Origin of the sequence: Bacteroides salyersiae WAL 10018 = DSM 18765 = JCM 12988 (assembly GCF_000381365.1) — a bacterium.
GTDB classification, from domain to species: Bacteria; Bacteroidota; Bacteroidia; order Bacteroidales; family Bacteroidaceae; genus Bacteroides; species Bacteroides salyersiae.
Map to the genome: position 1 here is coordinate 2,361,029 of NZ_KB905466.1, position 115,343 is coordinate 2,476,371.

Sequence of the window (115,343 nt, forward strand, 5' to 3'; positions counted from 1 at the left end):
ATTGATCTGACAGAGCAGACCTATCATATCCCCGTGCGAAAAAACTCAGATGCCAAGTAATCGACACCTTGTCACAGAGAGGCTCGGTCAACCGTAAATGCGGTGGTCTGAACAGACTCTGTGGTTACTTCGGCATAACCAGACAAGGTTACTATAAACATGTGGACAGACAGTGTGAAGTTAATGTTTTGAAGACAAGTATTGTTCTGTATTGCAAAGAATTAAGAACTTTAATGCCCCAATCGGGTATGCGTGAGCTATATGTATGCTGTGTTCGTTACTTTAAGGAGAAAATGGTGATAGGTCGTGACCAGTGCTATGAGATATTCCGCTCTAATGGTCTGGTCCAGAGGAAGAAGCGTGTACGTCCCAAAACAACGAACTCCAATCATAATTATTATATATATCCTGATTTGCTGAACACGACACCTAAGTTCGTAGCAAGCACAAGCGGAAGTATGGTTGTGGCAGATATTACCTATGTCTCCACCAGGGATGGCTGGGCATACCTGTCCTTGCTTACTGATAGCCACAGTCGTGCAATAGTAGGCTATTCGTTCTGTCCTTCATTGACAACGGAAGGCCCGATGAAAGCTTTGGAGTCAGCTTTTCTGTTTTACAGAGAGAACGGGATAGACATCAGCGGGTTGATACATCATTCAGACCGTGGGGTTCAATACTGCTCAAACCAATACGTTGACACGTTAAAAGCACAACATATAAGCATAAGCATGACACAGTGTGGTGATCCTCTGCATAATGCATTGGCCGAGCGGATGAACAATACTATTAAGAACGGATGGCTCTTTGACTGCGGGAAGGAGACTTTTAACCAGGTGGAAGAACGTATTAAACAGGCTGTGTACACATATAATAATATTCGGCCACACCAAGCTTTGAAAATGCGCACACCAATGGAAATTATAAAGGAGGAGAAGGTATGAAAGTGCCCCGACTCAGATTGTGCTCGTCGGGACGGGTGGTCCCGCCCCTTGCCGCACGGCGATCCCCGACCAAGGATATTTCTTGGCAAACGAGATAATAACAAAAATCAGTTCAACAACATTTGGAATAAATAGAATAATTAGCATTATATTTGGAAATCCAAATAGGACAACTACAGTAGGTCTAACAAACAGAAATGTAAACCTATTCAGGTATTGAAAATTGTTGAGTGAACGAATACAGTAATAACAATCGAAGTTGTCAACTAAATCCAGTACACATCAAATCCTACTTCATGCAGACCCCAAATTAAACTTCTATTCCCAAAACATCCGGATGTTCCTATATAAAACATGGGGATGTTCCAGTGCAGAACATGGGGATGTTTTCATACACAACATCCCCATGTTTTATATGTACATCTTACACAAATTCTGCCCCAGATACATATATCCATTCAGACATATACTATATTGCAATAGTTTAGCAGACACTATACTGCTGAACACAAGAACAATCAAACAACAATTACATATCCAATTTACAAAAAGAAGAAAGCCGCCTCTCGTTGCATGATGCACGGGAGGACGGCTCTCTATAATAAATAGCTGTAAAGCTACGCTGATTACAAACCGAAAGCGGTTTTCACCTTATCTACATAATCCAGTTTCTCCCAAGTGAAGAGCTCTACTTCAACAGTCTTGGAAGGTTGATAACGGGAAGTGAAAGTTTTGGTAACGACACGCGGTTCGCGTCCCATATGGCCATAAGCTGCTGTTTCACTATAAATCGGATTACGCAGCTTCAGACGTTCTTCGATAGCCTTCGGGCGAAGGTCGAACAATTCGTCAATCTTTTTGGCTATTTCGCCATCGCTCATCTTCACATTGCTACGTCCGTAAGTATCGACATAAATATTGATCGGACGGGCTACGCCAATCGCATAAGACACCTGTACAAGGATCTCGTCGGCTACACCGGCAGCCACCAGATTCTTGGCAATATGGCGGGCTGCATAAGCAGCGCTACGGTCCACTTTGCTGGGGTCTTTTCCGGAGAAGGCACCACCACCGTGCGCACCTTTACCGCCATAAGTATCTACGATAATCTTACGCCCGGTAAGACCGGTATCACCGTGAGGACCGCCAATCACGAACTTGCCCGTCGGATTTACGTGATAAATGATACGATCATTAAACAATGCCAGCACATCGGCATGATGAATGGAAGCGATCACCCGGGGCATCAAAATCTCGATTACATCTTTGCGGATGATCGCAAGCATCTCCTCATCAGCCTTCAATTGAGCTTCCACAGAATCATCTGCCGGCTGTATAAAGTCATCATGTTGAGTAGACACCACAATCGTATCGATACGTACGGGTTTGCCATTATCGTCATATTCAATAGTCACCTGACTCTTAGCATCAGGACGCAGGTAAGTCATCTCCTTTCCTTCGCGACGGATATCTGCCAGTACCAACAAGATACGGTGTGCCAAATCAAGAGAAAGAGGCATGTAATTTTCTGTTTCATTCGTAGCATAACCAAACATCATTCCCTGGTCGCCCGCCCCCTGATTCATCGGGTCTTCGCGTTCTACACCACGGTTGATATCGGCACTCTGCTCATGGATGGCAGAGAATACACCACACGAGTTACTTTCGAACATGTACTCGCCTTTGGTATAACCGATTTTCTTGATTACTTCGCGTGCAACAAGCTGTAAATCAATGTAAGCACTGGTTTTCACTTCTCCCGCAAGTACCACCTGTCCGGTAGTTACTAAGGTTTCGCAAGCTACTTTCGAACTGGGATCAAATGCCAACAGTTTGTCAAGTACAGCGTCCGATATTTGATCGGCCACTTTGTCGGGGTGTCCTTCAGACACCGATTCGGATGTGAATAAATATCCCATAATAGAATTATGATTTATAAATTATGATTTATGAAACAGGGATAAGATGAGTAGAGACGCCAAAAGACACAGAAAGGAATGTTGTTTTAGCATTTTTTTCTGTGGTTGCAAGCTACTCAAATCTTTCCACATTTCATTTCGGAAGACAAAGGTAGAGATTATTTCTGATTAATTACTAACTTTGCTGCACATTAACATCATTTTTGTATGAAGAAGAGACTGAAAAGAGTAATAACTCTGCTGATATACATCGGGGTGACAATAGGAATCTATTATGTCGTTTGCCTGTCGATGCACAAGCCTTTTACAGAACTACACTATCTGTATGGAGCCTTAATAGGATGCATTGCTTACCTGCCGCAATTTATTGCGGAGAGAAAGAAGAAATAAAAAGTTCTTTCATTGTTTTGTGCAGTACCGGATGTACCACATCGGGAGCAATTTCCGATAAAGGTTCCATTACAAAACGACGTTCGGTCATCAAAGGGTGGGGGAGGATAAGACCCTCTGCGTCCATCACCCTATCGTCATACAATAACAAGTCGATATCTATCAAACGATCGGCATACAGGCCGTTTACCGATTTCTCAGTCCGCCCTAATTCCCGCTCTATCCTCTGAGTTTCCTCAAGTACCTGCAAAGGCAAAAGAGTCGTTTCTACACAAACTGCCGCATTCAGAAAACTATTCTCAGAAGAGAAACCCCAAGGAGCAGTTGCATAAAAAGCGGAAAGAGAAACAACATTCCCTATCCGCTCTTCTATTTTTTTTATAGACATCCGGAGATTCTGCTCTTTATCACCTAAATTGGTGCCAAGCCCCAAATAAACCATAAAAATAGTGATCAGTCAATAATCAACATCGCATCTCCATACGTACCGAAACGATACCCTTCTTTCAACGCTACATGATAAGCATCCATCACCTGATCATACCCGCCGAAAGCAGCTACAATCATCAGCAAGGTGGATAACGGCATGTGGAAGTTGGATATCATGGCATTGGCTACCGTAAACTCATACGGAGGGAAGATGAACTTATTCGTCCAACCTTCAAACTCTTTCAGATGACCGTCTGTGCTGACCGTACTTTCGATGGCGCGCATCACAGTAGTACCCACGGCACAAACATTCTTTCCGAGGTCTTTGGCACGGTTTACAGTCTTTACCGCCTCTTCGGTCACAAACATCTGCTCCGAATCCATCTTATGTTTCGTAAGGTCTTCTACATCGATATCACGGAAGTTGCCCAAACCGGCATGCAGCGTAATATAAGCAAAATCAATACCCTTAATTTCCATACGCTTCATCAGCTCACGGCTAAAGTGCAAGCTGGCGGTAGGAGCAGTAACCGCTCCTTCGTTCTTAGCAAAAATAGACTGGAAACGCACAGCATCTTCTTCTTCCACCGGACGGTTGATAATAGAATGCGGCAGGGGCGTTTCACCCAATGCATAAAGAGCTTTTTTAAACTCGTCATGAGGGCCGTCATAAAGGAAACGCAAGGTACGGCCACGCGAAGTGGTATTATCGATCACCTCAGCCACCATCGAATCGTCATCACCGAAATAGAGCTTATTGCCGATACGGATCTTACGGGCAGGGTCTACCAGCACATCCCACAAACGGAGCTCTTCATTCAACTCGCGCAACAGAAAAACTTCGATACGTGCACCGGTCTTTTCCTTATTACCGTACAAGCGTGCCGGAAACACCTTCGTGTCATTGAAGATAAACACATCCTTATCATCAAAATAATTCAAGATATCCTTAAACATCTTGTGTTCTATCTTCCCCGTCTTACGATGGAGCACCATCAGACGCGACTCATCTCTGTACTTCGTCGGATGCAAAGCAATTTTGTCCTCTGGTAACTTAAATTTAAATTGTGACAGTTTCATATCTATTCTTCTTTACGTTAATTATCTTCTGTTATTTCAATCTCTTGCCGGTCTATCCACTCGGCAAACGTCAAGGGATCAAGGCAATCCTCTAATTTTACTTCCCCCACACGGGTACGTACCAGTCCTGTGAGATGGGCACCGCTATGAAGCGCCTCTCCGATGTCACGGGCAAGAGCGCGGATATAAGTACCTTTGCTGCAAACCACCCGTATCTTTATTTCCATCTTCACCAGATCACATTCCAGCAATTCAAGCTCATCGATCACAAGCAGCTTCGGCTTCAACTCCACCTCTTCTCCCTTGCGTGCCAGATCGTAAGCCCGCTTACCATCTACTTTACAAGCTGAGAACACAGGAGGAACCTGATGTATCTCTCCCAAAAACTGCTTCAATGTTTCTTCTACCATTTCGCGAGTGATATGCTCCGTCGGGTAGGTGGCATCTATCTCATGTTCCAGATCGTACGATGGAGTAGTGGCACCCAATTGTATGGTAGCAATATACTCCTTGGTATGATACTGAAACTCTTCTATTCTTTTGGTCGCCTTACCGGTACAGACAATCATTACCCCTGTGGCTAACGGATCCAACGTACCGGCATGACCGACTTTCAACTTCTTTACTTTCATCCTCCGACAAATGTGATAACGTGCATGACCTACCACTTTGAACGACGTCCAACCGAGAGGCTTATTGAAAAAAAGTACTTCTCCTTCTTTAAAATTCAAATGCTTGCTTATTTATTTACGATTTGACAATTTACGATTTACGATTGAGATCACTCTTTCGTTGAAAAAACTCAATGCTTTTTAATTCAAAAGACTCAATACCAATGTAGCCGTACCTGCTATGGCACAATAAATGGCAAAATAAATCAGCTTCCCTTTCTTCACAATATTGATCATCCATTTACAAGCCAGGCAACCGGAAACAAAAGCGGCAATAAAACCCACGATCAATGAAAGAGCAGGAATATCCCCTGCCACAGCCTCACCTTTCATCATCTTCATCCCATCCAGCAAAGCTTCGCCCAAGATGGGAGGGATCACCATCAGGAAAGAGAATTGTGCCAATTTCGCTTTATTATCACCCAATAAAAGCCCGGTAGCAATCGTCGAACCCGAACGGGAAAGTCCCGGAAGCACGGCACACGCCTGAGCCAGGCCGATGACAAAGGCATCCTTCATGGATATATTCTCTTTCGGGCGGGGTTTCGCATAATAAGAAAACGTAAGCAGAAGAGCCGTTACAAGCAAACAACAACCCACAATCAACAATCCCGAGCCAAATATAGCTTCTACATAATCTTTAAAAAACACGCCTACAATCCCGATGGGAATCATCGAAATCAGAATATTTATCACATAACGGGTTTCGGCATTCATTTCGAACTTGAACAATCCACGAAAAATCCAGTCGATCTCTTTCCAAAGGATCACAAGAGTACTGAATACAGTAGCCACGTGCACCACAATCGTGAAAGCCAGATTATCTTCTCCTTTGATGTCGAACAAAGCAGAGCCAATAGCCAGATGACCACTACTACTCACAGGTAAATACTCCGTCAGTCCTTGAATGAGACCGAGGATAAGAGCTTCGAACCATTCCATTCTTATTCTTCTATTTTAGTTTTGGGTTTGCGCAATACTGCATATATCATAAAAATAAAGCCGAAGAAACAAACGACCGGCGCTACTTTAATTCTTCTCACACTAAAAATATCCGGTTCGAAAACGGTCTCCGTAGAAGAAGGTCCCGTCATCAGGATAAAACCGATAATTACTACCGCCATTCCGATGGCGAGTAATATAAAGTTAGTTTTATCAAAAGCAAATTTCTGTTTGTCAGCCATGATGTTATTTACGATTTAACGATTTACAATTGAAATTACAATGTTTATATTATGTTGCATATTCAGACTATATGTAATACAAGGTACTTGCCTTCATCCTCAGATACTTGTTGATGGACAGGTAAGCACACAGGAACGTAATAATAATACCAAATACCAGAACAGAACCGGATACCAGTAACATCACCTCAGGAGTTATCACACGAATCAGTTCGGGTTCATAAGAGACCAGCCAATACGCTGCTCCCATCAGAATTGCATCGGCCATAATACCGGCCAGCACACCGCTCCATATATTTCGCCGCAAAAACGGACGGCGGATAAAACCCCAACTGGCTCCCACCAACTTCATAGTATGAATAAGGAAGCGTTTGGAGTAAATAGCCAAGCGTATCGTATTATTTATCAAAGCAAAAGAAATAAGCGTGAGCACCACTGCCAAAGTCAGGAGCACCAGACTTATGTTCCGGATATTCTCATTCACCAGATCGATCAGTTCACGTTGATAAAGCACCTCCTGAATATTGGTATTTTTCTTTATCAGCTTCTCTATCTTGGCGATACTGTCGGAATTGGCATAATCGGAATGCAATTTGATTTCAATGGAAGCCGTAAAAGGGTTGTATCCTAAAAACTCCTCCGGATCGGTTCCCATTGCTTCAGTCTGCTCTTTGAGAGCCTGTTTTTTAGAAATATATTCCGTCTGCTTCACAAACGGTTCTTTATCCAGTCTTTTCTGTAATTTCAAAATATCGGCCTCTTTCATATCATCGCTGATAAGAACAGAGAAATTAATATTTTCCCGGACATAAATGGAAAGATTGTGTGCTGCCAAAACAAAAAACACGACAAGCCCTAACAGCAACAACACCAACGTCGTACTGATGCTCGACGTTATGAATTGCATGTCGAAATAGGAGACTGAATTATTTTTGTTTTTACTCTTCATCAGCGTTTCTTTCTAAATACATAAATCATCGAACTGCTACGTTCTTTCTTACCTAACGCACTAAGCCATGCTACCGCTCCGGTACACATTCCTTTCACAAACGGAAACGAACTTCCCCGATGCTTCTCGCTCAACATCGATACATAAAAAGCATCAAACAGCATCGGATGACGCGCTGCCATGATAAATCCGTGTTTGGAAGCAAGTTGCTGTATAGTGACCGGAGTGAAGTGCCACAGATGACGGGGTACGTCATACGCCGCCCAATACTCACCATATTTACCGGCATCGTAAGAAGAACAATTAGGTACAGCTACGATAAGCACACCTCTATCGGACAAAAGCCCGCGAAGACATTCCCACGTTTCATCCAGATGCTCCAGATGCTCCATTACATGCCATAAAGTAATCACATCGAACGAGCCGGGTTCGAACTCCTGCAAGGCTTCCTCTCCTTTCACTTCCAGTCCGAAGTGCTCTTTGGCAAACACACGTGCCTGGGCATTTTTTTCGATAGCTTCTACTTTCCATCCGCGTTGTTCCATCGTTGCGGCAAAATAGCCTGTCCCCGTACCTATATCGAGCAAACGTCCTCTTTTACGATGAGATTCCTTGGCTACCAGACGCGCTTTCTTGCCCAACATGTACTTACGCACCTGATGGTAAATGGCATTCATTGCACCTTTTTTCGTATCGGAGTGGGAAATGTAATCGGGAGTTTCATAATAACGCCCTATCTCTGCTTCTACAGGAACATCCTGCGTGAAAGTAAATCCGCAATCTTCGCAGGACATCACATCGAACTGTTCACCCGATGCATAGAAATCCGTACAAGTCATGACACGCTTCAAGTGCGTGCCACCGCATAGCGGACAAGCATTTATAGAGAGTTTATTCATTGATTATTGCCATAAATTAAGTGCGGCATTAAGTCACAAGACCGCACTTCACCCGAATTTGGTGCAAAGAAACAAATAAAAAGTGATGTAAGGTAGTTTCTTTGAGGTCTTTTAACAGATAATGTAACTCAAATGCAATGTATATAAAACTGCGATGAAAAGTTGGCATGCCAGATAACCGGCTCATACACAAATTCAATACCGGCATAAAGAATATTAGATTTTTTATTTAACTTCGTAGCCATATTCAATTAGAATACTTCAATAAATTTAGAAATGGAAAAGATAAACAAAGAAATAGTTTTATTACTTATCAATGGTAGTCATTCTGCCTTTTCTAAAATATACGTAAAGTGTCACCGGCAATTCTTTCTACTGGCATTGCGTTATCTGAAATCAAAAGAAATGGCAGAGGATGCCGTACAATATTCATTCATGAGACTGTGGGAAACCCGCACCCAGATTGACGTAGAGCAGGGAGTAGAACCTTATCTGTATGGAATCCTTAAAAACCACTTATTAAACACATATAAATTCCATCAGTTAACCCTCGAAAAGAAAGAAGAAATCATATTGGGAATGCCACTTTTTGAAGAGGAGAATATCACACAAACCCTGTACAGGAAGCAACGGGATGAAGCTATACGGAAAGCCTTGGCCTTATTGCCGCCACAAAAGCGCCGCATTTGCCAAATGAAAATTTTCGAAGGACTTTCCAATGCCGAGATAGCCCAGCAACTCAACATTACAGTAAATACGGTAAAAGTATCCTATTACAAAGCTATATTGTCATTGCGTGAAAGCCTCAACGAAAAAGATTTTATCTGTATTTGCATGGTGTTGCTCAGCGCCTCTCTTTCTTGATTACACCCGCATCGAAGTGTTTATAAAAGTTAAACATCAAGAGTTGAGTAATACTTTCTTTCGCCAAGATTTTACTCTATATACAACGCAAGAGCAAACCATTTTTCTCTCTGCCACTTAAAACTAATAAAATGACAACAGAAAACCATCATCCAATTACCGACGAAGACATCCGCCTTTATTTATGCGATGCCTTGTCACCCGACCGGAGAGCAGAAATACGTCGATGGTTCGGTACCGAAGAAGGGCAGCGTTATCTATCGGAAGTAATTGACGAGGATGTAGCCCGTATTCTGTCCGGAGAAGAACTGCATAGCTCAGAATCCATAGAGATACAACCGCTTCATATCGAGATTCCAACAGAAAAAAGCAAGAAACGCTTTCAACCGACAATCGGATGGTGGTTGCGCAGTATCGCCATATGGATACCGGCCATTTTATTATTAGCCACCGGAGGATACATGTATTACAACCAGACACAATCTCCCCGCCTGGCCGAAATATATGTTCCTAAAGGAGATATCCAAACAATTATCTTTCAAGACGGCACCAAAGTCATACTGAACGCCGACTCCCGGTTAAAGTACACACCCGGATTCAAATTATTCAGTCGCGAAGTAGAGTTAGAGGGAGAAGCTTACTTTGAAGTAACCAAAAACAAGATTCGTCCATTCACAGTACACACTTCGGGAGTAGACATCAGAGTGCTGGGAACAAAATTCAATATCAAAGCATACAATGACGAATCGGATATCATTACTACTTTAAATCAAGGCCATGTCCGGGTCAGCGATATTCGGGGAAGAGCTTTAGAGCTATTTCCGGGAGAACAAATCGTTTATGAAAAGAAAAACGGGACAATGCATAAACGTACTCTCGAAAATGTCGCCGACTACTCGGGCTGGAAAACAAACAGCCTGTATTTTACAGATACCCGTCTGGATCATATCTCGAAAGAACTATCCCGCAAGTTCAATAAAGAAATTGTATTAATGGATCCGTCTTTGGAAAGCTCCATATACACAATATCTTTCAACAACATGCCATTAGATTCAATATTGGAAGATCTGACCCGCATCTCTCCGGTCAGGTATGAAAAAATCAACGACAAGATACTAATATACAAAAGAAAATAAAAAGAGGTAGCCAATAAAGGAATAGGGCCCTTCCATTGACTACCAGTTTCATTTTTTAATATAAAATACAAAACAAAAGTATGAAAATTTTGCCAGTTTTTATCAGAAGACGGGTGATAAGGATTCGTTTTTTAAATTTTCTTAAAAAAGAATCACATTCATTCGTTTTAAGAGGTACAGTAGCCATGCTATTCCTTTTTAGCACAGGGATACTTTATGCTCAAAAGGTATCGGTACGGTACAAAGACGTACCTTTAAAAAACGTATTAAACGACGTTGCCAAACAATCCAAGCTGCGCTTGGCATATAGTGGCAGCTTTACAGACTTATCAGTGAAAGTCTCGGTACAAGCATCCGGGAAAGATGTAAAAGAGGTACTCGCCGAACTCTCTCAAAAAACCAATGTAAATTTTGAGGTGCGTAACGGAAGTATTTATATTTATATCAAGGAACCTCCTCAGAAAGAAAAAAAAGAGAAAGCAGGCTTCTCATTGTCCGGCACTGTTTATGACGAGAACAATCTTCCTCTGATAGGCGTCAATGTATTGATCAAAGGCACCACCAAAGGAACGAGTTCGAATATGGACGGCGAGTTCACCATAACAGCCGAAAAAGGAGACATTCTCGTGCTTTCTTATTTGGGCTATACATCGAAAGAACTGACGGTAAAAAACAAAGAACCGATGCGGATCGTAATGTCTGAAGATACCAAAGTACTTTCCGAGGTTGTGGTAATCGGATACGGTGCAGTTCGTAAAACAGATGTGACGGGTGCCATCTCCAGCATAAAGATGGATGATCTGAGTATCACCACACCGACACTCGAACAGGCGCTGGTAGGTCACGCTGCCGGTGTCGAGATCAAACAGACATCGGGAAGTCCGGGCGAAGGTTTATCATTGCGGGTCCGTGGGGTAAGCTCCATCAATGCCGGCTCGGAACCGCTTTACGTAGTCGACGGATTTCCGACATCCAAAGATGTATATATCAATCCGAACGATGTAGCTTCCATAGAAGTGCTAAAGGACGCAGCATCTGCAGCTATATATGGTTCACGTGCTGCCGGAGGTGTTGTTTTAATAACCACCAAACGGGGTACAAACAGCGGACGTGCAAAAGTAGAGTATGATTTTCAATATGGTTTTCAACAGGTAGATCACAAAATAAAAATGCTGGATGCTTATGGCATGCGCGACTTATCGATAGAATGCGCCAACAATGCCTATCGCGACTGGTGTACCAAAAACGGAAAAGAATACAATCCGTTACACAACAACGAATACCGCATGTCCGTAGCCGGGGCAACCAGTGGAAAAATTTTCCAGATACCGGACATCTTCTTTGATTTCACCACAGGGCAACCTGTAGAACCGGCTTATAACACAGACTGGCAGGATGCCATATTCTCCACGGCTCCTATAATGAAACATAATCTGAACATTACCGGTGGTAGTGACCGCATCAGATACATGGCCAGTGCCGGATATATGGAACAGGACGGTATCATCGCTCCTTCTTATCACCACCGGTTCACAACACGTTTCAACATCGACGGCAAGCTGACCGACCGGTTAAGTATAGGTGTCAATACTTCGGCCTCCTATACGAAAAACCGGATTGTACAGGCCGAAGGCCGCCATTACAATGACGGTATCATCATGAGTGCCCTTGTCATGTTCCCACAGTTTCCGGTATACAACACAGACGGCTCGTATGCCGTAGACCAACAAATGCAGTATGCAAAGAAATATTCGGTAGCACCGGCCGAGAATCCGGTAGCCTTAGCACATGAGATTGAAGATTATCAGAAAAGATACATGTCTTCTGTTTCCGGCTATCTCGAACTGGAAGTTATAAAGGGGCTAAAAGCGAAAGTGTATTCCGGAATGCAGTATATATCCCAAACAGAAAGCTACTACCGTCCGTCTACAGTCGGAGGCACCATTATGAATACCGACGGGACAACGGCAGGTAGCGGATATGTAGGCGATCAACGGCTCTCACGTGCTTCCTACAGCACACAGACCAATCTCGACTGGATACTGGAAGCAACGCTTAATTACAACCGCACATTCGGAGATCACGGGATCAATATTCTGGGTGGTTATTCCATGCAAGAAAAAGTATACGACAATTCTTCCATCGGGGCCCGTAACTTTGTAGACGATACCATTCGGGAATTAAGTGCCCACGGCACAGCTCCCGGAGACAGTTGGGGAGATACCGACAAATTCGACTGGGCCATGATGTCTGTATTCGGACGTGTGGTATATTCGTGGAAAGACCGCTATACATTCACCGGTTCGTTACGCGGCGACGGCTCTTCCCGTTTTGGAAAGGACAATCGCTGGGGAATATTCCCGTCTGTTGCCTTGGGATGGAACCTGTCGAACGAAGAATTCTGGACCAACCATATCGGCGAAAACTTCGGTGCCAAATTGAGAGTTAGCTGGGGTATCAGCGGTAATAACAACATTGGCAATTACGAACATGTAGGCTACATGAGTAATTTAGGCGGTTACGTATTAGGGGGGCAGATAGTACCAACCCGCTATCCGAGCGCTTTCGTCGACAATCTGTTAGGATGGGAAAAAACAGACCAATATAATGTCGGAATGGATTTGAGTTTTCTGAGAAATCGTCTCACACTGTCCGCCAATTATTATAACAGTATCTCGAACGACCTGCTGTTCAACAAACCGATATCCGCCATTGCCGGAGCGACACAATATAAATCGAATCTATCCAATGCCAAAATACGCAACACCGGTTTTGACATACAAGTCGACGGACGTATTTTAACCGGCCCTGTCACCTGGAATGTCGGTGCAAACCTTTCTCTGAACCGGAACAAGGTACTCTCGTTGCCCGATTCTCAATCCATTGTCAGTATCGGAGAAAGAAGTGCCATCAGCCACATTACCATGGTTGGAAAGCCGATCGGTTCTTTTTATGGCCTGAACAGTCTCGGAGTCATTTCGGAAGAAGAGTATCAACGTATTCTGGTAGACAAACAACACATCGGTGAAGAAGGTTACCAACTGACCGGTCCGGCCGTATGGAACTATGAAAATGTACAGCCGGGAGATGCAAAATGGAAAGACGTAAACAATGACGGTAAAATTACGGATGACGACCGGGAAATATTAGGAGACAACTACCCCGACTTCACCTACGGCTTCAGCACCAACATCAGCTATAAAGGAGTGAGCCTGAGCGCCTCTTTCTCCGGTGTACAAGGAGCACAAGTCATCAGTTTCCAGAATTACTATCTCCTGAACATGGAAGGCACCTGCAATCAGTTTGCATTGGCCGCCGACCGTTACAACTCCGTAACCAACCCTGATCCGGCCATGTATCGTGCCAACATTGCCACTACCAACAAAAACACTTATGGAGTTTCATCTTACATGGTAAATGATGCATCCTATTTCCGTTGCACTAACATAACCTTAAATTACAACCTGCCTCAGAAATGGGTAGAAAAAATAAAATTAAGGGGTGTATCGCTTTTTGCCTCCATCGATAATGCGTTTACGATCACCGATTATATCGGTTATAATCCGGATGTAAGTTATAAATCGGGTAATTTGATGCCCGGCTTCGATTGGGGAACTTACCCTCTCTCACGAGCTTATAATTTCGGTTGTAAATTATCATTCTAAAAACAAAGCTGCATTATGAAAAGAATAAAATCAATAAAGAATATAATCCTCCTCGGCTACCTGATTATCGGGTTTACTTCCTGTGACTTTCTGGACCGTTCGGATCCCGACAAATTGAACAAAAACGATTTCTATAAAACGGAAAACGATATGTATCAGGCATTAAACGCAGCCTACGACGGATTAAAAACAAACTATTACAACAACATGTACTACTGGACCGAAATCAGATCCGACAATACGACTTTGGCATCTAAAACAGCCAATTCGGGCATATACAATGATTTCGATGTATACAACCTTACATCCAGTAATGCAGAGGTACAACGGGCCTGGTACGGAATGTTTACCTGTGTCCACCGAAGCAATGTAGTGCTCGACTATATCGATAATGTACCGATGGACGACGAAAAGAAAAGCCAGTACAAAGCAGAAGCCCGTTTCTTACGTGCCTTGTCTTACTACAACCTGTCGCAACTGTTCGGAGATGTTCCTATCGTAGACAAGCAACTAAACAGTGAAGCAGAAGTCCTCAAATACGGACGGCGCCCGATAGCGGAAGTCTATGATTTCATTGTAAAAGACCTGAAATTCGTAACACAAAGCCAACTGCCCGACAATTGGGGATTTGACGGAAGTAATCCCAACTTCGGACGCGCCTCAAAAACGGCCGGATATGCTTTATTAGGTAAAGTATACCTCACAATGGCCAAACGACTGAACAACGGCGCTACCCAAGATTACCTCCAACTGGCAAAAGAGGCTCTCGATGCCGCTTATAGTGCACGGCCATTCGGAGAACTGAAAGACATTGCATACGGCAAAGTATTCGGAGTAGCCAATATTACCTGCAACGAAATCATCTTTCAAGTAATGTATCTGCAAGGAACAGACGAAGGCTCTTATTTTGCTAAAAATTTCCAACCTCTCAGCGCCACAGGAATCATTTCGCAATCACAGGGTTTGGGAGACAATATTCCGGAAAACGACCTGATTCAGGAGTATGAAACCGGCGATATGCGCAAAGTCGTCTCCTATAAAACATATGGAACTACCCCTTACGTAAACAAATATGTAGATTTGGGAGATTCCCAAGGACGTGGCGGTTCTTGCTGGATCGTACTTCGTTATGCCGATGTCATCCTGATGCTTGCCGAAGTAAATGAAGCTCTCGGACTCGAACCCGAAGCCATAACCTATATAGATATGATCCGTACCCGTGCCAAACTCAAATCCTATGAGCAGGCCCCGGAATCTTACAAAAACGACTACCCGACAATAAAGGATGTCATCTTGCATGAGCGACGTATCGAGTTGGCTTTCGAAAATCATCGTTGGTTCGACCTTCTCCGTTTCTATAAACCGGACGATTTAGTAAAATTCTTAAATGACAAATCGGTACAAGGATGTTCCAAGCGTGATTTATTGCTTCCTATACCGTGGCGGGAAGTATCTATAAACCCATCCGGGATGTATCAGAACGACGGATACTAAGATCCGGATAACCTCTATTTAAAAACTTTTCCGCAGGGAGTCAACTCCCTCTGTTGGCCCTTGCTATACCTATAAATTAAAAACATTACAATTATGAGAACAAAAGTATTCCTTTTCACAGCACTGGTAATGAACTGTTTAACCGGTTTCTCCCAGAAATATTTATGGAACAGTCAATTTGGTATCGCCGATACAGAAACTTCTGCAAAAAGCATGGCGATAGACACTGATAACAATGCATACCTCACAGGAAACTTTACCGGAGCAGAAATGACAATCGGAAATAAGGAGGTAACGGGAGCCTCAATGGTAATGGATGCATATGTCGCAAAATTTACCCCGAACAATCAATGTGTATTTGCCTCATCAATCAAAAGCTCTTCCGGTTCGATCCTTGTACAAAGTATTGCTGCAGATGCATCGGGCAATTCATTTGTGGCAGGTAACTTCGAATCGGACGCGGAGATCACCGAAACATTAAAAATAGAATCCGACTATAAAGATTTCTTCATCGCCAAATACGATGCCACAGGAAATCCTCTCTGGCTAAAAGGAACCACTTCGGGGATAGAGCCTGTCATCAAGAGTATAGCGGTAAATCCAAACGACGGCAGTTTTGCCATCACGGGAGCTTTCACCGGAAACTTAAACATAGAAATGAACGGAGGTGAACACGAAATCTCATCCGGCAATTCCGAACTCGCTTTCTTCATTGCTAAATACGACAATAATGCTAATCTGATTTGGGCGAAAACAATGTCGGGAAACGGCACCGGGACAGGAAATCTTATTTCCATAGACGAAAAGGGAGATATTTATGCAGTCGGTACATTTAGCGGGACCATCCAATTCGAAACACAGTCCATGACAGCAGCTTCTGTAGAAAATACCGATAATTTCCTTGTGAAATATGCAGCCGACGGAAGTATGGCCTGGGCACGCAGCCTAAAGGGCAGTAAGTTGGATGATATCAATGCGATGGATGTAGCCAACCATCAAGTGGTAATCGGTGGAGTGATACGAAGCGAAGACCTTGCGGTGGATAATGCTCCCGGCATCCTTATGAAGACTTTGGACACTACGGGAACGTGGAACAGCATGCTCATTATTTCTTTCGACACCGACGGAAATTATCAATGGAATTATATAGCAGGCAGTAGCAACCAACCGACCGATGTGAAAACGATTGCCATCGAAAAGGACGGTTCGATATGGAATGCCGGTACAACCTTCGGCACATATTATTTCAATCCGGATGCAGAAGATGAAGCGAAACAATTCCCTTCTAAAGCTAAAGGAGGACAGGATATGTATCTGATGAAACTGTCGTCGAAAGGGGAAGTGTTGATAGGACACCGTGTGGGAGATGCAACCAAGGAAGGAGCAATGGCAATGGCGGTAGGTAACGAAGGCATCTTGTACGTAGCCGACATGGTATCTACCCGTAGCGGTGCTACGGCTTCCCCTGTCAATCTATTCGGTGATCCCATTACAGTGCCGACCATTGGTACTGCATACAGTGTCGCCCTATTGTGTTATCAGCAGATCTACGCCACACCTGCCGTCCTGCCGAATGCAGTGCCCGGAACAGCATTCAGCCAGATAATCAATGCCGAAAATGCAAATGGAGATGCCGAATTTACATTATATTGCGGCACACTCCCCGAAGGGTTCACCCTAAACCCGACCACCGGGGAACTAAGCGGTACAAGCACCGTCACAGGAAGCTATCCGATTGTCGTCTGTATGAAAGATGCCGACGGAAATACGGGATTTGCAGAATACCTTCTCAACGTCTCTACCGGTACCGGATTAGAAGATTACCGGCAGGAGGCAGTCAGGGTATGGGGAGACCACGGCGCTATCGAGATATTAACCGGCACATCCAGTTACCGGGTAATGATATTCGACCTTTCCGGCAGACTGGTAAAACAAGAGCATTTGCAAGGCAACGAACGTTATTCTCTGGAAAACGGTATCTATACAGTAGTAATGGAAGACAACATCTCAGGCAAACAGTCTGTATACAAGGCAAGCGTCTATTAATATTAACCCATGGGGAAAATGCCTGGTGCAATGTCCGGGCATCCCTTTCTTTATGACATGTATATCATGAACAGAATCCTAATCATCATTCTACTTCTTACCTGTACCGTATCTCATGCACAACCGCCCGAGACTGTGCAACATTTAGGAAGTACGATAACCACATACGGACGTAAAATCATATCGGATAAAGGAAGCATCTGGCTGACCGGAGAATTCAACGGAGAACTCATTACCGATACGCAAACCGACCTAACATCCGCCTTACCTACTGTCTTCGTAGCCCGCTATTCGGTCGAAGGCATTCGTGAGCATCTGAGTATGATTGAAAACGAGTCACAGGTCAGATCGGCTGCAACAGACGAGAACGGAACATTATGGCTGCTCACTGGGACAGACGGAAACGAAAAATTGTACTCCATCTCTCCGGAAGGTGTCCTATCCGTTCCTGTGTCACTCACAGAACATACGGATCTCATCTTGAAAGATTTTGTATTGCTCGACCATACATTGTATCTCTGTGGGAATTCTGGAGAACAATATTTTCTGGCTGCCTATTCAATGTCCGGAGAGCAACTGTGGAAAATCTCGGAAAGCGAATATGCATCTGCTTCGGCAGAAAAGATAGCGACCGATGGAACGGACATTATTCTTGCCGGAACATGCAGGGGAACAATGACAGGCGATACAAACCTATTTGCGAGCCGTTTCAACACATCCGGAAAGAAATTATGGACTTGCCCGATAATCGGGACAGGAAACGAATCCCTCTCCGACATGGCATGCATGAATAACGGTAAGATTGCCCTATCCGGATCTACAACAAGCAAAGAACTTACAATCGGCTCGTCTGTACAAGCCACGACATCCGCAGGCGTACAACATGCATTATGTATCCTGCTAAATCCGGACGGCAGCTATTCGTCTATATACACAGCCGGAGGAACCTCCACAAGCAAAAATACAATGATCAATGCCCTATATATCAATGACAACGACGAAATATATGCCGGAGGTTATTGCACGGGAAAGGTCGTCTTCAATCCGTCCGGTGACAACCGTTACAATCTTCCGGACAAAGGAGCTAAAGATGCTTTTCTGATCAAACTCTCTCCGGAAAACCGGGTGCTGAACGTAAAACGTTTCGGTAATAAAACTGAGGAGGAGATAACCGACCTGCTGTTTATGCCGGATGCGGATGAAACGCGCCTATTCATTCTGACCAATTTTAAAGAAGCCGATGAATATGGCATTACGTATCATACGACTAATCTTACCCTATCCGGCACAACAGCATTTCCATTGGACGCAACCGGTACGGGCAACAACATTGCATTAACCTCTTATCCACATATCCGTATATTCACCGACCATGTGATACCGGCACAAGAAGACATCGCTTACCGTAATTGTATCTACCATCGGGGCGGATCACGAAAAGTGACTTATCAATTGCTATCCGGTAATTTGCCGGCCGGCATATCCCTCTCAGTACAAGGCGACCTGTCGGGTATTCCTTTGGAAAACGGCTCTTTCCCCTTAACAATACAGGGCACTGATGAATTGGGAGATACCTCGGTATCCTCCTGCACACTACAAATTGCCCCCAACGGTGGTACCGGTTTCACAAAAGCTGAAGAGAGCAACCTGCAAATCTATCCTAACCCGGTAGAAAATGAATTCTTTATCGAAGGCATAACCGGAGCACCCCAAATACGGCTTCAAATCATATCGGCTCAGGGACAACTGATGCAAGACCGTAAGTTGACCTCTCTTTCCGAAGCGATCAATGTATCCGATCTGCCGCAAGGAATCTACATCATAAGATGTATCTCGGAACAAAACATCCGGTCACAAAAAATCATTAAGAAATAGAACGATGAACCATACTCAACAAAATAAATATAACCGGACCAAATGGGCTGTATTTGCAGCAGCAACTTTGGGTTATGGCCTGTTTTACGTCTGCCGGCTAAGCCTGAACGTTGTCAAGAAACCGATAGTAGATGCCGGATACCTTACAGAAACAGAGTTAGGAATCATCGGTTCCGCCCTATTCTTTACCTATGCAATCGGTAAATTTGTAAATGGATTCTTAGCAGATAGAGTAAATGTACGTTATCTGATGGCAGGAGGCCTCTTTGTGGCAACTTTGGTAAATGCCGCACTCGGCTTTGCCGTACCCTTTTGGGCGTTTGTCATACTCTGGGCGTTAAACGGCTGGTTTCAATCGGTAGGCGGTCCGTGCAGCGTCATAGCACTCAACCGTTGGTTTACGGAGAAAGAACGTGGCACAGTATACGGTTTCTGGAGCGCGAGCCACAACATAGGAGAGGCGCTTACCTTTATTCTCACTTCATTCGTTGTCGGTGCCTTGGGATGGCAGTGGGGATTTATGAGCGCCGCATGTCTGGGAGCCATAGGGGTTGCCCTGATATTTACTTTCCTAAAACCGACACCTCCCGAATGGAAAGCCGGATTGCCCGGCTCGACCAGCCAGCCAAAGGATTCGACTGTAAAACATAAACAGGCCGAAGTCTTAAAGAACCCGATGATATGGATGTTGGCACTCGCCAGCGCATTTATGTATATCAGCCGTTATGCCGTAAATAGCTGGGGAGTGTACTACTTCGAGATAGAAAAGGGTTACAACATCGTAACAGCCAGTACACTCGTTTCCGTCAGTTCGGTTTGCGGCATTGTAGGGACAGTATTCTCAGGCCTTATTTCCGATAAAATGTTCCGCAGTAACCGGACCATACCGGCCTGCCTGTCAAGTTTGCTTAATCTGGCAGCATTGGCATTATTCCTCTTCGGGCCACGGCAGTGCGAAATACTGGATATCATCTCGATGATATTGTTCGGTATATCTATCGGTATCCTGCTGTGTTTTCTTGGCGGACTTATGGCCATAGATATCGCTCCCAAAGAAGCCACAGGCGCGGCAGTAGGAGTTATCGGCATAGCCAGTTATGCAGCAGCCGGCTTACAGGACGTCGTCAGTGGTTTCCTGATAGAGTCGCGTAAGGCTATCGTCGATGGCAATCCTGTTTACGATTTCTCCGCCATCCGCATTTTCTGGCTTTCGGCCGCACTCGTATCCTTGTTGTCCCTGCTGATTATCTGGGGAGCAAGAAAGAAACATGTATCATCGAACATTCATTACTAAATATAAAATACTACCAGTCATGAAAAGAAACTTTCAAATCCTGTTTATCCTATTATTTGTTTTGACAGGAATCATTTCTCCCGTCCGGGGAAAAAACAAAACCGGCGATTGCAACATCCGCTTCTGTACTTACAACATTCGGGGAGACCTGCCTAACGATGGCATCAACTCCTGGAAATTCCGGAAAGACTCGTTATGTAAAATAATAAATAATCACGATTTCGACATCGTATGTATGCAAGAAGTATTGGCCAACCAACTGGAAGATATAGAGCAAGCCACAGGTTATGCCTTTGTAGGAATCAGAGGACTGTACAACCCTATATTCTACAAGGCCGAACGCTTTGAACTATTGCACAACGAGATGTTCTGGCTATCCGAAACAATGGCTCCTTTCTCAAAGGGATGGGACGGAAAGTACGACCGTTACTGCACTTGGGCCAAATTCCGCGATCGCAAAAGCGGAAGAATATTCTATGTTTTCAACACCCATCTTGACCACAAAGGACGTATAGCCCAACAGGAAGGTGCGGCATTAGTCTGCCGGCAGGCAAGAAAATTTGCGGGTGATGCCCCCCTGTTTATATGCGGAGACATGAACAGCTTCGATACTACCGATGCATACAAAAAATACACTGCACATTATAAAGACTCCCGTACCATCGCTCCACATCTCTTAGGCCCGGTAGGTACAGCCCATAACTTCGGACAAGTAGAACCGGTACGAATCGACTACATCTTTGTAAATGATAAAATCAAGATACTGGATTATACAGCCGATGACGAGCATTATCCCAATGGCTTCTTCCCTTCGGACCACTATGCAGTTTTTGTCAATGCCTCTTTATAACCCAATAAGAAAAACGATATGACTTTCAGAATATATATTTTCTTTTTCATTTGCCTCGGTCTTTCGTGGATGCCGGCACAAGGCGAAAATTACGAGAACGAAATTACAATCTGTAGTTTCAATATCCGCGGTTCGAATATGGACACCGGAGTAAATGCCTGGTCGAACCGCAAGAAGATGGTAATCAGAGAATTCACCAATTACCGGTACGACATTGTATGTATGCAGGAACCGTTGGCCGACCAGGTACAAGACTTCCTGTCTATCGGGATCTATGAATGGTTAGGAGTGTCCGCACAAGGTACGGCAGACACCGATGTCTTTACCCCTATCTTCTACAATAAGAAAAAGCTGAATGTATTAGATTACGGAACGTTCTGGCTCTCTGAAACCCCGGATGTTGTCAGCAAAGGATGGGACGGGAAGTTTCCCCGCATCTGTACATGGGCTAAGTTCAGGGATATAGAGAATTGCCGCACGTTTTATGTATTCAATACCCACCTCGACCATGTAGGTACCATTGCTAAACTGGAGGGTGCCCGGCTGATTTGCAAAAAGATAAAAGAAATGACGACAGAGGAAGCCGTATTCATTACAGGAGATATGAACAGTATACCGGGAACTCCGCCTGTCAACGCCTTTCTTAGCGAATTTATCAATTCAAGGGACATCGCCACTGAGAAATCCGGCCCTGCGGGAACGGCACACAGTTATGGTAAACTGTATCCTCCCTCACAGATCGATTATATTTTTGTGAACGAATACGTATCGGTTACCCAAGCTGTAACCATCACCAAAAATTCCGATCCGGTTTATATGTCGGATCACTATCCGATAGTGATTACTGCTGACTTTTAAGAACTTATTATCAAGAAAACAATGATTGACATATTTCAGAAAGTAAAAGGCCGGCTCATCGTTTCGTGTCAGGCCGAAGAGGGTTCACCTTTTAATTCTCCCGAAGGGGTAGGGGCTTTTGCCCAATGTGCCGCCCAAGGAGGTGCCGCCGGCATTCGTTCGTGTGGCATAGAGAAAACCGACTACCTTATACGCCATAGCCGCTTGCCGGTAATCGGACTGACAAAATCTCATTTTGCAGACGGTTTTGTACGTATCACCAGTTCATTCAAGGAAGTAGAGGCACTCATGGCAATCGATACCCCGCTCATTGCCGTAGACGGTACCTTCCGTTTACGGGAAAACGGGCTCACCGGCCCGGAATACATCCGGAAGATAAAAGAGAGATATAACGGGATAAAAATAATGTCGGACATTTCGACCGTAGACGAAGCAATAGCATGCAGAGAAGCCGGTGCCGACTGTGTTTCGACCACTCTATGCGGTTACACGCCCTATACCATGAAAGAAACTAAGCACGGTCCGTCTCTGGAGATTCTCCGCAATTGTGTCAAAGCCCTTCCCGGCTGCCCTGTATTTGCCGAAGGGCGTTATAACACCCCCGTCGAAGCGGCAAGAGGAATAGAAAACGGTGCCTGGGCAGTCGTTGTAGGCTCGGCCATTACCCGCCCCCACCTCATCACACAATGGTTTTCGGAAGCTCTGCAACATGCAAATATCGTCTAAACAGTCAAAAATTCAATAAATAATAAAAACATGAATATATTTTTTGGAACGGATGGATGGCGGGCACACATCGATACAGAAATAAATGAAGAAACCGTATCGATAGCAGCTCAGGCATTTGCCGATTTTATACACCGAGATTATAAAGAAAAATCTCCCTGCGTGGCACTGGCTTACGATACCCGCAAGAATTCACAATTATTTGCCACTACATTTGCCGAAGTATTATCAGGCAATCGAATACAGGTATTATTATCCGACCGGATCGCCCCGACACCCGTATTATCTTATGCCACCTTACACCTTAATTGCTGTGCCGGCGTAATGATTACCGCTTCACACAATCCGCCTTCATACAATGGCATTAAATTCAAATCGCGGTTGGGAGGTCCGTTCTGCTCGGACGACACACGGAAAGTAGAGCAATATTTATATGCATCTCCAGTGGTACGGTCTACCACGCATATACATAAAATGAATTTCATACCTGCCTATGTAGAACACATCGAAAAACGGATCGATTTTGAGATAATCAGAAAAGCAGCACTGAATATATTAATAGACAGTATGGGCGGGGCAGGTCTTACACTCATTCAAGAGATACTACACAGCCACAACTGCCTTGCCCGAAGTATCTGTTCCGAAGCTTCCGAAACTTTTCACGGACGCTTGGCCGAACCTATCGAAAAGAACCTATTACCCCTAAAAGAAGCGTTGAAAGAAGGTAATTTCGCTTTGGGTGTAGCAACTGACGGAGATGCCGACAGGGTAGGGGTATGTCTCGACACCGGAGAGTGGCTATCAGCACAAAACACCATATTACTACTGGTAGACTATTTAAAACGGGTAAAACAGATTCCGGGCGGTATTGTGAAGACCTCCTCCGTGTCCGACAAGATACGCAGTATTTTCGAATCTCCCCAAACGCCGGTATATGAAGTTCAAGTCGGGTTCAAATACATCGCCGACCTAATGACCACCCATCCCATTGCCTTTGGCGGAGAAGAAAGCGGTGGTTTCGGCTATGGCATGCATATACCCGAACGGGACGGTATATTTTCTTCGCTTCTTCTCCTCGAAATGCTCGCTGCATCGTCTTACCGTAAAATCTCCGATTATCTGAAAGACCGGCAGCAAGCTATGGGACCTATCTATTATGACCGTATCGACATGAGTTACGGACAATCGGATAAAAATGAACTATTACCTTGGTTATATGAAAATCAACCTCTTGAAGTGGCAGGATTCTCCATTCGGGAAGTAAAATCATATTTAAGCAGCCGGGGTGTCGTAAACGGGCTTAAATTTATTTTTAAAGGAGATTGCCGATGGTTGTTGATCCGCAGTTCGGAAACGGAAGATATTATCCGCTTCTATGCAGAGGGACAGACCGGTGAAGAGGTATCGGGCCTGCTCCGGCAAGGACAAAATCTGCTTCTTCAGGTATCCGGCAATATCATTCATTCAAAAAGACATAAAGCATGAAAAAAATATTCATCTTATCCATTCTGGTTTTCTTTACCATTGGTGCACAGGCAACGAAAGGAAACAAAGATCTCATAACAATTCAAATCACACCCGATCATTATGATTGGAATTATAAGATAGGCGAACCGGCGCATTTCACCATTTCGTTGTTCCGCGATCAACAGAAGCTGAACAATATAAAGATAGAATATGCAGTAGGACCGGAGAAAATGGTACCAATACAAAAAGATTCTGTTTTACTCAAGAACGGCTCCGTCACAATAAAATCTCCGGGTATGCAACAGCCCGGATTCCTGTCGTGTGAAGTCAGGGCTACGGTAGACGGATTTTCTTATCGCAATCTCATCAACATCGCGTACGATTGCGAACAGATACGGCCTACCACTTTGCTACCCAAAGATTTCCGTTCATTCTGGGACGATCAGATCTGCCGTATGAGAAAATATCCCATGAAATCAGAAATGACCTTCATGCCGGAAGAGAGTGACGCCGATGTAAAAGTATACCGTGTAAAAGTTACCCACTATATCCGTGGAAATTACCTATACGGAATATTATGCATTCCCAATAAAGAGGGACGTTTCCCCGCAGTTTTACGCCTGCCGGGAGCCGGTGTGACAAAACATACCGGTGATAAAGAACTGGCACGCCTGGGAGTCATCACCTTCCGGATCGGAATTCATGGTATTCCTCTGGATTTAAAGGCGGAGGCATACGGCAGTCTACAATTCGGAGCGTTGAAGGATTATATGTATCATCGCATGAACGACCGCGAAAACTACTATTACAACCGGGTGTTTCTCGGTTGCATACGGGCAAACGATTTTCTCACTGCACTCCCACAGTATGACGGAAAGAATCTGGCCGCCTACGGCGGTAGCCAGGGAGGAGCTTTAACTTTAGTGACAGCCGCCCTCGACTCCAGAGTGAAGTATCTGGCAGCTTTCTATCCCGCCCTCTGTGACATAGGCGGATATGCCCACAACCGGGCAGGCGGCTGGTTTGGCGTAAAAGAACTCACACCCGAGGAAACGAAAGTACTGGCATACTACGATGTGGTCAATTTCGCACGTTACATCCATATCCCCGGATTCTACTCTTGGGGATACAGTGACGAAACCTGCCCACCCACCTCTTTTTACAGTGCATACAACATCATAAAAGCACCCAAAGAACTCTATCTGTTGAAAGAAACCGGACATTGGCGTTATCCGGAACAGAATATAAAAGTCAATCAATGGCTGATAGATAAACTGACCGGAAAATAAGAGTCACAATCCGAATGGGTACAACCGGAAATGGAACCTGCTACGTCTTTTCTTCATCCGAAGGAATTAAAATTTGATGAAACAGTTGGTATTCACTTCGTTTTTACCCCCTTCACCGCATTCACCTTTTTCCATCAAATCCCTTATTCATAGGATATACAGGGTGAAAGACAGAAAGAGAATACGAACTGGGAAACCGATAATTGCAGCCCGGATGCCCACTGTCTCTGAGCACCGTCCTTACAGGCAGTGAAAACAATGCATAATATATACAAGAACTGTCTTCAAGGAACTTTTGCACAGTGCATAATTTCCGGAAGTGCCCTTCACCTTATACATCCGATAAATAAGGGATTTGATGGAAAAAGGTGAATGCGGTGAAGGGGGTAAAAACAAAGTGAAATCCGGTATAAATAACCGGATTTCAATAACAAGGCAGTCGGTCGTAATAATAATATTTCAAGACAAGCAACCGACCCCTCTCCATAATAACAGCGTAACCAGTTAGTTCATGGATATATTAACCCATCAGCCAATTATTTATATTAACTTATAAATCTGATTTCCCGCCAGCAAAAACGCTCCCACACCGTATACCTCGGTCATATCACGTGTCACTTTTTTAGGATCAGCCCCGATAGGTTGTACATATCCCAACTTTCCATCCGTCTCAACAGCAGAGACCAAAGCTTTCCATCCTTTCTCCACGACAGGCAGATAGATATCCTTGTCGAGCAAGCCTTCATTTATCCCATAAGCCAGTGCATATACGATGAATCCGGTAGCACTGGTTTCCGGTGACGGGTAAGATGCCGGATCGAGCATACTGGCATGCCAGAAACCATCGAGACTCTGCAACTTCGCCGCACGTTCGGAAAGAGTAACGAACAGATCTTCATAAAATTTCCGGTTCTTGTCTTTCTTCGGAAAATCCTGAAGCATTTCCGCCAATCCTCCAAGTACCCAGCCGTTACCACGCCCCCAGAATACTTTCGCACCATTGGCCTCCTTTTGGGTAAGATAACGGGAATCGCGATAAAACAGGCGTTCGTCTTTATCAAACAGAAGATCATAAGTGGCCTTATACTCCTTATTCATGAATTTGATAAATCTCTTATCTCCTGTCAGCACATAAAGCTTCACATATACGGGAGGTGCCATATAAAGTGCATCGCACCAAGTCCAGCGCTCCAGCGTCTCGCGCTTTTTATAATCCAGTTCCATCGGCCCGTCGGAAGGATGGTTAACGACCCATTCTGCACGTGCCTGTGTAGGATACAACATATTCCTATCTTTATATTTACAATATAAATCGACAAAGACCTGCCCTACAGCTATGTCATCAGCGTGATACATCCGCTTATCGGGTTGCCAGCCATAACGCCGTCCCAACTTTACCAGCCAGTCATAATAAGAAGTGTCGCCGGACTCTTTTTCCGCCAGTTCGGCCCAATCGAGCATGCCCATATACAATGCGGCATTGGTCCAGTCGAGCGGTCCGTGTTTTACATCTTTCTGGTGTGCAATCTGCCAATCGGCCACTTTCTTCATTACCTCTTTTACTTCTGACTTTTGAAACGGCAACTGCCCCGACATCGATAACGAGACCAACAAGGAGACGATAGAAAGGAAAAATCTGTTCATAGTAGTATCATTTTAGTGTTTTCAGGACAAAGGTAAACCTTTCCGGTATTTATGCAGGAATTTTCGTATAAAAATTCCTGCACCGGCAGATTTATGCCATTACCTCTTCGCCTTTTAGTGTAGCCGAACTGGACTCGGTAATTTTCACATTTACAAAGTCACCGATTTTATGCGTCCCTCGGTCGAACACCACCACACGATTCTGCTCCGTACGCCCAAAGAGCTGCTCGCGCGAACGTTTGGAAACGCCCTCTACCAACACCTCGTAAGTCTTCCCGATGCAACGTGCATTCGATTCGGCCGACAAACGGTTCTGCAAAGCGATAATCTCGTTGAGGCGGCGTATTTTTACCTCTTCAGGCACATTGTCTTCAAGATGCTTGGAAGCATATGTGCCGGGACGTTCGGAATATTTAAACATAAAAGCGGCATCATAACCACAAATTTCCATCAGAGAAAGAGACTCCTGATGATCTTCTTCCGTCTCCGAATGGAAACCGGAGAAAATATCGGTAGTCAACCCACAATCTGGAATTATACGTTTGATGGCATCCACGCGTTCCAGATACCACTCACGATTATACTTACGGTTCATCAGTTTCAAGATACGCGAACTTCCGCTCTGTACCGGCAGATGAATATGTTTGCAAACATTAGGCATCTGTGCAATAACCTCCAGGGTTTCGTCACTCATATCCTTGGGATGCGAAGTCGTGAAACGGATTCTTATGCCCGGCGCCGCTTCGGCCACAATACGCAGGAGCATTGGAAAAGTAACCACTTCACCGTCCTGCTTTTCAAAACGATAAGAGTTTACATTTTGCCCTAAAAGGGTAATTTCCTTATAACCTTTTGTTACCAAATCCGCCACTTCATTGAGAATGCTTTCGACATCACGGCTACGCTCGCGGCCACGGGTATAAGGCACAATACAGTAGGTACAGAAATTATTGCAACCACGCATAATAGAAACGAAACCGGAAATATGATTCCCGCAAATACGCGAAGGAATCACATCACGATACGTCTCGGTAGTAGACAAATCTACATTAATGGCCTTCTCGCCGGCTTCCACCGAAGCCACCAGTTCAGGCAGAGTCAGATAGGCATCCGGTCCCACCACCAAATCGACATGATGATGCTCGATCAGATCGTCTTTCACACGTTCTGCCATGCAACCCAATACCCCAACAATCAGATTCTTCTTCTTTTTTTTCAATGAGTGGAAGAATTCCAGACGGTTCAAAATCTTCTGCTCCGCATTATCGCGGATAGAGCAAGTGTTCATAAACACCGCATCCGCTTCGTCCAATGATCCGGCCACGCCATATCCCGCCATCTGCATCACAGAAGCAATTACTTCACTGTCGGCCACGTTCATCTGGCAGCCATACGTTTCAATAAACAACTTTTTGTTGTCATCGGCAGTTGCGGATTTAAAGTCCGCTCCCGTTAACTCGTTCATAATTTTATAATTTAAATTTTCCTTGCAAAGATACAGCTTCACACCCAATAAGCAGCAATTTGAAACAAAAATAACGCTTTAAGTTAGTATCTGAAGCCTAAATCTTTAATTTACGTTAAAGAAACAAACATTTTTTCACCTACCGCTTGGAGCTTTCTATTTTATTTCACACTTTTGTGCAATGAAAGAAACATTAGATTTTTTCATAGTTAAGGTTTAGGTTAAAAAAATTAAGGGGAGCTGTGAAGTTGCCCTTTTTTCATGCTAAAATGTTAGCTCTAATCAGATTAAATAACTACCTTTGGCGAACTATAATCCTAAAAAACGGACAACAATCCAAAAAGACAATGGAAGATGTAATGCAATTTCTCTTGGTGGCAGGCATTCTTGCTTTTGGAATTTTCAGACAGTTCAATAAAGAAAAAAACAAAAAGTCTGAAAAAAGAAATTCCATGCCTGCTCCGGAATACGAATATGAACCCGAATTCGAAGAACCTGTAATTATTGAAAAAACTTACGAGCAAGTAACAGCCTCCCCGAAACCACCCGTTTTTCAAGAAGGCACAAGAAATACCTATGCTCCTCCGTCACCACCCAAAACAAACAAAAAAGCGGAAACTTGCAAAAATGATTTTTCCATTCGTTCGGCAGAAGAGGCAAGGCGTGCCATCATCTGGTCGGAAATACTTCGAAGAAAATATTAATATAGATATTCTAACACGAAAAATATACGATTTTTATGGCACTTAATTTTATCTCGGCAGCAGAAGCTGCAAGCCTGGTTAAACATGGCTACAACATCGGCCTGAGCGGGTTTACTCCTGCAGGAACGGCCAAAGCCGTTACGGCGGAAATTGCAAAAATAGCAGAAGCGGAACATGCAAAAGGAAACCCTTACCAGATAGGTATTTTTACAGGTGCTTCTACCGGCGATTCTTGCGACGGTGTGCTGTCACGCGCTAAAGCAATTCGTTATCGCGCTCCATACACCACCAATTCCGATTTCCGCAAGGCTGTGAACAATGGCGAAATAGCTTACAATGACATCCATTTGTCACAAATGGCACAAGAAGTTCGTTACGGCTTCATGGGGAAGGTAAATGTTGCCATCATCGAAGCCTGTGAAGTGACTCCGGACGGAAAAATTTATCTGACTGCTGCCGGTGGCATTGCTCCTACCGTTTGTCGTCTGGCAGATAAAATCATCGTGGAGCTGAACAGCGCCCACAGCAAAAACATGATGGGAATGCACGATGTATACGAACCGCTCGATCCCCCTTATCGCCGCGAAATACCGATCTATAAACCCAGTGACCGAATCGGTACACCTTATATACAAGTAGACCCGAAGAAGATTATCGGCGTAGTGGAAACAAACTGGCCGGACGAAGCCCGTTCTTTTGCCGAAGCAGACCCGTTGACAGATAAAATCGGTCAGAACGTAGCCGATTTCTTAGCTGCCGACATGAAGCGTGGCATCATTCCATCTACTTTCCTTCCGTTGCAATCGGGGGTAGGCAATATAGCCAATGCAGTATTGGGAGCCCTCGGACGTGACAAAACGATTCCGGCTTTCGAAATGTACACCGAAGTGATTCAGAATTCCGTTATCGGATTGATCCGCGACGGTCGTGTTAAATTTGGTAGCGCCTGCTCGCTGACCGTTACCAATGACTGCCTGCAAGGTATCTATGATGATATGGATTTCTTCCGGGACAAGCTGGTTCTCCGCCCTTCAGAAATATCCAACAGTCCGGAAGTCGTTCGCCGCTTGGGTATCATTTCCATTAATACAGCTATCGAAACCGATATCTACGGCAATGTCAACTCTACCCACATCGGTGGTACAAAGATGATGAACGGTATAGGCGGTTCGGGAGATTTCACCCGCAATGCTTATATATCCATTTTCACCTGTCCGTCTGTTGCCAAAGAAGGCAAGATCAGTGCCATTGTTCCGATGGTATCTCATCTCGACCATAGTGAGCACTCTGTGAATATCGTTATCACCGAACAAGGAGTAGCCGACCTGCGTGGCAAGAGCCCGAAAGAACGTGCGCAAGCTATTATTGAAAACTGTGCTCATCCGGACTACAAACAAATTCTTTGGGATTATCTCAAATTGGCAGGCAACAAGGCACAGACTCCTCATTGTATTCAAGCATCGTTGGGTATGCATGCCGAACTATCTAAAAGTGGTGACATGAGAAACATAAATTGGGCAGAGTACACTAAATAACAGCGCCCGTTCAATAACATCATTTAAGAAACAACGACATAAATTCAAAGTTATAACAAGACGAATTTATGCCGTTGTTTTATTTTATATACTCCCCCTTCCCAATACATCTTCAATAATTCTTATTAGCGAAGTGACATTATAGGGCTATTTAATAAAATATTTAATTAAATGCTTGCATTATTATAATTTTATTATTTTATTTGTTCCCACATTAGATACATTATTAGCTAATTAATGATTTTAGCCCCTTGTTTGCCAAGGGTAATCCGGAAAAGCACATAGACACGTGTCCGGCTACTACTCCTTATTAGGAATACAGACAATTCCCGATAACCAAGATAAATAGCAGAATCCAAATAGAAAAACCAGAGAATATGAAAAGCAACAATCGTAGAGAATTTCTGAAGAAATCAGCATTGGCAAGTGCTGCCGCCATTACGTTACCGTCATGGTTGTCTTCCTGCAACTCCAAAAGAGAAGAAACGCCAACTGATGAAATCCGGAGCAGACTCATTGTCCCCAAAAACAATGCATTAAAAATAACCGGCACTTTCCTGGACGAGATATCCCATGACATCCCCCACCAAAATTGGGGAGAAAAAGAATGGGATGCTGACTTCCGGCATATGAAAGCAATTGGTATAGACACCGTCATCATGATCCGATCAGGATATCGTAAATTTATCACCTATCCCTCCGAATATCTGATCGGGCAAGGGTGCTACAAACCTTCAGTCGATCTATTGGATATGTATCTGAGACTGGCAGATAAATATGGCATGAAATTTTATTTCGGCCTGTATGACTCCGGAAAATATTGGGACACGAACGACCTTACCTGGGAAATAGAACACAACAAACATGTAATCGATGAGGTATGGAAAAACTATGGAGAGAAATACAAAAGCTTTCAAGGATGGTATATCAGTACGGAAATCAGCCGAAAGACCAAAGGGGCAATCGGAACATTTCATGCATTAGGAAAACAATGCAAAGATATATCGAATGGATTACCTACATTCATATCTCCATGGATCGATGGGAAAAAAGCCGTGCAGGCATCCAGCTCGATACTGACCAAGAAAGAATATGTTTCGGTAAAGGAACATGAAGAAGAGTGGGATGAAATTTTTGCCGGAATCAGTGACGTAGTAGACGCCTGCGCCTTCCAAGACGGTCAGATAGACTATAATGAACTCGACGCTTTCTTTGAAGTCAACAAAAGGCTGGCCGATAAATACGGGCTGAAATGCTGGACCAATGCCGAATCTTTCGACCGGGATATGCCGATCAAATTCTTCCCGATCAAATTCGACAAGTTACGGCTCAAGCTCGAAGCCGCCCAAAGAGCCGGATACGATAAAGCCATCACATTCGAATTTTCTCATTTTATGAGTCCGCAATCAGCCTATCTTCAGGCAGGCCATCTGTACAACCGCTATAAAGAATATTTTGATATTAAATAATATACGGAAATGAACGAATCAAAAACAAATATAGGATATATCCTATTTCTATCGATTGTAGCCGCCTTGGGAGGTTTCCTATTCGGATACGATACAGCGGTTATTTCGGGAACCATTGCACAAGTATCCCAACAGTTCGGATTAACCACCCTGCAAGAAGGATGGTATGTCGGTTGTGCATTGGTAGGTTCCATCGGGGGAGTTGCCTGCGCAGGAGTCCTTAGTGATAAAGCCGGCCGAAAGAATACCATGATCCTCTCGGCTATCCTGTTTTCCGCCTCTGCCATAGGATGCGCCTTATCAGCATCTTTTAACGAGTTGGTTGTATACCGTATCATCGGAGGAGTCGGCATTGGGATCGTTTCCATTATCTCTCCGCTATATATATCCGAAGTATCGATTGCCCAGTATCGTGGACGATTGGTATCGCTATATCAATTAGCTATCACTGTCGGCTTTTTAGGTGCATACCTGGCCAATTACCAATTGATGTTGGGAGCAGAATCCGCCGCCCAGTCCGGTTATCCATGGATCGTTAAGATATTCTCAGATGAAATATGGAGAGGTATGTTAGGGCTCGAAACTGTTCCGGCATTACTCTTCTTCCTGATCATTTTCTTTATTCCCGAAAGTCCGCGCTGGCTGGTTCTTCGGAATAAGGACGTCGTAGCCGGTCGCATTCTGCAACGAATTTATGGCAGCAAGAATGAATCCGAAATACAGATAAATGCCATCCGTCAGGTCATCGGTAAAGAATCGAAATCAGAATGGGCCATGCTATTACAACCCGGCATACTCAAAGCTGTAATGATCGGAGTAGCCATCGCCATTTTAGGACAATTCATGGGAGTGAACGCAGTACTTTATTACGGACCGTCCATTTTCGAAAAAAGCGGTTTATCCAACGGCGATTCCCTTTTTTACCAGGTACTGGTAGGAACGGTTAATATGCTCACCACTATATTAGCTCTGGTAATCATTGATAAAGTAGGGCGAAAAAAGCTGGTATATTACGGTGTATCGGGCATGATACTCTCGCTGATACTCATCGCATTCTATTTTATCAAAGGGGCAGAATTAGGAATACCGAGTATTGCATTACTTGTCTTCTTCTTAAGTTATATTTTCTGTTGTGCCATATCGATATGCGCAGTCATCTGGGTGCTCCTTTCCGAAATGTATCCGATCAAAGTCCGGGGCCTAGCTATGTCCATTGCCGGCTTCTCACTCTGGATCGGAACATACCTTATCGGACAATTAACCCCTTGGATGTTGCAGACAATCACTCCGGCCGGTACTTTCCTGATTTTCGCAGGTATGTGCATCCCCTACATGCTGATTATATGGAAACTGGTTCCGGAAACAACCGGAAAAAGCCTTGAAGAAATCGAGAAGAATTGGATCAAGTAATCATCGGTCAACGGATGGAAGGTATATCGATAAATTATTGTTCACGTATGTATTCAAGCTCTGCGACAATAGGAAGATGATCGGACAACAGCGACTGAACAGCTTGAGTTCTTATCAGCCTCCACCCCTTTTTAGGACGGGCGTAGATGTAATCAAGCTTCACTTCCGGATTCCAGGCAGGAAAAGTCGGAGCCGAGTCAGTAGCGTCAAACCAATTACGGGTCATTATATTCTTTATGACCCCGGAGTTGGGTTCCGCATTAAAATCTCCACCGATAATCACAGGATAAGGGGAACTTTTAAAATGATCGGTAATGCATTCTGCCTGCAATTCACGAGTCTTTTCATCCGTTACATCCAAATGGGTGGCTGCAAAGCAGATGGTATCTTTTTTCCCTACTTCGAACAGAGCTTCAAGAAGGACACGGGGTTCAATCTCCGGACGAGGATTGGGTAAAGCTATTTTAGTAACGTTTATATAAGGATATTTGGAAAGTATTCCTATTCCATAATAACCATTACTGAAATGAATGGTTTTCCCGTAAAGACCGAACATATTGGTTTTTCCCGCCAATTCGGAAAGCATGTCTTTGCCGTTCTGATGGGGAGCAAGTGACCGCTGAGTATTTACATCTACCTCCTCAAGCGCCACAAAGTCAGGGTGAAAAGCTTTAATATGTTCAGCCAATTGATCGATAGTTGCAAGTTCTCCGAATCTCAAGTTATAAGTCATGACTTTAAGTCTTAATGTATCTTGAGCATTTAGGTCTAAAGTAAATAAGAGAATAAAAATAAGAAATAAGTTTTTCATGGTACAATCTGTTTAGGCAACAAATATATCATTTATATTTTTTTTCAGTGACAAATATTGCGGTTTATTAACAAGAAAGAAAATATGAGCGGATAAACAGGCAATCACACTTTATGACAACCGGCCATATTGAAGATTAATACAATTTTAAAACTGCCGAAAAGTAAAAGTTAAAAAGAAAGAGAGAGCAAACAAAATCCGTTAACCCACTTGACTGTAACCGAAATAAATGGTATATTTGAAATATACAAAAGCAGAGGATAACCACACATCAATTTTTTCATGAGTAAACTGTATAATATAAACTCCTTCATTTCCGGTGATATGAAAGCCTTTGAATCACTATATAAAGCTTATGCAGGAAAGGTTTTCAATTATATAAATTCTTTTATATATGATCCGGATTTGGCAAAAGACATTACCCAGAACACATTCCTTCAATTATGGGAAGTGCGGTCACAACTTGACCCGAACGGTAATATCGAAGGATACATATATTCCATTTCCCGGAATCTGCTGTTCCGCGAAATACGCCGTTTAAATATCCTTAGGAATTATACCGATCGAATAAAGGAAGAGATAAAAGAAGCAGAAGAACCACAAATAGAAGAAAATCTTTCACGTGACATGATAGAACAACAAATTCTCGCATTATTGGCAGAACTTCCGGAAGCACGCCGCAGGATATTCTTGATGAGATGGAGTAATGGATTGTCCAACAAGGAAATAGCACAGAAGTTATCTATTTCCGAGAAGACGGTCTCTACCCAAATACATCGTACCATCCATTTCTTAAAATCCAAAATAGGCCCTATATTTATGGTCTTTTTAATCATTACTTCAACTAAATTCTAAAATATTTCATTTTCTTGTAATCCTTTTATGGGTGCTGTGGATATATATTATAAATAACAACAGAAAATGAATATAGAACGCATAAAACATTTAGTCACCAATCTGCTCACAGGCTCTTCCTCTACATCGGAACGCACCGAACTTGCCAGGTGGATAAATTCGGAAGATGCCGAACAAACCAGCAGGGAAGCATGGAAAAATGCCTCTGAGAAGATTGACGCTTCTCTCGAAGACGAGATGTGGAATGAAATACGGTCGAAGATAGAAGAAGCAACGCCTCAACCGGCCCCAACACTTACTATCCGACACAGGTCTTATTCTATTTCGAGAATTGCCGCTTCAATTGCCGTTATTCTATGTTCAGCTTTTGCTTCCTATCTGCTATACGATCATTTCACAGGACACAAGGATAAGATAGAAAGCAATATCTATACTTTCGAAGTAGAACCGGGACAAAAAGGAAGCATGCGTCTGGCAGACGGTACCATAGTACACTTGAATTCCGCATCGAAAATATCATTTGCAGGTAATTACAATTCCGAAGAACGAGTAGTAACGCTCAATGGTGAAGCCTATTTCGAAGTCGCTAAAAATCCGGATAAAAGATTCGTCGTAACATGCAACGGAGTGGAGATAGAAGCCTTAGGCACTGAATTCAATGTGAAAGCATATCCGGCCGACAGTGTTATCACTACGACTCTTGCCAAAGGGAAAGTGAAAGTTTTCAATAATGAACAAAGCGTAACGCTGCTTCCCAACGGAGTTGCCACTTACCATATGAAACAACAGACCATCCAATCATCAACAGTAGATGACATATCGGTTGCCAACTATTGGAGAACAGGACAACTTGTTTTCGAAGCCGAACCCCTATCTTCCATCGCCCGGACGATGGAAAGAATGTATAATGTAAAAATCTGCATTGACGACACCAAATTAAAAAACATGAAATTCACGGGAACAATCCAGAACAACTCATTAAACAATGTCCTGTATATAATGAGCCTGAGTTACCCGCTTACATATACAATGACCGACTCTGTCATAACCGTATCATCTCATAAAAATAAAATAACAATTGTAGACCAGAAAAAATCAAATTAGAAACAACAAAAACCTATGAAGAACTATCATTTAAAGATGCTCATATCGTCATGTGTGCTTGGGCTGCTATTGACTATAGCCCACCCGGCAAACGCACAGCATTCGGTTAATATTACGAACAAGACGATCGCTCAGGCAATCAAAGTCATTGAAGGAAATACCGGTTACAAGTTCTTTTACGCAGAGAACCTACCGGATTTCAACAAGAAAGTAAATTTTAAAATAGACAACAAATCTATTGAAACGATTCTTACCAGTCTCCTCAAAGACACGGAGATTGCATATGTTATCAAAAGTCCGAAACAAATCATCCTGTCGAAAAAAACATCTCAAATATCCGATCCGAAAGCGACATCCGGAACTTTTACAATCAGAGGACAAGTGAAAGGAAGTGACGGAGAACCGTTGATAGGCGCCTCTATCATATCGACCAACAACATAGGAACCATTACAGACTTAGACGGTAACTATGAATTGCAACTAACCCAACCCACCACATTGACGTATACGTATATAGGCTATACGCCGATAAAGGTAAAGGTCAGCAAATCCGAAACAAAGAATATAACCTTGGAAAGTTCCGATGTCATTCTTGACGATGTAGTAGTAGTGGGTTACGGTACACAAAAAAAAATAAACCTTACAGGATCCGTACAGAGCATAAATAGTGAAGACATCCTCAGACGTAATGTATCCACCGGTTCCGCCGCTCTACAAGGTGTTATTCCGGGACTTACCGCGATTCAGTCGTCCGGACAGCCGGGAGCAGACAATGCCTCTATCAAGATCAGAGGATTAGGATCTCTCAATTCGGCAACCTCTCCATTGGTATTAATCGATGGAGTGGAGGGGGACATGAACCGTATCGACTTAAACTCTGTAGAATCGATCACAGTACTAAAGGATGCAGCTTCTGCCTCTATCTATGGTTCACGAGCTTCAAACGGAGTGATACTTATTACTACCAAACGAGGCTCTGAGGGAAAAGTGAAACTGACATTCAACGGTTATGCCGGATTCAATACACCAACAACCCTGCCTACTCCTACAAGTGCCATAGAATATATGCAGGCAGTAGACGTGGCACGTGCCAACGCAGACCAAGCTCCGTTATACACCCAAACCATCGACATATACCAAAACGGCGGAGTAGATAATATCAATTATTACGACACAGACTGGCGTAACGAGGTGATTAAAGAATCAGCATTGATTCAGAACTACTCGCTCAGCATCAGTGGAGGAAATGATATAACCAAACTTTTCGCCACAGCCGGTTACTATGCACAGGACGGATTGATTGATAATAACAAATTTACACGGACCTCCTTACGTGTCAACACCGATACAAAAGTAAACAAGTGGATGAAGCTCGGAGTAGACATAGGAATACGGCAGTCAACGGCAAAATCACCAGTAATGGATACTGCCGCCAACATTATCGGTAAAGCATTGACAATGACCCCTATCATGTCCGGTATCAACGCCGATGGCACATGGGGATACGGCATTAACGGTACTAATCCCATCGCTATGGTACGGAACGGATGTGTAACGAACAGCACCGCCCCCGAATATACGGCAAGAACCACTCTATCCATCGATCCTTTCGACGGATTCAACATCTTCGGAGCCTATACATGGAAACGTGCAGATGGCGAAACCAACGCTTTTGTAAAACCTTACCAAGTATATGAAAATGGTGTATCCAAAGGAGAATTCCCGACTACCGGTTCATCCAAATCGGAGCAAAGAACAAAAACCGTTACCAAACAGTACAACCTGCAAGGTACTTATGAGAAAAATTTCCATAAGAACTACCTAAAAGCATTAGTCGGATTTCAAAGTGAAGAATTAAATTACAGCTATCTGTTGGCCGGTCGTAAGAATTATTATTATGACGGATACGAAGAACTGGTAAACGGAGATATCAGCACAGCCTCCAATTCAAGCTCCAAATATGCATGGGCCATGTTATCGTATTTCTTTAGAATAAACTATGCCTATGACGACCGATATTTACTGGAAGTCAACGGCCGGTATGACGGTACTTCAAGATTCAAGAAAGGACATCGTTGGGGGTTCTTCCCTTCGGTATCTGCCGGATGGAGAATATCCGAAGAAAACTTTTTTGAATCGGCAAAGAGCGTAGTAAGCAATCTGAAAATAAGAGCCTCTTATGGCGAACTGGGCAACCAGGCTATCAGTGGTTATTATCCTTACGCTTCCTCCATAGGCAGTGCAACGAGCTACGGATACTGGTTCGACAAAGAGTTGGCGTCAGGTGTTGCACAAATACAGTTGGCGAACGAAGCCATCACTTGGGAAAAGTCGAAACAAATTAATGCAGGTCTCGATCTCGGCCTGTTTAATAACCGTTTCAACGCAACTTTCGATTATTACATAAAAGACATCACCGACATGCTTCAACAGTTTCCTGTTCCATTATTCGTCGGTATGACCGCTCCATGGGAGAATGCCGGTTCGATGCGCAACAAGGGCTGGGAGCTCTCATTAACCTGGCAAGACCGGGTGGGCAACTTAAACTATTACATCAAAGGAAATCTTTCCGATGTAAAAAATGAAGTAACCGATTTATATGGAAAAGAATATGTAGGTACTACAACGATTACCCAAGAAGGCGAACAATACAACTCATGGTACGGATATGTGGCCGACGGTTATTTTCAAAGCCGGGAAGAAATCAACAATTCTCCCGTATACGGTGGTAATCCCGACAATGTAAAACCGGGATATATAAAATATAAAGATATCAGTGGCCCGGAAGGAGTACCCGATGGAAAGATAGACAGTTACGACCGTACAATACTCGGAAACCCCACTCCCCGATATGAATTCGGACTGACATTGGGTGGTGACTGGAAAGGACTCGATTTTTCCTTGTTCTTCCAAGGAGTAGGTAAAAGAGACGTATATTATTCCGGTGCCGGCGCACGTGCTTTATCGGGCAATTATACGATTTACAAATACCAGTTAGATTACTGGACCGAAGACAATCCAAACGCCAAATTCCCGATATTGCTCGAAGATCCCAACGGGACAAATCCCAATAATATGATATCGAGTTTCTGGGTAAAAAGCGGGGCTTATTGCCGTTTGAAAAACATAGTGATAGGATACACATTGCCACAAAGATGGACACAGAAAGCCACCCTATCCAAAGTTAGAATCTATGCAAGCGCACAAAACCTGTTTACGGTAAAGAATAACTTCTACGAAGGTTTCGACCCGGAAAACAGCATCGGATCAGGTGCAAGCTGCTATCCGCTAAACAAGACATTTATATTCGGACTCAATGTAGAATTTTAATTCACCAGAAAGATGAAAAAGACATTATTATATAACTTAACTGCCACAGTTCTTACCGTCATAGGACTTTCCTCATGTGCCGATTTCCTCGACAAGGAGAACCCTGCATACGATGCCGAAGGATTCTATGCCACCGAAGCGGGATTAAAAGAGGGCGTTACAGGAATTTATTCCCTTTTGTATTTCGACATGAACTGGTCGGTACCCGCATGTATCGTTCTTGATCATTACACTGCATACGGACTCGAGCAAGACGAAAACAACTCGATCGGAGCAGGAGGAACACTGAACCCCGATAATGGTAAAATTCAAGCCTTCTGGACCGGAGAATATGCGATAGCCGCCCGCGCTAACTCTGTAATTTACGGTGCCAAAAATGCCGTTGCAGGGATGAGTGATGCAGCCCGGCAATATTATGCCGAAGCGCGTGTACTCAGAGCATATGCCTATTACAACCTCGTATCGGCATTTGGCGACGTACCTTTCTTTACGGCTCCCGTTACCATAGACGAATACCAATCGGGCCGTACCCCCAAAGGAGACATTATCGATTTTCTGATCGAAGACCTTAATGACGCCGCCGACTATCTTCCTTGGACCGGGACTGAACGGGGACGCGTAGATAAAGCCGTAGCATATGGTCTGATAGCCCGCATCGGCCTGTTCGGCGGAAGTTTCAATGTCAACAATAAAGGCAGCGAATATTTCAGAACGGCTGCGGATGCCGCCGAAAAAGTGATTGGAAAACGCAAATTGGCTACCAACTTCTCCGACCTGTTCAACTTAACCGGTCAGGCCAAAAGCGATGTCCGAAATGAACTGCTATGGGAATTGATGTATTCCACAAGCGGAACAAAAAAACTGCATACCGTAGGTTACGGGCATTCATCCCGTAATTATGGCTCATCAGTACGTTTCCCCAGTTCCTTAATCGTAGATACCTATGAATGCATCGACGGCAAACGTATCGACGAATCGGAACTTTATGATCCGAAACACCCCACACGAAACAGGGATCCCCGTTTCAATGCAACATTGGCCGGTCATGGCGACACCATAAATTATACCAATACCGACGGCAACAATCCATTGAAACTCGTTCTCAACATATACGATGATAAAACCCGGTTCTATCCTCGTAGAAATGCCTGGTATACTGCTCAGAATGTGGATGTAACCACCACCAGTCCATCGCTCGTCAACAATGGAGTAGGGTATTTATGGCGTAAATATGCCGATGAGAACACAGAACAACTGATGAGTTCTTCAAGCAATCTGATCTTGATGCGCTATGCCGAAATACTCCTTTCGTATGCCGAAGCCAAGATAGAACTCAACGAACTGGACGAATCGGTGTACTCTGCCATCAATGAAGTGCGCGGACGTGTCGGAATGCCGGATGTATCCACCGATCGAAAAGGAGATCAAACTAAAATGCGCCAATTGATACGCCGTGAACGCAAAGTCGAATTAGCACTTGAAGGATTACTGTTCGTCGACGTCCGCCGTTGGGGCATCAGTGATATGCTGAACGAGCATCCTTCTTACGGACAACCCAAAACCGACATCAGATACGAAGGGCTGGAAGCTACCGATATTCCCAATTTCAAAACGGACGAACGTCACGACCTGAACGATGTTCCTTCCTATGAAAGCTACAAAGATAAACTCAGGGTGCGCGATAAAAACAGATTCTGGGCTTCAAGATTTACATGGTGGCCTATTCCACGTCTTGAGACAGACCGTGATCCGAATCTGACCAATCCCGAATATTGAATCTAAATTTTGTAATACCAGTAATCTATTTAATATCATGATGAAAAGTTGTTTAATATCTATTCTTGTCTCTCTCGCAAGCTTTACTACAGCGTGGGGCCAAGCCAGTGGTACGCAAGTGACCGAAACCGACTCGACCCTAACACTCCGGAACAGCAAAGTGAGAGTGGAATTTCCCAAAGGGGAAGCTTTCGACATCTCAAAGCTGACACTTAACGGAAAAGAATTAGTATTGAGCAAAGGATACAATACCGTTCCCTGGACGCTTACCTACAAAGGACCGCAAGGAGAAAACCCGGTACTTTTCCCCTCTCACGGCGAGTATGCCGGATGGGCAAAGACAACGAAGGACGGACATGTCGCCATTGCCTTCAAATGGAACATGCGGCTTACTTACCAAGATCTGGTTCCGGTAGTAATGACCGTTTCCCTTCCCGGCGATTCGGAACTCGCTTATTGGGATATTCAAGCGGGCACTCCGGATGGATGGCTGGTAAGTAATACGCAATTCCCCCGTATCACGGTAACCCGTCCCGATAAAGCCAAGTTGATCACCTCGGCAGGTTGGGGTGCAGAGTATAACCTAAGTAACCCGCAGGTATATACTTCCAGCTATCCCTCGGTGACCGGTTCCATGCAACTCCTGCTTCTTCACAACCCCGACGGATCAGTATATTATGCTACCGAGGACAGAGAAGCCTGCGGCAAAGATTTCAGAGCCGCAGTGGGCGATAAGAGCGTAACTCTCTTAACAGACATTGTAGCCTCCGAAGGATGGTCGGACCATACAAGCAAGACCTTTACCCTTCCGTGGCCGACAGTGATCGGATACTCCCATCTCGGATGGCAGGATGCAGCAACGAAATGGTATCGTCCTTTTACGTTTACCACCGAATGGGGAAGCAAACCGTTAGCATCGCGCAACATCCCTCAATGGCTCTTAGATACCGATACCTGGATCAGAGCCAAAGGAGTGAATGACACCGTACGGACAGCCGTAAACAAAGCCATCGATTTATATGGCAAAAACACCTTCGTGCATTGGTACTTCTGGCATCATCACCCTTATGACACCCACTATCCGGACTACTTCCCCGCAAAAACGGATTTTGCCGAGATGATAGCCGAAGTCCGGGAAAGAGGTTGCCACACCGTCCCTTATATCAACGGGCGGTTGTGGGATCCCGCAAGCGACAGTTATGCTGCCCTGAATGGTGCCTCAGCTTCATGCCGGAAACCGGACGGAACGCTCTATACCGAAATTTATCCCACATCCAAAGTACTGAACTCCGTCACCTGCCCCGCATCCAAACTGTGGCAAGGGATCATTACCGATCTTGTCATTAAAATCCAGAAAGAACTGAAAACCAATGGAGTTTATATTGACCAGATCGCTGCCGCCGCTCCCCAGCCTTGTTGGGCCACCAATCACGGACATGCCCGGGGCGGAGGTGACTACTGGCACAAATCTTACCGCCATCTGATGGATTCACTCCGCACCTATCACCTGGAACCGGGAAATATCTTAATCAGCGAAGAGAATGCAGAATGTTACATCGACATGTTCGATCTGTTGCTCACGGTCAATTCACCCCACAACGGTTGTAAGATAGTACCTTTGTTCCCAATGGTCTATTCCGACAGACTTATCACATCGGCATATACCTATTCGCCTACCGACAGAGTAAATCGTGGCGACTTCCTGTATCAGACCATGCAATGCTTTCTGTACGGTTCACAGTTGGGTTGGGTAGATCCTACGCTTTTAATGAAGGAGGAAGCCAAAAGAGAAGCCGACTTTTTAAAAACACTCTCGGTGCTTCGTAAAAAGCAACACGATGTTTTTGTAGGAGGAAGATATGTAAAGGAGATCATCCCGAAAGGGGATAATCCGATAACCGACGTTCACGGATTCGGCAAAATGAATGTGGTAGCCGGCTCCGAATGGATTTCTCCGAAAGGTCAAAGAGTACAATATTACGTGAACATGGACAGCGTGGACCATGAAATAATATTGCCCGACAATAATAAAAAACGGACTGTAAAAGCCCTGCAAGGCATACGAATTAATTTATAGAATCATGAAAAACAGCTATTCTTTACTATTGTTTTTATTGAGTTGCATCCCGTTCGGCTCTTTTGCTTCCACCACCTGGAAATTGCAAAACGTCGAATATCGTGTAGACACATTGTCACATGTAGTGATAGGCCCCGGTACCACCCAGACAACTTTGATGCTGGAAGGCCCGGTGAAGTTACGTGTATTCTATACAACCACGGACATGACCGATCCGAATGTGAACTTGAAATTGATAATGGGAAAGGATAATCTGACAAGCAATGTAACCGTACCGAACATGCCGGCGTCCCATAATGATCCGGAAAACATCTATTTTGCCGGTGTAAACGCCGACTTCATTGGTGGTATGGGGCCTGTCGGTACTACGGCTGCGAACGGAGAGATGTATAAAAGTTATAAGGGGACCGGATGGTATGCAATAGGTATTGACAAAGATAAAAAACTTCATTCCGGTGCTCCTTATACTACTTTCAAATTAGTCTCGCCAAACGCCGGACAGGCTTCCATCAAAGCCGTTAATGCCGTACGCAGTGACAATGAGATGATATTGTATACTTCTCGTAAAGGCAGCACTACGGGTACCAAAGGGGCAGGAGTAGAGGTCGGTGCCGTAGCTGTCGACGGCCCGTTGAAATCAGAAGGAACTACCCGGATGCGCGTAACGGTTGCACCGGTAAAAGATGTCGGCAATATGGCGATTCCGGAAAATGGGTTCGTACTTTCCGGAACAGGATTTACGACCAATACGCTGACCAAGATGCAACTTGGCGAGGAGTTCGAAGTTACCCCGACCATTTATTTCGATAATGTGGCAACAACAGACATCACAGACATGTGTGGCGGATGCCCGATGCTACTTCAAGAGGGAAAGATTCTTGAAACACAAGGTTCCCTGGATCACCTGGTCAATCGTGAGCCTCGTACGGCAATAGGTTACAACACTGATGGAACAAAGGTAATACTACTTGTTGTCGACGGTCGTCAACCGGGAGTATCGGTCGGTGTACCCTCTAAAGATCTGGCTGCAATACTACTCAATCTGGGGTGTACGGAAGCGCTGAACTTTGATGGAGGAGGTTCCTCTACCCTGTATGTCAAGGAACTGGGCGTTATCAACACGCCGAGCGAAGGAAGCCTGAGAGCTGTAAAAAACGGCCTTTTCATTACAACTCCTGCCACTACAGATAAGGAAATAGCTCAAATCCGCTTTGCCGATTATGCGAAAAAAGCGGAACAGAACAGTTACTACTCTCCAGTGATATACGGCTACAACGCACAAGGATTGCTCATCGATACAAACGTGAAAGGAATAACTCTTTCCTGCAGTACCGAATTGGGAGAAGTACAAGAAAACGGTACTACCGTATTATGTAGCGGTACAGGTACTCACCCCCTAACTGCTTCATTAGGTGAATTGACCACAACTTTACTTGTTACCGTAAACGGTTCCGGCACAGGAATCGCTTCAACTGCCACCGGCTCTATCGATGTATATCCCAATCCTGCAAGAACAGGAGACCAGGTCTATATCGATTTCAACGGAAGCGGTACTGTCTGCATCTACAGTACCACCGGGCGGTTGATCCATCGTTTCGAATACAAGAAAAACGGCAATACACCGACAGTACTGCCCACAGAATCGTTGACCTCAGGTTTTTATATAATCACCTTATCAGATAAAACATTCAACAGGATAGCTAAATTAATGATACAATGACAAAAAACAAAATCAAAATAATTTCTATTGTTCAACTTAAATTTCAAAAATGATGAAAAAACAATTACTTACAGCAACGATCATGCTAACCGGCATGTTCGTTTTGACTCCTTCTATTGCAGATGCGAAGTCTTCTATGGATTCAAATCTTAAGTTGCTATGGATGAATACAGACGTCGCTCCATTACACACAAGTGCACGTCAAGGATTCGGTATGAATGGAAAATTCTATCTCCAAAACAAAGACACCAAACAAATTGAGGTATGGGATGAAACCGGGAAAATAACAGACATCCCTTCCGGAGAAGGAACCAATATTACATTTGACGATGCGGGAAACATCATTGTGCGTATTGGAACTTTTAACACCAATTATGTCAGTACCCGAAACGAACTGAGAATTATTCCTGCAGATGGTTCAGACGTAATAGATATTCCATTAAGCGGAATTACACCGGGGCGTCTCGACTTTTGGGGACATGTCAGAGGTAACGTACTCGACAAAACGACTGGCGGTCTCCTGTATATGGGTACAGCATGGTATCCTCAACTGATTGAAATACCAATCATAAACGGCCAACAAGACGTAGCCAATACGTACACCTATACTTATGAAAGCCCATTCGGAGTATCGGGAAATTTTGCTACCACCACGATAATATCCAGTTGGGAAAATGGCGAAGACTTAGCTATTCTGAGTCCATTATATAATAAAACAAATTGTAACTCCATCCAAAAGTTAGCGTTAGATGATGACGGTAACTGGTCACATGAGTCTTACTATATAACTCCCCGCCATAGCGGATGTGCAGGGTTCTACATCTTCAAGTTAGGAGGTAAAGACTACATCGTATATCCTTCCGGCGATAACAATGCCGACGGCTTCACCGTATCCAAATTGGCTACTAAAGCTACATCTGAAATAGAAGACAGTGATGCAGATGTAAGAATAGCAACCAAGTATTCGGAACAAAAAGATGATGGTAATCCCATGTATACAAACAATGCTTTTTATGGAAATCATCTGACAGCAGAAGCTGTCAGCGAAACCGAAGCCTATATTTATCAGTATTATCCTAACGGATACATTGCAAAATATTCATTCACAGTTGGTACAGATACCGGTGTTGAAAAAACAGAAACTCCTAAAGCAACCGTTATCGGTGGTACCGGAGAAATTACAATTGAAGGTGAACCTGCTTCTATCGAAGTCTATACCATAAGCGGTATTCTCATCAGCCGTAATGAGAATAACGTGAAATGTATTCCGGGAACATATATTGTCAAAACCGATAACAATGCAACCAAAGTAATAGTCAAATAAAAGGTTTTTATTTCAAGAGCCTGTTCAAATTCCGACCGGTATCATCCGAAAGTAAATTCAGACAGGCTCTTTCTACATTTTCATAAAAATAGCACCAGTTACATAGAACAAATCAAGACATTTACCACACCATGCACAAGGCCATCATACCCCTTTTATATGTACTCATCTTTTCTGTCAGCAATCTCTTTGCCGGCAACGGCAGTAAGCCACACTACAACGATAAAGACATCAATCATATTGTCAGCCAACTCACTCTGGAACAAAAAGCCCGGCTTTTAGTAGGATGTCCGGGTAGTGATAAAGGAGTCAGCCATATAGTTGCAGGATCTGCAGGATATACTTTTCCGATCGATTCCCTGGGTATTCCCTCCATCAATCTGGCAGATGGTCCGGTAGGAGTACGAATCACTCCTGTCCTACCAAACAAACCGTATACTTCTTATTGCACCTGTTTCCCCTCGACCACAGCACTGGCCGCCACTTGGAACAAGGACATAGCCCGGCTGGAAGGTAATGCAATCGGTGATGAGGCTCTGGCCTACGGTGTCGACATCGTACTCACACCGGGCATCAATATTATGCGCAACCCTCTTTGCGGACGCAATTTCGAATATTTCTCCGAAGATCCCTATCTTTCCGGTATAATGGGCGCAGCCATGATCAACGGAATCCAAGACAAAGGAATCGGAGCGAGCCTGAAACATTTTATTGCCAACAATCAGCAAACAGGTAAACTCTACAACGATGCACGCATCTCCCAACGTGCCATCCGTGAGATTTATCTCAAAGGATTCGAAATATGTATCAAAAACTCCGATCCGTGGACCGTGATGGGTTCTTACAATAAAATAGGAGGGCAATATACACAAGCCAATCCGGAACTGCTCCGGACGATTCTCCGGAACGAATGGAATTATAACGGTCTGATTGTAACCGATTGGTATAAAAAACGGGATACTGCCGACCAACTCAATGGCGGAACAGACCTGATGATGCCGGGAGAACAATCTCAGGTAGATGAAATAATAGCCGGAGTAAAAAACGGCCGGATCAGCGAAACCACTCTAAACAAAAGTGTGAAGTACGTATTGAAACTCATTTCCAAATCCATCTCTAACAAAGGATGGGAATATAATGAAGCTCCCGACCTTGCTGCAAATGCAGCATTGGCACGCCGTATCGCTACCGAAGGAATGGTGCTCCTGAAAAACGACCGTTCCTTTCTCCCCATATCCCAAGGCGCGAAAATAGCTTTGTTCGGTGCCACTGCATACAAGTCCATTGCCGGAGGTACCGGATCTTCCAACGTAAACAAAGCTCATATCACAGATATATCTACCGGACTCGAAAAGGGCGGTTATACACTAAGCAACAGATTGAAAGGACTCTATACAAAATTCGTGGAATTTCAGAATGACCTTCTCGACAAACATCCGGAAAGCACCGACTGGGAGAAACTATCATACAACCGGACGGTAATCGCCGAAATGGATCTGTCAAAAGCGGAAAGCATTATCGGGCAGGAAGCTAAAAATTCCGACATCGCACTCATCGTCATCGGCAGGGGTTCCGGCGAAGAGTCCGACCGCAGACTGGAAGGTGACTTTTACCTTACGCCCGAAGAAAAATTCATGATTGAAAACGTATCTTCCCAATTTCACGCTGCAGGAAAAAAGGTAGCGGTGGTAATGAACGTTTGCGGGGTCATGGAGATGAACTCCTGGAAGGATGAACCGGATGCCATACTGCTGGCTTGGTTTCCGGGACAGGAGTGCGGAGATGCCATAGCAGATGTAATCAGCGGAAAAGCAAATCCTTCCGGCAAACTTCCGATGACTTTCCCGATAGACTACTTCGACATTCCTTCCTCCAGAAACTTCCCGATGGTGGGAGAGACCAAAAGCGGCAAAAACTTCGATTATACTAATTACGAAGAAGATATCTGGGTAGGCTACCGCTACTTCAATACGGCCAATAAAGCCATCGTCTATCCTTTCGGATACGGATTGTCGTATACGAATTTCTCTTTCGGCAAACCGAAGCTCGAAAGAAAGAACGAAAAATGGGTAGCGACCATCCAGATAACCAATACAGGAAACGTATCCGGAAAAGAGACCGTACAATTATACATTTCCGCCCCGCAGACTTCCATCCAAAAACCAAGTGTAGAGCTAAAAACTTTCGGAAAAACACGGGAATTAAAGCCGGGGGAAAGCGAAACGGTAAAACTTGAATTTACCGATTACGATCTGGCCTCATTTGATGAAGCCAACTCGCAATGGCTTACATCCAAAGGGGAATATACGCTCTCTTTCGGCGCGTCAAGCAAGGATTTCAGAGCTACGCTTCCTCTCAACATCAGCAAAAATAGAACCTGGAAAGTAAACAATGTACTTCGCCCGGTAGAGAAAATAAACGTCATGAAATTTCCCTTAAAATAACCGGATGATGAAACGCTTGGCATTGATTTTTCTATATGTATGTCTATCGACTCTCATTCTCTTCGGAAGTACCACACAGGCGTCCGGTACCTCCGGGGCGGACTCATTGACATATTTCGATGCCGTCCGGTTCCCGGTTATCGGAAAGATATACCCCGATTCCCTGCCGTTTTTTTCCCGTATTCCCTATTTCCTGAAACCAACTACGCGGGAAGCGGTATGGAACTTAGGACAGAATGCCGCCGGAATTGCAGTACGCTTCCGTTCCGACTCGCCCGTGATCGCTGTGAAATGGGAAAATACGTTCAACAATTCCATGAAACACATGGCACCGGTCGGTATCAAGGGACTCGACCTCTACTGCTTTATCGATGGCAAATGGCGGTTTATGAACAGTGCGCAACCTTCGGGTAAAACCAATCAATGGCAGATCATATCCGGCATGGATGCCACCGAGCGTGAATATATGCTCTACCTTCCCCTGTACGACGGGATTCATTCATTGCAGATCGGAGTCGCTGCACCGTCTCACATCGGGCAGCCTTCGTTACCCTACCCCGATACCCGAAAACCCATCGTATTTTACGGAAGCAGCATTACGCAAGGAGCCTGTGCCTCACGTCCCGGAATGGCTGCCACCAACCTGATAGGAAGAAAACTAAACGTAGAAACCATCAACCTGGGATTCAGTGGCAATGCTTTCATCGACTATGAAGTGGCAGAGATGATGGCCCATGTGGATGCATCCGCTTACGTGCTCGATTATGTGCCGAATGCATCTCCCGAACAGATTCTGGAAAAAACGGAAAAGTTTGTACGGATACTGAGAGAAAAGCATCCGGACGTCCCTTTGATATTTGTCGAGGACCCCATTTTCCCCCATTCTAAGTTCGACCTTAGAATGGCCAAAGAGATTAAGGACAAAAACGATGCTATGAACCAAGCCTTTTCATCACTGAAAAAGCAGGGACTGAAAAAAATATATCTGGTGAAAGGGAGGTCATTAATCTCCGCCAACGGCGAATCGACTGTCGACGGTATCCATTTCACCGATTGTGGATTCGAACAATACGTCGACGCAATATTACCTATATTAAAAAAAGCCATAAACCATAAAAAGAAATGATGTCAACTTTAAAAAAAACATATATCACACTCGCCATTACGGTCATTACCGTTTTCCTCGGTGCAAGTACGGCAACAGCTGCTTATAAAACGGATGTAGTCTCGGATATGGCCCTCATTTATCAGGGCGGTAACCATCGACCCGAGTGGACGGAAGACGAACTGCGTCCTTACGTGGTCCACACTTTTGCCGATGGTCGTATGGAATGGTTTTTCGACTCGTTTCTCTTTTTCGAATTTACAGATAGCTGGCAGATAGCATTCGGTTCCAGCTACGGAACACGGAATGCCCAAAGAAGCGACTGGGAATGGTTGCTGAACAGAGTATTCGAAAAGGGTAAGTCTCTCGATGCCTTAAATTCGTGTATCGAGCATTACAAAACGATCATCGGAGAGCCGTCATTCAAACACCGAATTGTACTTGGAGTCGTATCGCCCATCACCGGTCAAACCGACTGGGGAAGTCTTGATGGGAAGACGTTGGATTTCACAAACAGAGACGATCAGATAACAGCCGCCAAATGGTATATAGACCAACTGATGGAACGATTTGCAGAAGAAACCTACAACAATCTGGAACTGACAGGTTTCTACTGGCTCGAAGAGAGTACAGCCAAGTGCGGAGATCTGCCTAAAGATGTCAGCGAATACATTCATCAACTGGACAAACGCTTCTATTGGATTCCATATTGGAATGCATCCGGATATAACTTATGGAAAAAATTAGGATTCGATACCGCTTTCCTACAACCGAACCATTTCTTTAGCAAGGACATACCCGACATCCGGCTGGATCAAGCCTGCAACACTGCCCGAAAATTCGGAATGGGACTGGAAATGGAGTTCGACAGCAACGTGCTATACGAAAAAGAGGATTCTTATTATAGCAGATTGGAAAGCTATATCAATGCTTTCGAAAACAACGGCGTCTTCGAAGAGTCATCCATTGCCTATTATTCGGGAACCAAGGGAATCCTCGATATGTACCGTTCAAACTCTATCGAGAATACGCTTATTCTGGACAGGATTGCCGGCCACATCCTGAACAGACGTAGCCGGGGCGTGGGCATTGAAACGCCCGATCCTCCTAAAACCGATGTCATCGTTGCAGGAGGTGTCGGAGAACTGTATATATCGGGAGATCCCGAATCGATCCGGATATATACCGCCAACGGCATACTGGTCAGCGAAAACAGGAAGAGTTTTCAATGTCCGTCCGGCATTTACATAGTGATAGTCGATGGAGAGACCAGAAAGGTAACCGTTCGCTGATAGTCTAATAATCCCTATTTTACAAATAAAAAAATTAGTAACATTAAAGAGCCTGTTTAAATTTTCCTCTTAAAAGTTTTTATCAGTTTATTTTGAGTTTATTTTCGATCTGTTTTCCTGTTTTTACTCGTCAGATAGCCCGCTATCCTCCTCATAAAAACAGAAAAACATCCTCAAAAATAACTCTCAAAATAATACTGAGCAAAATTTAAACAGGCTCTAAAAAAACAAAATTATTAAACATGAAAAAGATTCTATACCTCTTAACAGCGCTCATTCTCATGGTCCCTTTCCACTCCTCAGAAGCCGGAGGAAACGAAGGAAGCAAGTACAAAACCAATAAAATCCGCGATCTGGCACTCATCTATCAAGGAGGCGTGCAAAGAATCGACTGGACACCCGACCAGTTTGTCCCATACGTCACCCACCAGTTTGCCGACGGTACAAAAGAATGGCTGTTCGACGGCTTTTTATTCCTCGAGTTTGCCGATGGCAAAGGCTCCACTTATGCCTACGGATATACCAAAAAACAGGCACGGAAAACGGAATGGGAATGGCTTCTCGACAGAATCTTTGAAAAAGGGAAAGCACTGGACGCTCTCGATCAATGCATCGAACAAGAGAAAAAAGAGATTGGGAAACCCCGCTTCAAGCATAAGGTTGTTTTAGGAGTCGCCATTCCCCTGTCCAAACAAAAAGACTGGGGATCGATAGACGGAACTCCCCTTGATTTCAACCGGCAAGCCGATCAGATAAAAGCTGCCCAATGGTACATAGACCAATTGATGAGCCGCTTCAAAAAGGCCAAATATAAGAATCTGGAATTATCCGGTTTCTATTGGGTGGACGAGGATATTGCCACTTGCAAAGATCTCCCGAAATACGTAAGTCAGTACATCCATGCCAAGAAAAAGGAATTTGTCTGGATTCCTTATTGGAAAGCGAAAGGATACGATCAGTGGAAAGAATTAGGATTCGACATCGCCTATCAGCAGCCCAATCATTTCTTTACAAAAGACATCCCCGATTCGCGTCTGGACGAAGCCTGTGAACTCGCCCTGCGTCACGGCATGGCTATGGAATTCGAATGCGACAGCAAGGCCCTTTATGACTGTGAGGATTCTTCTTATGACAGGATGCTTGCATATATCAAGGCATTCGAAGACCACAATGTTTTTGAGACTTCGGCTATAGCCTACTACACCGGCAGCAAAGGGCTATTGGATTTATACCATTCCTCCTCTCCGGAAGATAAAAAGATTATGGATCGGCTGGCACGCCACATCGTTGCCCGCAGAAGCATAAAGGCACTGACAAAATAGAGGAGACGCTAACCGAATAGATTAAATCATCGACCTAATAAATAAAGCTATGAACAGGCTCATACTCATTTTCTTTTTGCTTTCCCCCCTGTCGATGCAGTCTCACAACGAACTCTGCACGATCAGAAAAGCAGGAGAGAATGTGTATGTGTCTTCTCAAATCGACGATCATCACGAAATAAACTATTGGTTCAAAAAGTGCATGGCAAATGATTTATTCACTTTTTACCGTGTTTCCGTCACCTCCGGCACTACCGGTACTACGGTCGTAAATGAAGCATACAGTGACAATATCGGCCCATTTGAGATCCGGGGCGGCGGTTGGTGTGGCGGCAACCATCTGTTTACGGACGAAAAGACCCAAACAGCCGAGACTTTCTCGATAAAACTCTATGCCGACGGACAAAGCATTTCCTCCGACACCCTCTTGAAAGCACAAATAATAAAGTTGGAAGTAAAAAACCGGATATTCAATCCTCTAAGCGCAGAACAGACCGGAGATAAGACCTATTTTACCGATACGCTATGTATTGAGAACGTAAATTACACGATAAGGGGCAACAGCATCCAGGTCGATTTATCTCACGACTACATCAACCGGACTCCCGTCATAATAACCAAATATTACGGAATGCAATCCATGTTCAAAGATGAAAACCAGCTTCTCACCCCCTTAGGAAAGTATCCTTTCTGGACCAACATACACCAGACAAACCGGTTTAAAAAGCAAGATTTCCCCCGGTTCAACCGGTTCATCGAAAAAGGCGATTTGTATTTTCAATCCTCTTTCCTCCTTCACCGCGGATTGGGAACACATGATGAGCTCCCCGATGATGACGTGATTTTCATAGGTAATTCCTGGACTAAATGTTATCACAAGCTCATCGGAAATACCCTCCGAACCATCGGTCATCATGATTCGTGGAGCGGGGTATACACCTGGATAGCCACCCCGTTGCTCGATACAGGGTCTGCATTTGCTTACGACGGATTCATCGACGGGAAAAGGGTCATCTTTTTCAGCAACCCCGTCAAAGGCAGTTTCCGGCTCTCTCTCCCTCCAAATTCAACCTATGGAAAAGTTAGCATCATAGAAAATACTTCCCATGCGAAAATCAAAAAGAAGAAAGACTCACTCCGCCTTTCCTGCCATTCTCCCGGAAGTGTAATTATCTCACTCGAAAAATAACTTCAAAATTCAGTATATCATGAAAAGAAAACTTGTATTCATCTGTCTGATGGGAATCCTCGTAACTCTTACCGTAAATGCCCAACCCAAAGTAGTGGCTCACCGGGGATATTGGGACATCGAAGGCTCGGCCCAGAACTCCATCCGTGCCTTGATAAAAGCCGACTCCATCCAATGCGACGCATGCGAATTCGACGTATGGCTGACAGCCGATAAAAAACTGGTAGTAAACCATGACGATCATATAAACAGTTACGTAATAGAAACCACGTCATCCGACACCATTCTGAATCAGAAATTGAAAAACGGAGAATACCTACCGTCATTGGATCAGTTTCTCGACGTTGCCAAACGCCTTACGATAGACTTGGTATTGGAAATAAAACCCCATAAAAACAGGGAACATGAAAAAGAAGCCGTAAAAATGATACTCGACCTGGTAAAAGCCAAAGAACTGGAAACAAGAACCTCCTACATTACTTTTTCCAGAAATGCTTTCGATGAACTTGTGAAACAGACCAACTGCCCGATTCTCTATCTGAACGGCGTAGCACCGGACGTATTAAAGAAAATCGGAGGAACAGGAGCCGACTATCACATCAACGTATTCAAAAAGAATCCCGAATGGATAAAGCAACTCCATGATTCAGGACTCGAAGTCAATATCTGGACGGTAAGCGAACCCGAAGAAATACAATGGTGCATCGATCACGGTGCCGATTACATCACGACAAACAACCCGGAACTGGTACAGAAAATGATCAAAGATCCATTATAACCATACAAAAGATACTTTATCACAACATCCGGATGTCTTTGTCCAAAACATGGGGATGTTGTGATTCTGAACATGGGGATGTTGTGGTATAAAACATCCCCATGTTTTGCATATTAAGAAATCGATTTTCAACAATACAAGAATATCTATCCTTCTCTATTCATTATTATACTTGAATATCCGACATCAGCTTATTAATTGCTTGACCATATCCATCTTCCCAACATGAGAAACACTCAAAATTCCAGCCTTTTTGAACAGAAAATCGGGAAAAGGCAAACTATACACACAAAAGTCACTATATTTGTGTTAGAGAAAATATAATAACGTCTATCTTTGAAGTGCAATAGATAGATTCCATACGTGTTTTGAGAAAGGTATGCCCTACAATGACCGGACATACCTTTTTTTATTTGTAAAATATACCCGCCTAATATTTTTCAATCGAATCAATTCTCTTTATCATATATTTCTCTAACTTTGGCACCACTATTAAAAACACCTCTTCTTTATGGATGAAAAATACATTTTAGGTCTCCGAAAAGGATCGCATGCCGACTTCAACAAACTATACGATCTTTATGCCGACAGATTGTATGGCTTTGCCTATAACCTGACACATTCGTCCGAAATGGCGGAAGAGATTGTTCAGGAGGTTTTCCTGAAAATCTGGCAAATGCGAGAACATCTGTCGCCCGAATATTCTTTTCGTTCTTTCCTCTTCACCATTGCCAAAAACAAATTTCTGAATGATCTCAGAAACAGGCTTACCCTGCTCTCTTATGACGAATATACTGCACAACTGGACGCTGCCGAAGAGGGTGCAAACACTACCGAGAACGACTTTAACTTTCATGAACTGAACGAACAGATTCTTCAGGCGAAAGACAAACTGAGCAAACGGCAAAGAACGATATTTGAAATGAGCAGGGAAGAAGGGCTATCCAGCCAGGAGATCGCCCTAAAACTCGACATCTCCGAGCAGTCTGTGAGAAATCAGCTAAGCAGTGCACTCAAAGTACTCAGAGAAGAGCTTATCAAGACAGGCCTTTGCTTTGCTATTCTTTTCATGAATCAATGGTAATACTTAAAAAATATTAATAACAGGAAGTACGCATGTTACAGGTTTGCCGTTTCTGTGTACTACCTATAAACGGACAGGATCGATTATGGAGAAAAATAATAATATACTCGAAAAATATATTCACGGTAGCATCAACGAAGAAGAATACAAGGAGCTACAGCAAAAGATTCAGGATGATTCCGACAGAAGCATCCCGAATATGCTCGATGAATGCTGGCAGAAAGACATGAATATTCACGTTATGCCTCCCAGCGCTAAAGAGCGTACCCGCAGACGCATTGACGAAGAGATAAAGAAAGATCTCAGACGGATGTGGCTGAAGCGGGTATCTACCGTTGCCGCTTCTCTGCTGATACCGATCCTGATTTTCTCCACCGTTTATCTCTACCATGAGATGGACCATTATAAACAAATACCCAATATCGTATCCGTCAACAGAGGACAACGTGCCGGTATCACGTTACCGGACGGGACAATCGTTCATCTGAACAGTGAGTCTAAATTAACGTATACCCCCGAATTTAACGGGAAATTGAGAGAGGTGTCCCTTGAAGGAGAAGCATTCTTTGAAGTTACTCCCAATAAAGAAAAACCGTTTATCGTAAAGACCTCCGTTTTCGATGTGGAAGTATTGGGGACTTCTTTCAATGTTTCTGTTTACAACGATGAAAACATTGTAGAAACGGCGCTTATAGAAGGAAAAGTCAAACTGACCATGAACGGTTATCCGTCCAAACCTGTTTATCTGACTCCGTCACAAAAATTCGTCTATTCCAGAAATGAGCAGAAAGGTAACATTTCCATTATGGAGGAGGACTCGGAACTGGCATGGAAACAAGGCATACTGGCATTCAATGCCGTACCGTTGACGGAAGTTTTCAAACGTATGGAAAGATGGTATGGAGTCACTATACACTATGATAAAGAAAATCTTGTGAACGATAAGTTCACCGGACAATTTAAACTGATTTCCATACAAGAGATGATGAACATATTGCGTATACACTATAACCTGAAATTCAAGATAGAAAACAATGACATATATATAATCTAAAAAAAACAGAAAAGCGCATGAAAAATACAAATTAAATCCACTCATTCTTAACAACTTACTAATGTTGCAAAAGATATTATAATCTCTTTTGTCCGTTACTTTTTTGTCCTTTTTCTTACATCCGATTCGTTTTAAAAAACTCAAGAGGGAACCTTCGCAGGTTGGTTCCAAGCTATTGTTATACCCTTTTTTAAACAAAAAAATGCTTATGAAGAAATTTATATTGTATATTACGCTATTAATGATGCCGGTTCTCTGTTCGGCCAAGAAAGCTTTTGTCATAGAAAAAGACCGGACAATTATAGTGACCGGTGAGCAACCTTCTCCTTCGGTAATACTTGCAGCGCATGAACTGCAACATTTCATCAAACAATCTCTGGACATTCATCTGCCCATAGTCAGCGAAGTTCCCCAACAGCCGTCGAAAATCATCTTTGTAGGCGGTAGTAAATATACGGAAAAAGTTCGTTTCAAAGAGCAAGAATATCTTATAGAGATCACTCCAGAGACAATTACGCTCATGGGACAGGACGAAAACTTCGACACAGACGGCGGACGTGACAATAACGGTATCACTCCTTCGAAAGACCGGACGAAAATCAATTACTCCCAATCCACTGGTGATCCGTCAGCTCCTGCCGAACTCACCCTTCCGTCTATTTATGATGCACAGGGCACCTGCTATGCCGTGTATGACTTCTTGGAGAACTACTTGGGTATCCGTTTCTACGGTCCCGATTCACTGAATATCATCGTTCCAAAACAGAAAAACTTAAAACTTTCACCTGTCAGAATAATGCGTGCGCCCGTTCTCAAATACAGAGACGGCAGTTATTCTTTCGATTGGCCGATGATGAAAGAACAATATTTCAACGCAACTTCGGAAAATTTACAGCTATTTCTCAGACGCATCCGGTTCGGTGGTGAAAAGTGGGCAGCCAACCATGCTTTCACTGCCTATCAGGACCGCTTCCTGCAAAAGAATCCGGAACGGCCGGAATTATTCGAAAGCTATCATCCCGAATACTTCGCAGCAGGACGTACCGGTGGCCCTCACGAACGTCAGTTCTGCTATACCAACCGGGCATTCATCGAGCAAGTGGCCCAAGATGCCCGCGACTATTTTGACGGTAAACCTTTGAAAGGTGAACAAATCGCTTTAGGAGATTATTTTGCAATCGTTCCGTTGGATAACGCAAACTGGTGCCAATGCGAAGAGTGTACCCGGCAGTTGGCAATCGATAAAGACAACATCCGTGGAGAGCATTTCAACTGCGGTACCGCTACTCATTATCTCTGGACTTTTATTAACAACGTGGCCAAAGAGGTTAAGAAAACACATCCAAACAAAAAAATATCGGCTTTAGCTTATCATGTGTATGCCTATATGCCGGAAGATATGACACTGGAAGACAATATATCGGTAGCTCCCTGTCTGCATCCAAGAAATTACTGGGCACCGAAAATGAAAGAGAATGAAGTAGATTATTACAAGAAATGGATAGAAGAGAGTAAAAAGAGCGGCCGCCCTGTCTACCTGTGGAATTACTTGTGTTTTCCAACCGAACGCGGTCTGGTACAAAACTTCCATGTATTCCCGGGGTTCAGTATCCATGAAGTAGCCGGACAAATAAAAATGTATGCAAAAGATAAGGTACGGGGAATCTTCCTGTGCGGTATCGGTGAGCAACTGGATTTCTACATCACCATGAAACTATATGATAATCCATCATTAGACCCGGACAAACTGATCGACGAGTTCTTTACCTCTTATTTCGGCAAAGCAGCCAAGCCGATGTCGGATTTCTATGACAAGATAGAAAGCGTTTATAGCGATTCGAAAAACTATCCGTCGGATATCCAGACCAAAGACGCACAATTTCACCAGACGGAGTCCATCGCCTGGGAATACCTCGGTACGGACAAAGTGATGGAAGAACTGGAAAAATTGGTACATAAAGCACAAGCGGCTGCAAGTACCCCCGTAGAAAAAGCCCGGGTAGACTCATGGGTAACAGGTGTATGGGAATATATGACAACAGGCAAAGCCAAATACATATCTAAAAAAAACAAGTAAATGAAGATCATCAATCATTTCGCTCTTCTCCTTCTGTTCGGATGTGCAGTCAGTTGTACCCAACCGGAGAATAGCATATCCAACGAATCCATTGGGATTATTCCTCTGCCGAGTACGTACGAACTGAAACCGGGTACCTTCTACATAACCGGGCAAAGCAGCATCGGCATAGACAAGTCCGATCCGGAAATGACGGCCTTAGCAAACTACTTCAATGAAGAAATCAGTGACGCCACAGGCTTTTCCCTGCCGGTAAACAACTCCGGTACGATTATTTTCCAGTTAGGCGAACACAAAGAACTGGGTGAGGAGGGATATCAGCTCTCGATATCGTCAGATCAACTGATTTTGAGCGCATACAAGCATCACGGAATATTCAACGGTATACAATCCGTACTTCAGTTACTCCCGCCGGAAATAAAGTCGAAAACGGTACAGGCAGACGCCACCTGGAGTATTAACTGCATAGAAGTCACTGATAAACCCCAATTTGCATGGCGGGGACTGATGCTCGACGTCAGCCGGCATTTCTTCACCAAGCAGGAAGTGAAGAAATTCATCGACCAGATGGCCGAATACAAATACAATGTATTCCATTGGCATCTGACCGATGATCAGGGATGGAGATTAGAAGTAAAATCACTGCCCAGACTCACCGCCATCGGTGCATGGAGAGCGCCCCGCGTAGGTAATTGGTGGGAGCGGGAACCGCAACTGCCGACCGACTCCCTGAGTTACGGAGGATATTACACAACAGAAGATATCCGGGAAATTGTAGAATATGCACAACAGCGCTATGTAACCATCGTGCCCGAAATAGATATTCCCGGACACAGCATGGCAGCCCTGTCGGCCTATCCGGAGATATCCTGTACGGGAGGACCGTTCCACGTCAATGTAGGCAACACTTTCTATACCGAAATAGAAAACTCCCTGTGTGCCGGCAATGAACAGACATTTGAAGTACTGGACAGCGTATTCGCCGAAGTCGCCCGCCTCTTCCCTTCTCCTTATATCCATATCGGCGGTGACGAATGCTATAAAGGATTTTGGGAGAAGTGTCCCAAATGCAAAATGCGTATGCAGAAAGAACATCTTAAAAACCTGGAAGAACTGCAAAGCTACTTTGTGAAACGTGTGGCCGCGATGGTTCAAAAAAGAGGGAAACAGGTTATCGGATGGGATGAAATATTAGAAGGCGGCTTGGCACCAGAAGCTATCGTCATGTCGTGGAGAGGCATGAAAGGAGGTATAGAAGCTGCCAAGCAAGGACATTCCGTCATCATGACCCCAACCGACCATTGCTATCTGGACTTTTACCAGGGAGATCCGACAGTCGAACCAAACACCTATTCCATGCTGCGCCTACAGGACTGTTACAAATATCAACTCATTCCCGATAGTGTGGACGCTTCCCTGATCATGGGCGGGCAAGGAAATCTCTGGACGGAATCCGTTCCCCACTACCGGCAAGTGGAATATATGATCTGGCCCCGTGCCCTGGCGATATCGGAAACCCTGTGGACCGATGCCCGGTTGCGCAACTGGAAGTTCTTTGTAAACAGGGTGGAGCAACAGTTCGAACGTTTCGACCGATCCGGCGTCAATTATGCCCGCAGCATCTACGATCCTATCATTTATCCCCATTGGGATAAAGAGCACCAACTGAAAATAGCAATGAAGACAGAAATAGAAGGATTAAGCCTGTTCTATACATTCGACAATACCATCCCCGATATCTATTCCAATATGTATACAGACACTCTTTCTATCCCCAAAAATGCTTCAATGCTTCGTGTAGCCGCCTACAAAAGGCAAGAACAAGCAGGCCGGCTGATCGATATAACCATCGATGCCTTGAAAAAACGGGCTGCCGAGGGAGAAAAGAAATAACCTGCTATAAAACATAAAAAAACAAATGTTACAAAAAGAATAAATATGTGTACTACTTATAGAACGGACAAGGAAAAAAGAAAAAGAAAACTTCAAACCAATAAGTAAAAAACACCTTAAAGAATGAAATACTTTAAAACAGCCATGATCACAGAAAAATTTCGTATCATATTCTTTTTATTACTAATGAATGGATTCATGGGCATTCTGAATGCCCAGAATCTTCAGAATGCACCGGAGCCGAAGCTCTCTCTTTCGCTTAGCAATGTCACACTCAAGCAGTTCTTCGAAGAAATCCAACACAAAACGGATTACTATTTTTCGTATCGCGAAGGAGTGGTGGACAATCGGAAGGACATTACCGTATCTGTACAGGATCGAAGCCTGACGGAGATTCTCAAAACGGTTCTTGCACCGAGAGGACTGAGTTTTAGCATACAGTCCAAATCAGTCATCATTACTCTGCAACAAGCCGTTGCAAGTAAGCCCGTCATCATCAAAGGAAAAATTACAGATGCCATGGACGAACCGCTTGTCGGTGTCACCATCCGGGTTAAAAACGGTAATGAAGGTGCGACCACCGATATGGACGGTAACTATTCCATCCAGTTAAAAGACAAAAACTCCGTACTCCAGTTCTCTTACATCGGTTATAAGCAAAAAGAGGTAAGAACGAAGGACAAAGCGGTTATCAACGTTCTGATGGAGGAAGACAGCCAGATGCTCAATGAAGTAGTGGCAATCGGCTATGGAGTCATGAGAAAAAAAGACCTGACAGGTGCTGTTGCCCGCTTGGGAGGGAAAGATATAAACAATATCCCGACCGTACGTCTCGATCAGGCACTTACCGGTAAAGTATCGGGTGTACACGTTACCAATACTTCCGGCGAACCGGGTGCGGCAACCAATATCCTTATCCGTGGCGGTAACTCCATCTCGGCAAGTAACCAGCCGTTGTATGTGGTAGACGGATTTATCGGTGCAGGCGATCTGAACCTGATCGACCCGAACGATATAGAATCGATAGAAATCCTGAAAGATGCTGCCGCCACCTCCATTTATGGTGCCAGAGGTGCCAACGGGGTAGTTATCATCACTACGAAAAGAGGAACAGAAGGAGGCAACAGCGTCACAGTCAATGCCTATGTAGGCGTTCAGCAGGTTGCCAAACGCCTGGAAATGCTCAATGCCCGCGAATATGCCGAGATGTTAAACCAACAGGATGTCGCCGCCGGCCAGGAACCGTCTATCGAAAACCCCAGCATCTATGAAAAAGGAACCGACTGGCAAGACGAAATTCTCCAGACAGCATTGATGCAGAATTATCAGGTAGCCGCTTCGGGAGGTAACAAAGACACCCGTTATTATCTGTCATTAAGTATGTTCGATCAGGAAGGTGTAATCAAAAAATCGGGAATCAGACGCTATCAGACCCGTCTTAATTTGGACAGGAAGATCGGTAACAAAGTAAATATCGGTGCCAATTTCCAGTTCTCGCATTCTGCCCGAAAGCCCAATCTGGTAAGCCTGGGAGGTTTCGACTACCAAAGTTCCGCTTTGGCAACTCCGCCGACCATGCCTATCTATAACGAAGACGGTTCATATGCCGCCGACAGCCCTTCACGTGTAGTGAGCAATAAAATCGATAACGTAGTTGCCCAACTCAATCTCCGCAAAAAAGAGGAAAAGTCGACTACCGTATACCTCGGTGTTTTCGGAGACTGGGAGCCTATTAAGGGATTAAAGTTCAAAACCTCCTTAGGTCTGAATGCCAGTACCGCCAAGACGAGTGAATATAAGCCCGGATCTCTGCCTACCATGATGCAGAATAAGACCAAAGGCGAAGCCCGGATCAACCAGTCGGAAGGATATTCCATCTTGTGGGAAAACACAGCCAACTATATGAAAGAGATAGTGGAAGGCCATCACCTCACTGTTTTGGGAGGATATACGCTCCAATTCGGACGCAACGAAGGATTGGATCTCTTCGGAAAGAACTTCACCAACGACCTGCTCGACTGGAATAATCTCTCCGATGCCGAAACCAAAACCCGTCAGATAGGAAGCTCGGCTTCCGAATGGGCCATCATCTCTTATTTAGGACGAATCAACTATTCCATCCGCGACCGCTATCTGATTACCCTTACAGGCAGATATGACGGTTCGTCGCGTCTGGGCAAGGACAACCAATTCGCATTCTTCCCTTCGGCAGCCTTAGGCTGGAGAATCTCGGAAGAGAAATTCATGAAACGTTTCACTAAACTGAACAACTTAAAAGTAAGACTGAGTTACGGTCTCTCCGGAAACCAGGATATTGCCCTGTATCAGACCTTGCCTCTGATGAGACAACAGAATGTCATGTTAGGAGAAATTCCGCAAATCGGCTACGTCCCCGACCGTTTGGGTAACGACAAACTGAAATGGGAAACAACCGCCCAAGTCGATTTCGGTATCGAGGCCTCTTTCTTCAATTCACGCCTGAACGTAGAACTCGATTTCTATTCCAAAAGAACCAAAGATCTCTTGCTGGATGTGGAATTCCCTTATGTTTCGGGCTTCAAGAACGGCTTTATGAACGTAGGAAAGATTTCAAACCGCGGTGTGGAATTAATGATCCGTACTACCAATATCATGACGAAAGATTTCACATGGTCTACCGAATTCAACATCTCGACCAATAAGAATGAAGTGCTTGCCATGGGACCGGATAAAGACTTCGAATACACCTTCCGCCCGGGCTTGGGAACCCATCCTTATTCCTGGCTGAAAGTAGGTCAACCTGTCGGTGTATTCTATGGCTATATCATGGACGGTATCTACCATTCTCGCGAACAGATCGATGCCGGAAATGAACCGACAGCCTCTCTCGGACAGAAAATATACCGGGATATCAATGGCGACGGTGTCGTATCGATTGAAGACCAGACCACCATCGGTGACCCGAACCCCGACTTTTTCGGAGGTATCAACAATACTTTCACCTACAAGAATTTCACCTTAAGCATATTCCTGCAAGGAACCTATGGCAACGATATATTGGCCGGCGGTGACTTCCTGTATGCCACAGTCGATCCCCGGTTCGTAAACCAATATAAGCGGATAAAGGATTTCTGGTCGCTCGACAATCCGCGTGCGGCTTATCCCAAGCTCTATTCCAATGACGAATACCAGCCCTCCACTTATATGATTCATGACGGTTCACATCTGAAGATTAAGAGCATCAGCCTGTATTATAATTTCCCGGTGAAGAGCTGGAAGAAAAATAAAATAATTCAGGATATGCAATGCTACGTTACCGGAACCAACTTATTCACATTCACCTCTTACAAAGGATACGACCCGGAAGTAAATACGGGAACGGAAGGTGGATATAAAGTTTATTCGGCAAATGTACTCCGGGGTATGGACTTCACCGCATACCCATCGGCAAGAACGTATACTTTTGGTTTTAAGATTACACTATAATGAAAAGAATCATGAAAAGATTAAAAATAATGGTATTATGCACCCTGACAGTGACGTTAAGTTCGTGTCTGGATATGCTGAACAAAACACCGATATCACAACTGAGTGTCGATAAACTATTTGAAACGGTAGACGGAGCCGAAGCTGCCGTAGCCGGATGTTACAGCTTCCTTTACGGAACCGGCTATTATAGCCAGGACAGATGGTGTTTCGCTTTCGAAGGCACCGATATATCCGGTAGTGCGGGCGGTTCCGCCAATTATCAATGGACTTCGGGCGAAAACAGATGGAGTGACTGGTGGCTCACCACTTATCAGGCTATCGGTGCCTGCAACACAGCCATAAGCCGCATAAAAGAATCGACGTTCGATGAAAACAAACGTATTCTTCTGTTATCAGAAGCCCGTTGCCTGCGCGCTTTCTATTACTATCACGCATTGACATACTGGGGAGGCGTGCCGTTGCTACAAGATGAAATCACCTCATTGGATCAGGTGAAGAACGTAAAAAGAGCCACAAAGGATGAACTGGCCAAGTTCATTATCGACGAACTCGAAGAGGTGTCTCCACTATTGGAAAAGAACCCCGCCGTTGTAGCCAGAATCAGTAAAGGTGCCTCCTATACCTTATTAGCGAAAATGTATCTATTACAAAAACAATGGGAAAAAGCGGCAGGTGCATGCGAAGAAGTCATGGGATTGAATAAATACAAATTATTCGACAATTACAGCGACATCTTCTCCCAGGCTTTTGAAAATGAACAGGAACACATTTTCTCCATACAATTCAATGCCGATTATACCGACTTCTCAGCCCGCATGTTGTGGTATTTGGGCCCGAGCAAAGAGGAATGGGACAAATTCAACGGACTGGGAGGCAGCTCCGCCCCAACATCCTTCTATAATAAATACGACGAATGGGATTTACGTCTCGAACACAATCTGGCCAAAACGTGGCGCGGGCAACCTTTCAAGGACAGCCGCATCGCTGTTATCAAATATTGGGACAGAACCGGTAAGCAGATGCTCGACCATGACGGTTTAAATTTCCCCGTATTTCGTTATGCCGATGTTCTCTTGATGTATGCCGAAGCACTGAACGAATGGAAAGGCGCCCCTACCGAAGAGGCCTACGATGCCGTAAATGAGATCCGTCTACGAGCCGGTATAGACGAAGTGGAGGATCTGAATTACAAGCAGTTCCAATCCCTTATCCAAGATGAGCGCGCCCGCGAACTCTGCTATGAAGGACACCGCCGGTTCGACCTTGTACGATGGGGAATACTCGTAGAGACCGTAAAAAGAGTCAGTAAGGAGATCAACTCCAAAGGTGGCGAATATGTGAGCGAAGCGCACAACCTTTGCCCCATTCCTCAAACAGAAATTATCAAAAATTCAAATTTAGAGCAGAACCCGGGATATGAAACCACTCAAAAATAATAGCAAGATGAAAGCAACCGTAAAATTAATACTCTTTCTGATCACTTTTTCCTTTGTAGCCTGCGATAAAGACGAGGATGACTTTTCAAAAAAAGACAGCTATCTCTACGTATGGAACGTACGCACCTGGGAGGTTGGTAAAGAAAGCAAACTATCCGACATCAAAGTCACCTATTTCTTCAAAGGCGATACCACCCGCGTACAGAATATCAACTTCTGGGTAATCAAAGAGAAAAGTACGCTCTATGCCGAAGACGCAATGGAGCACACCGACAAGGCTTTTCAGATAAGCCATCTCCAGAAAGATCCTGACCAGAAAGAATTTAAGAACCAGTGTTCGTTCCGCTTCGACGGGAGCATCACTACCGATTTCGACGGTGACCCCATCGTAGCCGGTGGAAAATACCGCCTGGTAGTGAAAGCCATCGCCACCGACGATCTGGTAGTAGACAGCCCCACCATCGAATCGGGCGTATTCGAGATCTATGACCCCAACAAACCTCAAGAATAAACTTTGTGTAACTTAATAATAAAAGAACAATGAAAAAGAATCTATTTTTATGTCTATTTGCCTTGTTAGGCTTTCTCAGTGCAGCCGCACAAACAACGGGAAACAAAGGTTTTAAACTGAACGTCAATTCCGGTGATGCTTATCTGGATTGCGGAGATATAACACAACTCAACAAAGCAGGTGCCTATACCATCGAATCATGGGTAAATATAACCCTGGATGATCTGGACGACCGTTTCATTATTTTCAAGAAAGAACAACCCGACGAACGTAACCGTATCAAAGTACAGGTAGAGAAAAGCGGGCAGATCTATGTAATGCAAGCCAACGGGGCAGACGGTGCTTATGCACAAACTTCTGCCGGATGTTATCCGAAAAGCGGCTGGCATCACATCGCCTTAGTCTACGACGGAACCAAAACAAGTACCGATGAGGGAGTCATCATTCTCTATATCGACGGCATCCGCCAGGCTTTCTCCAATGCATTCTTTAAACCGACCACCGGTGATATCGATGCTTCTTTCGTATTGGGCGGTGCTTCTCTTGCCTGTTATGACGAGGTCAGAATATGGAATAAAGCCTTGGATCTGGAAACGATCTCTAAATGGAAAAGTTATAAAGTGCTCGATTCTCACCCGGAAAAAGCTAATTTAGTAGCTTACTACGATTTCCAGAATGTTTCCGAAACGACTGTTCCCGATCTGCAAGGTGCTTATCCGGCCACTTTCAAAACAACAGAAGCGGAAATTAAGGACATCGACCTGAAAATATTCGAAGAAGTAGGAGAAATGACAATCGAAAGTGCCATGGTTTCTCAAAAAACCGGTAATGCTTATGCTAAAGAGGAAAATATCGAATTGCTTACTTTAAAAATCAATACAGTCGGTGCCGGTGAACTTTCACTTAGCGGACTGGACATTTCTTTGGACGGTACTACCAAACTTACCGATATTGCCAGCATTAACGTATATTATGCCGGTGACAAAGCCCAAATCACAGACGAATCGTTCACGATGAACTATCAAGCACTCCGTCCGGGAAACGGTAAGTTAGAACTGCGTGACGAAGTAAATGCCGGAAAACAAGCGCTTCTCGTTGGTAATAACTTCTTTATCGTTGCCATTCGATTAAAACCGACTGCAACCGATGGTGGTAAACTGGACGGCCAAATCACCAAACTGTATTTCAGCAACGGTAACAGCATCACTCCCGAAAACCCGAATCCCAATGGTGATATGACCATCCGTCAGATCAATGAACTGGATGAGGCTGCCTATACGCAGAAATGTAAAGATTACAATAATAAAATCGTTTTCGGCTGGTTCCCCTGGTTCAGTGTTACCACCATCGACAAGGTAGACTGGAAAGGACTTACTCATGTGGCTCCCATCGGTTTTGAAATCGACAAAGGCAACTATACTCCGACTTTCGAGGATAAAGGTATCGACTTGAAATGGCCGTGGATCGATTTTATCAATGACGCACACAAAAACGGTGTGAAAGTACTTGCCGCCATCACCGGTAATGTGCGCGACGGAGGAAACACCGCCTTCTATGTAGATCTATTCGGAGATTCCCAGAAAATGCGTACGGCTGCTGCCGCCATCGCCAAGTTTACAGACAAATACAATCTGGACGGTATCAACATGGATATTGAAGAGTTTTATAACTCTGTGCCCAATCACGGTGCTAAATACAATGAACTGATCAAATACATCAAAGAGGAATTGGATAAGATCAATCCGGATTTCGAGCTCTCCGTAGCTACCTACCCGGGCAATGAAAGCAACGAATGGGACTTCAAAGGCATGCTCCAAAGTGCCGACTATCTGACCATCATGATGTACAACATCGGGCAAACTTTTACCTGCCCGTTGAACGATGCGCAAAGAAGAATCAAACAATTCTGGCTGGATATCAATATCCCGGCATCCGATATCGTCATCGCATGGCCTTATTACGGCAATCTTTATAAGAACGGTTCCAAAGTCGGTACAGCCACTTTAGGTGATGTGCCCAAATATTCTAAAGACAATAACATCACTTGGGACGATGCAGCCAAAGGTAATGTTTACAAGTACACCGATGAAGACGGTGCCAATATGACGGCCTATACGGAAGACCTCCAGAGCCTTCGCCTGAAATACGATTATACCATCAAAGGCGGTTTCAAAGGTATCGGAATCTGGGCATTAGGCCAAGATGCCGGCATGGAAGAAGAAGCTTACGGGTTAATTCGTGAATTCTATGATTCCACTTATCAAGGAACAGGAATCAGCACTACCCAATCCAGTGGCAATATATCCGTATATCCTACACTGGTTGAAGACGAGCTGTTCGTCAACCTCAATGGCAATGACGAAACCAATCTGACAGTTACCGTTTACGGCACGATGGGACAGATATTAAAACAAGAAAACCTGTCCGACGGTACACGCTTCATCCACCTCAACAACTTGTCTACCGGTTATTACGTGGTAAAAGTGCAATGCGACTCGGAAACAGCAAGCTTTAGAATCATCAAGAAATAAAAAACACTTCGTTTTTTTATACGATTCATAATATACCCGGGTTGGAATCCGTTTTTATTCTAACCCGGGTTTTCTTCGAAAAAGTTTTCAATAAATAGAGATACAATGAAACACAAGCTCCTTCTATTCGTCCTGCTAACAGCCAGTCTGCCTATTTTTGCAACCGGCTCTATCAAAGAACGTTTATCCCCCAATGAAACGTTATGGTTCACTTATCCCGCCCGAAACTGGTCGGAACAAGCTTTACATATCGGCAACGGCTATATGGGAGCTTCCTTTTACGGTGACGTAGAAAAAGAACGCTTTGACATAGCCGAAAAGACATTCTGGACGGGAGGCCCTTACTCTGTTCCCGACTTCAATTACGGAGTTGTCAAAGGAGGCAAAGACAAGATTGCCGCTATCCGCCGGTCCATCACAGATCGTCGTTTTGCAGAAGCCGATTCTCTCTCCCGTCTCTATATGGTGGGAGACTATACAAACTACGGTTATTTTTCAATGGTCGGTAACCTGTTTGTGGACTTTGGAAAGAAAAACCAGCCGGTACAGAATTATCTGCGTGGCATTGATCTGTCTACTTCCCGGGGGTTCGTCGAATATACCCAAGGAGATGTCCGGTTCAACCGCGAATACTTTTGCAGTTATCCCGACAAACTGATGGCACTCCATTTCACAGCCGACCAAAAAGGGAAGATCAGCTTTTCCCTTTCCCATTCACTTGTTTATCAACCCGAAAAAGTAACAGAAGGCAAGGATGAACTCATTTTCAACGGAATCATCCAAGGAAACGGACTGGGCTATACCATCCGTATGAAAGTACTTCACCAAGGCGGAAGTATCAAAGTGGGACACCAGCAAATTACAGTCGAAGGAGCCGACGAAGCTACCGTCTTTTATACGGTCGATACCGAATATTCCCCCGTATATCCGCTTTATAAAGGAGAAAAGCCTCGTCAAACAACCGAGAAAATAATAAAAAGTGCTATCACTAAAGGTTACGAAACAGTCAAACACACCCATATATCCGATTATCAGACATTGTACAACCGTGTTAAATTCACCCTTTCCGGTGACACGGCTTCCGAAAAATTACCAACCGATATACGTGTAAAGCAATTACAGCAAGGATTTACCGACGACGCTTCCCTCAAAGTATTGTGGTTCAACCTCAGCCGGTACCTGCTGATAAGCGCCTCCCGCCCGGGAACATTACCCTCCAATCTGCAAGGTGTATGGAATACCTTTGAAAAAGCACCCTGGAATGGTAACTTCCAAAGCAATATCAATCTTCAGGAGATGTACTGGGGTTGCGGGCCTACCCAACTTCCGGAGTGCGAAGAGGCTTATCTGGAATGGATCGAAGGTTTGGTAGAACCCGGACGAAAAACAGCCGGAGAGTATTACGGAACCAAAGGCTGGGTCAGCCACTCCACCGGAAACATCTGGGGACATACCGTTCCAGGTGACGATATCCTATGGGGACTTTATCCGTCAGGAGCCGCCTGGCATTGCAGGCATCTGTGGGAACATTATGCTTTCGGCGGAGACAAATCTTATCTTGAAACCAAAGGATATCCTATCATGAAAGAAGCCGCCGAGTTCTGGTTGGAAAATATGGTAGAGTACCAGAAGCATTTCATTATCGCCCCCTCCGTGTCGGCCGAACACGGCATTGAGATGAAAAACGGTTCTCCGGTAGATTATTCTACCGCAAACGGCGAACAAACCGCAGGACGCATCTTCACCCTACCGGCCTATCAGGATATCGAAATGGTCTATGATTTGTATACTCATGTGATAAAGGCATCGGAATGTTTAGGAATCGATTCCGCATTTCGTGAGAAAGTGACTATTGCCAGAAACAAGCTATTACCTTTGAAAATCGGTCGCTACGGACAACTGCAGGAATGGATAGACGATGTAGACAACCCACGCGATCATCACCGGCATATCGCCCACCTCTATGCCCTGTATCCGGGAAACATGATTTCATACAGTCAGACCCCTGCACTGGCACTGGCCGTCAAAAAATCATTAGAGATGAGAGGAAAAGGAAAGTTTGGCGAAAGATGGCCCCATACCGGCGGTAATTGGTCTATGGCATGGCGTACCGCTCTTTGGACAAGACTTTATGAAGGTGATCAAGCCATCGGCACTTTCAACCAAATGATTAAAGAAAGCGGTTATGAAAACATGATGTCGAACCAATCGGGAAACATGCAGGTCGATGCCACAATGGCAACCTCCGGGCTCTTTGCCGAAATGCTCCTACAATCGCAGGAAGGTTTTATCCATCTCTTACCGGCTCTGCCTACTGAATGGCCGGAAGGAAAAATCGAAGGTTTAATGGCAAGAAACGGTTATCGGGTAAATATGGAATGGAAATACGGGAAGTTGATGAAAGCGGAAATCATACTCCCGCACAAGGCGGATAAACCGATGGTGAAAGTGCAAGGCAGTTACTTGCCGGAATCAGACAACAGGGTTGTTCTTATCCAAGCTACAGGCATAAACAACTGATAATGAACGCTTATAAGAGTATATACTTTTACACTGCAAAAATATACACTATTGCATGATAATGGTATATACTCTTGTATATTAAAAGTACATACTATTCTGAAATAGCAACTACATGATACAAACAAAAAGAAAATATGACAAACATAGTGTCCCCAAATGGATGTGCTACGATGTTTTTGACAGAACGATAAAGCTGTTTTCTACCGATACGTTTTCAAAGCCGTAATTTACAATAGCTATAAAAGATGAAGTGGAGTTATTGGTTTCCACTATTGAACAAGCTTTTTGAGAATGCCTGCTGCTTACACCACAACAAATACAGATAATTAATATGGAATCAGCAACTATCTATTCCTGCTTTCGTATTTATGAGAGTTGTTGTCTTTTAAGAATATTCAACTCGTTTCTCGGTGAGAAACGCTCCGTTGCCCGTAGAGAATCGGTGCGTTTCTCTACGACAAACGCTTCGATTCTCACCGAGAAAAAAAGGAAACATATAACTTGTTGGTATTCAACAATTTGCCCAGCAGCAAAAGAGTCATCTATTTTCAACTGTCAAATCATATCTTTATCCCCCTATTTTCTCTATAATTACATATCAGAAATCACAACATTCATTCAGGCTATTCGAATCATCTACCGGATAATTGAGAGATTTTTATAAGTTATGATAAATAAAACCACTATATTTACGATATTTATTAACCATAACTTATAAAAAATGGACTTTTTCGATCTCCTATTCGGGCCGATTGGGCCCTCACTTCAATTTATTTTCAAAATCGGATATATACCCAATGAAAATGATTTCTTGGAACTTACAGAAGACCAATATGCTGCATATGTCAAACAGTGTGGCGAGATAAAAGGAAAAATTTACATGTTCTCTCCACAAAATCCACATTTTTCCATGGATGATGACTATAACGAAATTTCATGTCTTGATGAAGAGGACTTACGAGGATTTAAAGATGCGGAACAGCTCATACAACACTATTGTGATAACTCCAAACAAATCTTCAAAACGACTGAAGAAAAATTACAGTATATGGCTTCAGCTTTGCCAGAGGTATTTTCCAAGGATACTCCCTATGAGAAATACCATCACATGTCAATTCATTGAGTTCACTAACCTTAGCTATTCACAAAGCACTTCACACACCTTGTCCTGAAATTCTCTGGCTTTTGCGGCCGAGAGAACATTCTGATTCATGATGGCAAAAGCTATTTCATGCCCGTTGGCAGCTTTCAGATAACCGGCTAACGCATTGATAGCGGTATAGGAACCGGTTTTGGCATGGACATTCTTATACGCTTTACTCTGCTTCATCCGGTACTTCAATGTCCCGTCTACACCGGCAACAGGAAGTGCTTTATAGAGTTTCCGGAATACTTCCGTGCGGGAATATGCGAATTTCAAGAAATCGACTAAAAGGGCAGGGGAGAGGTAGTCATAGTTGGAAAGACCGCAACCATCGGCTATTTTGTAACGGTCGGGGTTGTGTCCCAACTGTTTTATCATTCTATTTATTTCGGCAATCCCTTCTTTGGCGGACACATATCTTTTACCGGTAGCCTGTGCCCCCAAACGACAAAACAAAGCCTCCGCACTCAAGTTATCACTCTCTTTCATGACCTGATTCAAGACATCCTGCACCGGACGCTCCCAACGAACCATGCAAGCCGACAAACTATCGGGAACAAAGACCGAAAAATCATATTCATGGGACACATCGATACCGCGATCACGAAGTTTCTCTAAAAAAGCATGCATAAAGAAATCCTGTGAAGAAAAAACATTGATATCGACACTGCGTTTTCCTTCTACATTACCCGTGACCGTGATGTTGTTCTTATTCTGAAGCCATCCCCGGGTCACGGCAAACTTTCCGGCAGAAGGAGTACGCGTCTGTGCTGTGTTGTGAAGAGAATAATAAGAGGATACAGGATAACAGGATACCTTTGCAGTATCACCGGGAGCAGCACCGGGAGCAACTGTAACCGTAACCATCCCTTTGTGGTACATCAAAGGAGAGAGATAAGGCTGATAAGCTTCCGGCGTATCATCCCATGCCCAGCCGGCACCCCAATAAAGAGAATCTTTCATGGAGATATCCCCGTAGATTTTACCACTAATAACGGAAAAAGGGAAAGTGATGACATTATCCACCAATGAATCCATGCTATGTTCGTCAAATTCGGGATCGAACCCTCCTATCACATATAAATCTCCGCGAAGCGTGTCATGCTCAATCGTTCCTTTATACCACACTTCAGTACGGAACGGCTCATCGGCATCGGGGCGTGAAAGAGCCGTAATGGCAGTCAGCAGCTTCATGGTCGATGCAGGCCGCGAAAGTTTCGTATCCCGATGGGTATAGAGGGATTTCCTTGCAGTAAGGTCATACACGGATATGCCGACTTCGGAACCTTCGGGTAAAGTTCGCAATAAGGCGTTGATACGCGAAGAAAGCACCTCCTGCCCCCATAAAACGGGAAGGCAGGAGGATAGTATAAGGAATAGGAGTAATCTTTGCATAAATTTGGAATCTTGATCAAAGGGCTTCTCTGAATATTTCGGCTACCGTGGGGTGGGGGAATACGATTTTCTTCCACTCCGCAACGGTCAGTTTCATTTCTACAGCCATGCCGGCAAGGGTAATGATCTCGGAAGCCGGATTGCCAAGGATATGAGCCCCTAAGATCGTCTTATCTTCACCGATAAAGACTTTACACATACCGTTCACCCCCTCGTTCTCGGCTACGAAGCGACCGGAATAGGCCATCGGTAATTTAATGACATGAAAAGGAATTCCTTTGGCCAACAGGCTCTCTTCGGTCTGGCCTACCCCTGCAATCTCCGGATTGGTATACACTACACCGGGGATGGCACGATAACTCATCGTATCTTCTTTATCGAGAATGGCATGTACGGCGACTTCCGCTTCGCGAACAGCCGTATGGGCCAGTAGAGAGAATCCCGTAAGATCGCCACAGACATATACTCCCGGCACGGAAGCCTGCATCTTATTATTGACAGCGACATTACCGCGTTCTGTCAGTACCAGTCCCAGATTTTCCAATCCGAAGCCTTTGGTTACAGGCCGGCGGCCGACACTCATCAGGATCTTCCCTGCAACCACGCTTCCCGTACCTTCGGCATTTTCATAAGCCACAGCCACGCCACCGTCATTCGGTGACAAAGAGGTGACTTTCGTACTAAGCAGGAATTTTACCCCCCGTTTGGCATATTCGGCACGAAGCAGGGCAGAGAGCTCTTTGTCCATTCCATTCAATATTTCGTCGAGCATCTCGACAACCGTCACCTGTACACCGAGACTACTGAAAAAAGAAGCAAATTCCATTCCGATGACACCTCCGCCCACAATGGCTAATGAGGCCGGCAACTCTTTATTGTCGAGCGCATCCCGATGTGTCCAGTAATCCACGGTATCGATGCCTGCAAACGGCGGGATAAATGTTTCCGAACCCGTACAAATAATCAGATTCTCACATTCGTAACTGTCTTCACCGCAACGGACGGTATTCTTGTCGATGATATACGCTTCGCCGTTCACAACCGTTACGTTGTTGGAAGCAAGCTTGCCTTTTACACCCAATACCAATTTACGTACTACTTTACTTTTACGGGCAATTATCTTTGCCAGATCGAAAGAGACTTCCGGCACATTCACCGCATATTTAGAGGCATGCCTAACTCCGTCATACGTCTTTGCCGAATAAAGCAAAGTCTTGGTAGGGATGCATCCTTCATTCAGGCAGACTCCGCCTAAATTCTGTTTTTCGAAAAGCAAAACGCTCAGTCCGGCCTTACCGGCAGTTTCGGCAGCCGTATAGCCCGCAGGGCCGCCGCCAATGATAATTACCTGGTATTTCATATTATTCATTATTAGATTGGATTCTTCTCTTCTCCACCGACTCGATGAATTCCCGTTCTTTGACAGGCATTACCGATGCATATTTCTCTTGGCCGTACTCTATGAGCAGATACTCCGTCACTGAAAACCGGCCGAATTTCATCGAATGGTGCTTCCGTATGGAAATGATATCTTTGATGGGAATTGTTTTTTTACGTGTAAAACGTCCATAAGAAAGGATCAGTTCTCCTTCCGGCGTAACGGTATAAGTGGTGTGAATCACCTGTTCGATCACCACGATCAACAGCAACATCATAAAAACAGCAAGCAGAATATACTTGCACCAGAGAAAGCCAAACGCATTTGCTCCCAATACAATCAGCAGGAAATATTGATACCAGGCAATACGGGCATGGAAGATTCGGTTCATTTTGTCAGATTTTTGCTGCCAAGTTAGCAATTTTATGAATTAATGGCAACGAAAAGTACAATGAAAACAGTTATTTTGTAGTTTTGCGGTAATAAACATTTAGATTATGGTTAAAAAGTTCGATTTCCTCGTCATCGGTTCCGGTATTGCCGGAATGAGTTTTGCCCTAAAAGTGGCACACAAAGGAAAAGTAGCCCTTATCTGTAAAAGCGGTTTGGAAGAAGCCAACACCTATTTTGCACAAGGAGGAGTAGCCTCGGTCACCAATCTGCTGGTAGACAATTTCGATAAACACATAGAAGATACGATGATTGCCGGTGACTGGATAAGCGATCGCGCCGCCGTAGAAAAAGTCGTACGCGAAGCTCCCGCACAAATTGAAGCGCTCATCAACTGGGGAGTGGATTTTGATAAAAATGAAAAAGGCGAGTTCGACCTGCACCGCGAAGGAGGGCACTCGGAATTCCGCATTCTCCACCACAAAGACAATACCGGCGCCGAAATACAGGACAGTCTTATCAGAGCCGTACAACGGCATCCCAATATTACGGTTATCGAAAATCATTTCGCCATTGAGATACTGACACAGCACCATTTAGGGGTAACCGTTACCCGCCAGACACCGGACATCAAATGCTACGGTGCTTACATTCTTGACCCGAAAACCGGAAAGGTAGATACCTATCTGGCCAAGGTGACGCTGATGGCAACCGGCGGCGTAGGAGCCGTATACCAGACAACGACCAATCCGTTGGTAGCTACCGGAGACGGCATCGCCATGGTTTACCGTGCCAAAGGAACGGTGAAGGACATGGAGTTCGTACAGTTTCACCCGACAGCGCTCTATCATCCGGGCGACCGTCCGTCTTTCCTGATTACCGAAGCCATGCGTGGATACGGTGCCGTGCTCCGTACGATGGACGGTAAAGAGTTCATGCAAAAGTATGACCCGCGCCTTTCACTCGCACCACGGGACATCGTAGCACGTGCCATCGACAACGAAATGAAGAACCGGGGAGACGACCACGTTTACCTTGACGTGACCCATAAAGACCCGGAAGAGACCAAAAAACATTTCCCGAACATCTACGAGAAATGTCTCAGCTTAGGCATCGACATCACAAAAGACTATATCCCGGTAGCCCCGGCAGCCCATTATCTATGCGGAGGTATCCTGGTGGACCTGAATGCACAATCATCCATCGAACGCCTCTATGCGGTAGGCGAATGTTCCTGCACCGGCTTGCACGGTGGCAACCGCTTGGCATCCAATTCACTGATCGAAGCTGTGGTCTATGCCGATGCGGCCGCCAGACACACGTTAGAGGTAATAGACCGGTATACCTACAACGAAGAAATTCCCGAATGGAACGATGAAGGTACCCGCTCACCGGAAGAGATGGTACTGATTACCCAAAGCATGAAAGAGGTAAACCAGATAATGAGTACCTACGTGGGTATCGTCCGCAGCGACCTCCGGCTCAAACGCGCATGGGATCGTCTGGACATCCTTTATGAAGAGACGGAAAGCCTGTTCAAGCGTAGCGTAGCCTCCAAAGAAATCTGCGAATTGCGCAACATGATCAATGTGGGTTATCTCATCATGCGTCAGGCTATGGAACGCAAGGAAAGCCGTGGATTGCATTACACGATCGATTATCCACACGCCAAGCAATAAGGCCATTACAGATACACTTATTTCGCAGATTACACGGATTCTTATCACACCATCTGTGTAATCTGCGCTTTAAAAGAGCATATCACTCTTTTTACATACCCTCACGACACCGAATAATCACCTCTAAAACTACCCGATCATGAAGATGAAAAACATATATCCTCTGCTGGCAATCCTATTACTGCCCCTGTCACACGCAGCAGCAACAGACCACGAAACCACCAAGGACGGTGTCATCATCCGTCTCAAACAGAAAAGACCGGAAGATGTACAATCCATCCGTCTGCAAGTTATCAACGAGAAGATTATCCATGTATCGGCTACTCCCGAACGAACCTTTTCAGCGAAACCCAGTCTCATTTCCGTGTTCGATACCGGAAAACATCATCCCGACTTTACCGTCAAAGAAGAAAAAGAGTCAATCATTCTGTCTACCAGATCCTTGCATGCACGGATAAGCCTTAACACCGGAGAAATCGGCTTCACTGACCCGGCAGGAAACCCTATCCTGAACGAAAACGAAGGGGGAGGAAAAACATTCCGCGCCATCGAGGTGGAGAACACCAAAGGATACGAACTCCGGCAGGTATTCGAGAGCTCCGACGATGAAGCATTTTACGGATTAGGACAGCATCAGGCCGATGAATTCAACTACAAGGGAAAAAACGAGGAACTGTTCCAATACAATACCAAAGTAGCCGTACCTTTCGTCCTTTCCAATAAGAACTACGGGATCTTATGGGACAATTATTCATTGAGCCGTTTTGGCGATCCACGGGACTATGCGCAGCTAAACGAAGCATTCCGGCTGTACGATAAAGAAGGCCGGGAAGGAGGACTGACAGGAACCTATATTCCCCATCCGCAAAGAGGGAAAGATACACTGGTGCGTACGGAACCTTTTCTCTATTTCGAAAACTTGAAAGCCAACCGTGAATACCTCCCCGAAGGCTTTCCGCTGATGGGGGCCAACGTTACCTTTGAAGGCGAACTGGAAGCCTCAGAGAGCGGTTTACATCGCTTTCTGCTCTATTATGCCGGATATGTAAAAGTATACCTCGACAACGAATTGCTGGTACCCGAACGCTGGCGCACGGCATGGAACCCCAACAGCTATAAGTTCACTGCCAACCTGCCAACCGGAAAACGAATCCCCCTGCGCATCGAATGGAAGCCCGATGGCGGCGAATCGTATTGCGGCCTGCGAGTGCTTACTCCCGTAACGGACAAAGAACAGAACAAGCTGTCGCTATTCAGCGAAATGGGTAATGAAATCGACTATTACTTTATCTACGGCAATTCCATGGATGAAGTGATCAGTGGATACCGTACACTGACAGGCAAAGCGCAGATCATGCCCAAATGGGCGATGGGCTTCTGGCAGAGCCGCGAAAAATACAATACCCGCCGCGAATTGCTGGATGTACTCTACGAGTTCCGCCGTCGCCGAATTCCTCTCGACAACATCGTCATCGACTGGAACCACTGGCCGGAAAATGCCTGGGGAAGCCATGAATTCGATTTGAAGCGTTTCCCCGACCCGAAAGGAATGGTAGACTCCATACATGCCCTGAACGCCAAAATCATGATCAGCGTATGGCCCAAGTTCTACACAAATACCGGACATTTCAAGGAATTCGAGGAAAAAGGATGGATGTATATGCAATCGGTGCGCGACAGCCTGCGCGACTGGGTAGGACCGGGATACAGATACGGCTTCTACGATGCCTACGACCCGGAAGCCCGGAAGCTATTCTGGAAACAGATGCAGGACCATTACTGTCCGTTGGGCATTGATGCCTGGTGGATGGATGCCTCGGAACCCAATGTACGCGATTGTACGGACATGCAATACCGTAAGGCACTTTGCGGACCGACCGCTCTGGGGCCGTCGACCCAGTACTTCAACGCTTATGCCTTGATGAACGCCGAAGCCATCTACGACGGACAACGCAAGATGGATCCCGATCGCCGAGTTTTCCTACTCACACGCTCCGGATTTGCCGGGCTGCAACGTTACAGCACAGCCACTTGGAGCGGAGACATCGCCACCCGGTGGGAAGATATGAAAGCACAGATCTCCGCCGGACTGAACTTTGCCATGAGCGGCATCCCCTACTGGACGATGGACATAGGAGGATTCTGTGTAGAACGCCGCTACGAAAAGGCACAGCGCGAATGGAACCGGACGAAAAAGGAGAATGCGGATTACAAAGAGTGGCGCGAACTAAACGCACGCTGGTATCAATTCGGTGCTTTCTGTCCGCTTTACCGCTCGCACGGACAGTTTCCTTACCGCGAGATATGGAACATCGCCCCGGAAGGGCATCCTGCTTATCAATCAATGGTTTACTACACCCGGCTGAGATACCGGATGATGCCTTACATATATTCATTAGCAGGCATGACACATTTCAATGATTATACGATCATGCGCGCGTTGGTCATGGACTTCGGCAAGGACAAGAACGTATTAGACATCAGCGACCAGTTCATGTTCGGCCCTGCATTGATGGCCTGCCCGGTATATACCTATAAAGCCCGCCAGCGCAAAGTCTATTTCCCGGATGGCAACGGATGGTATGACTTCTACACCGGAAAGTACATTACAGGCGGACAAACACTTACCGTAGATGCCCCCTATGAACAGATTCCGCTCTATGTCCGTTCGGGCGCCATCCTCCCTTACGGTCCGGACCTGCAATACACAGGTGAGAAAACAGCTTCCGAAATCATTTTATACGTTTACACCGGACAGGATGGGGCATTTACTCTCTACGAAGACGAAAATGAAAACTACAACTATGAAAAAGGCCAATATTCCATGATACCTTTCAAGTATGACGAAGCCACCCGTTCGCTGACCATCGGCAAGCGTCAGGGAGAATTTTCCGGGATGCTAAAAGAGAGGACTTTCCGTATTGTTACGGTAAGCCCTACCCAAATGCAGGCTTTCGACCCGGATGCATCCGGCAAAACCATCACTTACAACGGAGGCAAACAGACCATCCGGCTTTGACCTTACAAATCTTCGCCCAGATTCTCGTAAGTGCGTTCATCCCGTGACGGTTTGATGAGTTTTATACTGTCAGTATAATACTCTTGAGAAAGCTTAAAATACTTTTTAAACAGACGTTTGACTATATCGACCTCATCCCCTTCAGTCGCGGGGATACGCGCTTTCCCATAGGTATCTACATAAGATAGTTCCCACTCTGCCAGTGCATGATAAAAATCATTGGCACGGAAAGCCTCTCTGCCGTAAATCTGTGGCAGACCGGCCTCCTCATAAGAAGTCCCTTCATCCAGATGTTGCTGCAACATGGTATAGAACTTCTGCCATCGCGGAAGATAATAGCCGTTTATCAATCCGGCCCATTCCCGCCATGAATAATCAAAAATACGCGGATCTCCATCGGCTCCCCAGATAGTGACCAGAGAAGTGGCATCGCGTTCCATCTGATTCTTTTCCTCTTCCGTCTCTCCCCAGCTACGGGCCTCGGTCAGCCATCGGTCGAAACTATATTCGCTTCGTGTACGCAACAAGGTATCCATATCGGCAAGCATTCCGAGAAAACGTCCCGAATGAAGTGTAAAAGCCTCCCGGTCTTTACTCCGGAACGCCTCGGCAGCCTTACGATGAATGAGTTGTCCCAAATTAGTCATCATCTGCCGTTGTACATCTACAAGATCGAAACGATAGGGGCGGGAAGCCGATAACTTGTCGGCATCTTCCAGCAACAGGCTCTGGGCACGAATAATCAAAGCCGGATCATAAGGAATCTCAAGACCGGCATTCGGACCGGACTTTTTCACATCCAATGCAGGGCGTGCGGCAACAATAGAACTTTTCTCCGTCCCATTCGTTCCCTGACGGTACGGCCCCTCGAGCAACAACATCCACGCTTTCTGCGTGGCCGGTGAAAAAGCACCGTAACGGCGGGTAGCATACTGCTTCAACCAAGCGCGCAGATCAATACTGTCCGGATGGCAAGGCATTTCAAAAGCCAATTCATAATATACCGGATTCTGCTCGATAGCTTCCATAAACAGCCCCGAACCACAGACAGCAGGATTCAAACGTTTTGCTTTACTGTATTGATTGGAAGCAAGAAGTGCCAGATCACCATGCATATTGATACGTCCGCCGAAATTATGCAGATTCCCCACCACAGTAGGATATCCCCAGAATTCCGCTTTCGAAGTACTGCTGCCACGTAAATCGAGAATCAGCAAAGCCTCTTTGGGGACGGCTTTTACAATAGCTTCGCGCAAGCTCCACGACTGCATTGCCCAAGTGCTTTGAGGATCGAACTCCCGGAAAAGACGATGGATGGTTTCCCCCACAGCTTTCAGGTATTCGGGCGTATCTACCGGAGGCGCACTTTCATGAAAAGGATCGGCGGCATAAACTCCGTGAGCGCCAAACAAACGGGCCTGCTCCTCAAGAAAAACCCGCCCCATACGGGTAAACAACGAATCGGTAGGATCCAACTGAGCCGCACCTTTGAAACCGCACCAGGAACGTTGTTGATTGATATTTGCCGTGGGGTATTTATCTTTTAACTCACGGGGAACGTAACCGGAAAATCCTTGCTGGATAGGCTGCATACCCAATTCCAATTGCCGTGCTATGATTTTCTTCCCTAAAGCGGCATGCCTGTCAATTACGGATTTCGGAAGAGGACCGCCATAACTTTGCAGGTTCTGCATCCATTGCCAGGCAGCATGTCCGGGCCCGGCAAGAAAGGCACGTGCTTCTCGGTCACTGAAATTGAAATGCAACAATGTATTGTACCATACCGCATCCAAACCGATGGTGAAAAGCGGCATATTAACGGAATTCATAGCCATGAAATCCAGTTCTTTTTGCCAGCGTTCCCAATCCCACCAGGCAGCAGTGTAGCTGACAGTACAGTAATTCATGTATACGCGATAACGCCCGTTGATAACACGGCGTTCCCTTTCGCGAGGCTGAGGCAGTTTCTCCGGAAGGTTCAACTGATTGCCAAACCAGGAAACATGTGCCTGACAGGTATACTTCAAATACCAATTGAAAGCAGTGGCCAAAGCAACAGGAGTATTACCACGCAAAATGATTTCTTTACCGTTTCCGTCTACTTCATAAACATCGACGCCATTATCCGGTGCAATGATCTCCAACCGGTATTGGGAAGAATAGCCGGGAGTAACCCGTTCGATAAGCTCATAGATTGCTTTCGTATCTTTATTTGCACCATAAGCCGGTAACAAAAAGATACTAAACAAGAAGATGAAAGTGATTTTGTTTTTACTGATTAAATTCATGGTGTCCAAATATTAAAATTGCGCATCTTTATCCTACATTATATACATTGCTGCATATCAACGGACAAAGATGCGCATTCTTTTTTAATTATCCCAATTATATCCTAATACCTTATGATGTAAACCGTCTCCGGCATTTCAAAATAAAGATACTTATTTATTTAACTATTACCTTACGGACTGTTTCTCCGTCTGCTGTTTGCAGCTTCACAATATAAAGCCCGCCGTCAGTAAGACTGATAGTATCAGCTCCTCCATCAGTAGTTTTCTGAGCAACCATCGAACCCAATGTATTAAATACGGTTACCATACCGGCTGCACCTTCAAAAGAGATGCCGTTGTCAATAGAGCGGACTTTGAAGTCATCTTTCTCAGAAGATACATCGATGATACTTACACCTTCGGGAATTTCACCATAGCCTACTTCCAAATCGTCGATATAGCGAACTCCATTGCTTCTGAGCTGAATATCGAATGAAGTAAGATCGAGTTTGGCAAGCTCTACATAAATACCATATTGTTTCCATTCGGTAGTAAGCTCTACATAAGGAACTTTAGACCACGCATCACTATCACCACCATTGTTTTTCGGGTCGTACAACTGAGTAGCTCCAATATACATTTTCGTCCCGTCCGTATCACTCTTTGCCCAAAATGTATAATAGAAATCATCTCCTCTGTCTATAAAAAACGGATCGGCAATATAATCCTCTGCATAAACACTCGATACTTGAGTAACACCTACATGCCAACTAAACCAAGTAGATACAATACCGGTAGCGATAATCTTACAAGCCTTATCAGCTTCCCCGTCACGGTTCTCTGCCTTTTCAAAAGTCACTTCTACCTTATTGCTACCCGAAGTCCAGTTATTGTTTGAAGGAGATACCCAGCCGGCCGGTCTCACACCTATTACATTTTCATCTGCATCCTTGATGTCTACCCAACTATCAAAACTGGTATTATAACCATCTACAAAATAAGATTGTGCATTCATGTTTGCACTTACCAATAACAATGCTACTGCGTAAAATAATTTTCTCATACGAATTGATTTAAAAAGTTAATAATTATGTTATTGAAATTCATTTCTTCGAATTGTAATGCTCATACCGGTTCAAAGCTTCCAGAAAATAATAATCGGCATAAACCAAAGGAACATCGATCTCCTGACCGTGAGGTATACTACCGACGCTATGCATCAGAATAAAGTTATTGTTAGTGCCCGGTACCGCCCGGTAAGCCGGAGAAGAGAGCGACTTAAGTATCTTCACAGCCGCATCGTAGTACGTATCTTCATTCGGTACGTACGTAGCCAGTTCCAGAAAGGCAGAAGCAGCAATAGCCGCTGCCGATGCATCACGGGGAACTACTTTGAAACGGTCGGGATCATATTTCCAATCGGGAACATAGCCTTCCTGCCCGGCATTAAAGTCCCAATACGGTACCCCGTCTTCCGGAAGATTCGGATGGTTGAGCCAATAATCCGCCGTATGTACGGCTATTTCCAAAAAATTAGGATTCTTCGTTTCACGATAAGCCATTGTATAGCCATAAATAGCCCATGCCTGTCCGCGTGCCCATGCCGAATTATCAGAAAATCCCTGACAGGTAGCCTGATGAAGTACTTTTCCCGTCAACGTATCATAATCTACCACATGATAATTGCTATAATCTTCGCGCAACTGATTCTTTGCAGTCGTCTCCGCATGAGTGGTTGCTATCTTGGCATATCTCGTGTCACCCGTTACTTTAGAAGCAAAATAGAGCAACTCCAGATTCATCATATTATCAATAATCACCGGATAAAACCATTCATCCTTTCCATTCCATGCCTTACGGTAGTTCCATGATTTGATACATCCGGTCACTTCACTGAAACGGGTAGTTAAAGAATTGGCAGCTTCAATAATTACATCCTTATATTCTTCTTTACCTGTAAGCCTATATCCGTTACCAAAACTGCAATAGATAAGGAAACCGATATCATGATGGCTTGTCAGCTTTTTCATCGGTTCCAAAGCTTCCGTCCATTTGACGGCACTCTGTTTCCAACTCTCTTCACGGTTATGTTCATAGATATACCATAGACATCCCGGATAGAATCCTTCCGTCCAGTCATTCTTCGGAGTGGCAATCAACTGTCCGTCCTTGCCCGTAGTACGTGGGTACACAGTAGGTTCGGGAACCGCTTTCAGTTGATTACTCAAATGCTGTTCGGCAACTAAAAAATCATCTTCAATGAGTGCTTTCTTCTTATCCGCTTGCATGCAAGACATGCAAAGAGAGCAACTCAACAATAATAGTCCAATAATTCGCATATAGGTTGACATTTTCATTATATATTCTTTCTCAGTAGCTGTTTAGTAGTAGTCAAGTAGTTAAGTAGTTATCACTTCGTTAGTAGTAAGTAGCAGATAGTATATAGCTTAACAATCAGTAGTATCCTACTTGACTACTTTAACTACTTAACTACTTGACTACTAATCGGCTACTTGACTACTAAAATCACTCTTCTTCACCGTAATACCAGCGCAGATTGCTAAGGGTGAGCCGCCAGGTATAAAATGGGTTACCGCCCCGATACTTATCAACAGCACGTAGAAGGTCTTGATCCATTTCGAGAAGCTCATCGGCAACATACATTGTTCCGGCAGGGCTATAAGGTTTATTATAATCACTACGTTTTTTATCGGGTGCCCATTCCGTTTCTACAAATTCCGTATGCGGATTCTTCGCCGGGTCCAATAAATAAGGTTTCCAGAAATCGACACTTTTCTTAATAGAAGCCCCCCAGTTCACGTCTTGCGCATAAAATTCATCAGCTACCTTATATCCTTCATAACAGGCCATTCCATGACAGATTTCGGCAAAGAACAGTAAATCATAAGAATGGTAAGCAAAAGCATCACGACCCATCAAATCAGTAGTAGTACCATTGGCGTATAGATTATTTTTCACCCAACCGGAATACCTGTTTCTGAAATAAGTATTCACTACATTTTTATCATTCAATGCCGAACCGTAATAATAAAATTGCTGCATAAGACAAGTTCCCCAGTTATTATCGCGTAAATCATTATCCTTAATGAATACATTGATACGCTTTCTGAACCATCCGTCTATCTCGTCTCTATCTGCCTGCGAAATCACATTGCGAATAATGCTATATCCCTCTACAGCCGGTGTATATACACTTTCGTGAATATTTGATTTGGATACGGCCACATTCACCTTTCCCCACGCCTTCAGATATTCAACAGCTTTATTCAGAAATTTATCGTCTTGCGAGAATGCATAAACCACGCAAAGCTGGTAGATAGCGTTCATTTCACCATTTATATCCACATTATTAGGATTGTTGGAGGTTGAAACGGCAGGAGTGGTTTTCCGGTCATTGTTCACAATTGTTTCCGCCGGATTTCTCATCTGTTTGATGTAGGCGCTCTTAGGAGGATTATTGCCTTTCTTCTCAATATCTTCTTTCATCTTATCATAATGATAACGAGTCATCATCAGATTGGGAAACATTAAATCTACATTGTCCGTAGATTGAGCTTTTCCGGTAAGCGAAGTGCCTACCAACAGGAACAGGAGTAAAATGTGCTTTTTCATCGTCTATTATATTAATGTAACCAATACGGAAACAGTTGTCGCCAACTGATCACAGAGGCAAATGTAGAGAAGATGCAGCAGACTGAGGTTGATGTATTGTATCGGCAGTAGTATCGAATTATCTTTCGGACAATATAATCCCATAATACGGATAAAAACACCCATAGGGCGCTAAAAATGCGGAAAACAGAGAAGAACTTTCTTCAAGACAAGAACAAAGGGACACCCGAAGGAATATAATCCCCATTTCGTCCAACGGACAATAAAATCATCTATTTCGGACAATAGGCAACATCCCATTTTCACAACATCCTCTACTTTTGTAAGTAGTAAAACAAAATCAGCCTCACAAATTGATTGAATTATGAAAAACAAGATCATTACTTCCGCGCTGTTAGCAGCATTTATCTCTTTTTCCGGAAATATGTTCGCACAAGAACTTTTCCGGGCAGACTTTGAAACTTATGAAACAACTCCTTATTTCTTCCGCTTCGGCAACACAGGAAAACGGGGAGACTATAAACCCAAATCACGTTGGATGTATTCACACGAAGTGATAGACAATCCGGCATCCGCCGAAGGCAACCATTCGGGAAAAGTACTGAAATATGCCTCTATGGAAGCACGCAACTACGGATTGAAATTTCTCTTTGACACGCCTATCTCCATCGACGACCTGAAAGTAGTAGAGTTTATGATCTATCAACCGCTCAATGTGATCGGTAAAGAAACAGACGATTGGGAAGACCCGGCAGAGAAACAAGACATCTGTATCAAACTGCTTTCGAAATTCAATACAACGAATGATCTTATACAGGACGAGGGCATACTTCTCAATAAATCGGTTTATGACTTTACCACGGAAGGAAAATGGATTACCTACACATTCACATTCAACAAAGCCGCCTATTCCAGCCAGATAAGCAAATTCACCAATGGAGTATTGGGAATAGCCATACTGCCGACCTACAACTCGAATGTCGTGCTGTATGAAGACCAACAGCACGTCTGCTATATCGATAATATCGTAGTAAACCCTTCACCGACAGGTATCTCCGGCCCGAATACCGAAAAGACGGCAATCGAGTACAGCGACGGAAAACTCACCCTTTGCGGTGCAGAAAACGGCCCTGCCAATATCACCGTCTATGACACGAACGGATGTGCAGTGACAGCAGCAGAGATTACCGTAGAAAACGGAAAAGCTTCATTGGCTTTACCACTTGATAATAATAAGGTATATCTGGTAAACGTAGTAACACAAAATCAATGTTATCGTCAAAAGATCAGTAAACTATGAGACAGATACTAACCTGTTTGATACTAATCGGCCTCTTGTTTACCGGTGATCTATATGCAACAGACAACGGAAAGAAAGAAACCATCCGCCGTTTGCGACAAGAGTTTGCCAGACACATCAGCGGAACTCCTGTTACCAACTATACGTTAGCGGAATCCCTGTCCTTGATCGATGCAGACGGACGTTTTACCGATAAGCGCCCGGAAGAGGAGATCATTATCCGCAACAACTATGCCGCCGGAACCAACATGGCGCACTGTATCCAAATCAACAACCTGACCCGGGACTGTTTTGAACGGTTGCAGGTTATAGCCGATTCATACCGTGGAGTAAAAGGACTCGACCCGTCGGACAAGGGAGTACAAACCTTATTACGCGGCATTGCCTTCTACGGTAAGATGGAAAACGAGCGTAACAACGATGCCCCCGGACGCTTCCATGCCTCCTGCTTCGCCACCCCGCGTGCCGCAGTCAAAACCTACTTTGCCTTGCTCGATCTGATGGACCGTATCGAGGCAGGAGAAGTGAAAGATTCGATTGCCCTTGCAGCGCATCAGAAACTGTTCGATGTAGGTTTCCAGTCATGGACACAACCTTACAGACACGATGAAACGGATAAGAATGTAGTAAGCGTGGAACGATTCCGCAAGCACGTCTGGTGGGTAGGAGGCAATGCACTCGACTATCGCCCGGTACTGGAAGCAGCCGTGATGATGAGTTCCATCCCGATGATAGATGTATTGTCCGAAGTAGCGATCGGTTCGTTATCCGTAGTTTCGCAAACCACTTACGACGACGCTTTCTGGACAGAAGGAACTACCGCCGACGGTGCCGGATGGGGACATGGAATGCAATGCCTTGTATGGGGATATCCCATCGACGGGCTAAAAGGAACTTTCCGCATATTGAAACACCTGCAAGGCTCACCGTGGGCCAAACAACTTTCGCGGGAAAATGTAGAGGTGGTGCTTCACTATATCCGTTGTTCCGCTTTCTATCACCACAAAGGCATCATCCCACCGTTGGTAGACAGAGGAAACATGACGCGGAAAAACAACCGCCGTGGCAATGTGCCTTCACACATCCTTGCCAAGACATTACTGGCAGACTGGCGTACATCACTCACTTCCGAAGAAATACAGGAACTGGAACAGTTCACCGAAGAGTCTTCCCGCCTAAATGTGCAAATGACATCCGCTCCCGACGGATATTATCACGGAACCCGCTATTTTTATAACAACGACGACCTGATAAAGAAAACGAACGATTATTACCTCTTCATCAATATGGGCTCCATCCGGGTGGATGGTTTGGAAAGTGCTTATCCCGGTGCTGCCGGTTATAATTTCTACAGTGCCGACGGAGTAACCCTGTTTCAGCGGGATGGCAGTGAATACCGCCATATTATCGGCGCCATGAATCTCACTGCATGGCCGGGAGTCACTACCCGCCAGACTCCCACCGCATTGAAACCAATCGAGAATTGGAGCGGTTATACCAGTTCTTACAATTTTGCCGCCGGCGCCACCGATGGAAAAGGAGACTTCGCTACCGGATTTATCTATCAGAAGATAAACGCCAAGATGAAAGAAAATCCCGGCAACTCCGAGGCCAAAGATGTCAATAAGGACATATATGGCGTACGTGCATACAAAAGCTATTTCATGTTCGACGACTTATTCCTTGCATTAGGAGCAGGGATTACGAATCTCTCACCGGAAAAGGAGGGGGATATCACAACTACCATCGAACAGACTTACAGCCCGACCGCACCGGAAACAGTAAAAAAAGGAAAAATCGACTGGATATGCCACGAAGGTTTTGCTTACGGAATAATCCCGAAAGAGACATCCGGCGAAATGAAATGGCGTCGTGAAGAACGTACTACCGACTGGAAACGGCTTTGCAAAGCCAATACCGAACCGGAAACGACTGTTCCCGTATTTCAGATGGAAATTGTACACGGGCGGGAGATAAAAGACGCTACTTATGCCTACATGGTGAACTGTAAAGGCGAACTTCCCAAAGCAATACCGAACGTACTTGCCAACACCACACAGCTACAAGCAGCAGAAAATCCGGAAAAGACCCAATTGGGTGCCGTCTATTTCGATGCTTCCGCTACAGCCAAAGGAAAGTTAGGAACATTCAGAGTATCGTCACCGGCAGCCCTGTTTGCAGAAAAGAAAGACGGCAAACTGATACTGACCGTTACAGATGCTTTCATGAAGAAAGACTTGAACAACCTGACTGTATATACTTCTGTACCCGTCACAGGCGAGGAGGTCACCAAACAGAAAAAAGGAGTCTATGAAATCAAAGTGCCCCTCCCGACAGGAGCACAATGCGGACAACCCGCCACCATCACCCTAAAACTCCTCTAACACTCTATAAATCGACCTGTATGGAAAAAACGCACTTTTAAGTGTAATTAATTTCCGCCTTCTATCCTCCGGCTTACGTATCATCCACATGTATCAAGGACAGAAGTGCGGAAATTAATGTACATGAAATCTAATTACCACTAAATAACTATCATTTTATGAAAAAAAAACTTTTCACTTTTCTTATGACACTGATTCTGCTGACAGGCAGCGGTACATGGGCTCAGGCACAGACAAAAGGCACACACACTTTCCGTCTGGGCGACAACCAGTTCTGGCTGGATGACAAACCTTTCCAAATCATCTCCGGCGAGATTCACCCGTCACGTATCCCGGCAGAATACTGGAAACAACGGATACAAATGATCAAAGCGATGGGTTGCAATACCGTAGCCTGCTATATTATGTGGAACTATCACGAAAGCGAACCGGGAGTGTTCGATTTTCAGACAGGCAATAAGAATCTGGAAAAATTCATCCAAACCGTACAGGATGAAGGCATGTTCCTGTTATTCCGTCCGGGACCTTACGTCTGCGGCGAATGGGACTTTGGCGGACTTCCTCCTTATCTGCTCTCCATACCGGATATAAAAATCCGTTGTATGGACACCCGGTATACAGCGGCAGTAGAGCGCTATGTAGACAAGATCACCCCCATCATAAAGAAATATGAGATCACCAACGGCGGTCCTATCATCATGGTGCAGGTAGAAAACGAATACGGAAGCTATGGCAACGACCGTATTTACATGAAATGGATGCACGACCTTTGGCGTGACAAAGGCATCGAAGTACCTTTCTATACGGCAGACGGAGCCACTCCTTATATGCTCGAAGCAGGAACACTGCCGGGAGTAGTCATCGGACTGGACCCGGCCGCCTCAAAAGCAGAATTCGACGAAGCCCTGAAGGTACATCCCGATGCCAGTGTTTTCTGTTCCGAACTTTATCCGGGATGGCTTACCCACTGGCGTGAAGAGTGGCAACATCCGTCCATCGAGAAAATTACCACAGACGTAAAGTGGCTGCTCGATAACGGCAAGTCATTCAACTATTACGTTATCCATGGCGGAACCAACTTCGGTTTCTGGGCCGGAGCCAACTCTCCGCAACCCGGAACATACCAACCGGACGTAACGAGCTACGACTATGATGCGCCTATCAATGAGATGGGCCAGGCTACTCCCAAATACATGGCTTTGCGTGAACTGACCCAGAAATACAGCAAAAAGAAACTGGCACCGATCCCCGACCCTATACCTACCATCACATTCCCGGCCACGGAAACGAAAAGATATACAAGCATCTGGGACAACCTGCCTGCCGCCAAACAAATCGTACAGCCGGTTCCGATGGAAATGATGAAACAATACGAAGGAATGATCTTGTATCGCACCAAACTGATCGGTCATAAAAGCGGTAAGCTCCGTGTAGACGAGGTGCACGACTACGCAACCGTCTTTTTGAACGGACGTTATATCGGAAGCATCGACCGTACCCTGGGCCAGCATACCATCGACCTCCCGGTATCCAATGTAGAAAATCCGGTTCTGGACATTCTGGTAGAAAGCATGGGACGCATCAACTTTGCCGCACAGATGATCGACCGCAAAGGTATTACCGACCGGGTTACCCTGAACGGCATGACACTGATGAACTGGGAGGCATTCAATATACCGATGTCATCGGAATATGTATCCAATCTGAAAGAAAGCGATACGGTTCGTCCGGGCATGTTCTTCAAAACCACTCTGCAACTCGACAAAGCCGGAGATTGCTATATCGATCTGAAAGACTTCACAAAAGGACTGGTTTACGTCAACGGACACAACCTCGGCCGCTTCTGGAATGTCGGTCCGCAGTACCGTCTGTATTGTCCGGGAGTATGGTTGAAAGAGGGTACCAACGAAATTATCATCTTTGATATGCACCAGACAGAACCGGGAGTAATTCAAGGAGTGGAAACATTGGAATAAAATAGTAATAATTGGTTGTACTCTGTTGAAAACCGGTATATATTGTCTTTATTAGGGGGCATTTTTGTCCGAATACACTATTATACCATTTTACCGGTACACAGAGTACAACCCATTGCAAACAAAATGCATTTCATTTGCACAACCGTTCGGAAGAGAGTATGATCCGCCCTTCCCGCATAACGGCAAAATTATCGAGTCATTAATTTTTTAATCTTAAAAAGACTATGAACACAGAAACGTTACATTTTAAATTTCTAAAAGTGTTTTGCTGTGTATTGCTGCTGCAACTTGGCTGGAGCCACGCGCTCGGAGCTGTGACAGAAGCAAATCAGACCCGCCAGATACAGGGTGTGATCACTGATAGCCAGGGAGAAACCTTACCCGGCGTAAACGTAATCGTAAAAGGGACATCTATCGGAGCAATCTCCGATCTGGATGGAAAGTTTACATTACAAGTACCTTCGCCCAAATCCGTATTAGTAATTTCTTACGTAGGATACGAGACATACGAAGTAATCGTGGGCAACAAGACCTCGTTCAACATTGTACTGGAAGATCAGATGAATGCACTGGACGAAGTTGTGGTAGTGGCCTATGGGTCACAAAAGAAACAAACGGTAACCGGCGCCGTCAGTATGATGAAGAGCAGCGAGCTGGTTGCCGCACCGGTAGCGAACGTAACCAATGCATTGGTTGGTAAACTTCCGGGTGTAATCACCCAACAACCGGGCGGACGTCCGGGTGAAGACGCTGCTACGATTCTGATTCGTGGTAAGTCCACGTTCAACGATGCTTCTCCCCTTATCATTATCGACGGTGTGGAACAAGAATCATTCTCCCAACTCGATGCCAACGAAATCGAAAGCCTTTCCGTATTGAAAGATGCCTCTTCCACTGCCGTATATGGTATTCGAGGTGCGAACGGTGTTATCCTGATCACGACCAAAAGAGGGAAGGAAGGAAAGCCTAAAATTTCGGTTACCGCCAACTGGGGATTGCAACGGCCTACGCAGATTCCGGAATTCTTAGGTTCATACGAACATTTGTTGCTCCGCAAAAAAGCATGGGAAAACGACGGTAAAGATCCGCTGCAACAAGACAACGGATTGCTGACAGACGAATCATTGGAAGGTTTCCGTCTCGGACAAGACCCTTACCGGTATCCGGATGTAAACTGGTATGACGAAATGGTCAACAAGAGCGGTTCTCTCCAGCAACAATACAATATTAATATTTCCGGTGGTACCAAAGTAGTAAGATATTTCATTTCATTGGGATACCTGAACCAGGGGGGTATGTTTAAATATGGCGACTTACAGAAAGATTATAATCCGGAGGTATACTACCGCCGCTTCAATTTCCGGTCGAACATCGACTTGAACATCAACAAATACCAGACCGTATCTGCCAATATCTCCGGCCGTTCCGGTGAGATGAACGGATTCTCGGGTGCATCGGGCAGCTTCTTCCAAGGACTGATTGCCAAAGAACCCTGGAGACATCCGATCTATAATCCGGATGGCACGATTGCCGGTGTGGAAGGTTCGGGCAATCCGCTCTCTACCATTGCATATAGCGGATACGAAAACTCGAAGACCAACTATTATGATCTGGTAGGTACCCTGCACAACGACTTGAGTTTCATCACCGAAGGCTTGTCATTCGATATGAGCATCTCGTTCAACAACAATTTCGGTTCGACCAAAGTCTATACGGACGGTATCGATACTTATTATTACGAACCGAATTCCGGACGTTACGACCAGTTGGGAGAGGATTCTCCGTTCCGGTTCAAAGAAGATAAGAAAACCAACCCGATGAGACGTACGAACCTACAATTAAAGATAGGGTATGCCCGTCGTTTCGGCAAGCATAACATCAACTCCATATTGGTTTATAACCAGCAGAAAACAACCAGTGGAAACAGTATACCAAGCGCATTGATGGGATATGCCGCCCGCGTAGAATATGGATTTGCAGAAAAATACCTGGGTGAAGTCAGCTTAGGATACAACGGCTCGGAGAACTTTGCCAAAGGACACCGTTTCGGATTCTTCCCTTCGGGTTCATTGGGATACGTCATCTCTGAAGAACCGTTCATGGCAAAAGTGAAAAACGTGATTCCTTTCTTGAAAGTAAGAGGTTCAATCGGTCTGGTAGGTAATGACAAATCCAAAGACCGCTTCCTGTACATGGGTGAATATGCTGCCCAAGGCATATATGCCGGTGGCGGAACCCCGAGTTTCGGATTCGGAACCACCAACCCTTCTACCAATGGCGGTATCTATGAAAAGAGAAACGAAAACAAGCTGCTTACATGGGAAACAGCCCTAAAAGGCAATATCGGTCTGGAAGCCCGCCTGTTTTCAAACGATCTGTTGACTTTCACCGCAGACTTCTTTAAAGAACATCGTAAAGATATCCTTCTTCAAGGACGTTCCACTCCACAAATCATCGGTTTGTCGAGCCCTTACCTGAATGTGGGTGAAGTAAAGAACTGGGGATATGAGTTCGAACTATCACATCGCCACCACATCGGAAAAGTAGATTATTACATCCGTGCCAATTACAGTTTTGCACGAAATGAAGTTATAAACTATGATGACCCCGCAGGAACTCCCGATTATCAGAAAATTGCCGGATTCAGAATCGACCAGTTCAAAGGTTACCAAGTTCTCGGATTCTTCCAGAACGAAGAGGAAATCAAGCATTCTCCCGACCAGACAACTTTAGGAGGCCCTATTATTCCGGGCGACTTGAAATACTGGGACCGCAATGGAGACGGCACACTGACAGAAGCGGACAAAGTGGCCATCGGCTATTCCCGCATTCCCGAAATCATGTATTCGGTCACTCCCGGTATCATCTGGAAAGGCCTGGAAATATCGGCACAATTCCAGGGAGCGGCTCATGCCTCTGTACTGTTTGCCGGAAATGCCGGTTATGAATTCGGTGGCGGTGCAGGCGGTGGCCAGGTTTCCAAAATACATCAAGACTATTGGACACCGGAGAACCCGAACGCATCCTATCCGTCACTACACATGGCAACTAAACACAGCAACAAAAACATCAACTCATTGCATCTGAAATCAGCCGCCTACCTGCGTCTGAAGAATGTACAGATTACTTATTCATTCCCTGCTTCCATCTATCGCAAATTGGGAATGACCGGACTGAAAGTTTACTTGAACGGAACGAACCTCTACACATGGTCTAAGATCGATAACTTCGACCCGGAAACCGTAAATGCCAGTGGAGAAGTTTATCCGCAACAAAGTGTCTATAATCTTGGTGTAAACATTAACTTTTAATCGAATATGAAAAAATTATTTATCATATATGTAATAGCGGCATCCATAGGTTTCTCCTCCTGTACAGGTTTGTTCGGAGAAGGACAGTTGGATATGGCTCCGGTAGAAGATATCAACGAAGACAAGATATTTTCGGACTATGCAATGTTCCGTCAGTATGCAGACCAGGCTTATTCTTACATGCCCGGTCATTTGGGACGCCTCTGGAACTCTTTGGTTTCGTCGATGGGTGACGAATCACGCAACAAGGGTGGTTGTACCGCTATCTTCAATAACGGAGCATGGGACGGTACACGAATGGATACCAGTAATAAAATGGTTGATGCCAACAACGAAATTTCGGACATGTGGCAGAATATGTACATCGGTATCCGCAAGGCCAATAAGATCATCGAAAACATAGACCGCATTCCCAACTTCCCGTCCGATGAAATCAAAGACCGTTGTTTGGGAGAGGCTTACTTCCTGCGTGCTTTCTTTTACTTCGAACTGATCAAACGTTGGGGCGGTGTACCTATCATCGACCATACACTGGTATTAAATCAGGATAATCTGGATTTACCCCGCGACACATACGAGAAATGCGTCGAGTTTATCGAAAATGATTGTAAAACTGCTGCCGGCCTGCTGCCCCTGAAGTATGCCGATGCTGACAACGGCCGCGCCTCGAAAGGAGCCGCACTGGCACTGAGATCCAGAACTCTGCTATATGCCGCCCGTCAATTGCACAACCCTACCAATGACATTGCCAAATGGGAAAAAGCAGCCAAAGCAGCCAAAGATGTAATCGACCTGAAACTCTATACGCTCTATCCGGATTATGTAAACATGTTCTTCCAGCCGGTTTGCAGTGAAATCATTATGAACCGTCCGCGCATCAAAATGAATTTTGAACAGGGACATACCAACGGAAGCACTTTCTGGACACGTTTTATTGCCACTCAAGGATACAATGGCTGGGCAGGAGAATGGGTTACTCAGAATCTGGTGGATATGTTTGAAGATTCTAAAGGTTACCCCATCACCAATTCGCAAATTTATAATGACGAAGATCCGTATGCCAACAGAGACCCGCGTCTGGACATGTGTATCTTACGCAACGACCGTTTCTGGTACGACCGTAAACTGGAATTTTGGGTAACAGCCGATGGAAAAGAATCGGGACGCGACAAGGGAACTACCCATATCAATGTTTTGGGATATGCCATCGCCAAATTCTGGCCGGAAACTCACCAGCGATATAAAGGAACTTCCACTTATATGAATTATATTTTCTTCCGTTATGCAGAAATACTGTTGAACTTTGCCGAAGCGCAAAATGAAGTAGGCGGTCCGGAGAGCTCATTGGAAGGACTCTCGGTTAGAGAAGTTCTGACAGAACTCAGGGCACGTGTCGGTCAGGTGCCGATTCCGGAAGACATTTCGGACAGTAGAGAAAGCATGCGCGAACGTATTTATAATGAACGTGCAGTAGAGCTCTGCTTTGAAGAACACCGCTGGTACGATGTACTCTCCTGGCACAAAGGAGTAGAATATTTCAATAAGGATATTTATGGTATCCGTGCCGTGAAAAATGCGGATGGCTCGTTCACTTATTCCCGCGAGAAGTATGAAAGTGCGACATTCAAAGAACACATGCATCTTTATCCGATACCGAATAACGAAGTGTACAAGAGCGCCGTATTGGAACAGAACCCGGGATGGAAATGATGGTATAAACCCTAAAATATGATTCAAATGAAGAGATTTATATATTTGTGCACCGTTCTGTGTACGCTGCTTTTATCGGTAACGCCGGTAAAAGCTCAAAAGACCCAAAAGAACTCGACAGTAACTGTTGAAGGTATTGTGGTCGATGAAAACAATGTCCCCATGCCCGGTATCACCGTAAATGTGCAAGAGAAACAGACAGATGCCGTAACGGATGAGGATGGTAAATTCTATATGTTGCTCGATCCGTCGGATGTATTGGTGGTCAACCTGAAAGGCTACCGTCCGGTAATCAAACGTCTCGACAATCAACCGGTCTATACGCTGAAAATGGTAAAATACCTGACGTATGAAGACGAAATGATCGGTGTGTCTTATGGAGAACAATCCAAAAGAAGCATGACTTCTGCCGTATCGAGCATCGGTACCGATGTAATTGAAAAGAACACGGTGAGCAGTATCGAACAGGCCATGAACGGAACGCTTTCCGGACTCTATTCAATTAAAAACGGAGGAGAAAAATTAGGTAAAAGCAACTATACCTTTTATGTACGGGGTATGGCTACCAATGCCAATGCCAAACCTCTGATCTTAGTGGACGATATAGAAGCCAACATCGACCTGATGGACTTTAATGAAGTGGAAAGCATCTCGGTACTGAAAGACGCATCGGCCCTGGCCATGTACGGCATGCGCGGAGCCAACGGTGTTATTCTGATCAAAACCAAACATGGTAGTGAAGTAAAACACTCGATCAATGTGGATATCCGTGCCGGATTCCAAACCCCAGAATACATGTCCGACCGCTTAAACGCTTACCAATATTCAACACTCTACAATGAGGCTTTGAAGAATGACGGTTCGTCTCCCATGTATAATCCCGATATGTATCTTCGCTCGGACAGAGACCCGTATCTCTATCCGGATGAAAACTACAAGGATCGTTTCATCGGCAACAGTTCTCCTTTCCAGCACTATAATTTCTCTGCTTCGGGAGGCAACGGCCTGGCACGCTACTTCGTGACTGCCGGTTATATGAAACAAGAGGGAATTTTCAAGGATGCAAGTGCCAACAACATTTACGAACGTTTCAATTTCCGTTCCAATCTGGATATCAATCCTATCAAAGGAATGCTGTTCAATATTTTAGTTTCTGCCGCCATCGATAAAAACAAGGCTGCCAACACCGGTTCGGAAGTAGCGGCGGCTACCAACTCTGTGTTTAATACACTGATGACCCTGCCTGCCAATGCTTTCCCGATGTTCAATAAAGATGGCTCGCTCGGCGGTACTTCCGAATATCAGACCAACCCTTACGGACTGTTGAACCGTCACGGCTACCGGAAAGACGAATCCCGCCTGCTCAATGTACAGGTAAAAGGAAAATATGATTTGGATATGCTGTTGCCGGGATTGTCGGTCGATGCTTATTACGGTTTCGAAAACTTCAATATGCAATACTTGAGCATCAACAATACTTATGCCGTATTCCAGGAGAATACAGACGGTACGTATACGCAATTCGGTAAAGACGAGTATAAAAACAGCCGTAGTTCGGCCATGATGGACGGATTCTACCGCTATAACACATTGGGCGCAGGCCTTAACTACAACCACACCTTCGGAAGTGTACACGACCTGGCTGTCCGGCTGTTCTACAATCATTCCAGCGAAACGGTTCCGGGCGATAATCCGGATTATAAATATCAGGGACTGGCCATGCGTGCACAATATGGCTTCAACAAACGCTACTACGCAGAAGTAACAGCTTCTTATCAGGGTTCCAGCAATTACAGAAGCGGAAAACGTACCGGATTCTTCCCGGCCGTCGGATTGGCATGGGTTGCTTCGGACGAGAAATGGCTGCAATCGGCAGAAGCGATCGACTTCCTGAAATTCAGGGTCTCTTATGGTGTGAACGGTAACGACCAGACCGGCGGCCGCCGTTTCCCTTATCGTCAGGAATTCACTTCATCGGGCGGATATGCTTTCGGTAACCCGAACGGAAGCACCGACGGTTCACAGGAAGGAGTATTGGCCAATCCGGACGAAACATGGGAGAAATCATACAAGTTTAACGTAGGATTCGACTTGGAACTATGGAGAGGACTTTCATTTACCATGAACTATTTCAATGAAAAACGCCGGGATGTACTGGTAGATTATTCCAATATCGTTCCTTCATTAATCGGTATCGGCCTTTCCAAATACAACGGCGGATCGATCGATAACCAGGGTATCGACTTCAATGTGCTTTATAACAAGCAATACAAAAACGGCGGATTCTTTGTCGGAGGAAACATGTTGTGGGCAAAAAACAAGATTATCGACCTGAAAGAGATAGCTTACAAATATGCTCATCAATACCGCAAAGGACACTCCATCGGCACACGCTTCGGTTTCGAAACCAATGGCCTGTATACTCATCCCGACCAACTGGTAAATGCCCCTACAGGTTCTTTCGGAAGTCCTGTCTTAGGTGACATCGTTTATAAAAACCAGAATCCGGAAGATGACAATGTGATCGACGAATCGGATATGGTAGCTTTGGGAAATTCATTGCCGGAAATCATATTCGGTGCTACATTGGGAGGTAATTACAAAGGATTCGACATTCAGTGCAATCTGGAAGGATCTTCTTTGTTCTCTACGCATTATATTCCGAACAAGTTTACTCCTTATGCCTATGAGAACCGTTGGAATCCGAATGATCCGGCTGTACAGACAGCCTATCCGGGACTGAGCATCTCCCGTGAATATAACACGCAGACATCGGATTTCTGGCAGAAGAAAACCTCTCTGCTCCGCATTTCATCCGCAGAAGTAGGCTATACATTCCCCAAACAACTGATGAAAAAGATCTTCCTTTCTTCATTGCGTGTTTATGTAAATGCCAATAATCTGTTCACTTTCTCAAATGCAATAGATGGCCGTAACCCGGAAGCGATGAATGCCGGATATTCTGAATATCCTTTATTGAGAACATTCTCTTTCGGTATATCTATCAAACTTTAAAAACACTACGATTATGAAAATCAATAAATATATTATAGGTTTAGGCTTGACTTTCTCTTTCCTTTTTGCCGGTTGCGATTCTTTTCTGGATCCGGCAAAAGACGGTAAATTAGGAGAAGAAGATATATGGAATGAAACCCGGCGTGCTTTCGGGTTCTTGAACGACGCATACAACAAGCTGCCAAGCGGATACAATTATATCGACAATGCAATGCTGGCAGCCGGATGCGACGAAGCGGTACACTCGGATGTGACAAGTGACATCAAAGGTTTTAATAACGGTACATGGGATTCTTACTTTCTGGTAGAAAACGTATGGAGCAAAAACTATGAGGGAATCCGCATCGTAAACCGCTTCCTTGAAAGAATCGACGATCTTAAAATGCCGGTTAAACCGACTGTTTCCGGAACGGACGAACAGTTGATCCGTACCCGTGAGCGTATGAAAGGAGAAGCATTTTTCCTGCGTGCCTATTTCTATTTCGAACTGATCAAACGTTACGGCGGTGTACCTTTGTTTACAAAATCATTGACGGTTGAGGAAGCTCAGCAAGCCACCCGCGCTTCGTATGACGATTGCATGAAACAAATTATTGCCGACTGCGACTCGGCCGCCAACCGTCTGCCGGAACAATACAAAGGAAGTTCCGAAAGTGTGGGATTCGACGACAAGAAAGAATTGGGACGCCCTACTACCGGAGCCGCTTACGGACTGAAATCACGCGCATTGCTCTACTGGGCAAGCCCGTTGAACAATCCCGGCAATGACAAAGAACGCTACAAACGCTCGGCCGATGCTGCCCAATTGGTTGTAAAATCGGCCTTCAGATACAAGCTGATGAACTTTACAGACGACAGCGAGTCATTTACCGATTTATATGCCGTCAGCGAAAACTTCCTGCAATATCATCGCGAAATCGTGTTCTCTACCAAGTATAACAATACGGTGTCGGTTGAGCAACAGAACTCCCCGTTGACTATGGGAGGAAAAGGCTTGACCAACCCGACACAAAACTTGGCAGACGCTTTCGGTATGGCAAATGGCAAAGGGATCAATGAACCGGGATCGGGATACGATGAAGATCATCCTTACGTAGGCCGCGACCCACGTTTCTACATGACTTTCGCATATGACGGATCTGAATTCACCGTGAATGATAAAACCCAGACCATTGAAACATTCGAAGGCGGAAAAGATGCCACCGCCACCAATAAGACAGCAACCAAAACGGGATATTACCTGAAAAAACTCCTGTCACCGCAAGCCGTATGGGACGGAAGAACCAATAACATCACCCGTACCTGGATATTGATGCGTTATGCCGAAGTGCTGCTGAATTATGCCGAAGCCATGAACGAATATTGCGAATCGCCGAGTCAGGCACCGAACGACTCAATCTATAAAGTAGTGGAACTGATACGCAAACGTGCAGAATTGAGCCCGTACAAATTGCCTGCCGGACTGACAAAAGAGGAGATGCGCGAAGTAATCCGCAACGAACGCCGCGTGGAACTGGCATTTGAAGAACACCGCTTCTTCGATATCCGCCGTTGGCGCCTGTTAGACGATCCGCAGGAGAAAGCCGACTATCTGAAAATAGAAGGTATGCAAATTGTAAAAGATGATAATGACGAACCTCATTACAGTAAATATACCGTAGAAAACCGGGTATTTGACGAACGGATGTATCTCTATCCGATCCCGAAATCCGAAATATTGAAAGCACCGGGAATTACTCAGAACCCGGGATGGTAGTCAACTAAAGGGAGTTAATTAAAGGGAGAAGGAAGAATGGAGAGGGGAGAAGTACTATGCAGGGTGATAAGGCTGCGTAGTATTTCTCCCCTCTCTTTTTTATACTATTTCTCTCTTTTTACATTTAAAGAAATAACAGGTTCCAAATAGCAATATATCACCTTGATTTTACCCCCCCTTCATCGCCTTTACCTTTTTCCTGTATGGCCGATAAATAAGGGGATAGAGGGTGAAGCCTGCTCTTTTTCTGACCACCGTGCAAAGTGAGCCTGAGCACGGTGGCCAAGGAGGATAAGGTCCGTGCTTATACTTCGTAAGCATGCTCCTTATGCTCCGTAAGCATATTCCATAGTACGTGCCTTCACCCTGTATATCCGATGAATAAGTCGATTGAGAAAAAAGATGAAGATGGTGAAGGAGGTAAAAACATATTGAATACAGGTTATTTTAAAGAATAACCCTGCTTATGAAAAGAGACAGCATTCTTCCGGAAAAAGATGTCACGTCTTTTTTTGAAAGATGCTTGTCTCTCCAAAAAAGATGCTACGTCTTTTTAAGCTCCCCACTCAGCTCAATATAAAAATCACGCTGCATGGCACTTCTCCCCTCTCCATTCTCCCTTCTCCCTTTAATTAACTCCCTTTCTACAATTCTGGGGTGATACTCCATAGAACGATTTAAAACACTTACTGAAATAGCGGGGCGATGAAAATCCGAGTTGATAGGATATTTCTGAGATATTCAAATTCGGCTGATTATTAAGTAAGTACATAGCCTCCTCGAGTTTTATTTTCAGAGTCAGTTCGTTAGGGGTAAGGCCGGTAATCTCCTTTATCCTTAGATACAGCTTACTGCGGCCGATACCCAGTTCGGAAGCCAATACGTTCATATCAAAATCTATATCATCGAAATACTTTCTGATGATCGCCGTAGCACGATCTATCAATTCCTGATCCTGCTCATTGACGGCATTAGAAATAAGTGGTGTTTGAGACATATGGTTAAACCTTTCGTAAAGCATCCGACGCGTTCTCACCAAATTATTACAACGCGATATAAGTACTTTGATATTAAACGGTTTAGTTACATAGTCATCCGCACCGAACATATATCCTTCGACGGTATATTCTACAGAAGTCTGTGCCGTAAGCAGAACCACAGGAATATGTGATACTTCCAGGCTGTTTTTAATCTTATGACACATCTCCTTACCGGACATTTCCGGCATCATCACATCACTTAACACGATATCAGGGTGCAACTGACGGGTGGCTTCAAATCCTTCTTTCCCATTAGTAGCTTTATAAACACGATAGATGGGAGAGAAAATATCTTCCAGCATATCCAATATCTCCAGATTATCCTCTACGATAAGGATGGCCGGCTTATTGGCAGAATCTTTCAGTTCATTATCCGTATCTTCCGCCTTTTCCTTATCACCGGTTTCCGGTTCCTTTTCCGATTCTTCGGATATCAGTTCTTCCAAACTCAGTCCTTCCGAAATCTCATCCTTGATCAAATGAAAATTAGATTCATTATCACTCAGCATATCTTTCGGAAAATGCTCATTACCCATCAGCAAAGTAACAATGAAAGCACTGCCTTTTCCTACCTCACTCTCTACACGGATACTGCCCTTATGCAACTCCACAATCCCTTTGGATACTGCCAGACCGATACCGGTACCCAACGTAAACTCCGAACTTTGCCCGTCGACCTGATAGAAACGGTCGAATATCTTATGAATAGACTCCTCCGATATACCTACTCCATCATCTTCCACCCTTATTTCTACCTCATTCTTCACCTTACGGATAGAAACCGTGATATTGCCTTTTACCTTTGTATACTTAAAAGCATTGGATAACAAATTGAATATTACTTTCTGCAATTGAACCGGATCGAACCATAAGTTCAATTTCTCTTCCATATGTTCGAACTTATAATTTACAGAATGCTTTAAGGCATATTCGTAGAAAGACATGTAGATCTCTTTAGTGAAAGCTACGATATCCATGTATTCCACTCTCAGTTTCAGGAATCCCTGCTCCTGTTTACGGAAGTCGAGCAATTCCGATACCAGATCGCGCATGTGCCGGGCATTCTTATAAATCTTCAATACACGGTTATACACAGACGGATTCAGTTTGTTGAGCTGCAATAACAGCTCCACCTGCACGATAATAAGGGTCAGCAACGTGCGGAACTCATGCGAAATATTGGTAAAGAAACGTAGTTTTGTCTGATTCAACTCTTCAATATATTCTTTTTCTTTCCTTTCGTATTCCAACGAAGCTTTCAGTTTGGCCTGCCGCACGTTAAAACGGAATATGGCATATAAAATACCAACCACAATCAAAGCATAAAGCAAATAAGCCCAGACCGTAGCATAAAATGGCGGATTAATCTTGATATCAAGTTCTATCTGCTTGGTTTCGGCTTTGGAATCTTCCCAGACCTCCCGGACAATCAACCGGTATTTGCCGGGACTCAAATTATTATAACTGATAACATTGGAATGTGCCGGAAACCAAGTATCGTCAAGTCCTACCAGCTTATATTCATACTGGAAATCATTGTTGGAAACATAATTCGAAGTAGCAAATTCCACAAACAGATTGTTCATATTATAATCTAACTCTATCTCCTTACAATAAGAGAGGGCAGTAGGCAAAATTCCGGATTCATCTCCCGGTTTGACTTCTTTATTATACATCCAGAGTTTGTCAAAATAGAGCTGGTATTCCTTTTTAGTGGTATAGAGCAACTGTTCGTAAAGGGATGTCAACCCATCAATTCCACCAAAGAATACTTCACCGTCTTTTGTAGAATAGACACTCGATCCCTGACTGAAACTCATTTGCGGAATTCCACAAACATGCTTCAGAAGCCTATTCTGCGGATCGAAAAAAGATACGCCTTTATTATGCAATATCATCAGGTAATTATAAGGCGATTCGGTGATGTAATAACAATAATTACTCTGTAAATCCCCCTTCTCCGCCGTAAAATTCCGGAATGTATCCGTATCGGGAAGATAAAGAAACAAACCGGAACCAAGCGTACCGAAAAAAAGATTTCCCTTACTATCCTCCAGAATATGGGTAATCCGGAATTTACCTATCGACGTGGTATCTTCCAATACCGGATTATATTCCTTTATCTTATTATCAGTCAGATTGATACGCACAACACCACCATCCGATTTGGCAATCCACATCCTGTCTTTGCTATCAATCAGAAAAGTTTCATAATAGAATTTACGTTCTACCGCCTGATTTACCTGTTCATCGGTAGACAGCGAAGAAAATGTTTCGTTTTTCAAATCCATTCCATACACTCCTGCCTGCGTCAACACGATAAGCCGGTCTTTATAAAACTGCATGTCATTCACAATATCATTGGGCAGTGACAGAGGATCTCCCGGATTATTTTTCAAAACTCTTATCCTTTGCGACTTTATATCAAAAACATTCAGTCCTCCGGTATGAGTTCCGATATATAGCAGATCCCTGTCTTTCAAGTATCTGATACATTTCAAATTATTATGGCTTATACTTCCGGGAGTACTCCCTTGCATGAAACTTTTAAATTGCTTGGTCTCACGGTTGAAGAAATTCAACCCGCCGCCTTCGGTACAAATCCAGAGATTACCATTTTTATCTTCCACCATCTTGCCTACAAACGGAAAACTGAGATAGTTTGGATTGTTTCCTCCCAATGCGCCATAAAAGTGATAGATATCGGCCCTCGGATTAAAACGGTTGATACCCCCGAAATAAGTTCCTACCCAAATGTTACCTTGCATATCTTTATACAGGCTGAATACCGAAGAATGGCTCAAACTATAAGGTACATTGTCTATCTGAGTATAGCATTTCCACTTATTGGTAATAGGGTCATATTTGTTTAACCCATAAAAAGTACCGATCCATATATTTCCGAACTCATCCTCTACAACGCTTCTCACATGATCGTCCGAAAGGCTTTCCTTACCGGGCGAATTACGGAAATTGGTCACTTGATTCTGAGAAGATATTCTATAAACTCCGCTCATATCCGTACTCACCCACAAATCATTTCTCTTACTCTTATAAAGATGCTTTACAAAAACATCCGATAATACCAGATGGGGGGCGAAAGGATTATTTACAGAAACCGAAAACAAATTGTTTTCCGTTCCGATCCACAGATATTCTCCATCCGAAAAAATACAGTTTCCATTTCCGAATTTCGGATCGAAATCACAAAATTTATGCAATCCTTCTTTTCCTTCCAGATAATAAAAAACGGTATGATCCGACAGTACCCAAAGAGTATCATTCGCATAGTAAATGCCATTGATTTCCTTTTGTGCCAAACAAATGAACTCCTGTGTCAAAACATCGTATTTCACTAAATCGTGTCCGGCGCGCAGATAAATGGCTCCTTTCCGATTGCCATAAATGGAGTAAATTTCATTCTGAGTCAATCCTTTATTATTCTGAGACGGACGAAAGGTAGTAATTTCCCGTCCGTTATACCTGTTCAATCCTTCAAAAGAACCGAACCACATAGCTCCTGTCTCATCCTGATAAAGAGAAAAGATACTGATTTGAGTCAACCCGTCTTTAATCCCCAAATGATGGAAATAAACATCATTGGCCCTGGAAAAGGAAAAAGATAAAAAACACAGAACCGATATCAGCAAAGTTTTGATCGCCGTTTTACTCAATAGATGATTTATTCTTTTTTTTATCATAGTTAGTAAGACATTTTGTCTTTTTAGTATTAGTTATATATAAGAAGCAAATATAAATAAAATATATAAATTATACAACATTACAACTAAGTCTTTAAATCAAACAGACAGCAAAATAAAAAGCGGCCTATCTCTTAGAGATAAGCCGCTTTCCCAAAACCGGATAACGATTTATTAATAGTTTTCTTTTTTTACTTCAAAATAAGCTTGCGGATGTAAACATGCCGGGCAAACTTCGGGAGCTTCCTTGCCGATAGTGATATAGCCGCAATTACGACATTGCCATACTACTTCACCTTCTTTAGCAAAAACAGAAGCTGTCTCAATATTATTTACAAAAGCACGATATCTTTCTTCATGGCCTTTTTCGGCAACAGAAATATTGCGATACATGGCAGCGATTTCATAAAAACCTTCCTGTTCGGCTACATCGGCAAAATGCGGATAGTCTTGCGACCATTCTTCATGCTCACCGGCAGCAGCTTCCAACAAATTGTTAAGAGTAGTACTGATAACTCCGGCAGGATAGCTGGCAGTAATTTCTACCATACCGCCTTCAAGATACTTAAACATACGTTTTGCATGTTCTTTTTCCTGATCAGCCGTTTCAGTAAAAATAGCAGCGATTTGTTCGTAACCTTCTTTTTTTGCAACACTTGCATAATAAGTGTAACGCATTCTTGCCTGTGATTCTCCGGCAAATGATGTCAACAGATTTTTCTCTGTTTGAGTACCTTTAATACTTTTAGCCATAATAGTCTTATATATTTAATTAATTAGTATAATTACGTCAGTGTTGTTTATTTATAACACAAATATACGGATTATGTTCAAAATAAGTATGTTTTTCTTTATTAATAAATTCTATCGGATCATTGATAAATTCTATCTAAATCAAATTATATGCTTAAAAACATACTATTAGATTTATTTTATGTAATTTTGCAACCTCTATTTAGCAAAACTGATAAAATCACATATAATTTTCGTATACATTAACGTATCATAGCATTAATAAAATGAAAATTTTAGCATTCAAACCAAAACTGTTTTCTACACTAAAAAACTACTCGAAAGAGACGTTCACAGCCGATCTTATGGCAGGTATCATTGTAGGTATCGTAGCTCTTCCATTGGCTATCGCATTCGGTATCGCATCGGGGGTCTCTCCCGAAAAAGGTATTATCACCGCCATCATTGCAGGATTTATCATTTCACTGTTAGGTGGAAGCAAAGTACAGATCGGAGGTCCGACCGGAGCATTTATCGTTATTATTTATGGTATTATCCAACAATACGGAGAAGCAGGACTCATCGTCGCCACTTTAATGGCAGGAGTCATCTTGGTATTATTGGGTGTATTCAAATTGGGAGCAGTCATCAAATTCATTCCCTATCCCATTATCGTAGGTTTTACAAGCGGTATCGCCGTAACTATCTTTACCACACAGATCGCCGATATTTTCGGATTGAACTTCGGAGATGAGAAAGTACCGGGAGACTTTATAGGAAAATGGCTGATTTATTTCCGTCATTTCGACACAGTGAACTGGTGGAATACTATCGTGAGTATCATCAGTGTGGTCATCATCGCCATCACTCCTAAGTTCTCAAAAAAAGTGCCCGGCTCTCTGATTGCCATTATTGTAGTGACAATTGCCGTATATCTGATGAAAGTATATGGTGGCATCGATTGTATCGATACCATCGGTGACCGTTTTACTATCAATTCCGAATTGCCTGATGCAGTAGTCCCCTCACTGAATTGGGAAGCCATTAAAAATTTGTTTCCGGTAGCCATTACAATCGCTGTATTGGGGGCCATCGAATCTTTGCTTTCGGCCACAGTAGCCGATGGTGTGATAGGAGACCGGCATGATTCCAATACGGAACTGATAGCCCAAGGTGCTGCCAACATCATAACTCCCTTATTTGGCGGTATCCCTGCAACAGGAGCCATTGCCCGTACGATGACCAACATTAATAACGGTGGAAAAACTCCTGTAGCCGGAATCATTCATGCAGTTGTCCTGTTGCTTATCCTTCTATTTCTAATGCCATTGGCGCAATACATTCCCATGGCATGTCTGGCCGGTGTACTGGTCATCGTTTCTTATAATATGAGCGGATGGCGCACATTCAAGGCATTATTGAAAAATCCGAAATCGGACGTTACCGTATTGCTGATCACTTTCTTCCTAACCATCATCTTTGATCTGACCATTGCTATTGAAGTAGGATTAATCATTGCCTGTGTATTGTTTATGAAACGTGTAATGGAAACCACCAAAATTTCTGTTATTACCAACGAGATAGATCCGAATTCTGAACTCGACATAGCCGTCCATGAAGAACATCTGAGTATTCCAAAAGGGGTAGAGGTATATGAAATCAACGGTCCTTACTTCTTTGGTATCGCTACACAATTCGAAGAGGTTATGGCACAGTTGGGAGATCGCCCCGCCGTTCGTATCATCCGCATGCGTAAAGTGCCCTTTATCGACTCAACCGGTATTCACAATTTATCCAACCTGTGCAGAATGTCTCAAAAGGAAAAGACAACAATCGTACTTTCGGGAGTCAATGAGAAAGTACACAATGTACTCAGAAAATCCGGTTTCTATGAATTATTGGGAGAAGAAAACATATGTCCGAATATCAATGTGGCCTTAGAAAGAGCAAAAGAAATTATTGGAGAAAATTGAGGAATTGAAAGTTAAAAGTTGAGAGTTATGATGGTATATTGTATATAGTCAATTCTCTACTAAAAATAAGGTTGAATAGATACAAACGAACTATTCCAATATAGAAAACATCCCCATGTTCTGCACGGCAACATGGGGATGTTGTGTAATAAAACATGGGGATGTTATCAGGCAAAACATCCGGATGTTGTCTATCTACGTCTTAATAAGAAGCAGTAGCACGAATACCGGCTTCTGTCAATAAGGATACTATTCTGTCCAATTCTTCATGTGTAGCTTTCTCCAGATCATGATCCGGTGTTTCACGATCGATCGTATATATCATCACTTGCCGGGGAGCTATTGCTTTTACGGCTTCAAGCCAAGGCAAGACATATTTATCAGAAGTATTATCCACATCTTTACCTTGGTAAGTGCCTTTCATAAACATAGTCTGGATAATGCAGTTTCCTTTGAATGCCTTCAAATGTTCCACGATATCGGACACGGTATACTTTCCTGCCGGACGATCTACCAAATGAATATACTCATCATCCACCGTATCGAGTTTCAGTATATTATTATCTATCTTATTCAATGCCTCAAAAACAGCAGGACGATGAATAAATGTGGAATTACTTAACACACTTACTTTTGCATTCGGAAAATATTTATCACGAAGTGCCAATGTATCTTCTATGATTTCCGGAAAATGAGGGTGTGCCGTAGGCTCACCATTACCGGCAAACGTCAGTACATCGGGAAAAAGACCGTTTACCTGCATATCTTTTAAGCGGGTTTCCAAAGCTTCCCGCACTTCTTCACGGGTAGGTAACGCTTTGGAAGGACGATGATCGGCATTAAAACCACATTCACAATAAATACAATCGAACGAACATACCTTTCCATCGGAAGGTAAAAGATTTATTCCCAATGATACTCCCAAACGGCGGGAATGAACAGGGCCGAAAATAGGAGATGGATAAATAACAGTCATATCTATTTACTATTTGACGATTTACTATTTGACGATTCAAGGATGATTAGTTAGTATATATAGCTTGATATTTTATAATTGCCCTATGACAATTTACCTAATCAGCCTTACCATAATATTGAAAATAGGATGCACAAATATATTAAAACTTTAAGCGCAATTGCATCTGCAGGTCCGCTTTTTTATTGCTTGCTATCAAATCATAACCCGAACCAATCTCACTGCGGTTCCTGTATATAGTCTGGCCGAACTTGGCTATTACCATCCAGTGTGTATTCAAATCGTAACGCAGATTGATGGCTACACGCACTCCTTCTCCTTGAAAAGAAGGGGTATAAAAAGTATAAAGCAGACCTTTTTCTGCAATATACACCCGGGTATCATAATCATCCGTATGAAAATAACTTCCCTGCAATTCTGTTTTCAACGGAAAATGAAGTGGCCTGCAAGTTATTACCTGTGTAAGCTGATAACCTTGGCCGGGTAATTTTCCCAATGAATGAAAATGATTATAATCGGCCGTTGTACGGAAGGAAAACAACTCTCCCGGTGAATAGTTCAGCCGATAACGTAACCGATGATGATAAACAGGCAATGTTATTTTTCCGTTTGTTCCCGAAACATCCCTTTCTTTCCGCTTGTAACGATAATTCAGATACATAGTAAGATTTTCGTGAGGAGCAAAAGTAACCTGTAGCAATCCGTCCACACCCTGAGAAGGTTTGCTGATCCTGTATTTCCACCAAGGAAAAGAAAATAAATCAATGGAAGCAAACAGTTTCCAATAACGGGATGGAGTTATTTCACCACTCAGATACCAGCCATTTTCATTTTGAACACTGCTGCTTTCACCAAACGAACGGGCAAACATAGCCCAATAATCATGTGCATAATAACGATAGATGAGCGATAAATGAGTACCCTGCATAGGAGAATACCGTATCTTGTTTAAAGTAGCAAATCCTTTTTTTCCGATAGCCGTTTCACCCTGAAAAGAAAAGCGATGCCAACGGTATCCGTATTCCAATCCGGCATTATAAAATCGATTGCCATGCATATTATATTTTGAATATTCCCGCAAATCGGGTTCAAAAGGATGATTAAAAAAATAGTATATACCTGTCAGTCCCAATTTCAGGTGATTGTCCGTGTAAGTTATGTTTCCACCTGCCAATTGCATTGTGAAAACATTCTTCTTGTCGGCCTCTTTCCGGCTACGATGCAAACCGGTTTTATAGATAGAGGTTATTTCTCCTTCTTGAACCACCCCATCCATATGGCGATACGAGTAAAAACCCGACAAAACAAAATACTTATTCAAATTTACGGCGGCAGCTATCCCTCGAAAGTAATTGTATTCATCCGTAGAAGAATGTTTCCGTATGCCGCCACTCCGAAACGTAAATGAAGAAAAGCTTGTTCCTTTACCCATTAAAAAATCGGTACTTATCACCAATCCTTGTCCGAAGCTTAAACGATAATTACCCAAAGCTAAAGTTTTCAACCGGCCTAACCTACTTATGAACAAATAATATGAATAGTAATCATACCCTTGTTTATTGTGCAATGCTCCAAAAGGTTCACCGGCATCTTTCTCACCGGTCATTCCGGCATAAATATGCTCTTTATAGCGGAATCCATATCGCAGAGAGTGGTATACAGGAGGACCTAAATAAGTTTGTTCATACCCTTTACGGGTATAAAACGGAATATCCATGCGAGTTAATAACTCATGTTTCCCATACTTGAATATGCTTTTTAGCGATGGATAAGCCTCTCTCTTATGAACCGGTTGTACACAAACAAAAGGAAGTAAATAATGAATCGTTTCCCAGTCCATTTCTTCCACCAACTGTAATTCATAAATAGTCTGCATTTGTCCATTGATATAGACGTATGCCAAAAGATTTTCAATCTGGATATCGTTGAGAAAAGGAAATTGTTCCAACTGCTCTTTTGTGGCCGAATTCAAATTGACAGGTTGCTGAATTCGTTCAGAAAGTTCTTCAATGACATTTTCCCAATTTAATTCTTCTTCATCGTTATTAACAGAGATATCCTCCATTACATCATCCAGAAAACTCACAGAAGGGTTTTGAGCATTATTAACAGGTATTATCAACAGGAAGTTAATAACTATGGACAGGCGTAAAAGCCATGTGTTTTTCATCTAATTTTACTTTTACAAGACAACGAAGATACTTTAAATAGGTTAACACTACAAGGAATTGAACAAATAATAAAATAATCTTGTAATTTTGCAGTATGAATATAAGGCCTAACATAGTAATACTTACGCTGTTCGCTCTGTTTTTTGTATCTCTATCCAGCCGGGCACAAGAGAAGCAAAACAATGGCGGATATCTTGTTCCGGTCTGTATTTACGAAGGAGATACCATTCCTTACGTTCAACTACGAACTGTCTATATATTCAAACCGCTAAAATTCAAAAATGACAAAGAACGGAGAGAATATTACAAATTGGTGAGAAATGTCAAAAAGGTGTATCCCATTGCCCGTGAAATAAACCGGACCATCCTCGAAACATACGAATATCTACAAACCCTGCCGAACGAAAAAGCCCGGCAACGTCACATCAAAAAGGTAGAGAAGGGCCTCAAAGAACAATATACACCACGTATGAAGAAATTAACTTTTGCACAAGGTAAACTGTTGATAAAGTTAGTGGACCGACAAAGCAATCAAACCTCGTTTGAACTGGTCAAAGCCTTTATGGGCCCTTTCAAAGCGGGTTTCTATCAAACATTCGCCGCTCTTTTCGGTGCCAGTCTTAAAAAGGAATATGACCCGGCAGGAGAAGATAAACTCACTGAACGGGTGGTATTGCTGGTGGAAAACGGACAAATTTGAGAGAGTTGAAAGCCTTTTTTAGTTGAAAGTTGAAAGTTGAAAGTTGAAAGTTACTATGCAGCGTGTATGTATAGCGCAGCTAACTTTCAACTCTCAACTTTCAACTAAATTAAGCTTTCAACTGAATAAAGAGTTCCCATATCACAATTCCTGCCGCCACAGATACGTTCAGTGAATGTTTCGTACCATATTGAGGAATTTCAATGCAGCCGTCCGAATGATCGATCACTTCCTGTTGCACTCCTTTCACTTCATTTCCCATGACAATGGCATATTTCTTCGTTTTATCCAATTTCAATTCATCGAGCATGATACTTCCTTCAGCCTGTTCCACCGAATAAACGATATATCCCTCTTTTCTGAGGTTATCAACAGCATCAACAGCGTTATTAACATACTTCCAGTTTACAGTGAATTCAGCACCTAAAGCAGTTTTATGCATTTCCGGATGCGGAGGAGTGGCCGTAATACCACACAAATAAATACATTCAATACGAAAAGCATCCGATGTACGGAATACAGAACCGATGTTATGCAGACTTCTGATATCATCCAATATCACTACCAAAGGCAGTTTATCAGCCTTTTTAAATTCTTCTGCACTGATCCTGTTCAGTTCGGTTATCTTCAATTTTCTCATATTCTTCTGTTCTTTATGCAAAGGTAATTCTTTTCTGTTAACATGCCTGTTTATAACCGTTGAAAACCTGTCAAAACTTTCGGCAAAGATTTTGAAAACTATCTCTTGCATTATTCAGAAGAAGGTATAAAGAAGCTGTGGAATGAACAATCCAAAAAAGTTAATATAAACTTTCGACATATTCTTAAACATATTTTTCAGTACATAATGCCCTGTTTATATCCATAAAGTTTTTAACTTTGCACTTTATCAACAAGATGTTAATAGATAGCAAAAGATAGCTTATTATCAATCAATAGACTCTGTTCAGTCCGTTCATAACCTACTGATAATCGTTTATTGGAGACTAATAACTAATCTGGCAAGAAAAATCGCTTTTATTTGCTAACACTATTAACAGGTTATTATCACTAACAAAGAATTTCTTTCTAAAAGGAAGAGAAAATAAAATTATTATGAATGAACTCATAAAAGCTATTAACGAGCTGAAGAAAGAGAAGAATGCAATCATTCTGGGTCACTACTACCAGAAAGGTGAAATACAGGATATCGCTGATTACGTGGGTGACAGCTTAGCTTTGGCTCAATGGGCTGCCAAAACGGAAGCGGATATCATTGTGATGTGCGGTGTTCACTTTATGGGCGAAACGGCCAAAGTACTCTGTCCGGATAAGAAAGTGTTGGTGCCCGATATGAATGCCGGTTGTTCACTGGCCGACAGTTGTCCGGCCGATCAGTTTGCACAATTTGTCAAAGAGCACCCGGGATATACGGTAATATCCTATGTAAACACTACGGCAGCCGTAAAAGCGGTGACCGATGTGGTAGTAACCTCCACTAATGCCAAGCAAATCGTGGAAAGCTTTCCCAAAGATGAGAAAATTATTTTCGGGCCCGACCGTAATTTAGGGAATTATATCAACTCAGTTACCAACCGGCAGATGTTATTATGGGACGGTGCCTGCCATGTGCATGAACAATTTTCGGTAGAAAAGATTCTGGAACTGAAAGCGCAATATCCCGATGCTGTCGTACTTGCACATCCCGAATGTAAAAGTACGGTGTTAAAGTTGGCCGATGTTGTCGG

76 protein-coding genes (1 of these 76 cut by a window edge) are annotated in these 115,343 nt (G+C 44.1%); 53 read left to right on the top strand and 23 right to left on the bottom strand.

Annotated elements, in window-relative coordinates:
- Nucleotides 1-68: 68 nt before the first annotated feature.
- On the top strand, nt 69-944 hold the full coding sequence (locus tag HMPREF1532_RS08845; RefSeq protein WP_129649191.1) for an IS3 family transposase: 876 nt from the start codon (nt 69-71) through the stop codon (nt 942-944).
- Nucleotides 945-1,570: 626 nt separating this feature from the next.
- On the opposite strand, the gene metK is transcribed toward HMPREF1532_RS08845, so the two are convergent.
- Nucleotides 1,571-2,863: a methionine adenosyltransferase gene (gene metK / locus HMPREF1532_RS08850; protein ID WP_005927898.1), complete on the bottom strand. Its 1,293-nt coding sequence runs from the start codon at nt 2,861-2,863 to the stop codon at nt 1,571-1,573.
- A 207-nt stretch (nt 2,864-3,070) separates the two neighbouring features.
- On the opposite strand from metK, the gene HMPREF1532_RS20855 reads away from it, so the two are divergent.
- The gene (locus HMPREF1532_RS20855) at nt 3,071-3,253 is read left to right on the top strand and encodes a hypothetical protein (RefSeq protein WP_005927901.1); all 183 of its coding nucleotides are present in this window, start codon (nt 3,071-3,073) and stop codon (nt 3,251-3,253) included.
- On the opposite strand, the gene folK is transcribed toward HMPREF1532_RS20855, so the two are convergent.
- The 7 genes from folK to HMPREF1532_RS08885 all read right to left on the bottom strand — a co-directional run bounded on the left by folK (nt 3,228) and on the right by HMPREF1532_RS08885 (nt 8,465).
- Nucleotides 3,228-3,695, bottom strand: coding sequence for a 2-amino-4-hydroxy-6-hydroxymethyldihydropteridine diphosphokinase (gene folK / locus HMPREF1532_RS08855; protein ID WP_005927903.1), 468 nt, complete (start codon nt 3,693-3,695; stop codon nt 3,228-3,230). The genes HMPREF1532_RS20855 and folK overlap by 26 nt on opposite strands.
- An 11-nt stretch (nt 3,696-3,706) precedes the next feature.
- Nucleotides 3,707-4,762, bottom strand: coding sequence for a tRNA preQ1(34) S-adenosylmethionine ribosyltransferase-isomerase QueA (gene queA, locus HMPREF1532_RS08860; protein WP_005927906.1), 1,056 nt, complete (start codon nt 4,760-4,762; stop codon nt 3,707-3,709).
- A 17-nt stretch (nt 4,763-4,779) separates the two neighbouring features.
- Entirely contained in the window at nt 4,780-5,493 is a 714-nt protein-coding gene (truB, locus tag HMPREF1532_RS08865) for a tRNA pseudouridine(55) synthase TruB (protein ID WP_005927909.1), read from the bottom strand.
- An 81-nt stretch (nt 5,494-5,574) separates the two neighbouring features.
- The gene (locus HMPREF1532_RS08870; RefSeq protein ID WP_005927912.1) at nt 5,575-6,375 is read right to left on the bottom strand and encodes an undecaprenyl-diphosphate phosphatase; all 801 of its coding nucleotides are present in this window, start codon (nt 6,373-6,375) and stop codon (nt 5,575-5,577) included.
- 2 nt (nt 6,376-6,377) lie between these two features.
- Nucleotides 6,378-6,617, bottom strand: coding sequence for a DUF3098 domain-containing protein (locus HMPREF1532_RS08875; protein WP_005927915.1), 240 nt, complete (start codon nt 6,615-6,617; stop codon nt 6,378-6,380).
- A gap of 67 nt (nt 6,618-6,684) precedes the next feature.
- On the bottom strand, nt 6,685-7,566 hold the full coding sequence (locus HMPREF1532_RS08880; protein WP_005927918.1) for a cell division protein FtsX: 882 nt from the start codon (nt 7,564-7,566) through the stop codon (nt 6,685-6,687).
- On the bottom strand, nt 7,566-8,465 hold the full coding sequence (locus HMPREF1532_RS08885) for a methyltransferase domain-containing protein (RefSeq protein WP_005927921.1): 900 nt from the start codon (nt 8,463-8,465) through the stop codon (nt 7,566-7,568). Before HMPREF1532_RS08885 ends, HMPREF1532_RS08880 begins: the two co-directional genes overlap by 1 nt.
- Before the next feature lie 276 nt (nt 8,466-8,741).
- Between HMPREF1532_RS08885 and HMPREF1532_RS08890 the strand changes: the two genes are divergently transcribed.
- The 12 genes from HMPREF1532_RS08890 (at nt 8,742) to HMPREF1532_RS08945 (ending at nt 26,029) form a co-directional block, all read left to right on the top strand.
- A complete protein-coding gene (locus HMPREF1532_RS08890) occupies nt 8,742-9,329 on the top strand; it encodes an RNA polymerase sigma-70 factor (protein ID WP_005927928.1) in 588 nt (195 codons plus the stop codon).
- A gap of 131 nt (nt 9,330-9,460) precedes the next feature.
- Nucleotides 9,461-10,465 (top strand): FecR family protein, encoded by a 1,005-nt coding sequence (locus HMPREF1532_RS08895; protein WP_005927931.1) that lies wholly within the window; start codon nt 9,461-9,463, stop codon nt 10,463-10,465.
- Between the two features lie 185 nt (nt 10,466-10,650).
- A complete protein-coding gene (locus HMPREF1532_RS08900) occupies nt 10,651-14,130 on the top strand; it encodes a SusC/RagA family TonB-linked outer membrane protein (protein ID WP_244266415.1) in 3,480 nt (1,159 codons plus the stop codon).
- 15 nt (nt 14,131-14,145) lie between these two features.
- Nucleotides 14,146-15,624 carry a RagB/SusD family nutrient uptake outer membrane protein gene (locus tag HMPREF1532_RS08905; RefSeq protein ID WP_005927937.1) on the top strand — a complete coding sequence of 493 codons (1,479 nt, stop codon included), beginning with the start codon at nt 14,146-14,148 and terminating at the stop codon, nt 15,622-15,624.
- A gap of 93 nt (nt 15,625-15,717) precedes the next feature.
- Complete coding sequence (locus HMPREF1532_RS08910) at nt 15,718-17,670, top strand: putative Ig domain-containing protein (RefSeq protein WP_005927940.1); 1,953 nt, start codon at nt 15,718-15,720, stop codon at nt 17,668-17,670.
- Nucleotides 17,671-17,736: 66 nt separating this feature from the next.
- The gene (locus tag HMPREF1532_RS08915) at nt 17,737-19,545 is read left to right on the top strand and encodes a T9SS type A sorting domain-containing protein (RefSeq protein WP_240059885.1); all 1,809 of its coding nucleotides are present in this window, start codon (nt 17,737-17,739) and stop codon (nt 19,543-19,545) included.
- 4 nt (nt 19,546-19,549) lie between these two features.
- Nucleotides 19,550-20,839, top strand: coding sequence for an MFS transporter (locus HMPREF1532_RS08920; protein ID WP_005927946.1), 1,290 nt, complete (start codon nt 19,550-19,552; stop codon nt 20,837-20,839).
- A gap of 19 nt (nt 20,840-20,858) precedes the next feature.
- Entirely contained in the window at nt 20,859-21,689 is an 831-nt protein-coding gene (locus tag HMPREF1532_RS08925; RefSeq protein WP_005927948.1) for an endonuclease/exonuclease/phosphatase family protein, read from the top strand.
- A gap of 18 nt (nt 21,690-21,707) precedes the next feature.
- Complete coding sequence (locus tag HMPREF1532_RS08930) at nt 21,708-22,547, top strand: endonuclease/exonuclease/phosphatase family protein (protein ID WP_005927952.1); 840 nt, start codon at nt 21,708-21,710, stop codon at nt 22,545-22,547.
- A gap of 21 nt (nt 22,548-22,568) precedes the next feature.
- Entirely contained in the window at nt 22,569-23,273 is a 705-nt protein-coding gene (locus tag HMPREF1532_RS08935; protein ID WP_005927955.1) for an N-acetylmannosamine-6-phosphate 2-epimerase, read from the top strand.
- A 30-nt stretch (nt 23,274-23,303) separates the two neighbouring features.
- Nucleotides 23,304-24,758, top strand: coding sequence for a phosphohexomutase domain-containing protein (locus tag HMPREF1532_RS08940; protein WP_005927958.1), 1,455 nt, complete (start codon nt 23,304-23,306; stop codon nt 24,756-24,758).
- Nucleotides 24,755-26,029 carry an acetylxylan esterase gene (locus HMPREF1532_RS08945; RefSeq protein WP_005927960.1) on the top strand — a complete coding sequence of 425 codons (1,275 nt, stop codon included), beginning with the start codon at nt 24,755-24,757 and terminating at the stop codon, nt 26,027-26,029. The genes HMPREF1532_RS08940 and HMPREF1532_RS08945 overlap by 4 nt, the downstream gene beginning before the upstream one ends.
- A gap of 540 nt (nt 26,030-26,569) precedes the next feature.
- Here HMPREF1532_RS08945 and HMPREF1532_RS08950 read toward each other — a convergent pair.
- Nucleotides 26,570-27,673 (bottom strand): glycoside hydrolase family 88/105 protein, encoded by a 1,104-nt coding sequence (locus tag HMPREF1532_RS08950; RefSeq protein WP_005927962.1) that lies wholly within the window; start codon nt 27,671-27,673, stop codon nt 26,570-26,572.
- Nucleotides 27,674-27,764: 91 nt separating this feature from the next.
- On the bottom strand, nt 27,765-29,138 hold the full coding sequence (miaB, locus tag HMPREF1532_RS08955; RefSeq protein WP_005927965.1) for a tRNA (N6-isopentenyl adenosine(37)-C2)-methylthiotransferase MiaB: 1,374 nt from the start codon (nt 29,136-29,138) through the stop codon (nt 27,765-27,767).
- Between the two features lie 347 nt (nt 29,139-29,485).
- Between miaB and HMPREF1532_RS08960 the strand changes: the two genes are divergently transcribed.
- From HMPREF1532_RS08960 to HMPREF1532_RS08975, 4 genes are all read left to right on the top strand, one after another.
- The gene (locus HMPREF1532_RS08960) at nt 29,486-29,842 is read left to right on the top strand and encodes a hypothetical protein (RefSeq protein ID WP_244266416.1); all 357 of its coding nucleotides are present in this window, start codon (nt 29,486-29,488) and stop codon (nt 29,840-29,842) included.
- 35 nt (nt 29,843-29,877) lie between these two features.
- Complete coding sequence (locus HMPREF1532_RS08965) at nt 29,878-31,377, top strand: butyryl-CoA:acetate CoA transferase (protein WP_005927971.1); 1,500 nt, start codon at nt 29,878-29,880, stop codon at nt 31,375-31,377.
- A gap of 377 nt (nt 31,378-31,754) precedes the next feature.
- Nucleotides 31,755-32,846, top strand: coding sequence for a DUF4434 domain-containing protein (locus tag HMPREF1532_RS08970; RefSeq protein WP_005927974.1), 1,092 nt, complete (start codon nt 31,755-31,757; stop codon nt 32,844-32,846).
- Between the two features lie 9 nt (nt 32,847-32,855).
- A complete protein-coding gene (locus tag HMPREF1532_RS08975; RefSeq protein WP_005927977.1) occupies nt 32,856-34,256 on the top strand; it encodes a sugar porter family MFS transporter in 1,401 nt (466 codons plus the stop codon).
- 34 nt (nt 34,257-34,290) lie between these two features.
- On the opposite strand, the gene HMPREF1532_RS08980 is transcribed toward HMPREF1532_RS08975, so the two are convergent.
- Entirely contained in the window at nt 34,291-35,067 is a 777-nt protein-coding gene (locus tag HMPREF1532_RS08980) for an endonuclease/exonuclease/phosphatase family protein (protein ID WP_005927981.1), read from the bottom strand.
- A 282-nt stretch (nt 35,068-35,349) separates the two neighbouring features.
- Here HMPREF1532_RS08980 and HMPREF1532_RS08985 point away from each other — a divergent pair, with 282 nt between their 5' ends.
- The 23 genes from HMPREF1532_RS08985 to HMPREF1532_RS09095 all read left to right on the top strand — a co-directional run bounded on the left by HMPREF1532_RS08985 (nt 35,350) and on the right by HMPREF1532_RS09095 (nt 73,083).
- The gene (locus tag HMPREF1532_RS08985) at nt 35,350-35,922 is read left to right on the top strand and encodes an RNA polymerase sigma factor (RefSeq protein ID WP_005927984.1); all 573 of its coding nucleotides are present in this window, start codon (nt 35,350-35,352) and stop codon (nt 35,920-35,922) included.
- A gap of 66 nt (nt 35,923-35,988) precedes the next feature.
- The gene (locus HMPREF1532_RS08990) at nt 35,989-37,026 is read left to right on the top strand and encodes a FecR family protein (RefSeq protein ID WP_005927987.1); all 1,038 of its coding nucleotides are present in this window, start codon (nt 35,989-35,991) and stop codon (nt 37,024-37,026) included.
- 15 nt (nt 37,027-37,041) lie between these two features.
- Complete coding sequence (locus HMPREF1532_RS08995; RefSeq protein WP_005927989.1) at nt 37,042-40,356, top strand: TonB-dependent receptor; 3,315 nt, start codon at nt 37,042-37,044, stop codon at nt 40,354-40,356.
- 12 nt (nt 40,357-40,368) lie between these two features.
- Complete coding sequence (locus HMPREF1532_RS09000; RefSeq protein WP_005927993.1) at nt 40,369-42,132, top strand: RagB/SusD family nutrient uptake outer membrane protein; 1,764 nt, start codon at nt 40,369-40,371, stop codon at nt 42,130-42,132.
- 37 nt (nt 42,133-42,169) lie between these two features.
- A complete protein-coding gene (locus HMPREF1532_RS09005; RefSeq protein WP_005927996.1) occupies nt 42,170-44,209 on the top strand; it encodes a DUF6259 domain-containing protein in 2,040 nt (679 codons plus the stop codon).
- A gap of 4 nt (nt 44,210-44,213) precedes the next feature.
- Nucleotides 44,214-45,929 carry a phosphodiester glycosidase family protein gene (locus tag HMPREF1532_RS09010; protein ID WP_005927998.1) on the top strand — a complete coding sequence of 572 codons (1,716 nt, stop codon included), beginning with the start codon at nt 44,214-44,216 and terminating at the stop codon, nt 45,927-45,929.
- Nucleotides 45,930-45,978: 49 nt separating this feature from the next.
- A complete protein-coding gene (locus tag HMPREF1532_RS09015) occupies nt 45,979-47,253 on the top strand; it encodes a hypothetical protein (RefSeq protein ID WP_224203606.1) in 1,275 nt (424 codons plus the stop codon).
- 131 nt (nt 47,254-47,384) lie between these two features.
- A complete protein-coding gene (locus HMPREF1532_RS09020) occupies nt 47,385-49,697 on the top strand; it encodes a beta-glucosidase (protein WP_005928001.1) in 2,313 nt (770 codons plus the stop codon).
- 7 nt (nt 49,698-49,704) lie between these two features.
- A complete protein-coding gene (locus HMPREF1532_RS09025) occupies nt 49,705-50,823 on the top strand; it encodes an SGNH/GDSL hydrolase family protein (protein ID WP_005928003.1) in 1,119 nt (372 codons plus the stop codon).
- Nucleotides 50,820-52,094, top strand: coding sequence for a DUF4855 domain-containing protein (locus HMPREF1532_RS09030; protein WP_229103642.1), 1,275 nt, complete (start codon nt 50,820-50,822; stop codon nt 52,092-52,094). Before HMPREF1532_RS09025 ends, HMPREF1532_RS09030 begins: the two co-directional genes overlap by 4 nt.
- A gap of 242 nt (nt 52,095-52,336) precedes the next feature.
- Nucleotides 52,337-53,416: a DUF4855 domain-containing protein gene (locus HMPREF1532_RS09035; RefSeq protein WP_005928007.1), complete on the top strand. Its 1,080-nt coding sequence runs from the start codon at nt 52,337-52,339 to the stop codon at nt 53,414-53,416.
- Nucleotides 53,417-53,465: 49 nt separating this feature from the next.
- Nucleotides 53,466-54,605, top strand: a complete 1,140-nt coding sequence (locus tag HMPREF1532_RS09040) for a hypothetical protein (protein ID WP_005928009.1) — start codon at nt 53,466-53,468, stop codon at nt 54,603-54,605.
- A 19-nt stretch (nt 54,606-54,624) separates the two neighbouring features.
- Nucleotides 54,625-55,383, top strand: a complete 759-nt coding sequence (locus HMPREF1532_RS09045; protein WP_005928011.1) for a glycerophosphodiester phosphodiesterase family protein — start codon at nt 54,625-54,627, stop codon at nt 55,381-55,383.
- A 511-nt stretch (nt 55,384-55,894) separates the two neighbouring features.
- Entirely contained in the window at nt 55,895-56,467 is a 573-nt protein-coding gene (locus HMPREF1532_RS09050) for an RNA polymerase sigma-70 factor (protein ID WP_005928013.1), read from the top strand.
- A gap of 85 nt (nt 56,468-56,552) precedes the next feature.
- Nucleotides 56,553-57,521: a FecR family protein gene (locus HMPREF1532_RS09055; RefSeq protein ID WP_005928016.1), complete on the top strand. Its 969-nt coding sequence runs from the start codon at nt 56,553-56,555 to the stop codon at nt 57,519-57,521.
- Between the two features lie 208 nt (nt 57,522-57,729).
- Nucleotides 57,730-59,598: a DUF4838 domain-containing protein gene (locus tag HMPREF1532_RS09060; protein WP_005928018.1), complete on the top strand. Its 1,869-nt coding sequence runs from the start codon at nt 57,730-57,732 to the stop codon at nt 59,596-59,598.
- Nucleotides 59,599-61,491, top strand: coding sequence for a beta-N-acetylhexosaminidase (locus HMPREF1532_RS09065; protein ID WP_005928020.1), 1,893 nt, complete (start codon nt 59,599-59,601; stop codon nt 61,489-61,491).
- A 123-nt stretch (nt 61,492-61,614) separates the two neighbouring features.
- Nucleotides 61,615-64,956, top strand: a complete 3,342-nt coding sequence (locus HMPREF1532_RS09070; RefSeq protein WP_005928023.1) for a TonB-dependent receptor — start codon at nt 61,615-61,617, stop codon at nt 64,954-64,956.
- An 11-nt stretch (nt 64,957-64,967) separates the two neighbouring features.
- On the top strand, nt 64,968-66,395 hold the full coding sequence (locus HMPREF1532_RS09075; protein ID WP_005928026.1) for a RagB/SusD family nutrient uptake outer membrane protein: 1,428 nt from the start codon (nt 64,968-64,970) through the stop codon (nt 66,393-66,395).
- Nucleotides 66,396-66,402: 7 nt separating this feature from the next.
- Complete coding sequence (locus tag HMPREF1532_RS09080) at nt 66,403-66,906, top strand: hypothetical protein (protein WP_005928029.1); 504 nt, start codon at nt 66,403-66,405, stop codon at nt 66,904-66,906.
- A gap of 29 nt (nt 66,907-66,935) precedes the next feature.
- Complete coding sequence (locus tag HMPREF1532_RS09085; protein WP_005928032.1) at nt 66,936-69,437, top strand: glycosyl hydrolase family 18 protein; 2,502 nt, start codon at nt 66,936-66,938, stop codon at nt 69,435-69,437.
- A gap of 105 nt (nt 69,438-69,542) precedes the next feature.
- Nucleotides 69,543-71,957, top strand: coding sequence for a glycosyl hydrolase family 95 catalytic domain-containing protein (locus tag HMPREF1532_RS09090; protein ID WP_005928035.1), 2,415 nt, complete (start codon nt 69,543-69,545; stop codon nt 71,955-71,957).
- A gap of 724 nt (nt 71,958-72,681) precedes the next feature.
- Nucleotides 72,682-73,083 (top strand): hypothetical protein, encoded by a 402-nt coding sequence (locus tag HMPREF1532_RS09095; protein WP_005928038.1) that lies wholly within the window; start codon nt 72,682-72,684, stop codon nt 73,081-73,083.
- A 15-nt stretch (nt 73,084-73,098) separates the two neighbouring features.
- Here HMPREF1532_RS09095 and dacB read toward each other — a convergent pair whose 3' ends face one another.
- Genes dacB through HMPREF1532_RS09110 form a run of 3 tightly spaced genes read right to left on the bottom strand, consistent with a single transcriptional unit; the run spans nt 73,099 to nt 76,268 of the window.
- Entirely contained in the window at nt 73,099-74,499 is a 1,401-nt protein-coding gene (gene dacB / locus HMPREF1532_RS09100) for a D-alanyl-D-alanine carboxypeptidase/D-alanyl-D-alanine endopeptidase (RefSeq protein ID WP_005928040.1), read from the bottom strand.
- Between the two features lie 16 nt (nt 74,500-74,515).
- Nucleotides 74,516-75,859, bottom strand: coding sequence for a dihydrolipoyl dehydrogenase (gene lpdA / locus HMPREF1532_RS09105; RefSeq protein WP_005928043.1), 1,344 nt, complete (start codon nt 75,857-75,859; stop codon nt 74,516-74,518).
- 1 nt (nt 75,860) lies between these two features.
- Entirely contained in the window at nt 75,861-76,268 is a 408-nt protein-coding gene (locus HMPREF1532_RS09110; RefSeq protein ID WP_005928046.1) for a PH domain-containing protein, read from the bottom strand.
- A gap of 106 nt (nt 76,269-76,374) precedes the next feature.
- On the opposite strand from HMPREF1532_RS09110, the gene nadB reads away from it, so the two are divergent.
- Together nadB and HMPREF1532_RS09120 are read left to right on the top strand one after the other, a co-directional pair.
- The gene (nadB, locus tag HMPREF1532_RS09115; RefSeq protein ID WP_005928049.1) at nt 76,375-77,946 is read left to right on the top strand and encodes an L-aspartate oxidase; all 1,572 of its coding nucleotides are present in this window, start codon (nt 76,375-76,377) and stop codon (nt 77,944-77,946) included.
- Between the two features lie 139 nt (nt 77,947-78,085).
- Nucleotides 78,086-80,965 (top strand): TIM-barrel domain-containing protein, encoded by a 2,880-nt coding sequence (locus HMPREF1532_RS09120; RefSeq protein WP_005928052.1) that lies wholly within the window; start codon nt 78,086-78,088, stop codon nt 80,963-80,965.
- 2 nt (nt 80,966-80,967) lie between these two features.
- Here the strand turns inward: HMPREF1532_RS09120 and HMPREF1532_RS09125 are convergent, their stop codons facing one another.
- From HMPREF1532_RS09125 to HMPREF1532_RS09140, 4 genes are all read right to left on the bottom strand, one after another.
- A complete protein-coding gene (locus HMPREF1532_RS09125) occupies nt 80,968-83,253 on the bottom strand; it encodes an alpha-N-acetylglucosaminidase (RefSeq protein ID WP_005928056.1) in 2,286 nt (761 codons plus the stop codon).
- A 157-nt stretch (nt 83,254-83,410) separates the two neighbouring features.
- On the bottom strand, nt 83,411-84,298 hold the full coding sequence (locus HMPREF1532_RS09130; protein ID WP_005928059.1) for a T9SS type A sorting domain-containing protein: 888 nt from the start codon (nt 84,296-84,298) through the stop codon (nt 83,411-83,413).
- A 40-nt stretch (nt 84,299-84,338) separates the two neighbouring features.
- Complete coding sequence (locus tag HMPREF1532_RS09135) at nt 84,339-85,574, bottom strand: glycoside hydrolase family 88 protein (RefSeq protein ID WP_005928062.1); 1,236 nt, start codon at nt 85,572-85,574, stop codon at nt 84,339-84,341.
- Between the two features lie 187 nt (nt 85,575-85,761).
- Nucleotides 85,762-86,868, bottom strand: a complete 1,107-nt coding sequence (locus tag HMPREF1532_RS09140; RefSeq protein ID WP_005928065.1) for an alginate lyase family protein — start codon at nt 86,866-86,868, stop codon at nt 85,762-85,764.
- 364 nt (nt 86,869-87,232) lie between these two features.
- Here HMPREF1532_RS09140 and HMPREF1532_RS09145 point away from each other — a divergent pair, with 364 nt between their 5' ends.
- The 7 genes from HMPREF1532_RS09145 to HMPREF1532_RS09175 all read left to right on the top strand — a co-directional run bounded on the left by HMPREF1532_RS09145 (nt 87,233) and on the right by HMPREF1532_RS09175 (nt 102,323).
- Nucleotides 87,233-88,168 (top strand): hypothetical protein, encoded by a 936-nt coding sequence (locus HMPREF1532_RS09145; RefSeq protein ID WP_005928067.1) that lies wholly within the window; start codon nt 87,233-87,235, stop codon nt 88,166-88,168.
- Nucleotides 88,165-90,552, top strand: coding sequence for a polysaccharide lyase family 8 super-sandwich domain-containing protein (locus HMPREF1532_RS09150; protein ID WP_005928070.1), 2,388 nt, complete (start codon nt 88,165-88,167; stop codon nt 90,550-90,552). Before HMPREF1532_RS09145 ends, HMPREF1532_RS09150 begins: the two co-directional genes overlap by 4 nt.
- 158 nt (nt 90,553-90,710) lie before the next feature.
- On the top strand, nt 90,711-92,528 hold the full coding sequence (locus HMPREF1532_RS09155) for a glycoside hydrolase family 35 protein (protein ID WP_005928073.1): 1,818 nt from the start codon (nt 90,711-90,713) through the stop codon (nt 92,526-92,528).
- 227 nt (nt 92,529-92,755) lie between these two features.
- Nucleotides 92,756-95,842: a SusC/RagA family TonB-linked outer membrane protein gene (locus HMPREF1532_RS09160; RefSeq protein WP_005928075.1), complete on the top strand. Its 3,087-nt coding sequence runs from the start codon at nt 92,756-92,758 to the stop codon at nt 95,840-95,842.
- 6 nt (nt 95,843-95,848) lie between these two features.
- Complete coding sequence (locus tag HMPREF1532_RS09165; protein ID WP_005928078.1) at nt 95,849-97,552, top strand: RagB/SusD family nutrient uptake outer membrane protein; 1,704 nt, start codon at nt 95,849-95,851, stop codon at nt 97,550-97,552.
- A gap of 27 nt (nt 97,553-97,579) precedes the next feature.
- Complete coding sequence (locus HMPREF1532_RS09170) at nt 97,580-100,567, top strand: SusC/RagA family TonB-linked outer membrane protein (RefSeq protein WP_005928080.1); 2,988 nt, start codon at nt 97,580-97,582, stop codon at nt 100,565-100,567.
- Nucleotides 100,568-100,580: 13 nt separating this feature from the next.
- Complete coding sequence (locus HMPREF1532_RS09175) at nt 100,581-102,323, top strand: RagB/SusD family nutrient uptake outer membrane protein (RefSeq protein WP_005928082.1); 1,743 nt, start codon at nt 100,581-100,583, stop codon at nt 102,321-102,323.
- Nucleotides 102,324-102,951: 628 nt separating this feature from the next.
- On the opposite strand, the gene HMPREF1532_RS09180 is transcribed toward HMPREF1532_RS09175, so the two are convergent.
- Nucleotides 102,952-107,064: a hybrid sensor histidine kinase/response regulator transcription factor gene (locus tag HMPREF1532_RS09180; RefSeq protein WP_244266417.1), complete on the bottom strand. Its 4,113-nt coding sequence runs from the start codon at nt 107,062-107,064 to the stop codon at nt 102,952-102,954.
- Between the two features lie 174 nt (nt 107,065-107,238).
- Complete coding sequence (gene rbr, locus HMPREF1532_RS09185) at nt 107,239-107,817, bottom strand: rubrerythrin (protein WP_002558465.1); 579 nt, start codon at nt 107,815-107,817, stop codon at nt 107,239-107,241.
- A gap of 266 nt (nt 107,818-108,083) precedes the next feature.
- Here rbr and HMPREF1532_RS09190 point away from each other — a divergent pair, with 266 nt between their 5' ends.
- A complete protein-coding gene (locus tag HMPREF1532_RS09190) occupies nt 108,084-109,769 on the top strand; it encodes a SulP family inorganic anion transporter (protein ID WP_005928089.1) in 1,686 nt (561 codons plus the stop codon).
- 202 nt (nt 109,770-109,971) lie between these two features.
- Here the strand turns inward: HMPREF1532_RS09190 and HMPREF1532_RS09195 are convergent, their stop codons facing one another.
- Both HMPREF1532_RS09195 and HMPREF1532_RS09200 read right to left on the bottom strand, forming a co-directional pair.
- Nucleotides 109,972-110,745: a radical SAM protein gene (locus HMPREF1532_RS09195; RefSeq protein WP_005928093.1), complete on the bottom strand. Its 774-nt coding sequence runs from the start codon at nt 110,743-110,745 to the stop codon at nt 109,972-109,974.
- A 142-nt stretch (nt 110,746-110,887) separates the two neighbouring features.
- Nucleotides 110,888-112,915 (bottom strand): helix-hairpin-helix domain-containing protein, encoded by a 2,028-nt coding sequence (locus HMPREF1532_RS09200; protein WP_005928096.1) that lies wholly within the window; start codon nt 112,913-112,915, stop codon nt 110,888-110,890.
- A 95-nt stretch (nt 112,916-113,010) separates the two neighbouring features.
- Between HMPREF1532_RS09200 and HMPREF1532_RS09205 the strand changes: the two genes are divergently transcribed.
- Nucleotides 113,011-113,616: a DUF4294 domain-containing protein gene (locus HMPREF1532_RS09205; RefSeq protein WP_005928099.1), complete on the top strand. Its 606-nt coding sequence runs from the start codon at nt 113,011-113,013 to the stop codon at nt 113,614-113,616.
- 109 nt (nt 113,617-113,725) lie between these two features.
- Here the strand turns inward: HMPREF1532_RS09205 and HMPREF1532_RS09210 are convergent, their stop codons facing one another.
- The gene (locus HMPREF1532_RS09210) at nt 113,726-114,256 is read right to left on the bottom strand and encodes an RNA methyltransferase (protein WP_005928102.1); all 531 of its coding nucleotides are present in this window, start codon (nt 114,254-114,256) and stop codon (nt 113,726-113,728) included.
- Nucleotides 114,257-114,711: 455 nt separating this feature from the next.
- Here HMPREF1532_RS09210 and nadA point away from each other — a divergent pair, with 455 nt between their 5' ends.
- Nucleotides 114,712-115,343: the 5' portion of a quinolinate synthase NadA gene (nadA, locus tag HMPREF1532_RS09215; protein WP_005928104.1), read on the top strand. 307 nt of this gene lie beyond the right edge of the window; only the first 632 of its 939 coding nucleotides appear in the window; the start codon lies at nt 114,712-114,714; its stop codon lies beyond the right edge, outside the window.

Coding starts and splice junctions, on each gene's coding strand:
- HMPREF1532_RS09045 (WP_005928011.1), top strand. CDS start 54,625: ATGAAAAGAAAACTTGTATTCATCTGTCTGATGGGAATCCTCGTAACT.
- dacB (WP_005928040.1), bottom strand. CDS start 74,499: ATGCAAAGATTACTCCTATTCCTTATACTATCCTCCTGCCTTCCCGTT.
- rbr (WP_002558465.1), bottom strand. CDS start 107,817: ATGGCTAAAAGTATTAAAGGTACTCAAACAGAGAAAAATCTGTTGACA.
- HMPREF1532_RS09110 (WP_005928046.1), bottom strand. CDS start 76,268: ATGAACCGAATCTTCCATGCCCGTATTGCCTGGTATCAATATTTCCTG.
- HMPREF1532_RS09075 (WP_005928026.1), top strand. CDS start 64,968: ATGAAAAGATTAAAAATAATGGTATTATGCACCCTGACAGTGACGTTA.
- HMPREF1532_RS09055 (WP_005928016.1), top strand. CDS start 56,553: ATGGAGAAAAATAATAATATACTCGAAAAATATATTCACGGTAGCATC.
- HMPREF1532_RS09030 (WP_229103642.1), top strand. CDS start 50,820: ATGATGTCAACTTTAAAAAAAACATATATCACACTCGCCATTACGGTC.
- metK (WP_005927898.1), bottom strand. CDS start 2,863: ATGGGATATTTATTCACATCCGAATCGGTGTCTGAAGGACACCCCGAC.
- HMPREF1532_RS09210 (WP_005928102.1), bottom strand. CDS start 114,256: ATGAGAAAATTGAAGATAACCGAACTGAACAGGATCAGTGCAGAAGAA.
- HMPREF1532_RS09000 (WP_005927993.1), top strand. CDS start 40,369: ATGAAAAAGACATTATTATATAACTTAACTGCCACAGTTCTTACCGTC.
- HMPREF1532_RS09085 (WP_005928032.1), top strand. CDS start 66,936: ATGAAAAAGAATCTATTTTTATGTCTATTTGCCTTGTTAGGCTTTCTC.
- HMPREF1532_RS08970 (WP_005927974.1), top strand. CDS start 31,755: ATGAAAAGCAACAATCGTAGAGAATTTCTGAAGAAATCAGCATTGGCA.
- HMPREF1532_RS08915 (WP_240059885.1), top strand. CDS start 17,737: ATGAACAGAATCCTAATCATCATTCTACTTCTTACCTGTACCGTATCT.
- HMPREF1532_RS08990 (WP_005927987.1), top strand. CDS start 35,989: ATGAATATAGAACGCATAAAACATTTAGTCACCAATCTGCTCACAGGC.
- HMPREF1532_RS08895 (WP_005927931.1), top strand. CDS start 9,461: ATGACAACAGAAAACCATCATCCAATTACCGACGAAGACATCCGCCTT.
- miaB (WP_005927965.1), bottom strand. CDS start 29,138: ATGAACGAGTTAACGGGAGCGGACTTTAAATCCGCAACTGCCGATGAC.
- HMPREF1532_RS08995 (WP_005927989.1), top strand. CDS start 37,042: ATGAAGAACTATCATTTAAAGATGCTCATATCGTCATGTGTGCTTGGG.
- HMPREF1532_RS09090 (WP_005928035.1), top strand. CDS start 69,543: ATGAAACACAAGCTCCTTCTATTCGTCCTGCTAACAGCCAGTCTGCCT.
- HMPREF1532_RS09120 (WP_005928052.1), top strand. CDS start 78,086: ATGAAGATGAAAAACATATATCCTCTGCTGGCAATCCTATTACTGCCC.
- HMPREF1532_RS08905 (WP_005927937.1), top strand. CDS start 14,146: ATGAAAAGAATAAAATCAATAAAGAATATAATCCTCCTCGGCTACCTG.
- HMPREF1532_RS08910 (WP_005927940.1), top strand. CDS start 15,718: ATGAGAACAAAAGTATTCCTTTTCACAGCACTGGTAATGAACTGTTTA.
- HMPREF1532_RS09050 (WP_005928013.1), top strand. CDS start 55,895: ATGGATGAAAAATACATTTTAGGTCTCCGAAAAGGATCGCATGCCGAC.
- HMPREF1532_RS09165 (WP_005928078.1), top strand. CDS start 95,849: ATGAAAAAATTATTTATCATATATGTAATAGCGGCATCCATAGGTTTC.
- HMPREF1532_RS09150 (WP_005928070.1), top strand. CDS start 88,165: ATGAGACAGATACTAACCTGTTTGATACTAATCGGCCTCTTGTTTACC.
- HMPREF1532_RS09095 (WP_005928038.1), top strand. CDS start 72,682: ATGGACTTTTTCGATCTCCTATTCGGGCCGATTGGGCCCTCACTTCAA.
- HMPREF1532_RS09145 (WP_005928067.1), top strand. CDS start 87,233: ATGAAAAACAAGATCATTACTTCCGCGCTGTTAGCAGCATTTATCTCT.
- lpdA (WP_005928043.1), bottom strand. CDS start 75,859: ATGAAATACCAGGTAATTATCATTGGCGGCGGCCCTGCGGGCTATACG.
- HMPREF1532_RS08965 (WP_005927971.1), top strand. CDS start 29,878: ATGGCACTTAATTTTATCTCGGCAGCAGAAGCTGCAAGCCTGGTTAAA.
- folK (WP_005927903.1), bottom strand. CDS start 3,695: ATGGTTTATTTGGGGCTTGGCACCAATTTAGGTGATAAAGAGCAGAAT.
- HMPREF1532_RS08985 (WP_005927984.1), top strand. CDS start 35,350: ATGAGTAAACTGTATAATATAAACTCCTTCATTTCCGGTGATATGAAA.
- HMPREF1532_RS09035 (WP_005928007.1), top strand. CDS start 52,337: ATGAAAAAGATTCTATACCTCTTAACAGCGCTCATTCTCATGGTCCCT.
- HMPREF1532_RS09065 (WP_005928020.1), top strand. CDS start 59,599: ATGAAGATCATCAATCATTTCGCTCTTCTCCTTCTGTTCGGATGTGCA.
- HMPREF1532_RS08890 (WP_005927928.1), top strand. CDS start 8,742: ATGGAAAAGATAAACAAAGAAATAGTTTTATTACTTATCAATGGTAGT.
- HMPREF1532_RS09205 (WP_005928099.1), top strand. CDS start 113,011: ATGAATATAAGGCCTAACATAGTAATACTTACGCTGTTCGCTCTGTTT.
- queA (WP_005927906.1), bottom strand. CDS start 4,762: ATGAAACTGTCACAATTTAAATTTAAGTTACCAGAGGACAAAATTGCT.
- HMPREF1532_RS08930 (WP_005927952.1), top strand. CDS start 21,708: ATGACTTTCAGAATATATATTTTCTTTTTCATTTGCCTCGGTCTTTCG.
- HMPREF1532_RS08975 (WP_005927977.1), top strand. CDS start 32,856: ATGAACGAATCAAAAACAAATATAGGATATATCCTATTTCTATCGATT.
- HMPREF1532_RS09070 (WP_005928023.1), top strand. CDS start 61,615: ATGAAATACTTTAAAACAGCCATGATCACAGAAAAATTTCGTATCATA.
- HMPREF1532_RS09020 (WP_005928001.1), top strand. CDS start 47,385: ATGCACAAGGCCATCATACCCCTTTTATATGTACTCATCTTTTCTGTC.
- HMPREF1532_RS08920 (WP_005927946.1), top strand. CDS start 19,550: ATGAACCATACTCAACAAAATAAATATAACCGGACCAAATGGGCTGTA.
- HMPREF1532_RS09135 (WP_005928062.1), bottom strand. CDS start 85,574: ATGCGAATTATTGGACTATTATTGTTGAGTTGCTCTCTTTGCATGTCT.
- HMPREF1532_RS08980 (WP_005927981.1), bottom strand. CDS start 35,067: ATGAAAAACTTATTTCTTATTTTTATTCTCTTATTTACTTTAGACCTA.
- HMPREF1532_RS09010 (WP_005927998.1), top strand. CDS start 44,214: ATGAAAAACAGCTATTCTTTACTATTGTTTTTATTGAGTTGCATCCCG.
- HMPREF1532_RS08885 (WP_005927921.1), bottom strand. CDS start 8,465: ATGAATAAACTCTCTATAAATGCTTGTCCGCTATGCGGTGGCACGCAC.
- HMPREF1532_RS08935 (WP_005927955.1), top strand. CDS start 22,569: ATGATTGACATATTTCAGAAAGTAAAAGGCCGGCTCATCGTTTCGTGT.
- HMPREF1532_RS09200 (WP_005928096.1), bottom strand. CDS start 112,915: ATGAAAAACACATGGCTTTTACGCCTGTCCATAGTTATTAACTTCCTG.
- HMPREF1532_RS09140 (WP_005928065.1), bottom strand. CDS start 86,868: ATGAAAAAGCACATTTTACTCCTGTTCCTGTTGGTAGGCACTTCGCTT.
- HMPREF1532_RS08925 (WP_005927948.1), top strand. CDS start 20,859: ATGAAAAGAAACTTTCAAATCCTGTTTATCCTATTATTTGTTTTGACA.
- HMPREF1532_RS09175 (WP_005928082.1), top strand. CDS start 100,581: ATGAAAATCAATAAATATATTATAGGTTTAGGCTTGACTTTCTCTTTC.
- HMPREF1532_RS09040 (WP_005928009.1), top strand. CDS start 53,466: ATGAACAGGCTCATACTCATTTTCTTTTTGCTTTCCCCCCTGTCGATG.
- HMPREF1532_RS08945 (WP_005927960.1), top strand. CDS start 24,755: ATGAAAAAAATATTCATCTTATCCATTCTGGTTTTCTTTACCATTGGT.
- HMPREF1532_RS09005 (WP_005927996.1), top strand. CDS start 42,170: ATGATGAAAAGTTGTTTAATATCTATTCTTGTCTCTCTCGCAAGCTTT.
- HMPREF1532_RS08950 (WP_005927962.1), bottom strand. CDS start 27,673: ATGAACAGATTTTTCCTTTCTATCGTCTCCTTGTTGGTCTCGTTATCG.
- HMPREF1532_RS09190 (WP_005928089.1), top strand. CDS start 108,084: ATGAAAATTTTAGCATTCAAACCAAAACTGTTTTCTACACTAAAAAAC.
- HMPREF1532_RS09180 (WP_244266417.1), bottom strand. CDS start 107,064: ATGATAAAAAAAAGAATAAATCATCTATTGAGTAAAACGGCGATCAAA.
- HMPREF1532_RS09025 (WP_005928003.1), top strand. CDS start 49,705: ATGAAACGCTTGGCATTGATTTTTCTATATGTATGTCTATCGACTCTC.
- HMPREF1532_RS09130 (WP_005928059.1), bottom strand. CDS start 84,298: ATGAGAAAATTATTTTACGCAGTAGCATTGTTATTGGTAAGTGCAAAC.
- HMPREF1532_RS09170 (WP_005928080.1), top strand. CDS start 97,580: ATGAAGAGATTTATATATTTGTGCACCGTTCTGTGTACGCTGCTTTTA.
- HMPREF1532_RS09195 (WP_005928093.1), bottom strand. CDS start 110,745: ATGACTGTTATTTATCCATCTCCTATTTTCGGCCCTGTTCATTCCCGC.
- HMPREF1532_RS09125 (WP_005928056.1), bottom strand. CDS start 83,253: ATGAATTTAATCAGTAAAAACAAAATCACTTTCATCTTCTTGTTTAGT.
- HMPREF1532_RS08875 (WP_005927915.1), bottom strand. CDS start 6,617: ATGGCTGACAAACAGAAATTTGCTTTTGATAAAACTAACTTTATATTA.
- nadB (WP_005928049.1), top strand. CDS start 76,375: ATGGTTAAAAAGTTCGATTTCCTCGTCATCGGTTCCGGTATTGCCGGA.
- HMPREF1532_RS08900 (WP_244266415.1), top strand. CDS start 10,651: ATGCTATTCCTTTTTAGCACAGGGATACTTTATGCTCAAAAGGTATCG.
- HMPREF1532_RS08940 (WP_005927958.1), top strand. CDS start 23,304: ATGAATATATTTTTTGGAACGGATGGATGGCGGGCACACATCGATACA.
- HMPREF1532_RS09015 (WP_224203606.1), top strand. CDS start 45,979: ATGATGAAAAAACAATTACTTACAGCAACGATCATGCTAACCGGCATG.
- HMPREF1532_RS09155 (WP_005928073.1), top strand. CDS start 90,711: ATGAAAAAAAAACTTTTCACTTTTCTTATGACACTGATTCTGCTGACA.
- HMPREF1532_RS09160 (WP_005928075.1), top strand. CDS start 92,756: ATGAACACAGAAACGTTACATTTTAAATTTCTAAAAGTGTTTTGCTGT.
- HMPREF1532_RS08880 (WP_005927918.1), bottom strand. CDS start 7,566: ATGAAGAGTAAAAACAAAAATAATTCAGTCTCCTATTTCGACATGCAA.
- HMPREF1532_RS09080 (WP_005928029.1), top strand. CDS start 66,403: ATGAAAGCAACCGTAAAATTAATACTCTTTCTGATCACTTTTTCCTTT.
- HMPREF1532_RS20855 (WP_005927901.1), top strand. CDS start 3,071: ATGAAGAAGAGACTGAAAAGAGTAATAACTCTGCTGATATACATCGGG.
- HMPREF1532_RS08870 (WP_005927912.1), bottom strand. CDS start 6,375: ATGGAATGGTTCGAAGCTCTTATCCTCGGTCTCATTCAAGGACTGACG.
- HMPREF1532_RS08960 (WP_244266416.1), top strand. CDS start 29,486: ATGGAAGATGTAATGCAATTTCTCTTGGTGGCAGGCATTCTTGCTTTT.
- HMPREF1532_RS09060 (WP_005928018.1), top strand. CDS start 57,730: ATGAAGAAATTTATATTGTATATTACGCTATTAATGATGCCGGTTCTC.